Raw genomic sequence first — 115343 nt, 5'->3', positions numbered from 1 at the left:
AAACGTTCCAGCTGCTCGTCGGTGGCGACGGCGGCGATGGCCGCGTTGCCCAGGCCCTGGTAGGGGATCGACAGCATGAGGCCGACGTCGCCCCACGAGGTTTCCAGCGCGTTCAGCAGGGCGGACATGTTGCCGCCGTTGCTGTTGCCGAGCAGTTCGGTCGAGTGCGGGTCCTTGGCGCTGTCGTCGGACCGTCCGCCCGCCGCGCCGCCGATCTTCTGGGTGCCCGAATCCGCGAGACCTTCCACCATGGCGGCCATGGCGTCCAGTTCGACGGGGTAGTCGTGCTCGGCGAGGTCGTACTTGCGCGAGATCGGGCGGAAGATCTCCTGGGCGACCTGGTGGGCCTGGTTGGCGCTTGCCCGCAGTTTCTTGGGGAGTTCGAGGTTGATCATGGGTGAGGTCTCCTGAAATACGCGATCGGGCCGGGTCAGACGAGCACGACACCTTCGGCGATGCCGACGGACCGCAGATCGCGGTACCAGCGCTCGACCGGGTGTTCCTTGGTGAAGCCGTGGCCGCCGAGCAGCTGGACGCCGTCGAGACCGATCTGCATGCCCTTGTCGGTGGCGAGTTTGCGGGCCAGCGCGGCCTCGCGAGCGAAGGAGAGGCCCTGTTCCGCGCGCGAGGCGCCGCGCAGGGTGACCAGCCGCAGTCCGTCGAGTTCGATCGCGATATTGGCGACCATGAACGCGACCGCCTGACGGTTCGAGATGGGTTCGCCGAACGCCTCGCGCTCGTTCACGTACGGAATCACGTAGTCGAGGACGGCCTGGCCGGTGCCCGCGGCGAGCGAGGCCCAGCCGAGGCGGGCCAGGCGGACCGCGTCCGCGTACTCCTCGGCGCGGGTCGCGGCGTCACCGTCGCCGAGGATCGCGTCGGTGCCGACCGCGACATTGTCGAGCAGCAGTCGGCCGAGGCCCGCGGCGCGCAGCCCCATGCTCGGGTCGGCTTCCACGACCAGGCCGGGTGCGTCGGATTCGACGATGAACAGGGCGGGGCGGCCGTCGAGTTCGGCGGCGATGATGAACAGTTCGGCATCGGCGGCGGCCGGGACCAGGCTCTTGACGCCGTTGAGGCGGTAGCCGCTGGGGGAGCGGGTGGCCTTGGTCTGGAGCGCGAACGGGTCGAACAGGGCGCGGGGCTCGGAGATGACGACGGAGGCCTGCGGCACGTTCTCGCCGGTGAAGGCGGGCAGGTAGGTCTGCTGCTGGGCGTCGGTGCCCCACTGCGAGAGGGCAACGGTGACACCGCTGGGAGCCAGGATCGGCAGCGCCAGCCCCATATCGCCGTGCGCGAGCGCTTCGGCGACCATCGAGTTGGTGACCGCGCCGCGCTCGGAGGCCGCGCCTTCGAGTTCCTCGGGCACGTTGATCAGGGTGATGCCGAGTTGGGCCGCGCGCTCGAGCAGGTCGCGCGGGGCCGAGGTCGCGGCGTCGGCGTCGAAAGCGGCGGGTCGCAGGATCTCGGCGGCGAAATCGCGCACCGTCTCCACGATCATCTGCTGCTCGTCGGAGGGGGTGATGTCGAAGAGGTCTTTTCGCGTCGACTCGTTGTTCGCCAGGCGCTTGGGACGCCCCCCGCCCGCGACCTTGCCGAATGCGCGGGTGGCCGCCCCGAGGGTGCGGAACCCGGTCTTGGTGCCTTCGTAGGTGGCCCGTTCGATCGGTTTGCGCAGGTTGTACTTCTCGACGAGTTCGGACCCGGTCAGGGTGGTCATCACCCGCATCGCGGCGCCCATCCAGTCCCGCTTGGGCTGGCTGAGGCCGACGGCGGACGTATCAGGACGTCGCTTCGTCGCGCTGTCTCGAGTGCTCATCATCACCTGTTTCTCCGGTGGGGCGGGGCGAATCTTTCCCAGCAATCTTACTCCTGAGTAAGTCTATCTTACTCCAGAGTAAGAACTGCGTCGAGCCGATGTGTGCGGATTGTTGTCCGGGTACCGCTGTGATGTTCGGTACACAGCTGGACAACCGTCCTATTGTCGGTCGCTCCGCGAGTTTCCCGCATGACGGGGTGGCGAGCAATGGAACGGGCGGAAATCGGAACTAGTGGGAAATTTCCGGTGGCGGCACTGTGCCCGAGCATGGGAGAGTGGCCGAATGTACTGGGTCGCGGGGATTTTCGCCGCGGTCCTCGCGGCGTTCGCGAACCGGTACGGCTACCACCGCGACGAGCTGTACTTCATGGCCGCGGGCCGTCGGCTGGAATGGGGATATACCGATCAGCCACCGCTGACGCTCCTGCTGGCCCGCGCGATGACGGTGATCGACCCGGATTCGCTGGTCCTGTTCCGATTGCCCGCGCTGGTGGCGGCGACGCTGGTTGTGCTGTGCGCCGGATGGATGGCGGGCGCGTTCGGGGGCGGACGCGGTGCGCGCGCTCTCGCGGCGGCCATTGCTGCTGATCTTCCCGGTGGTCGTACTCGTCGTCTCGTTGCTCGCGGTCGGACCTCGCAAGGTATTCGCCACCGGATATCTGTCTGGGCGGTCGTCCTCGCGGTATTGATCCGGCTGCCGTATCTGCTGTGGCAGGCGCGTAACGACTGGCCGCAATGGGAACTGAGCCGAGCCATCGCGGGTGGTTCCTCGGGCACCTCGGATACGCCGATCATGTTCGTCCTCCTGCAATTCGGCCTGATGGGGCCGCTGCTCGCACCGCTGTGGATATTCGGCTGGTGGCGGCTGTGGCGGGACCGTCGCTATCGGGCCTTCGCGGTGAGCTACGCGGTCCTGTTCGCGCTGTTCCTCGTCACAGGCGGAAAGGCGTACCACCTGGGCGGGATGTATCCGATCCTGCTGGCCGCGGCGGCGGTTCCGGTGGCGCGATGGCTGGGCGGACACCGCGTTCGATGGGCGGCGGCGGGCTCGGTCGTCGGGGTCGACGCCTGCGCGGGCGCGATCTTGTTCCTGCCGGTGCTGCCGGTGTCGGCGCTGCCGGATTCGCCTGTCCTGGCAACTACGACGCGGGCGAGACTCTCGGCTGGCCGGAGTTCGTTCGGAACGTCGGCGAGGTGCGCGCCCGACTCGGCCCCGACATCGCGATCCTCACCGACAACTACGGTGAGGCGGGCGCGATCGAGCGTTTCGGCGCGCCCTACGATCTGCCCACACCACATTCGGGCCACAACGCGTACTGGTGGTGGGGACCGCCGGACGATTCGGCCGTCGAGGTGCTCACCGTCGGCATCGACCGCGAACAACTCGATCGATACTGCACCGAGGTCGAATCGGCGGGACGGATCGAGAACGGTCTCGGCATCGATAACGACGAGCAGGGCGCGCCGATGAATATCTGCCGTGGTCCGCGCGTGCCGTTGGCCGAGATATGGCCGAGGATCCGCCACCTCGGGTGAGGATGTGGGCACGTCGGCACGGTGTCGATCGCAGCGGTTTCGAGGCATCGCGCGTTCGGGCCGTACCGCCCGACGATGCTGTTATGTTGTCCCGCATGACGACAGGGTCGGGGAGTCGGCGTCTTCGCACGGCGATACTCGCGTGCGCGGTGACGATCGGCACGTTCGCCGTGATACCGACCGCATCCGCCGAGCCGATCCTCTCCTCGTGCGCGGAGGGCTGGACGGCCGAGACCGTGCTCGACGGTGTCGGCAATCTAGAGAATCTGGACAGCGACGGGCACGGCGGCTTCTACGTCACCGGAATCCTCGACGGCTATCTGGCGCACGTGGACGCCGCGGGCCGGTTCGAGAAGGTCGTGACCGGATTGGATCACCCCGCCGGGGTGCGCGTGGCCGGGGATTCGGCCTACTTCCTGACCGGTGACGGCGCGGGAGAACTCCCCGGCACCCTGGCCCGCTACGACATCCCCACCCGCGCCGTCACCACCCTGCTGAACGGCCTGAACGGTCCGAACGGACTGCTTCTGCTGCCGGACGGGGATCTGCTGTTCAGCAATATCGGGGTCGTCGGCCCGCCGAGCGGCATCTCGCGCTACCGGCCGTCGACCGGCGAATACACCCGCACCTGGTCGTCGCTGCCGTTGACCAACGGTCTCGCTCTCGCCCCGGACGGCGTCTCGATCTTCACCGGCAACCTCTCCATGAACATCTACCGGATACCGCTGGACGCGCCGAACGAGCCGACGGTCGTCACCGGGATCCCACGGCTGCTCTCGGTGCCCGACGATATGGAGGCCACGCGCGGGGGCGCCCTCTTCGTCGCCGACCACGTGCTCGGCGCCGTCTATCAGGTGGACACGGTCACCGGCGCGGCCTGCACGATCATCACGGGATTGATCAAACCCGCACCGTTTCTTCGCAACCCGCCCGACGGCGCGACGTCGGTGCGCATCGTCCGCGACGGTGAGACATGGGCCCTCTACGTCACCAGCATGGACGGCACCCTGCGCCGCCTGCGTCCCCCGCCCGGCCTCGACCTGACCCCGGCCGACCCGCGCCGATAGCGGATCCCGTGTTCGAAGCAGCCCCCATGACCCCCGCTCTCCCCGCCGACGCGGCGGCCATCGCGCGATTGCGGGACCGCCTGGCCCAATGGATGGTCGACCACGGCATCGCCCAATGGCTCCCGGGTGAATATCCCACCGCGATGGTGCGCGCCGAAACCGAGCGCGGGGAGTGGTTCGTGTGGCGCGAATCCGGCACCCTGATCGCGGCGGTCCGCCTGATCTGGCGCGACCCGGAATTCTGGGGCGACGACGATGCGGAGGCGGGCTACATCCACGGCCTCATGGTCGCACCGGAACACCGGGGCGGGGAGTTGGGTGCGCGCATCCTGGCATTCTGCGCCGAACGCACGCTCGCCGAGGGCATCGTCCGGCAGCGCCTCGACACCGCCGCGAACAACGAGATGCTCAGGAAGTACTACACCGCACAGGGTTTCACCGAGGTCAGGGAGGCGACGTTGCCGCCGCAGTTCCACGGCACCGATCGGGTGATGCTGTACGAGAAGTCGCTCGACCCGGCCTGAGCCGACATTCCTCGCCGCCGGACGTGGGAATCGTGCCGCGACAGGCGAGTTGGTCCGCTCAGGCCGTCGCACCCAGCCGGGCCAGCACTTCCTCCTGCAACAGCCCATTGGTGGCGACGGCGTCACCGCCGTGCGGCCCCGGCTCGCCGCTGAGCGCGGTGAACGTGCCGCCTGCCTCGCGGACCAGGATGTCGAGGGCCGCCAGATCCCACAGCGACACCTCCGGTTCGGTGGCGATATCGACCGCGCCCTCCGCGAGCAGGCAGTAGCTGAAGAAATCGCCGTAGCCGCGGATCCGCCACACGTCGTCGGTGAGATCGAGGAAGCGCTCGCGCAGCCTGCGCTCCCGCCAACCGGACAGGCTGGAGAAGGACAGACTGGCAGCGCTCAGATCCGATACCGCCGACACCGAGATCGGCTGCGGCGCACCGGGATGAACCACCGACCAGGCACCCGAACCCGCCGCCGCCCACCACCGCCTGCCAAGGGCGGGCGCGCTCACCACGCCGACCACGGGGACGCCATCCTCGAGCAACGCGATCAGCGACGCCCAGATCGGCACGCCGCGAACGAAATTCTTGGTGCCGTCGATCGGATCGATCACCCACTGCCGTCCGCTGAACTCCGCCTCGCCGCCGAATTCCTCGCCGAGTACCGCGTCGTCGGGGCGGGCGTGGCCGAGCAGCACGCGGATCGACTTCTCCACCGCGAGATCGGCGTCGGAGACCGGTGTGAGATCCGGTTTGGCGTCCACTTTCAGATCGAGCGCGCCGAACCGCGCCTTGGTGATCGAATCGGCCTCGTCGGCCAATCGCAGGGCGAGTTCCAGATCAGAGGAGTGAGCAGCCACGAACCGAACCCTATCGGGCGTCGCCGATTCCGTACCGCGCGGCACGCGACCGGCCGCGATCAGGCCGAGGCGGGCACCGAGCGCGCCGCGGTCAGGGCACGAGTCCACCAGTGCAGCTGGTCGAGCATCGCCTCGGCCGCCGCGGCGGGTTCCTCGGGTTCACGCAGTTCACCCTCGGCGTCGAAGAGCAGGTAGTAGCGCGGGAACGAGACGTAGTTGCGCACGGTGTGGGCATTGAGTTCGTTGAAGATCTGGCGCAGATGTTCGATGGCGAGCAGGCCGCCGCTCGCCCCGCTGTAGCCGACGAATCCGATGGCCTTGGCGTCCCACTGGGTGAAATGCCAGTCGATCGCCGATTTCAGCGCGGCCGGGTAGCTGCGGTTGTAGTCGGGCGTCACGACGACGAATGCGTCGGCCGCCGTCAGCCGCGCCGTCAGATCGAGCATCCCCTCCGGGCGCGGCGGATTCGGTTCGATCATCGGTGAGACCGCGGGCAGTCCGATCGGCAGTTCCGCGTCGGCGAGATCGATGAGATCCACCTCGAATCCACCGTGCCGGTCGGCCTGGTCGACGAACCACCTCGCGACCACCGGCCCGAACCGGCCGTCGCGGACGCTGCCGATGATCACCGCGAGTTTCAAGGGCGTGTTTGCCATCGTTGTCTCCTCGTGCTCTGTCACGACCGGATCGGTCGTCGAGATCAACTGTGCGACCGGCTTCGCGAGCCGGGGAGACCGCCGCGAGGGTGGTAGTGGCGGGGACACCCTCGGCGGCCCGATGCTTGTTACCGTCGAAGGGTGAGCGACAACGAGCTGGGACTGTTCCTGCGGACCCGGCGCGAGGCGGTCTCACCTGCCCGTGTCGGTTTGTCGGCGGGGCCGCGCCGCCGCACACCCGGCTTGCGTCGTGCCGAGCTCGCTACCCTTGCCGGGGTCAGCGTCGAGTACATAATTCGTCTCGAGCAAGGCCGTGACCGTCGCCCGTCGCCGTCGGTGCTCTCGGCCATCGCGAACGCACTGCATCTCGTGCCGAGTGAGCGTATTCACCTGTACCGGTTGACCAAATCAGCTGACCCGGGCTTCAGTTGCATGGGTTCGGTGGGCCCGGCCCGCGCTGTGCGGCCTACGGTGCGCGTCATTCTCGATCGGTTGGAACCGGCCGCGGCGGTGGTGGTGAACCGTCTGAGCGATGTTCTGGCCTACACCGAGGGCTACCGACGGCTGATGGCGCCGACCGGATTGCTCGACGATCCGTCCACGGCCAATCTCGCGTTGTTCCTCTTCGGTGACTCGCGGGCTCGCGACTTCTACCCGGATTGGGAATATCTCGCCGACGAACAGGTCGCCGCCCTCAAACAGGGACCTTTTCGTAATGATCCGGCCACCGCGACCCTCGCCGATGAACTCGAGATCCTCGCCGGTGAGGAGTTCACACGTCGCGTTGCCACGGTGCCCAACCTGCCTGCCGCGACCGGCACGACCCGGGTCGAGCATGCCGAGGCCGGTCGGTTGCATCTGGTGTTCGAAACCCTCGATCTTCCCGCGGATGACGACCAGCAGCTGTTCATCTACCTTCCGGCCGACGAGGCCACCGCTACCGCTCTGGACAAGCTCGCGGGCCGCCACCCCGGTGCTCTGCGTGCGGTCTCGGGCTGAACCATGTCCGGCGTGAACCCGCAAGCCCGCCCACCGCGCTGACCGAACAGGCCAGCGGGACAGCTGAAAGACACACCGTGAACGGGAACGGCATGCGCGTGGCCGCGATCATTTTCGCGAGTTTCGGAATCCTGGTGGGGCCTCGGCGGCATGTCGGGAGGCGTCCCGCCCGGCTTTTTCGGCTTCGGCGCGAGCCTGGCAATCGTCATCCTCTTGTCTCAACGCAGTGCGGGAGCCTGGTTCAAACGGCCTCATTGAATGACGACCGAGTCCGCCGTTCATCGCTCGCGACCGACTCACCCGGCCTGAAGAGCCGCCGGTCAGACGGGGCGACTACGCTTGAACATCGTGCATCCTGACGTTTCCGCCGACCTCGCCGAACTCGACGCGACTCTGAAGACGGTCGAGTCGGTCCTCGATATCGAGGAATTACGCCGCCGCATCGATGAGCTCGAACACCAGGCAGCGGATCCGGACCTGTGGAACGACCAGGACCACGCGCAGCAGGTCACCAGCGAGCTCTCCCACGCCCAGAACGAATTGCGCCGGGTGGAGGAGTTACGGCAGCGACTCGACGACCTACCGGTGCTCTACGAATTGGCCGAGGGCGAAGAGGGCGAGGCCATGGCGGCGGCGCTGGCCGAGGCCGATGCCGAACGTGTCGCGCTGCACGGCGACGTGGAGGCCCTGGAGGTTCGCACGCTGCTGTCGGGTGAGTACGACAAGCGTGAGGCGCTGGTCAACATCCGTTCCGGCGCCGGTGGCGTCGACGCCGCGGACTGGGCCGAGAAGTTGATGCGGATGTACATCCGCTGGGCGGACCGGCACAACTACGCCGTCGAGGTGTACGACACCTCCTACGCGGAAGAGGCGGGTATCAAGAGCGCGACCTTCGCGGTGAAGGCGCCCTACGCCTACGGCACGCTCTCGATCGAGATGGGCACCCACCGTCTGGTGCGGATCAGCCCGTTCGACAACCAGGGCCGCCGCCAGACCTCGTTCGCCGAGGTCGAGGTGCTGCCCGTGGTCGAGACCACCGACCATATCGAGATTCCGGAAGGCGAGATCCGGGTGGACGTGTACCGCTCGTCCGGGCCCGGTGGTCAGAGCGTCAACACCACCGACTCGGCGGTGCGCCTGACCCATATCCCCACCGGCATCGTGGTGACCTGCCAGAACGAGAAGTCGCAGTTGCAGAACAAGATCTCGGCCATGCGCGTGCTCCAGGCCAAACTGCTGGAACGCAAACGGCTCGAGGAGCGCGCCGAGATGGACGCGCTCAAGACCAACGAGGGCGCGTCGTGGGGTAACCAGATGCGCTCGTACGTGCTGCACCCCTACCAGATGGTCAAGGATCTGCGCACCAACTACGAGGTGAACAATCCGACGGCGGTGCTGGACGGCGATATCGACGGTTTCATCGAATCGGGGATTCGCTGGAGAATGCGGGAGCAGGCGAATTAATTTGCGGCGGGCTGTAATTCGGCCTCGCCACGACAGCTCGACGGGGCCGTATCGGCGTGACGCGCCGTGCTCGGCCCCGTGTCGTTGTAGCCTGTCTGGCGTGTGTGTTGCCGAACTCGAGACATTGCCGGAGATGGTCCGGTGATCGCGCTCGGAACCTCTTCGGACACCACGGCCTGGCTGCGATCCAGTGGGCTGGAGATCGTCCTGCTGATGCTGGGCGTGGTGCTCTTCAGCCGCTTCGCGACCTTCGTCCGGGACCGGATCACCACCAGGATCGACTCCGGATTCCACAGCAGCGACGCGCTCGTGCGATCCGAGGCGGCCAAGCATCGGCACGCGCTGGCCCAGGTGCTCACCTGGGTGGTGCTGACCATCGTCTACGTGCTGGTCGGCATGGAAGTGTTGCAGCGTCTGGGCTTTCAGGTCAACGGTCTCGTGGCGCCCGCGGCGGTGCTCGGCGCGGCGCTCGGTTTCGGAGCCCAGCGCATCGTGCAGGACATCCTCGCCGGATTCTTCCTGATCACCGAGCGGCAGTACGGATTCGGTGACGTGGTTCGCATCGCGGTGACCGGTTCGGCCGAGATCGCCGAGGGTACGGTCGAAGATGTCACGTTGCGGATCACCACGCTGCGCAACTCCGACGGCGAAGTGATCATCGTGCCGAATGGACAGATCGTGAAAGTGACCAACCTGTCCAAGGATTGGGCCCGTGCCGCGATCGACGTCCCGGTGGCCGCGACCGTCGACATCACCAGGGTGAACGAGATACTGCACGAGGTCGGTACAAGGGCGTACGAAGACCCGAGACTGAAGCCGTTGCTACTGGACGAACCCACCGTGATGGGTATCGATGACCTGGCAATGGATCAGATCAATATCCGAATGGTTGCCCGCACACTGCCGGGTAAGCAATTCGAAGTCGGCCGAGAGCTGCGGGTGCGAGTCGCCGCGGCACTACGCCGGGAGGGAATCAGTGAGTCCACTTAAAACGACAGTGATCCTGAGAGAAACGGTGAAACCGAGCAAGTCGACCGCGGTCCTGATGGCAACCTGGATCGCGACGTTCGTTCTCTATCTGTTCGTCAAACCCGATCAGCATCCGCCTATCGGCACGGGTGTGTTGATCAACACGTCTCCGGCGGCGACGATTTCCGAGCCCGCCGGACAGTAGTCCGATCGAGTCCGCGGATCGGGGGGCCGGTCTGGTTACACTGGCTCCCCGTGATCACCATGCGGAACGTCACCAAGTCGTACAAGACATCGACGCGACCCGCGCTGGACAATGTCACCGTCGATGTGGGCAAGGGCGAGTTCGTCTTCATCATCGGACCGTCCGGTTCAGGTAAGTCGACTTTCATGCGCCTGCTGCTCAAAGAGGAAGCGCCGACGGCGGGTGAGATACGGGTCGCGGATTTCCGCGTCGACCGGCTACCCGGGCGCAAGGTACCGAAATTGCGGCAGCGGATGGGCGTCGTATTCCAGGATTTCCGGCTGCTCCAGCAGAAAACGGTCCAGGAGAATGTCGCGTTCGCGCTGGAAGTGATCGGCAAACGACGCCAGTTCATCGACCGCACCGTGCCCGAAGTCCTGGATATGGTCGGTCTCGGCGGTAAGGGCGACCGGTTGCCCAGCGAACTCTCCGGCGGCGAGCAGCAGCGCGTCGCGATCGCCCGCGCCTTCGTCAACCGGCCGCTGGTACTGCTGGCCGACGAACCCACCGGCAACCTCGATCCCGATACCAGCGGCGACATCATGATGCTGCTCGAACGCATCAACCGGATCGGCACCACCGTGCTCATGGCGACCCACGACAATCACATCGTCGACGCGATGCGCAGGCGAGTGGTCGAACTCGACCGGGGCCGACTGGTGCGCGACGACGCGAGAGGCGTCTACGGGGTGGGCCGATAATGCGCGCGAATTTCCTGTTCAGCGAGGTTCTCACCGGCCTGCGTCGCAATGTGACGATGACGGTCGCGATGATCCTGACCACCGCGGTATCGCTGGCGATGCTCGGCGGCGGCCTGCTGTCGGTGCGCATGGCCGACAAGACCGAGCAGTACTTCACCAGCAGACTCGAGGTGCGATTCTTCCTCGACGATGTGATCTCCGAGACGGATCCCGACTGCGCGGCCGAGCCGTGCCGGACGCTGCTCGCGGATATGAAGAAGGCCCCCGGCGTCGTCAGCGTCCAATTCGTCAATCGCGCGGCCGCGCTCGATGAGGTGAAGGAACTCTTCGAGGATCAGCCCGAGACGGTGCAGTACCTCTCCGAGACGCGGCTGCCCGCCTCGATGCGGGTCAAGATGACCGACGGCGACCAGTACGAACGCATCTACAACACCTTCCACGACAGTCCGGGCGTGAAACTCGTCGCCAACGATCGTGAGTTCGTCGACCGGCTGCTGCGCCTTTTCGACGGCCTGCGTAACGCGGCGTTCGGGCTGGCCGTGGTGATGGCGGTGGCGGCACTGCTGCTGATTGCGAACATGATGCAGATCGCGGCCTTCACCCGTCGCACCGAGGTGAGCATCATGCGCTTGGTCGGCGCCACCCGCTGGTATACGCAGTTGCCGTTCCTGATGGAGGCGGTGGTCTCGGCGCTGGCCGGATCGCTGCTCGCGATCGTGGGGCTGTTGATCGCCAAACCGCTGGTCATCGACCGGGCGCTGGGACCGCTGTTCGACAGCAATGTCTTCCCCCGGATCACCGGCGACGATATCGCCACCGTCGCGCTGACCATCGCGCCACTCGGGATCGTGGTGGCGGCGATCACCGCCTACGCGACATTGCGCTACTACGTGCGGGAATAGCGTCTGGGCACACCGGTCGCCTGGCGGCGACCGGTGTGCGCTGTTCCACGGAATTCGGTTGTCCACATGTGGAGAACTCGGCGGATCGCCCCGGTCATACTCACGCTGACGGCGCGTGGTCTCGGCGGCGCTCGTAGGATGGGCCGGGTGACTCCCCCCGACACATCCGCGGCTGTGGTGACCGACGAATCCGCGATCGGCGCCGGAATCGGTGCGGCGCAAGAGGTTCTGGGCCGAGTGTTCGGTTACGACGATTTCCGCGGTGATCAGCGCGAGATCGTCGAGCATGTGATCGCGGGTGGGGACGCGCTGGTCCTGATGCCGACCGGCGGCGGAAAATCGCTGTGCTATCAGGTGCCTTCGCTGGTGCGCCCCGGTGTCGGGGTGGTCATCTCGCCGCTGATCGCGCTCATGCAGGATCAGGTCGACGCGCTCAGCGCGCTCGGCGTGCGCGCGGGCTTCCTCAATTCCTCGCAGTTCCCCGACGAGCGCCGGACGGTCGAGGCCCAGTTCGTGGCGGGCGAGCTGGACCTGCTGTATCTGGCGCCGGAACGGCTGCGCTCCGAGGCGACGGTGCGGTTGCTCGAACGCGGCAAGGTCTCGTTGTTCGCCATCGATGAGGCACACTGCGTATCGCAGTGGGGCCATGATTTCCGCCCCGACTACCTGGCGCTTTCGGTGCTGCACGAACGCTGGCCCGATGTGCCGCGCGTCGCGCTCACCGCCACCGCGACGGAGAAGACCCGCGACGAGATCATCCACCGCCTCGATCTCGGCGGCGCGCGTCGCTTCGTCTCCAGTTTCGACCGGCCCAATATCCAGTACCGCATCGAACCCAAGAACCGGGCCGACCGTCAGCTGCTGGAATTCATCCGCGCCGAACACGCGGGTGACGCGGGCATCGTCTACTGCCTGTCCCGCAATTCTGTCGAGAAGACCGCGGCGTTCCTCACCGAGAACGGCGTCACGGCTGTGCCGTATCACGCCGGACTGGACAACAGGACCCGTGCCACCAACCAGTCGCGTTTCCTGCGCGAGGACGGGCTGGTCGTGGTCGCGACGATCGCGTTCGGCATGGGGATCGACAAACCCGACGTCCGTTTCGTCGCCCACCTGGACCTGCCCAAATCGGTCGAGGGCTACTACCAGGAGACCGGTCGCGCCGGTCGCGACGGGCTGCCGTCGACGGCGTGGATGGTCTACGGACTCAACGACGTGGTGCAGCAGCGGAAGATGATCGAGAGTTCCGAAGGTGACGCGGCCCACCGCAGGCAACTCCAGTTGCACCTGGACGCGATGCTCGCGTTGTGCGAGACAGTGTCCTGCCGCCGGGGTCAGCTCCTCGCCTATTTCGGCCAGCCGGACGGCACATCGTGCGGCAATTGCGATACCTGCCTGACGCCTCCGGAATCGTGGGACGGCACCGTCGCCGCGCAGAAGATGCTCTCCGCCGTGCTGCGTCTGGAGCGCGAGCGCGGCCAGCGTTTCGGCGCGGGGCACATCGTCGACATCCTGCTCGGGAAATCGAACCCCAAGGTGTTGCAGCACGCCCATCACGAACTCAAGGTCTTCGGGGTCGGCACCGATCTGCGCGATGTCGAATGGCGCGGGGTGACGCGGCAGTTGCTCGCGCAGGGCCTGCTCGCTGTGCACGGCGACTACGGGGTGCTCACCCTCACCGAGGCCAGCGACGAAGTGCTGTTCCAGGGCCGTCAGGTGTGGTTGCGCCGCGAACCCGAGCGCGTGCCGGCCAAATCCGCGCGCGCGGCCAAACAGGCCAAGACGGTCGTCGACATGGCGCCGGGGGACGTGCCGCTGTTCGAGAAGTTGCGCGAATGGCGCTCGGCCACCGCCAAGGAACAGGCGATGCCCGCCTACATCGTCTTCAACGACGCGACGCTGCGTGAAATCGCCGCCCGCAAACCGGCCAGCCTCGAAGAACTCGGCACCGTCAACGGGGTCGGTGAGAACAAACTCGCCAAGTACGGCGAAGGCGTGCTCGAGATTCTGGCGCAGGCGTGACGGCCCGGCCGGTTCCGCACTCGACAGATCCCGGATACGGTGTGTGCCGGTCGACGGACCGGTGAGTTCGCGCGGCCCTCGGACGAGTCGACTGGAGGAGACGGGTATGGGTGAGGCACACGGGATCGGGCGGCGGGATCTGCTCGCCGGGGCGGCCGCCGCGGCAGCGGGCGTCACGGTTGTCGGTCTGTCGCCCGCCCAGGCCGTCCCGGTGGCGGAGGGGGTGCGGAAATTCGCCTTCCCGACCACGGACAGCGTGCGCGTCCTCGTCACCGGAGACGCGGGCACCGGAACTCGCACCCAGTGGGCGGTCGCCAACGCGGCACGCGAATATCACGGGCGCGCACCGTTTTCGCTGGCGCTCGGCCTCGGCGACAATATCTACGAGACCGGACCGAACAGCGCGACCGATCCGCAGTTCGCGAGCAAATTCGAAGATCCCAACGCCGGACTGGATTTCCCCTGGGCGATGGTGCTCGGCAACCACGACACGAGTTCGGTGCTGCCCGGTGACGGCGGCTGGCTGCTGCGCGGCAACCACGAGGTGGAATACCACGCGAATTCGGCCAGGTGGTGGATGCCGAGCCGCTATTACTCGGTGCGACTGCCGGAACAGAATCCGGTGGTCGAATTCTTCGTCCTCGACGTCAATCCGCTGGCCGCCTATGTGCCGCCGCTGCTTTCGCCGTACTGGGCCGTCGATGGTGAATACATGAACGCCCAGCGCGCATGGCTCGATGACGCGATCACGAATTCGCCCGCCACCTGGAAGATCGCCTGCACCCACCAGCCGTATCTGAACAACGGCCCGCACGGTGACGCGGGTCGCTACGAGGGGTTCACCTTCGAACCGCTCAACGGTGTCCACGCGAAACGGTTCTTCGAGGAATACGTCACCGGCCGATGCCATTTCATCCTGTCCGGCCACGATCATTCGCTCCAGGTGCTCGAACCGACACCGGAATCGAAGGGCACCCGCCAGATCGTCAGCGGTGCGGCGGCCAAAACCGTTGGCAACGAACCGGGAACCGCGTCCGGCGCACATCCGGCGCTGTTCGAGAGTTACCACCAATTGGGCTTCACGGTGCTCGACGTGAGCGCGAGCGCGGTCGAATTACGTGTCGTCACCGTCGATCTCGCGTCCGGCGCGCACAGCGAGGCCTTCCACCGTCGTTTCGGCTGATCCGTCCCGCGCGTTCGGCTACATCACCGAATCGCAACAGCATCGGAATACGGGCTGCCAAACCGGGCGGGCCGACGCCGACTGAGGCTACGGTGCATCCATGGGATCCGGTGATGACTCCTCCGACGACTCCGGGGTATCGGGCGGCTCCCCGCCCGCCGACACCCCCGGCGGACCGCCGGGCAGGCACGCCTTCGATCCCTCGGTCGAGTCCGTCTGGCTCGGCCGTACCCGTCCGCAACGGCTCGGTAGGCCGCGCCTGTCGACGCTGCTGCTGATCGTCGCTTTCGTGGCACTGTTCGCGATGTATCTGACCCTGCGCTGATCCGGGGACTCGGCCGCGCCACTTCCCCGATCGTCGGGAGGTTCGCCGACGTTATTGATGCCGGTGACGCAGTGTGCAAGAGGCCGCGCCGAAATCCGAACCGTCGGCCCCCGACCCCGAGTCGGGGAAGCTTCTCATCGGGGTGAACCATGCCCGCCGGGTGAGGCGCGTCGCGCGCGGTCGTGCGGAGGTTCTCCCGGCGAGAAAGAGTCGGTCGTTGAGAGCTGGTGGTACCGCAGGCCGACAGCTCATCGTGGTTCGTCCGACCCTGGACCGTCTTCGACGCCAACCATCGTTCCCGGGCTGTATGTCCCGTACGGCCGAAACGCGGCCCGGAGCGTCTACGCAACATACGCAACTTCGCAGATAATCCTCCCCAAAAATCGACAGTTGCGAGGTCTATTTGCCTGGTTGGGGCATGTGTAACGTGCGAATCGGAAACCCGGAAATTGATGTCTGGAGGCTCTCGCCGTGAAGAATCATCTCGTCCGCACGCACCGCTCGGCCGAGCATTTCCCGCGTGAGGAGCATCTCGCGTGGCGGATCGCGGAGGTCGCCGCCGATCCGGTCGCGGTGGCTCCGGAGACCGAGGAGATGATCGTGAACCGGATCATCGACAACGCGGCGGTGGCGGCGGCGTCGATCACCCGGCGCCCGGTGTCCAACGCGCGGGCTCAGGCGCTGGCGCATCTGCATCAGCCGGGGGCGACGGTTTTCGGTGTCGCGGGGAGGTTCTCGCCGGAGTGGGCGGCGTGGGCCAACGGTGTCGCGGTGCGTGAGCTGGACTTCCACGACACGTTCTTGGCCGCGGAGTACTCCCACCCGGGTGACAACATTCCCTCGATCCTGGCGGTGGCCCAGCACGCGGGTCGCAGCGGGCGTGAGCTGATTCGTGGTCTGGCCACCGGGTACGAGATCCAGGTCGATCTGGTGCGCTCGATCTGCCTGCACGAGCACAAGATCGATCATGTCGCACACCTGGGGCCTTCGGCCGCCGCCGGTATCGGCACGTTGCTCGGTCTGGATACCGAGACCATCTACCAGGCCGTCGGTCAGGCGCTGCACACGACCACTGCCACTCGTCAGTCCCGTAAGGGCGAGATCTCGAGTTGGAAGGCCTACGCTCCGGCCTTCGCCGGGAAGATGGCGGTGGAGGCGGTGGATCGCGCGTTGCGCGGTGAGGGTGCGCCCTCGCCGATCTGGGAGGGCGAGGACGGGGTGATCGCGTGGCTGCTCGGCGGCCCGGACAAGGAGTACTCGGTGCCGCTGCCCGGCCCGGGTGAACCCAAGCGGGCGATCCTGGACACCTACACCAAAGAACATTCCGCCGAGTACCAGAGCCAGGCCCCGATCGATCTGGCGCGCAGGCTGCGTGACCGGATCGGTGATCTGGACCAGATCGCCTCGATCGTGCTGCACACCAGCCACCACACCCACGTGGTGATCGGTACCGGGTCGGGTGATCCGCAGAAATTCGATCCGACCGCCTCGCGCGAGACGCTGGATCACTCGGTGATGTACATCTTCGCCGTCGCGTTGCAGGACGGCACCTGGCACCACGAACGCTCCTATGCCCCCGAACGCGCCCAACGCCCCGACACCGTCGAGTTGTGGCGCAAGATCTCCACCGCGCAGGACCCGGAATGGACCCGGCGCTACCACTTGAGCGACCCGGACGAGAAGGCGTTCGGTGCGCGCGCCGAGGTCACTTTGAAGAGCGGGGAGGTGATCGTCGACGAACTCGCGGTCGCCGACGCCCACCCGCTCGGCGCGCGCCCGTTCGCTCGCGAGCAGTACATCGCCAAGTTCCGCGCCCTGGCCGAGGGCGTGATCGAGCCCGCCGAGCAGGACCGCTTCCTGGAAGTGGTCCAGCGCGCGGGTGAGTTGTCCGCGAACGAGCTGTCGGAGCTCACGTTCACCGTCTCGTCGGATGTACTCGCCCGCGCGCCCCGTTCCCCGAAGGGAATCTTCTGATGACAGGGCTACTGGCAGCGTCCACTTCGGCGGCGGACAAGCGCGTCGCCTTCCGGGCCGGACTGGCGTCGGGCTCGATCCAACGCTTGCCCGGTGCGTTCAATCCCCTTGTGGCGAAACTGATCCAGGAGATCGGTTTCGAAGGGGTGTACGTCTCCGGCGCGGTGGTCTCGGCCGATCTGGCACTTCCCGATATCGGGCTCACCACCCTGACCGAAGTGTCGGGGCGTGGGCAGCAGATCGCGCGGGTGACCGACCTGCCGGTACTGATCGATGCGGACACCGGGTTCGGTGAGCCGATGAGCGCGGCCCGCACCGTCACCATCCTCGAGGATGCCGGAATCGCGGGCTTACACCTGGAGGACCAGGTCAACCCGAAGCGCTGCGGACATCTGGACGGCAAGGCCGTGGTGCCGACCGGTGAGATGGTGCGCCGCCTGCGCGCGGCCGTCGCGGCGCGGCGTGACCCGAATTTCGTGATCTGCGCGCGCACCGACGCCGCCGGGATCGAGGGTATCGACGCCGCGATCGACCGGGCGAAAGCCTATGCCGAGGCGGGTGCGGACCTGATCTTCACCGAAGCGCTGTACACGGTCGCCGAGTTCGAAAAATTCCGTGCGGCGGTATCGACTCCGTTGCTGGCCAATATGACCGAGTTCGGCAAATCCGAACTGATCCCCGCCTCCACACTGGAGAACATCGGCTACAACGCGGTCATCTACCCCGTGACCACATTGCGGCTGGCGATGTTCGCCGCCGAGGTCGGTCTGCGCGAAATCTTCGCCGAGGGAACACAATCCGGGCTGCTCGACCGGATGCAGCATCGGTCCCGGCTCTACGAACTGCTGCAATACGAGCGCTACAACGAATTCGACTCCGAGATCTTCAATTTCACTCCGGAAGGGAACCAGTGATGACGGAGACAGCGATCCCCACCATCTACAAGGGGTTGGCGGGCGTCGTCGTCGACACCACCGCGATCTCCAAGGTGGTGTCCGAAACCAACTCGCTGACCTACCGGGGCTATCCGGTGCAGGATCTGGCCGCGCACTGTGGTTTCGAACAGGTCGCCTACCTGCTCTGGCACGGCGAACTGCCCTCGAACGCAGAGCTGGAGCGGTTCCAGCAGCAGGAAAGGGCCTCGCGGCGCGCGGACCGATCACTGCTGTCGCTGGTGGCGAAGATGCCCGAGAACTGCCACCCGATGGATGTGGTGCGCACCGCGATCAGCTACCTCGGTGCCGAGGACCCGGCCGAGGACGACAACTCACCGAACGCCAACCGCGCCAAAGCCCTTCGCATGCTGGCGGTCCTGCCGACGATCGTCGCGGCGGATCATCGTCGCCGTCACGACCTGGATCCGATCGCGCCGCATTCGCATCTTGGTTATGCGCGGAACTTTCTGAATATGTGCTTCGGTTCGGTGCCCGCACCGGAACTGGTGCGGGCGTTCGAGGTCTCGCTGATTCTCTACGCCGAGCACAGTTTCAACGCCTCCACCTTCGCCGCCCGCGTGGTCACCTCGACACAGTCCGATATCTACAGCGCGGTCACCGCCGCCATCGGCGCGTTGAAAGGCCGTCTGCACGGCGGGGCGAACGAAGCGGTCATGCGCGACATGCTCGAGATCGGCGATCCCGCCCTGGCCGAGCGGTGGATGCGCGACAAACTCGCCGCGAAGGACAAGGTGATGGGATTCGGTCACCGCGTCTACAAGCACGGTGACTCCCGCGTTCCCACCATGAAGAAGGCGTTGGTCGACATCGCGGCGGCGGTAGCCGACGGTCGGAAGTGGGTGCGGATCTACGAGATCCTCGAACGCACCATGAACGAGGGCACCGGCATCAAACCGAATCTGGACTTCCCGACCGGCCCCGCCTACTATCTGCTCGGCTTCGACATCGATATCTTCACCCCGATCTTCGTGATGAGCCGCATCACCGGCTGGACCGCCCACATCATCGAACAGGGCGAATCCAACGCGCTCATTCGTCCGCTGAGCGAATACGTCGGGGTGGCGCAGCGATCGGTCGTCGCCTGAGGCCGGTAGGAACACGGGCGCGTCGCGCCGAGGTCAACTCCCGCGCAGACCGAGGGTTCGCAATTCCAACGCCGCCAACTGCCGGACGGTGTCGTTGTCTCCGCGCCGCCAGGCATCGACCACATCGTCGGAGTCGATCCGTTTCAACTTCCGCAGCGGCTGGTTCGTGAGCGCGCGCAGGGCGAGCAGGTCCTGTCCCGCGGAATCGGTGCGCAGGCGCGCCGCCGCCCCGGCCCGTCGCATCCACCGCACGCGCCGCGGCAGCCAGACGAACAGCACCAGCGCGATCGGGACGATCAGCAACCCGATCGCGAGCACGAGGGCGAGATCGTCGACGAGTGCCTGCTGATCGGCGCCCGCGTCGGCCATCGTCCGCGCGGCCGACGCGGCGCGTTCGAAGGGCGAGGTCAGATCGTCGCCGACCACCGGCACCCGGTCCACTTTGTCGCTCACCTTCGCGAGGTTGTCCGCCAGACCGGTCCCGGCGTCCTCCAACTTCTGTCCGGGAACGGCGAGTTCGCGCACCAGATCGTGCACCCACATCGCTGCCCGGACCGAGGCATACACCCACGCCGTCACGAGCAGATCCGTGACGAATTGACGGAGAGCGACGGGGGCACGATCGGCGTAGACCTTCACCTGAACCGGGATTCCCCGGACCTGGATCGAATAACGGGGCGGTCGTGGTCCGTCGACCCGAGGGCAGACCGATCGGTTTTCCTGTCTTCACACTGGTGTTCGCGACGTCGAACGCCACGGTCTGGTGGCTGACGAGTGGAGAACGTCCGATTGATCTCTTCGTCGCGGCGGGTCCGTCGACGCGGTGTCGGTCGGTGGGGTGCCTCGGTTCGAGGTCGGCCGTGGATCCGGGGTGGTCGCCGCACGGACAACGTCATGTGCGGCGCCTTCGATGAGCCTCGTTTGTCAAATGAATTAATTGCAGCCGTATTCGAATCCTTCGCGCTCGACATTTATTCGACTTCCAAGGTCGATGATTATCGGAATCGTCACGAACAAATCGGTGAGCGATTACGGCAGGATTCGTTGCCGCCCATGGAAGGTGGGAATCGCCGGGAAGTGACGAAATACTGCTCTGTATAGTTGTCCGTTATGAAGGAGACGGGGCGCAAGGTCATCGCGACCAACCGCCGGGCGCGGCACAACTACACGATCCTGGATACCTACGAGGCCGGGATCGCGCTGGTCGGCACCGAGGTGAAAAGCCTGCGCGAGGGCAAGGCGTCACTGGTCGACGCCTTCGCCACGGTGGACCACGGCGAGGTGTGGCTGCGAGGGCTGCACATCCCGGAGTTCAGCCACGGCACCTGGACCAACCACTCGCCGCGTCGGGTCCGCAAACTCCTGCTGCACAAGCGTGAGATCGAGCGGCTGGTCGGCAAGTCCCGCGAGGGCAACCAGACCCTGGTGCCGCTGTCGATGTACTTCCTCGACGGCAAGGTGAAGGTCGAACTCGCGCTGGCCAAGGGTAAGCAGGACTACGACAAGCGCCAGGATCTCGCCCGGCGGACCGCCGAGCGCGAGGTCACCCGCGAGGTCGGGCGGCGTATCAAAGGCATGCGGTGAGTGAGCCGGAGCGCACCCGCGAATAATGGGAATGAGCGGGGCGGTCGATGGTGTTAACATGACTAGCCCGCAGGGTGCGGGCACGTACGGGGCTGAACGGTTTCGACTGCGTACGTTGATTCAGGGGAAGCGTGTCGGTGCAGGCAAGAGACCACCGTAAGCGTCGCTGCAACCAATTAAGCGCCGATTCCAATCAGCGCGAGTACGCCCTCGCTGCCTAAGTAGCAGGTCGTCTCTGTCAGTCCGGGCCCGTCCCTCGGTCCGGGTACTGGCATCAGCTAGAGGGAATTACCGTTCGACTCGGTCGCGGGGCCGGACGGGACATCAAACAGTGACTGGGATCGTCATCCGAGCTTGTTCGCGAGACCCGGAGATCCGAGCAGAGACCTAGCGAACTGCACACGGAGAAGCCCTGAAGACGCGGCGGAGGACCCGGGTTCGATTCCCGGCAGCTCCACTTCACGAGAACCCGCAGGTCAACGACCTGCGGGTTTCTTCTTTCTGGTGACTGGATCGAGCCGCAGGGGCGAATTGTGCTTTTACCTGCGGATTTGCAGAGACAGCGGTTCGATTCCCGCCATGTCCCCTGATGCTGCATCGAACCCCGACCGGCATAAAGATTAGTTATAATCGTTCGGTGCGATGGAGCATCCTGCTGCTTGAGCCAGTCAACGACTGGTTCCTCGACCTGGTGAAGAACGAGCCGATGATCGCCGACAAGATTGAGGAAGCGCTGGACGAACTGGCCGAGCGTGGACCAGAGTTGGGAAGACCGTTGGTCGATCGGATCCAGTCCAGCAAGGCGCTGCACAACCTCAAGGAACTTCGCCCTCGAACCCCAGCGGGTTCCGAGATCAGGATGCTGTTCGTCTTCGACCCGAGGCGAGAGGCGATCGTCCTGGTCGCCGGGGACAAATCCGGCCAGTGGAACCGTTGGTATCGAGATGCGGTCCCCCTTGCTGAACAGCGCTATAAAGACTACCGAGCAACGAAGGAGGAGTCATGAAGGGTGTGCCTTGGGAAGAGGCCAAGCGGCGAGCTCGTGAAATTGACCCGACATGGGATTCCCCTGAGCGCGTCACGGCGCGGGACGAGAGCCGCGAGCAGATGCGCGCGGAGCAGCGCGGACATCAGCTCGCCGAACTTCGCAAGCAGTGCGGGGCGACGCAGGCCCAGGTCGCTGAGCTGATGGGAGTTTCACAGGCCAGGGTGTCGCAGATCGAGCACGGCAAGATCACGTCCATGGATTTGGTTCGTGACTACATCGTCGCGCTTGGAGGAACTCTGGATGTTGTTGCTCATGTTGGTGATTGGAGCGTCAAAGTCGCCTAGCCCAGCTTTGGGCTCGGTGTTCGATGCCTTGGTGACTCGTAATTGCATAGGTCTCGGGTGGGTGATGCGTCCCGACTACGGTAGCCGCGATCCTGTTGTGTGCCCTGGCGCTACGATCGCAAGTGGTAGTGCTGGGAGTCTGGAGGATGTGCGTGACGGTGATCAAAGTGCTTGTGTGTCTGGCGAATTCCTACAAACATGGAGGCCGATGTGTGGCGGGAATTGAGATCGAGTCGACTCGTCCGTTCGCTCTCCCCCGGAATCGGGCGACGTGGATTCGTCCTGTCAGCGACCGTCCAGGTCATGCAGTGAATGAGAAAGAGCGGCAATATAGCGGCGGGGTTGAGCCACAGGTGCTCGACGTCGTTTCTGTAGCGCTCGTCAAGCATCAGCCGAACGACTTCCAGCAGGAGAACTGGTTGCTCGATCCCGCCATCCGCTTGCAAAAAGTGGGGCGGATCGGGTGGGACGAGCTGTGTTTGCTGGAGCAGCGCCCGAGTAGTTTGTGGATCAACGGCTACCACTCGTACTCTGGCATAAACGACCGTGTGCCGGTCGAGCAAGAGCATAAAGTGAAAGATTCGCTCAAACTCATACGTGTCGATGAGGTGAAGATAGAGGTGGGGCCCCCTCCTCCATACTCGAAGGACGGAAGGCCGTCTGTGCGTGCCCGGTTTCGTTTTGCAGGCGCGGATTATTCGCTGAAGGTGACTGACCCGGTACACCGAGAGAGATTTCGGGCGAAGGGGCTGGGGAAGTACCGATTAAGTGAGTCCTTCGTGACCGTGAGTATCGCTGAGAAGTTTGATGATGGCTACATCTATAAGGTCGTGGCGGGAATGGTTGACTGCGGTGATAGCAAAGTAAGTGGCGGGTGATGACGATCGGCGCGATGCTCACGATAGGTCACTCCACACACGATCTTCCCGGTCTAGTGAGGTTGCTCCGTCAGCATGACGTCACAGCGGTCGCCGATGTGCGCTCGGTTCCAGCCAGCCGCTTCGCGCCGCAGTTCAATCGGAACGCGGTGGAGCGTGGTCTGCGTGAGGCAGGAATCAAGTATGTCTTTATGGGTAAGGAACTCGGAGCACGCACGGAGGATGCCAGCTGTTACGTCGATGGGCAGGTGCAGTACGCCCGCCTCGCCCGGACATCCGAGTTCACCAGCGGCATCGAACGCTTGGTGAACGGGGCCCAGACCGAGCGGATCGCAGTTATGTGTTCCGAGGGTGAGCCGTTGGACTGCCACCGGACGGTGCTCATCGCACGGGTGCTCACCGAGCGCGGCCTTTCGATCGATCACATTCATGCTGATGGGCAGCTTGAGAGTCACAGCTCGGCAGTGGAGCGCCTCATGGTCAAGTTCGGGCTGGCCGAGCCTGATCTGTTCCGCACGGTAGCCGAGCGTCTGGAAGAGGCGTTGAATCGTCAGGAGCGCCGAATCGCCTACGTCGATGAGGAGATTCGCGCGGAAAGGGCAGCAGAAGTGTGAAAATTCATACCATAGGGTTCACGAAGAAGCCTGCTGAGAGGTTTTTCGGCCTCTTGCGTGCGTCGGGTGCGGTGACACTAATCGATGTCCGGCTGAATAACGTCTCGCAACTGGCTGGTTTTGCCAAGCGCGATGACCTCAGGTACTTCCTCCGTGAGCTCTGCGATATGACCTACACTCACCGGCCCGATCTGGCACCGACCCAGCCGATGCTCGACGATTACAAGAAGCAGAGCACCGGCTGGGCGGAATACGAAGACCGATTTCTGGAACTGATGGAGCAAAGAGGCATCGAAAAGACCATTTCGGGAGAGGAGTTCGACAATGCGGTCTTGCTCTGCAGCGAGGACAAGCCACACTACTGCCACCGCCGATTGGTCGCGGAATACCTCGCGCGACACTGGGACGGTGAGGTGACAATCGAGCACCTATATTGATCGTGCGTCCCTTGTGATCAGCTGGCCTGCTCACATAATTTGTCCATCCCGGTTCATCGCCAGTCGGACATCGAGGGCGCAGGACCTCCGCCCTCCTCTGGGGCGGATCATCACATTGTTTTGTCGGAGGATCTTCGCCACCGACCGTTTGGCCATGTGATGCTCGACCGTCAGCTCTGCCATGGACGCGCCCGCGATGTACTTGCCTATGATCTCGGCGACCTCGTCCGATCCTATTAATAACTGCTTCTTCCTCACACCAGACCTGTTCGGGCGGGGTGGCATCGGTGTATATGGTCCGCTTCTTTCGGTCTGCTTCTGCAGTTCAGCGAAGTCCTGCACAATGTCGGTCCGGTTCGAGTAGGTTCCCGCGAGGTCCACTCACGAAGAGCCCGGCCCAACGGCCGGGCTCTTCGTCTTTCGGTTCACGCAGCGTCGGCGTGGTGGCTGGTGAAGCTGACCCGGGTGTCGTCGGCGTCCAAGGCGATATTGAGGGTGGCGTCGAGGGCGTCGGCCAGTTTGGCGAGCAGGGGAAGGGTCGGCACGGTATCGGAGCCTTCGATACGGGAGATTTTGGCCTGAGTGAGGCCGGCGCGTTCGGCGAGGTCGGATTGGGTGAGTCCGAGTTCGGTTCGGCGGTCGTAGACGGCTTGGGCCAGTGCCATGGAGAGTCGGATTTCTCGGCGTGCCTCGGTGACTTCCTCGGGTTCGGTGTAACCCTCGGCAAGTTTGCGTTCCCGGAGGGTTTTCCAGCGTGCGTGGCTCATCGGTCCAGTTCTCCTCTCTCGACTGTGCGAACGAATTCTTGATGGGCGGGTTGATGTTCGGCTTGGCAGGTCTGTTGGGCTAGTTTCGCGCGTTTGACTTCGGCGTCCTCTCGCATCCGAGTTTTGCGAAAGACGGTCAGCAGGATTACTCTATGTCCGGGTGCGAGCCAGTAGGTGATTCGAATAGCGGCGCCGTCCACTGTCGGGCGGAGTTCGCCGACGCCGTCGCCCAGATATCGGGCATAGGGGCTCGCCGAGCGAATCTGCGCGTTCAGCGAGAAGCCCGACGTATTCATCGATCTTGAGGAAGTGCCTGGCAGGCAGTGCCTCGAGCCAGTCCCGCACTTCGGGCTCGATCTCGATGATGAACATTGCACCCGTGGTGACAACGATATATGTCGTCAGCGACATGTTGCAATCTCTCGGGCGTCCGGGCGCGTTGTCAGGTGGCACGGTGTATCGGCCATCATGCGTCCGACCCGGTACCAGGGAGATTCGACGCGATCATCGCCGACTCGAAAGGCCCGGTCCAGGTGGGCCGGGCCTTCGTATTCTCGGGTTACGTCACATATTCGGGTCGCCGTAGGCGGCGGCGATGTCCTTGGAATCGCTCCAGCGGCTGTAGGTGGGTGATTGGGGCCAGCCTTCGGGGGAGTCCTGCCATTCTTCCTGTCTGCCGTAGGGCAGGACATCGATCAGTGCGAACGAGTGGCTGAGTTGTTCGGTGCCGCGGCCGTTGGTGTGCCAGGTGCGGTAGACGGTGTTGCCGTCGCACAGGAAGACGTTGACCGCGAATCCTTCGCCGGGGGGTGCGCCGACGTCGGCGCCGAAGGAACTGTTGGCGGTGGAGTACCAGTCCATTTTGTTGCCGACCCGCCGTTTGTAGGCGAGGGCCTCGTCGATCGGGCCCTGGGTGACGATGACGAAACGGGCGTCGTAGTTGTCGAGGAATTCCAATCGGGTGAATTGCGAGGTGAAACCGGTGCAGCCCCCGCACTGCCATGTCTCGCCGGGGAACCACATGTGGTTGTAGACGATCAGTTGCGACGTGCCGTCGAAGAGATCCGCCAGCCGGACCGGTCCTTTCTCGCCCTCGAGCGTGTATTCGGGCATTTCGACCATCGGCAGGCGACGTCGCTGGGCGGCGATCGCGTCGAGCTCCCTGGTCGCGGCCTTCTCCCTGATACGCAGCGCTTCGAGTTCACGCTGCCAGGTATCGGCGTCGACGACGGGCGGCAGTGCTTCGGTGCTCATGGGGTCCTCCCTGACCGTATTCGCAGAGTGCGTGCTGTTGGTATAGACGCCGCACACCGGTGGAATTCATCGGTGACCCGCCGCTTCGCTCGTCGGAATCATCGACTGTCGTCGGCTGCCGCCCGCGAACACCTTCACGCGTTCGGGACCCCCCACACGGCACTGACAGGGACAGCAGTCTCGCTCGTTCGGAAGAAGTGACTTTTCAGCGGGGGTGATCCAGGTGAAGTGGGTGTCTCGTGGCAGTTCAGTCGCCGGTCATATGGCGGTTTGGTCGCACGGTGTGTGGCAGTTTGGTCGCTACCCGTATGGCACTTTGGTCGGAACCTGGTGGGAAAGACGGGAGCTGTTCCGCCTGGCGGTTCGCTGCCGAAATCGGGTGACGGAAATGGCGGTCGGTCGGACATCGCACGGCGCGGCCGACGAGCGCGGCGACTCGGCACGCGCGACCTCGCGGTCTGTGTCAGGGCACGCTGGGTGGGTGGTCCGGTACGACCAACTGGCCGATCTTCACCCCGATCGGCACCGCGGTGTCGGTGTTCGCGTCGGAGGTGGGGCCGAGGGTGGCGTAGACGACGATGGTCGTCTCGGTGACGGGGTCGTAGAGGGCGACGCCGTGGTAGCCGCCGAAGGCGAAGTATCGGTCAGTGGTCATGGGGCCGAGGCCGGCCGTGGAGGGGGCCATCATCGCGGTGCGGTCATCGGATGACAACATCGGGTGGATTGTGATCACGAGCGATCGATATTCGGTCGAAGAAATCGCTGCCGAATGTCTGAAATGCCGGGTAGATACCCCTGTCGATTCGTGAACGGAATCGACCTCGGTAATCCCGCGATAGCACCCGTCCGGAAGAATCGCCGCAACCGATTCCGATGCGCGGAGCCGATCTCCTGCTTACGCTCACGGTGCCTGCTGCTCGATCATTGGGAGTTCCCACGGATGACAACCCCTCCGACCGCCGCGCGCGGCCGCTCGGCCCAGAGTTCGCCCGTCGATCACGACGGTCCCCGCGTGCCGGTGTACACGGCGGAGTTCGCGGCCGATCCGTATCGGGCCTATCGTGAGATGCGTTCGCGCTATGGATCTTTGGTGCCGGTGGAGTTGTCTCCGGGAATTCCGGCGACGCTGGTCGTCGGGTACTACACGGCGCTGCGGATCTTCAACGATCCGAGTCATTTCCCGGCCGATCCGCGCGCGTGGGAGAAGGATGTTCCCGCCGATTGCCCGGTGCTGCCGATGATGAAATGGCGCCCGAACGCGCTGCGCAGCGCGGGAGAGGAACATGCCAGATTCCGGCAGATCAATTTCGCGGGCCTGGAGATGGTCGATCAGTACGGGCTTCAGGGAATCGTCGCGAAAATCGCGGTACCGCTGATCAATTCGTTCTGCGCCGAAGGGTCGGCGGATCTGGTGCGCCAGTACGCTTTTCCGCTCGCGTTCGCGGTGCTGAACACGCTGCTCGGTTCGCCGACCGCCATCGCGGAGCGGGCGGCCAACGGGATGGCCGCGATTTTCGAGGGCATCGACGCGGGGCGGGGTAACGAGGAACTCATCGCGGCACTGCTGGAATTGGCGCAGCTCAAAAGGGCCGAACCGGGTTCGGATATCACCTCCCGCATGATCGCGCATCCGGCCGGGCTCGGCGATATGGATATCGTGAACCAGCTCAGTACCCTGTACGGGGCGGGGATCGAACCGCAGCAGAACCTGATCGTGAACGCGCTGCTGTTCATCCTGACCGACGAGCGGTTCGGCGGGAATGTGCTCGGCGGCAGTCTGTCCACCCGCGAAGCCATCGACGAGGTGTTGTTCAACGATCCGCCGATGGCGAATTTCTGCCTCAGCTACCCCCGTCAGCCCATCCTGATCGACGACGTCTGGCTACCCGCGCACCAACCCGTCGTGATCAGCATCGCCGCGTGCAACGACGATCCGGCGATCGCGGCGGATCGCTACGGGGGCAACCGATCCCACCTCGCGTGGGGCGCGGGTCCGCACGCCTGCCCGGCCAGTTCGATCGCGTATCTGATCGCGCAGGAGGCCGTCGACCAACTACTCGACGCGCTGCCGGAGATGCGCCTGGCGGTGTCGCCGGACGAATTGAGTTGGCGGCCGGGGCCGTTCCATCGCGCGTTGACGTCGCTGCCCGTCGTCTTCCCCGAATCGGCGTCGCTGCCGCCGCTGTAGGACGCCGGGTCAGGCCGCGGCCCGCGGGGATTCGGGGTGCAGGATCAGCACGGTGATCTCGCTCGGCGCGAAGACGCGCAGTTGCGGTCCCCAGAATCCGGTGCCGCGGCTGGTGTAGAGCTGGGTGCGGTCGGAGTGACGGCTCAGGCCCGCGACCACCGGCTGCTCGAGCCGGACCAGGTAGTGGAAAGGCCAGATCTGGCCGCCGTGGGTGTGGCCGGAGATCTGGAGCGCGATTCCGGCGGCGACGGTGTCGGCGATCTGCCTGGGCTGGTGGGCGAGGAGTACCACGGGCAGCGACGGGTCCGCGTTCGCCAGCGCGGCGTCCAGATCGGGGCCGTGGCCGGGGACGGCCTTGCCGGTCGGGTCATCGATACCCGCGATGACGAGGCTGTCGCCGCCGCGGGTAACGATCTCGTGCTGGTTGTGCAGCGGTTGCCAGCCGATCGAGGTCATGTGGTCGATCCAGCCGGGGCCGTCGCCGAAGTATTCGTGATTGCCGGTGATGTAGAAACGGCCGAACGGTGCCTCGACCTTGCCGAGCGTGTCGACCTGCGGGTGGCGTTTCGCCACCGAGCCGTCCGCGAGATCGCCCGCGTGACAGGCGATATCCGGCTGTTGCGCGTTGACGAGTTCGACGACCCGCTCCGACCAGCGCAGCCGGTCGAGCGCGGCGTAGTGGGTGTCGGTGACGACGACCAGACGGAGACCGTCCAGACTCGGGCCGAGGCCGGGGATGTCGACGTGCACCGTGCGGACCCGGGGCACCCGCCTGGCTTCGACGATGCCGTAGACGACCAGCACCGTCGAGACCGCGAACACCCCGGTCGCGACGATCCGGGCGCGATCGTCGACTCCGGCGAGCGCGAGTGCCCATCCGGCGACGGTGCCGATCACCGACCAGCTGAAGAACACCCACATGATGCCGAGCAGGGTGTCGCCGACGATCGACGCGAGATCGGATTGGCGCGCGCCGTGCCCGGCCGTCATCGCCGGCGGCAGCGTCAGGTAGCCGAGCAGGAAGACGGCGGTGCCGAGCGAGAACAGGGTGCTCGCACCGCTGGTCGGGGCGGCGACCAGCGTCCACCACGGCAGGGCGAACAGCAGGGCGGGAATCGCCAGGAACATGATCAGGCGGGGCACATACTTCAAGAGGGTTCCTCGGTGAGCGCGGGTGCGCACGGTCCCTCCACCCGGCGCGCTGGCGCTACCGACGATACCGGTGCCTGCGACGGCCTTCCTCGGCCCGTCGTCGGAATCCGGCTCGGCCGACGCGGCTCCGCCGGGCGCCGACCGGCGGCACACCGACCGGGCTGAGCAGGCGTTACCGGTCGGATCGACCGTCGGTCACCGGAACGTGTTGGACCACATCCGATTCCGTCCGAGCGGTATTCAGCCGTCAGCGAAACGAGCCGGGATACCTGAACGTAACACCGTGTCGGAAATCCGCGTGCTTTCGCCTCGACGGTGTTCTAGCGTGCCGGGAATGGTGCGAGCTGCGCGGTCGAACGATCGACGTGCCCTGGCCGCCGCCGGTGTCACGGTGGTGCTGTGGGCGTCGGCGTTCGTCTTCATCCGATCCGCGGGCGCGGATTTCTCGCCGGGGGCGCTCGCCCTCGGCAGGTTGGCCACGGCCTCCGTCGCGTTGGTGGTCATCCTGGCCGTGACCGGGGAAGGGCTGCCCGCGCGCGGTGCCTGGCGGGGCATCCTGATCTCCGGTGTGCTGTGGTTCGGGGTGTACATGGTCGCCCTGAATTGGGGAGAACGCCACGTCGACGCGGGAACCGCCGCGATGGTCGTCAATATCGGGCCGGTGCTGATCGCGTTGCTCGGCGGCCTCGTCCTCGGGGAAGGGTTTCCCCGGCGCTTGCTGGCCGGGGTCGCGGTGTCGTTCACCGGCGCCGTGATCGTCGGTTTGTCGAATTCCGGCGGTGGCGGCGGCGCGGTACTCGGTGTCGCGCTGTGCGCGACCGCCGCGGCCACCTGGGCGATCTCGGTCGTCGTCCAGAAACCCGCGCTGACGCACGCCTCGGCGCTCCAGGTGACGACCGGTGGTTGTGTCGTCGGCACCGTCGCGTGTCTGCCGTTCGCTGGACAACTCGTGCGCGAGGTCGCCTCGGCACCGCCGACCTCGACGCTCGGCATGGTGTACCTGGGCGTCTTCCCGACCGCCGTGGCCTTCACCACGTGGGCGTACGCGCTGGCGCGCACCACCGCGGGGAATATGGGCGTGACGACCTACGTGGTGCCCGCCCTCGTCGTCCTGATGGCGTGGATCGCGCTCGGTGAGGTGCCCGCGCCCCTCGCCGTCGTCGGCGGACTGCTGTGCCTGGCCGGGGTCGCGATCACGAGATCGGGTCGTGTCGAGGAGGCGGACACGGGTGCCACGGATATACCCGTCCCGGATGTCGGGTCCACCGGTCCCGATTCTCGCGGGGATGACGACGAGTACCGGAAGCCTCTGCGATGAGCTGGAACTAGGACGGCCGATAGGGTCCCGGGCGTGGGATCGGCTCGTAGCCACGATCCGGAGGGGGAGGCCGTCGCACCGTGTTCGGCCCCGGCGCGGGCGGCACTCCGGGAATCGGTGCGCTGTCGTTCCGCTGTTCCGGTCGCCGCCACGGAGGATTGGGCTGGCGGGGCATCGGCGCCCGCCCGGGGGGAGCGGACGGCGGCTGGTTCGGTATCGGTTCGCTGTCGACTCGCTCCATGGGCCGCCGCACCGGCGTCGCCCGGACCGGGACGGGTTTCACGGCGGAGCCGAAATCGTAAGCGGTCTCGGCGTGTTCGGATTCGTCGATGCCCTCGAATTCCTCGTGCTCGTTGATCCGGAACCCGACGATCTTGTCGATGATCCAGGCGATGACCAGCGCGCCGACGAAGGAATAGGTCAGCACCGCGCCCGCCGCGATGGCCTGGCGGGACAGCTGGGTCAGGCCGCCGCCGTGCAGAAGTCCGTTGTTACCCGCGGGATTGACCGCCTCGTCGGCGAACAGGCCGACGAGCAGCGTGCCGACCAGGCCGCCGAACAGGTGCACACCCACCACGTCGAGCGAATCGTCGTATCGGAACGTGAATTTCAGCGCGACGGCCAGCGCGCAGATGATCCCCGCCGCCACACCGATGGCCAGCGCGGCGAGCGAGTCGACGTATCCGCAGGCGGGGGTGATCGCGACCAGGCCCGCGATGGCCCCGGAGGCCGCGCCGAGCGTCGTGGGTTTCCCGTCACGCAATTGTTCGACGACGATCCAGGCGAGCGATCCCGCGCCGGTCGCGACGGTGGTGTTGGTGAACGCGAGCGCGGCGAGTTCGTTGGCGCCCAAGGCGGATCCGGCGTTGAAGCCGTACCAGCCGAACCACAGTAGGGAGGCCCCGAGCAGGGTGAACGGCACATTGTGCGGTCGCGGTGTGCTCTCGGGCCAGCCGCGTCGCCTGCCGATCACCACGGCGATCGCGAGTCCGGCCGCGCCCGCGTTGATATGCACCGCGGTACCGCCTGCGAAATCCAAGGCGCCCAGATCGTTGGCGATCCACCCGCCGATATTGCTCGATATCCCCGCGGCGTCGGTTTCGGTGAAACCGCTGAAACTGAAAACCCAGTGGGCGACCGGGAAATACACCACGGTGCACCAGCCGACGACGAAGAGTATCCAGGCCCAGAATTTCGCGCGTTCGGCGATGGAGCCGCAGATCAGCGCGGTGGTGATGACCGCGAACATGAGCTGGAACATCACGAACGCCATGGTCGGGATCTGGTGGCCCGCTGGTCCGGACAGCGTCGTCTGGGTATCGCGGAGGAAGACGTGCGAGACGTCGCCGATCAATCCTCCGTAGGCGTCGTCACCGAAGGCCTCGCTGTAGCCGTACAGCAGCCACAGCGTGCTGACCACACCGATGGTGCAGAAATTCATCATCAGCATGTTCAGCACGCTCTTGGCGCCGACCATGCCGCCGTAGAAGAACGCCAGACCCGGCGTCATCAGCATGACCAACGCCGTACTGGCGAGCACCCACGCGGTGTCTCCCGAATTCACACTCGTACCCCTTGTCGAACGGGTTCGCGTGAAGCATCGGGACACCCTGTTTCTGCACTACAGCTCACGTGTTTCGGCTCGATGAAGTTTCACCGTGCGGTGCGAGCCATTTCGACTCCGGGCGTGTCGCTTCCACGCCCGGCACCCGATGCACCGGGGCGTCCAGGTGGGTTCCGGTGTGTTCCCACATCGCGAGCGCGTGTTGAGCGAATCCGCCCGCCTCGTACCGGGCGACGGGGACCATGGTCGGCGCCGGATTACCCGGCCAGACCGGAAGCCTCGGCGTCAACGTGTGGGTGAGGTGGACGACCCGGCTCGGGCGCACCGCGCGGGCGAGCGGCGCCGACACCGTGGCCGCCGCGGCCAGACCGATGGCGCCGAGCAGCGCGCGGCGACCGGTTCGCGCGGCGTTGTCGTGGGCGGATCGAACGATTCCCGGTGCGCACATCGGACGAAAGGTACCGGTCGCGGGATGGATTCTCGGGACCCGGTGCCGCGCACCGATGTGTCGTGCACCGCGCTGCGGGCCGGTCAGCGGCGGGTTCGCACGTCACGGCGGTCCGTTCGTCACCGCCCGCACCCGTCGGGGCGAATACGGAGCAATCGGGCGTGGCGGGCGTGGCGATCGACACCCGTCGATCGCGGACAGGTCCACCGGTATAGTCGCCGCGGATGAGTAGTTCCGCCGCCGTCGACATGTCGAAGTCATCGAACCGCCGTTTCGGGCGTGTGATGTGGCTTCTCCCGGTGCTACTCGTAATCTTCGCCTACCTGTGTCTGACCATGCCGATCTGGCCGTGCAAGGAGATCACCGGCGGGTTCATCGACCTGCAGGTCTATCGCCTCGGGGTGGAAACCCTGCGCGACGGCGGCGATATGTACGGTCAGTTGCCGCAGACCACCATCGGGATCGGGCTTCCTTTCATCTACCCGCCGTTCGCGGCGCTGGTTCTCGGCCCCTTCGCGCTGCTGCCCTGGGATTCCGCCGCGTTCGCCTTCTTCGTGACCTCCACCGCCGCGCTCGCGTCGACGCTGTACGTGGTCGCTCGGCGGATCTGGCCGGGGGACGAGGCCAGGCGGCTCGCGCTGTTCGCCACGGCGTGCGCCGCGCCGCTGGCCATGCTGCTCGAGCCGACCCGGGCCACGCTGGATTTCGGCCAGGTCAATCTGCTGCTGATGGCCATGGTCGCCGCCGATTGTCTCACCGAGAAGCCCAAGTGGCGGCGCGGGATGCTGGTCGGGATCGCGGCCGCGGTGAAACTGACGCCCGCCGCGTTCGTCCTCTATTTCCTGGTTCGCAAGGACTACAAATCGGCGATCACCGCCGCGATCACCGGAGCCGTGGCGACCGCGATCAGTTTCGCGGTGCTGCCCGACGCGTCGGTGAAGTACTGGTTCGGCGGACTCGGCAATGTCGACGGGTTGAGTGGTTCGGCCTTCCACACCAACCAGTCCATCCAAGCGGTGCTGGCCCGGTTGCGTGTCCCCGAACCCGCGTTCACGGTGGTGTGGCTGGTGCTGGGCGCCGCGCTGCTGGTCCTCGTGGTCGCCGCCATGCGCCGCGCCGCCGACCTGCCCGCGCTCGCGCTCGCGATCAACGCGGTGTTCACGCTGCTCGTCTCGCCGATCTCGTGGTCGCATCACTGGGTCTGGATCGCGCCCGCGCTGTTCGCCATGTTCGGTTACGCCACCAGGCAGCCGCTGCGCCGGGCACTCGGCTGGTATCTGGTCACGGCGGCCACGGCGGCGGTCTTCGTCTACGGGCCGCAGAACTGGCTACCCAACGGCGAACAGCGCGAATCGCTGTGGACGCCGTGGCAGCATGTCATCGGTAACACCTACGTGTGGTTGAGCGTGCTGCTCGTGGTGCTGTTCCTGCTCGGTACGCGCCGAACGTCGGCCGTGCCCGTCGCGGCGACCGAACCCGTCGCGACGTCGGCGCCGCCGGAGGAGCCGAGCGCCGCACCGGCGGAGAGCCCGAGTCCCGTCCGCGGGTAGGTACTGCCAGAGGATTGGCGCTGCCCGACGTCCGGGAGAGGTGTTCCCGAACGGGGCAGCTGGGGACATTCAACGGGGTGAATCTGAGAGCTGGCCCCGGCATCGTGTGAGAGTTCGCTGAGAACCGGGTCGGTGCCGGGCCGCGAATCCCTCGTGTACGAACCGCTCTGGGGCGCGGCGGTAAACGCGGACAACGGCTACGGCGATATCCCCCGTGGGGGTTCATGCGTTCACAGCCAGGAGATGCCGATGCGGCAGTACTTAGTCCGGGCGATGGTGGTACTGGCGGCGGCTTCGTCGGCTTCCGCCGCGCCACACGCCGTTGCCGTGCCCCTCGATCAGTCCTCGCTGTGGCAGGCCGAACTGGACGAGCTCGTCGCGGCGGCGGGTGTCCCCGGCGCGCAGCTGATCCACACGGGACCCGGTGGCGTCGATCAGTACGACAGCGGGATGGGGGATCTGACCAGCGGTGCGCCGTTCCCCGACGACGCCGCGTTGCGCGTCGCGAGTATCACCAAGACCTTCGTGGCCACGGTGATGTTGCAACTGGTCGACGAAGGTCAGGTGGAACTCGACGGGCCGTTGGAGTGGTATCTGCCCGGAGTGGTCAACGGGCCGGGTGGCGACGGCGCGCACATCACGGTGCGAGATCTGTTGCGGCACACCAGCGGTATCCCGAACTATCTGCCGCTGCTCGAACAGGGGTCGGTCGAGGATCTGACGACCCCGCGCACCACGGCGGAATTGATTCGGCTCGGTCTCGACAATCCGTCGGAATCCGTGCCGGGGACGTCCTTCGGCTATTCCAATACCAATTACCTGCTCGCGGGTGAACTCATCGAACAGGTGACGGGTCTGCCCGTCGGAGAAGCCGTCACGCGGCGAATCCTGCTGCCGCTCGGACTCTCGGACACCTACTGGCCGCAGTTCCCGTTCGACGACGTGCTGCACGGTCCGCATCCGCGCGCCTACCACCGCTTCGGCGAGGTCCGCCTCGACATCACCGATATCGATCCGTCCTGGGGCCTGCCCGACGGCGCGATGGTCTCGACCGGCCGCGATCTCAATCGCTTCTACCTGGCGCTGCTCTCGGGACAGCTGCTCGCGCCCGCGTTGCTCGAGGAGATGCAGCGCACGGTGCCGACCGGACTGATCGGCTTCTCCGAGGCCTCGGGGCTCGGGCTGTTCCGGTTCTCCGCCCCGTGCGGGCGAACGGCCTGGGGCCATACCGGATCCATCCACGGGTTCAGCACGGTCACCGTCGCGGCCGAGGATCGCGCGGTCACCGTCGCGCTGAACGAATTACCCGATGTCGCGGGCAATATCGCGCTCGTCATCGGCACCCACGCGCTGGTGGAGACGATGCTGTGCCGACAGTGACCGCTGACGGTCCCCCGACCGGATCACCGAGTCGGGATGGGTGATACTTGGCCGCGTGGACACCATCAAGGATCTGCTGCGGGGCCTGGTCGCGGTAGCCGCGCTGGTCGGCGCGGTCGCCGTGCCGATGACGCGTGAGGCGCCCGCGCGGGCGGAACCGGCGTTCGACTGCGGGTGGAGCAGGCGGATCGGCGCCGACACCGTCAATGTCGCGTTGCCGGACACCTTCGCGAACTACTGGATGACGGCGGTGCCGAACCTGCCCGCCGAGGGCGTCACCCTGCGCGGCACGTTCCCGCACGGTCGCTACATCTCGTTCACCAGCTACCGCGGTTCGCAGACCCTCGACGGGCTCAACGATCTGAACATCGCGCCGGATCCGGGCAGCGTCGACCCGTTCCTGCCCGGTGCGGACCGCACGGCCACGCAGCGGTCCTACACCGTGCGCGTCATGCCCGGCCCGCGCCCGGAGCGGCCCGAGCCCAACACGCTCTACGCCGACGCCGGTCTCGCCGTGGTGCTCTACCGGGTGTACCGGCCCGACGCCGGTCTCGACCCGCTCGGCGGCGCCGGTCTGCCCGAGTTCACTCTCAACGGCGCCGACGGTCCGCGCACCATGCCGGAATGCGCGACTTCGCCGCAGGTGAGCGACCCGACGGCGGTCCAGTTGTCGGGCGGGATCGACCTGCCGCGGGCGCTGCCCGGCCCGGATTACCGGGTGTGGTCGAAAACCAGCGGCAACGGTGTCTTCGCCAATCCGGACAACACCTACCTGACCTCCCGTGTCGCGCCGCACGCAGGACAGGTCGCGGTGATCAGGGCGAAACTGCCGAGAACTCCGGCGACCTATCAGGGGCAGCCGGTCATGACGTCCGCCGCGTTGCGCTACTGGTCGTTGTGCACCAACGAAGTGTTGAGTACGCGGGTGTCGGCGTGTGTCGCCGACGACGGGATCACCACCGACGCGGCGGGCGAGTTCACGGTGGTCGTCTCCGACCCCGCCGACCGGCCCGCCAACGCCACCGCGGACTGCGGTGTGGCGTGGTTGCCTACCACCAACGGCGCGACGTTGTTGCTGATGCGCAATATGCTGCCCGCCCCGGATTTCGCCGGTGCTATCCAGCACGCTCCGCAGGATGATCCGGCCGCGACGATGGGGCCGTACTACCCGAGGACCGAACTGACTTCGGTCGGTGAATTCGCCGCCATCGGGTGCGCGCGGTCGCGGTGAGTCGCTAGGCTGCCCGCATCGGCGGCGGCGTGGCTCGGGGTGAGAGCCCGCGTCGAGCCGACGAGTCGTTGCCGGAGAGGGGGTACGCGATGGTCTCGGATTCCGCGCGGGAATCGCTCGGCACGTCACCGAGTTCGGGTCGCGGCGTGTTGGATGCGGGATTTCAAGTACTACAGGCCATTTCGGAATGTCCGGACGGGTGCGGGCTGTCGGTGCTCTCCCGCTCGACCGGGATCCCCAAGGCGACCGCGTACCGGCTCGCCGAGCAGTTGGTCGGCCTCGGCGCGGTCCAACGGGTCGAGCAACGGTATTTCGTCGGGTCGCGTCTGGCCGAGCTCGGACGGCAATGGCAGGTCGCGCCGATGCTGCGCCGAGCCGCTCAGCGACCGGGCCGGGTGCTCGCCGCGCTGACCGAATCGATGGTCGCGGTCTGCGTGCTGGATCAGGGCGCGGTCCACATGGTGACCGGATTCAATGGCGCCGATGTGTTCCTGAGCGCGGGCCCCGGCAGTGATCTCGCGTTCCGCACCGCGTTGGCGCAGGTACTGATGGCGGCCAGGGCGGATCCGGCGCCACCGCCGCCGGGATACACGGGGGCCGAATGGCACCGGGTCCGTACCGCCATCGAGGACAACGGGTCGGTAGCCGTCGACCATTTCGATGTCGCGAACGGGCTCTGCTGCGCGGCCGCGACCATCCGCTGGAATGGTGGCGTCGATGTGGCCGCCATCGGCTGTATGTCGCTGACGAACCGCTTTCCGCCCGGTTTGCCCCGACTCGTCGCGCATGCCGCGCGGGAGATCGAGAAGAATTTGCGATGAACGGTTCGATGAGCGGACCGGCAGGTTTCGGTGGCGAATCGACCACCCGAAGATGGTTGAACATTCGACCACCGTCAGTGAGGAACTGTTCCCGCCGATGAATCGACCGACCCTGTGGGGCCAGCGGTACGCTTCGGTGTCCGTGACCGACGACGGCACACCCCGCGTACTCGTTCGAAATACCCGGATCACGCTCTGGTTCGTCGCGGAGACCCGCAGGCTTTCCGCGCACGCGGGCTGCAACACGACGATGTTCGACGCCGACATCGTGGGCGACATCCTCGACGCGCGAGCTCCCAGTTCCACCCTGATGGCCTGCTCGCCGGAATCGGAGGGCCAGGATCTCTGGCTCATCGACTTCCTGACCCGCGGTCCCACCTTCGCCGTGTCCGAGGACGGTCTGGTGCTGACGAACAGCCGGACCTGGATCGCGTTCGAGCGGGTGCGAGATCCCGAGCCGGAATCCGTCGGCTCGCGGTGGTTCGCTCCCGAGCCGGTCGGCGCCCGCGGTTCGTTCTGGTAGACGCGGCTACCCGGGCGGTCGCAGCATCTGATCGAGAACGCGCCGCACCTTGCTGACAACCGCCGAATCATCCAGGCGCAGGGCGGTATTCGCCGCGAGCAGCACCGCGTCGAGTTGGAACGCGGCCAGTTGCGGGTCCGTCTCCGCGATCTCGCCCGCGGTGGCGGCGTGGCGAAACTGATTCGCGAGCAGGGCGCGCCAGTCTCGCTGGTCACGCAACAGCGCGTCGCGGACCGATCCCGGCTTGCTGTCGAATTCGGTCATGTTCGCCGCTCGGAAACAGCCGCCGAGGAAAAGCGGGGTCTCGGCGTACACGATCCAGTTCTCGACGAGTGCCCGCAACCGTTCGCCGCCGCGGGCTTCGGCGCGGGCTGGGTCGACGACGGCCGCGATGAACAGATCCCGCGCGTGGTCGACGGCGGCCAGTTGCAGTATTTCCTTGGTGCGGAACAGGGTCTGCACGCCCGCCTTGCTCAGGCCGGTGTCGGTGGCGATCCGGCCGAAGCTCAAACCCTCCAGACCGTCGAGCGAGGCCAGGTCGACCGCGCGACGCAGGACCGTCGATCGGGTGCGCGCACCACGCAGCAGTCGTTTGTCGGTGGGCGGCCGCGGTGTCGGCGCGCTCATGCGCGACGCCCGCGTTCGAGGTGGTGGGCCAGCTGTTTCACCACCTCGGCGGCCAACGCGGCCTGACCCGACGCGGCGAAGTGGATGCGATCGGCGCTGAGCAGGTCGGCCCGATCGTTGATCGGGTGGTCCCACATCTCGACCAGCACGGCCCGGTATTCGGTCGCGAGCCCGCGCGTGATGCCGTTGAGGGTCCGCACGCGCTGTGGCCAATCCGGGAAAACCGGTATGTCGTAGGCCTTTCCGAGGGTGAAGGTGATCAGCTGGGCTCCGGTCGACGCGGCGCGTTCGTAGAGTCCGCGCAGCGTCTGCTCGATCCGGTCGTAGTCGGGGGAGCGGCGCACGATGTCGTTGGCGCCGCTGGGCAGGTGCAGCAGATCCGGTTCGAAGGCGAGCATGCGATCGAGTTGGGTCCCGATCGCCTCGTCGGTGGTCGCGCCGTTCACCGCGGTATTGAGATATGCCAGGTCGGGGTGTACGCGGCGGAGCACATCCGCGACCCGGTCGGGCCAGCCGATCGACGCGTAGCCGGGAGTCGGATCGCCGGTGCCTGCCGACAGGCTGTCACCGATGACGCCGAAACGCCGCCAGGGTGCGTCGAACAGGAGCGCGGCGGCCTCCAGCGTGGGCAGGCAGTACGGATCGGTCTCTTCGGTGAAATGTTCCCTGGTGACTGTCATGAGATAAGAATACGGTCGATCGTATGTATTTGTCGAGGGTCCATCCGACCGGTCGGCATCTTTCTCGAAATGTCCTGCCCCGCAATGTTTCCGAGGGGAAACGAGTACTCTCGTCGATGGCGTTCTCGAATCGTTCGTCGACATTCGAAGAGGGGTACGACTGTGAGCATCATTCTCGCTACCGCGCACGACACATACGGCGCGGTACTTGCGCAGATCGGCAACCCCTCACCCGAGGCGCCGCCGCTGGCGGACAAGATCATGCAACTGGTCCGCTACCTCACCTGGTTCGTCCTGCTCTCCGGCATCCTCGCGATCGTCTACGCCGGTGGACGCTTCGCCTGGGAGAAATGGTCCGGTGGCGGACTGCAATCGCCGAAGATGGTGGCGGGAGCCATGATCGGCGGTGTCGTCGCGACCAGTGCGGGCACCATCATGAACGCCGTCGTCGGCTAGCGTCCGGGGCCGCGCGGATCGCACACCTCGTGAGCGGTTCGCCCCGTGTGACCGAGCCGCTCATCGGGAGACCTACTGGACGCCCTGATGCTCGGTGTGCGCGTCGGCGGGCCGCGTGCGGTATCCCTCGAAGAGTCTGCCGCCGAAAAGGCTCAGGATCTCGTCGGTGGCCGCCACCATCGGTCCGATATCGTCGGCCGCGACGGCGCGTACCGCGGCGGGCAGTCGGACCGCCCAGTCCGAGCCGAATCGATCGTCGAGGGAACGGATTTCGCGGCGCAGCCATTTCCCGCGCCCGATCCAGCGGCCGTAGCCGGTCAACAGCAGTTCGCCCGCTCGGGTCGAGAGCGCGGTGGCGATCATCAACCGTTCGTCCTCGCAGTCCGAGGCGATGAGATCGTCCAGAAGATCGGTGATTCCGTAACGGGCGGAACGGATTTCGTCACCGGTGGGCGGAACCGGACCGGCGTCGAGCAGGCGCAGGAACAGCGCGCGCAGTCGGTGGCCGCTGCCGTCGACGTCGACGAGCACCTCGGATTGCCCGACCAGGCGCACCGTGGTGGGATTGCGGGCCGCGATCTCGTCGGTGCAGAATCGCGTCAGCGACGATTCGGTCTGGACGAACATCTCCACCGGCCAGCGGCCGCGATGCAGCGATTCGCGATAGGGCGCGGGCTCGCCCTCGAGTAGGACCGTGATATCGAGATCCGAGGCGCTGGTGACGCCGCCGGTGACCAAGCTGCCGCCGAGCCAGGCCGCGCGTGCCCGCGGGAACTTCTCCAGTACCAATCGGTGTGCGACCGTAACCGCGTCCCTCGTCATGCCAACAGTCTTGCCGATGAACACCCGGTTGCCCGGTAGCGAACCGATTCCGTTGCCGGGTAGTGACTTCCACGGGTCATCCGGCCAGGTCCGACGGGTCGGTATTGGCGCCGCACAGCACGACGCAGACCCGCTCACCGGTATCCGGGCGGTAGCCGTGCCCGGACTCGCCGCCGATGACCCCCGCGAGGGCCGTGGCGGCGCCGTGTTCGACGGCGAGCCGTCGCTCGGCCCACAGCATCCGGCGGGCGGCGACGATCTCGTCGTCGGAGACCAGGACGGAACGCGCGCCGGTCCGCAGAGCGGCGGCCACCGCGAGACCGCTGGCTCGGCGCGCGCCGAGGGAGTCGGCGGCGACCGAATCGACGGTGACGTCGACCGGACGGCCCGCCGCCAACGCGGCATCGAGCGCGCGGCAGTGTAGCGGTTCCACCGCCACCGTGCGCACGCCGTACCGATGCGCGGCGGTGGCGATTCCGGCGAAGAGTCCGCCGCCGCCTACCGCGACCACGACGGTGTCGAGATCGGGCAGCCGCTGGTGAATCTCGGTCATGAGGGTGCCCGCGCCCGCCGCGATGAGCGGATTGTCGTAGGCGTGCGACATGAGCGCTCCGCTCTCCGCGGCGAATTCGTGACAGGCGGCGAGCGCGTCGGCGTACTGGTCGCCGACCAATCGCACGCGCGCGCCGTAGTCACGCAACCGCGCCACCTTCACCGCGGGCGCGTTCGCGGGCAGGAAAACCGTCGCCGTGACCCCCTGTGCCCGTGCCGCCCACGCGCAGGCCAGCCCGGCGTTGCCGCCGGAGGCGATGGTCACCCCGGCCTCGGGCAAGGTCGCCAGGTCCCGGTGCGCACGCAGGAAATTGAGTGCGCCCCGGGCCTTGAACGTTCCGGTGTGCTGCATGAATTCCAGGGCGAGCCACGATTCGCCCGCGCCGGGCAGATCGGCGGGTGCGAGCACCACCGGGCGCACCCCGCCCGCGATCCTCACGGCGGCGGCGTCGATGTCGTCACGGGTCAGTGCCGCGTGCGAGGTGAGTTCCACGGTTCTCCCGGTCGTCGGTCTCTCGTGCTGTACGCGCGACCGGTGTCAGGCGGCTTCGGCGGGCAGATTCCTGCCGAGCAGGCCCAACAGGTCACTCAGATGCCGCTCGTAGGCGCCGTCGTCGTAGGAGGGCAGGTCGCGCATGGTGTAGCCGTGCGCGGCGCCGGGATAGACCACCGAGGTATAGCGCACGCCCGCCGCGTCCAATACCTTGTCCAGCACCTCGATCTGCTCGGCGGGCATCGAATGGTCGGCGTCGGCGTGCGCGATGAGCAGTTCGGCCTCGATGCTGCCCGCGGCGTGATGCGGGCTGTCGGGAGCCTCGTCCACCGCGAGCCCGCCGCCGTGGAAACTGGCCGCCGCCGCGACCCTCGGGCCGTATTCGCCCGCGGCGCGCAGGGCCAGCCTGCCGCCCATGCAGTAGCCGACGACGCCGAGTCCGCCGGGGACGACGTGTTCGAGATCGGCGAGCCGGTTGAGGTACACGCCCAGATCGCGCAGTGCGAGTTCGGGGGTCAACTGCTGTCGCAGCGGCTCGAGCGCGGTGAAGAAATTCGCGCGGGCATCGGGTTCGGAGAAGTCGGGGACCGGTAGCACCGGAGCCCTTCCGGCGCGGTAGAAGATATTGGGCGCGAGCACGATATAGCCCTGCGCGGCAATGGTTTCGACCATTTCCCGGATCCACGGTCGAAGTCCGAAGGCGTCCGGCAGCAAGAGCACGCCCGGATACGCGCGGCCGTCGTCGGGTTGGGCCAGATAGGCGTCCGCTGCGCCGTCGAGAGTCGTGATGTCGAGCGTGTGGAATGCGACGGATAACGTCATCGGGATTCTCCAAGACGAATGGTTGCCGGAATACGAGGCGATCACGACCACGCTGTCGTGATCACCAGCGCGATCCTAGCCGCCGGGTCGTATGGGCGGCCGACCGGCAATTCGGGAGGGACGTCGGTGGCGTGCGCTCGAATTGTCGGATTCCTCGAATTTTGCCACGTCATCGACCATTTGCCGATAAATTGCGAATTCTCCGGCCCTGTAGTGTGATTTCCCGCGAGACGTTTTTCGCTGTGTTCGATCGCTGATCCGGCCCACCGCGCGAGCGGGGGCGCGAAGAGAGGTTGACCTGTGAGACTGATCTGGATGGCGGTGCCCGTCGCGTTGGCCGCCGCGGTGGCCGGATGTTCCGGCGACGATACTTCGACAACGGCCGCTACCTCGACGGTTGTCTCCACATCCGGTGCGCCGCAGCGCACGACGGAGCAGGCCGCCGAGGAGCGGGGCCCCGGGGTACGTATCGCGATCGGGGCCGCGCGGCCGGTGGTCGTGCCCGCCGAAGCGATCATGGATATCAAGGCGCCCGCCGAATGGGGAGACGCCGCAGCCGGATTGCGCTGCACGGTAACCGACAGCACCGGACGCAACGAAGATCTGCGTTCCTCGGACGTCAAGAAACGCGAAATAATCGCAGGTGGTGAGTGGATCACGCTCTGGACCTTTTCCTCGCAGCCCGCCACCGAGGTGACCGTCGGATGCCGGGATACCGGCAACAGGATCCCGGCCGACGAGGCGCACTACATTCGCGTGACACCGCGCGGGGCCAATCCGAACTGAGGCGCGGTCGGCGCCCGGCGTCCGACCGGCCGCCGATCGCTATCTGCCGTGGGCCCGTAGCTGGTACAGGCCTTTGGTCACCGCCACCTTCTTGCCGTCGGCATCGGTGACCACGGCCTCCAGCGTGAAGTCCGATTTCCCGCGCTCGGCCGCCTCGGCCTCGATACGGGCGATCTCCTCCTCGGCGAGGGTGGCCTCGGCGCGCAGGTCCGATTTCGCCATGCCGACGAACGCGATCTCGAAACCCTTGACCAGCGGGTAGTACGCCGAATTGTCGAAGGTCGCGATGGCGATCATCCCGCCGAGTACCTCCGCGACGGTGAACTGCACTCCGGCGTAGATGACCCCGAAGTGATTGCCGTTCCCTTCGATGGGAACACTGGCCGAGGCGTATCCCCGGCGCGCCTCGATCGCCCGCACTCCCATCTTCCCGGCCGGGGGAATGGTGAATTCCAGTGCGCCGTTGATGATGTCGGCGAGGGGAGGAGCGTCCCCGGTGTTGCTCTCGGTCATGCCGGCAGTGGTCCCTTCCGATATGTCACCGGACGGCCGGGCCCACGGGGATGCCGCGGACCGCGTCGTCCGATGTCTGAATACGCCCTCGAACCGAGGGCGGGTGTCTTCAGATTAGTCGGGGATCTGTCGGTGGTGGTGCGTAGCCTCGGTGGGGTGGATCGGACGACCCGTCACCCGGACCGAGCCCCCGCCTACCGTGAGCGTCCGTCGCGGCTGGCGGGCGCGGTGCTGTGGACGCGCACCGTGACCGGGCACGATCGGGTCGCGCCCGTGCTGCCCGACGGCTGTATCGACCTGATTTGGCGTGCGGGGGTCCTCGTCGTCGCCGGTCCCGACACCACCGCGTTCCGCCCGAATGTGCCGATCGGTACCACCTACGCGGGGATCAGGTTCTTTCCCGGTGCCGGTCCCGCGCTGCTGGGCGTGCCCGCCGACGAACTGCGGGACCGCAGGGTCGACCTCGACGAACTGTGGCCGTCGCGCACGGTGCGCGCGCTCACCGGCCGGGTCGACGACGCCGCCGACCGGACGGGAGCGCTCGAGTCGGTCGCGCTGGACCGGGCGGCCGAGGCGGGTCCGCCCGATCCGCTGCTGGCGAGGATCGTGGCCGCCATGGATTCCGGGATCTCGGTGGCGGCGACCGCCGAGCGGACCGGGGTGAATACCCGGCTGCTGTACCGCCGTTCGCTGACGGCCTTCGGATACGGGCCGAAGACGCTGGCCCGCATCCTGCGGTTGCAGCGCGCGGTCGCGATGGCGCGGACCGGGGTGTCACCTGCCGACACCGCGGCCGACGCCGGTTTCGCCGATCAGGCCCACCTGTCCCGCGAGGTGCGGGAGCTGGCGGGAATGTCGTTGGGGCAGTTGCTGGCGAGCAGTTCCGGCGACACCCCGCCCAGCGGTTCCGCCGGTACTCAGCCCAGCCGGGCGCAAAACACTCAGCCCAGCCGGGCGCAAAACACTCAGCCCAGCGGGGCCTAGGACACTCGGCCCAGCCGGGGGCGTACGACACTGGGCCCGGAGGGTCCTGAAACCCTCAGCCCAGCGGAGCGTAGAGGTCGACGCCGTTGCCGTCCGGGTCGGCGACGGTGGCGTAACGCTGTCCCCACGGCGCGTCCCACGGCTTCAGTTCGCCGTGGTATCCGGCGTCGACGATCGCCGCGTAGACGGTGTCGACCTCGGCCGGGTCGGCGCAGCGGAACGCGAGTCCGACGCGGCCGCCGCTCGTCGGGCGTCGCCAGTCGGGGTGGAAGGAGCGAACGGTGTCCTCGGTGTCGAGCGCCAGGCGCAGGCCGCCGATGATCGTCGCCTCGGTGTGCGGCGCGTTCTCGGCGTCCGGCGGGAATTCCAGCCCGAGCCTGCGGTAGAAGGCGAGGGAGGCGGCCATATCCGAGACCACGATGCCGATGAAGTCGAGTTGTGGTGTCATACCGGCAGCGTAAGCGGCCGTTCGGGCCGCGGTCTTGAACGAATCGGACGCGCTCGGATCAATGCTTGGGCGCGGGAACCAATTCGGCGATGAGGTTCTCCACCAGGATGCGGATGCGGTCGCGGACGGTGCGCACCACTTCGATCCCCTCGCCGGACGGATCGGGCAGCACCCAGTCGCGGTAGCTGATGCCGGGGAAATACGAGCAGGCGTCGCCGCAGCCCATGGTGATCACCACGTCGGAGACGCCGACGGCCTCGTCGGTCAGCAATTTCGGTGTCCCACCGGCGATGTCGATGCCGACTTCGGCCATGGCCGTGACGGCGACCGGGTTCACGGTGGCGGCGGGCTCGCTGCCCGCGGAACGAACCTCGATGCGATCACCGGCGAGCGCGGCGAGGAATCCGGCGGCCATTTGGGAGCGTCCGGCGTTGTGCACGCAGACGAACAGCACACTGGGTGTGTGGGCCATCGAGCGCCTTTCGGTGAAGAGCGAAACCAAGGGTGTGCCGTGAGGCCGGGTCAGCCGTCCGGTACGCGTCGTCCGAATGGCTGCTCGGGCCGAAACGCTGTCGTAGCGTAAGGGATACGGCCATGGTGTCGATCACCTCGGGCACCCCTGGCGTTACCTCCGGGCACCGAATGGAAATTGCCGTGGGATTGCCGTGCTGGTGGGGGCGGTTCGGGAGGTCGAACGCGGTTCTCGCACCGTCGGAGAAGGTGCGGTGCGGTCGTCGGCGCGTTCGCGCGTGTCCTGTTTGCGTAGAACGGCGTCGCCACGTCCGCGCGATCGTACGGACGTGGTGACGGGAGTCGGCGCGGACGCGCTCAGAGAGGACGTCGCGCGATGATCCGGCGCAGGCGGGCGCGGTCGCGTTCCAACCTGCGCGCCTCGTAGGCGATCGGGAAGTAGCGCAGCCGTTCGGGCAGCAGCGGCAGCAGGTAGGCGATCAGGCGACCGAGGACACGCAGTGTGCGTTCGTCGGCGGCACTCCACTCCAGTCCGAGTGTGCGGCGGGCCGATTCCGGGGTGGTGCCGACGGTGACGAAGTACTGCATCCTGCCGATCGGCGCGACAGCGATCTTCCAGACCGGGGTGAGTACGCGCGGCAATCGCTTGGGCGGCGCGACCGAGCGGATCACTCGTAGGTAGTCGTGGGCGGTGCCGGTCGCGACCAGATGATTGTCGACCATCTCGGTGAAGTACTTCTGGAACGCGGCGTAGTTCTCCGGAATCTCCCTGGGCGGCACCGAGAAATTGCGGAGCAACTGCACCGCTTCGCGGTAGTAGGTCTCCTTCTCCGCGTCGGTCAGGGGGCGGCGGGCGAAGTATTTCGCGTTTTCGGTGAAGGCGAAGGTTCCGGTGTGCAGCACCCAGGCCCAGGGGCCGCTGCTCAGCGCCGTATGGCGGACGCCGTCGGGGGTGGTGGTGTTGAGGGTGGCGTGCATGCCGCGCAGCCGTTCGGCCTCGGCCAGCCCCTCCTCGCCGCCGTACACCCACATCATGACCGAGGCGAGGCTGCGCAGGGCGCGACCCATCGGGTCGGTGCGGAAGGTCGAATGCTTGTCGACCACCGCGGAGATGGTCGGTTCCATGGTCTGGAGCAGGAACGCGGAACCCGCGGTGAGTGAGAAGGTGACCAGGCCGGTCTCGTCCCACATGCGCGTGCCCGGCTCGAACGGGTGGCGCTGCGGCAGATCACGCGCGTCGGCGGATTCGAGGGTGGTGGACGCGGTCATTGTGATCTCCTTCGATCGACCAGGTGCACGACGATGAGAGATTTAGTATAGCAACGTCTCATCGTCTCTGTGAGGCTCCTCGTCTCCATGAGATGGCGGGAAGGCCGGTGGTCGGTCATCCGGTGTCCACCTAGGCTTTCGATATGACGAGTGAGTGGCGTGAGCGGCCGGGCCGGGTCGGGGTGCTGACCGGTGCGGGTATCTCCACCGATTCCGGCATTCCGGACTTTCGCGGTCCGCGTGGGGTGTGGACGAAAGATCCGATCGCCGAACTGTTGTCGACCTACGACAACTACCTTGCCGATCACGACCTGCGCAAGCGATCCTGGCTGGCCCGCCGCGACAATCCGGCCTGGCAGGCCGTGCCCAATGCCGCGCATATCGCGCTGGCCGAGCTGGCGCGCGTTCGGCCGGTGTCCATCATCACCCAGAACATCGACCAACTGCACCAGCGCGCGGGTTCGTCACCGCAATACGTCATCGAGATCCACGGCAATATGTTCGACGTCGTCTGTGTCGAATGCGCCTTCGAGACGAGTATGGCCGCGACCCTGGAGCGGGTGGCGGCGGGCGAGGCCGATCCGCCGTGTCCGGACTGCGGCGGAGTGCTGAAGGCCGGGGTCGTCATGTTCGGCCAGCAGATGGACCGGCGCAGTATGGCCAAGGCCGCGGTGACGGCGGAGACCAGCGATATCTTCCTCGCGGTCGGCAGCTCGCTCCAGGTGGAACCGGCCGCGTCGATGTGCGCGATCGCCGTCGACGCGGGCGCGGATCTGGTGATCGTCAACGCCGAGCCGACACCCTACGACGCGATCGCGACCGAGGTCGTGCGTGAACCGATCGGCACGGCGGTGCCCCGACTGGTCCGGGAACTGCTCGCGGCGAAACAGTGACCCGACGGGCCGTCAGATCGGTCCGAGGACGCGGTCGAGGTACGGGTTGACGAACAGGCCCTTCGGATCGAGGCGACGGCGCACGGCGGCGAAGCGATCCCAGTCCGGGTAGCGCTCGCGCAGGGTTCGCGCCGTCTGGAAGTGGCGTTTACCCCAGTGCGGACGGCCCTCGTATTTCTCGAAAACCGCCTCGCAGGCACGGAAATACGGCTCCCACTCCATCCCCCGGTACTGGTGCACCGCGATGTAGCAGGTGTCGCGGCCGCTCGCGGGGGAAAGGAACGCGTCGTCGGGCGCGACCCAGCGCACCTCGATGGGCATGGCGGTGTTGAATCTCTTCGCCAGTTCCTTGATCTCGCGGATCGCCTCGGCCGAATGCGCGCGCGGGACGGCGTATTCCAACTCGGTGAAGCGAATCAGCCTGGGGGAGGCGAAAACCCGGTAGGAGCGATCGACCTGGCGACGGTAGCTGCCCGCGTAGGCGGCGCCGCGATGGATCAGCGGGATCAGACCCGGCTGCCATTTGCCGAGACGGCAGAGTCCGTCGAAAGCGTAGTTGGACATCAGGATATCGGCGAACCAGTCGACGGCCCTGGCCCTCGGCCGCTCGGGCAGTTCGACCGTGTTGTTGCGTTTGGTCATCGCGAGCGGGCTGTGCGCGAACATGTAGAACTCGAAATGCTCGTTGCCGTCGACGTGGGAGTCGAGGTCGTCGAGGATCTCCTCGACCGGGATCGGTCGTTCGATTCCCTCCAACACGAACGACGGCACCAACCGCAGGGTGAGCGCGGTGACGACGCCGAGCGCCCCGATGCCGACCCGGGCCGCGCGCCAACCGTCGGGATCGGATTCGGCGTTCAGTTCCACCCGGCTGCCGTCGGGCAGCACCAGTTCCGCCGAATGGATGGCGGCCGAGATGTTCTCGAGTGCGGCTCCGGTGCCGTGGGTTCCGGTGGCGGTCGCGCCCGCGATGGTCTGCACGTCGATATCGCCGAGATTGGGGAAGGCGAGGCCCGCGGCGTGCAGCGCGGCACTGGCGGCGTTCAGGGTGATGCCGCCCTCGACGCGCACCAGAGCGTTCGCGCTGTCGATATCGATGATCCGATTCATCGCGGACAGGTTCATCAGCACGCCGTCGGTGAGGACGGTGTCGGTGAAGGAATGTCCCGCGCCCGCGACCCGCACGTTCCTGCCGTCGGCGACCGCCCGGACCAGGATTTCGGCCACCTCGTCGGCATTGCGCGGCGTGGCGAGAACCGACGGTGCGCACCGTTGATCGCCTGCCCAGTTCACCCACGAGTTGGTCATATGTCCAACTGTAGGTGATGGTCTGTGACCTGCGCTACCCGTGGTGAAACGGGAAGGTTACTTGCGGCGACCGGTGCAGACGAAGGTTTTCGCCCGTTCGACCTCGTCGTCGGTGAGCGGTGGCACGTCGAGGGTCTGCCGCGGGACGTCGTCGGATCGGACGCCGTTGAGGGCGATCGCCATGTAGCGCTTCCAGGTGGACGGGTTCACCGGCTTGGAGAAGGCGGCGACGGCGTCGACCATATTGATCAGCGCGAAGAAATCGGAGGGTTCGACGCCCGGCGCGAGCGCGCCCGACGCGGCGGCGCGATCGATGACGTCCGCGATGGTCGGCTTGATGCGGTCGCGGACCGAGGTGAAGCGTTCGAGATCCTCTTCCAGTTCCAGCATGACCTCGCTGAAGCCGCGATTGGTCGCCAGGTGGGTGCAGGCGTACTCGAAGAACTGGACCAGGCCGAGCCAGGGGTCCGGATGCGCGGCCGCCGCTTCCGCGGCCACCGCGAATTCCGTGACGTTCTGTTCGAAGACCTCGGCGATCAGTTCCTTCTTGTTGGAGAAGCGGCGATAGACAGTGCCGACGCCGACGCCGGCGCGCTCGGCGACGTCGTCGAGGGTGATCTCCAGTCCGTGATCGGCGAAGAGTGCGCGTGCGGCAGCGACGATGCGTTGCTGATTGCGCGCGGCGTCGGCACGCAGGCGCCTGGTCGGGGCTGGGGCCGTGGCGGGATTCACACCGACATGTTACCAACGACCGGGATTAAGCGGAGGCGATGTCTCCGTTCTTCTGTTATCGTTGTGACGATAACCGGAGGAACTTTCTCCGTTTCGGCGATTCCGACTTAGGGGACATATGACTACCACGTTCGACCGTGGGGCCACGGCCCCTACGGCCCCCACGGATCACACGGCACCGGATACCGGAAAGCGGGGCTCACACGCCCTGCGTTGGTGGGTGCTCGCCGTACTCGGCGTCGCACAGTTGATGGTCGTGCTCGACGCGACCGTGGTGAATATCGCGCTGCCCGCCGCGCAGATGGACCTCGGCTTCAGCGACGGCGACCGGCAGTGGGTCGTCACCGGCTACGCGCTCGCCTTCGGCAGCCTGCTGCTGCTCGGCGGACGTCTCAGCGACCTGTTCGGCAGGCGCAACACCTTCATCATCGGCCTGATCGGCTTCGCGGTCGCCTCCGCGATCGGCGGCGCGGCCACCAGCTTCGAGATGCTGGTCGCGGCCCGCGTCGGCCAGGGCGTCTTCGGCGCGCTGCTCGCTCCCGCCGCGCTCTCGCTGCTGACGGTGACCTTCACCGAACCCGCCGAACGCGCCAAGGCCTTCGGCATCTTCGGCGCGGTCGCCGGTACCGGCGGCGCGCTCGGCCTGCTGCTCGGCGGCATGCTCACCGAATGGGCCTCGTGGCGCTGGGTGATGTTCGTCAACCTGGCCTTCGCCGCCGTCGCGCTGGTCGGCGCGGTCATGCTGCTCGCCAAGCACGTCGCCACCGAGCGGCCCAAACTGGATATTCCGGGCACGGTCGCGGTGACCGCCGCGCTGTTCGGCATCGTGTACGGCTTCTCGCACGCCGAATCCACCAGCTGGACCAACCCGATCACCCTGTTCTTCCTGATCGGCGGCGCGGCGTTGCTCGCGGTCTTCGTGTGGATCGAGACCAGGGTCGCGCATCCGCTGCTCCCGCTGCGCATCGTGCTGGACCGCACCCGCGGCGGCTCCTACATGACCGTGTTCGTCATGGGCATCGGAATGTTCGCCATCTTCCTGTTCCTCACCTACTACATGCAGCTGAGCCTGGGCTACTCGCCGATCACCACCGGCCTGGCGTTCCTGCCGATGGTCGCCGCGATCGTGCTGTCATCGACCACGGTGCCGCCGCTGCTGCTGCAACGGGTCGGTCCCAAGGTCATCGTGACCGCCGGATTCGTGATCGCCGCGGTCGGCATGGGCTGGCTGACCCAGATCGGGCTGAATACCAGCTACGCCACCCACGTGCTGCCCGCGTTGATCCTGATGGGTCTCGGACTCGGTGGCGCGATGTCCACCGCGTTCCAGGGCGCGACCGCCGGTGTGCAGCACGAGGACGCCGGTGTGGCCTCGGCGATGATCAACACCAGCCAGCAGGTCGGCGGATCGATCGGCACGGCACTGCTGAGCACGATCGCCGCCTCGGCCGCCACCGATTACCTTGCGGGCAAACAGCCCGGCGCGTTGGCCGTCGCCCAGGCGCAGGTCGAGAGCTACACCACCAGCTTCTGGTGGGCGACAGCGATCTTCGCGATCGGCGCGGTGCTGGCCGCGGTGCTGATCCCGAACACCGTGCCCGCACCCGCGGAGGGTGAACCGGTACTGGCCCACTGATACCGGATCGCCCGACCGTGGTGCCCGCGTCGACATCGACGCGGGCACCGCTGTTCTCGGCAGGGGATCGAACCTCGGGCCCCGCCGTCTCAGCAGTTGGTCGGCGCGGGAATGCCCGCGAACCGATCGGCCAGATAGTCGAAGGCCCGAGGAATGCCCTGCGCCATCGCCGAGGCGTGATCGGCCCCGGGGATCACGTCGAGCAGCATCGGGGTGCCCGCCGCGCAATACCGTGCGGAAACCTCGCGTACCAGAGCGGGATCCACCTGGTCGGCCCCACCGTGCCACTGGTACACCGGAACCGACGGCGCACCGGCGTAGGACTCGAGGCTGTTCTCGTGCAGCACGCGGATGGTGATCGGATCGGCGTCCATCGCGACGGTGAACACGTCACCGAAACTGCGATCCGCTCCCGCCCGGATGATCTCGTCGGTGCAGGCGTTGGCGATCTCGCTTCGCAGCGCGGCACCGGCCGGATTGAGCACCCGTTCCATCGACAGCTCACCGGGATACTCGCGTTCCAGCCCCATCGCGGCGGCGAAGCCGAGACCGAACAGGGGACTCGGCTCGTTGCCGACGTCCTGGGCCAATTTGCCGATATTCATCGGGACTCCACCTTGGGCCACGCCGACGATGGGCAGTTCCGGCGCGTAGTCGGGAGCCAGCGCGGCGGCGAATCCGGTCGCCATACCGCCGCCGGAGTATCCGGCCATGCCGACCGGACTGTCCGCGAGGCCCGCGGGCCCGAATCGTTTCGCCGCCCGGATCCCGTCGAGGGTGATCCGCCCGCCGAGTTTCGCCGCTCCGTACGCGCTGGTCGGACCGAGATGGTCGGGAACAGCCAGGGCCCAGCCCTTGGCCAGCAGCAGATTCAGCGCGGGCGCTTCCCGCATGCTGCCGTCGAAGAGGCTGTGCGAGGGCGCGCATCGCGTGCCGAGCGCGTTCACGAACGGCTGATAGGAGAGCAGCGGCCTGGCGTTCCCGCCGCCGGCCGGAACGAGCACCGTGGTGACAGCGGCGATCGGGGCATCCCCGGAATCGGTGCTGCGGAACAGCAATTGCCACGCCGCGGCCCCGGGATAGGCGGCGTCGGGCATCTGCCTGCTGCGCACGATGTCACCGGGGCGATATCCCGCGAGATCGGCGGGCGCGGAATAGAAGGCGTCGGCGTCGGGGGTCGGGTAGAGCGGTGACGCCGCCACCGGCGAGGTGGATCCGAGACTCACCGCGGCCACCGACGCGAGGGTGACCGCGTAGCCGCGCAGCACGGACCCGCGTGCCCGATGTCTGCCACGAATTCGCTGTGACCCGGATCGGCGCCGGGGCACCGTGTCCCGGTCCGTGGTCGAACCTGATCGTCGTACCGCCATATCGCTCCAGACCTGAGTATGTGAGGGTGTGGGGAAGATCGGGTGGAACGTGCTGTGACTTCGCTTGTGCGCGCGGGAGTCCCCGGATCGGGAACATCGCCGCTCATAGTTCGTGCCGCGTCCCGGGGCGGACTGGCCAGGCGGCGGACCGATAGAGTTGCGACGGCGATATCCGGGGCGGCAGGAGGTCAGCATATGGGCGGGCAGTCCCGAACCGTGGCCGTCGAGCCCGTGGTGCTGCTGGTGATCTCGCTCGGCGGCGGGATCGGGGCGTTGCTGCGCTACACCGTCGGGCGCCACTGGCCGGTGCGGCCGGGACAGGTGCCGTGGTCGACCTTCGTCATCAATGTCACCGGATGTCTCGCGATGGGAATCCTGATGGTTCTGATCACCGAGGTATGGGTAGCCAACAAACTGCTACGTCCGTTCCTCGGCGTCGGTATCCTCGGTGGGTTCACCACATTTTCGACCTACTGCCTCGAGATTCGTAGACTGCTCGAATCGGGTGCGACGGCCGAGGCGCTCGGCTACCTCGGGGGAACGGTGGTAGCGGCGCTCGCCGCGGTGGCACTCGGGATGGGCGCTACGCGGTTGGTGTTCGGAACGGCGCGGCGGGGACGGCGCGGTGAACAACGGTGAACGCCCACGGAAGGGGTCTGGCATGCGGGTCACGGGCACACACGGTGCACTCGACGGTGCGGATCCGGCGGTGGCACAAGGCAAAGCGGAACGACCGGACGAACGCGCGCCACGGCCGGGTCCGCACCGCCGGGTGCGTCGGTGGTGGGATCGATGACCGCCGTTCTCGTGGTACTCGGCGGAATGCTCGGCGCCCCCGCCCGATACCTGATCGATCGCGCGGTTTCCGCTCGTTTGCGATCCCCGATGCCGTGGGGGACATTGACCGTTAACATTGTCGGTTCGGCGATGCTCGGCGCTCTCATCGGCGCAGGCGCGGCGGGTCACGTACCCGCCTTCGCCGAAATCGGCTTCTGCGGTGCGCTGACGACGTTCAGCACATTCGGTTACGAGACGATCCGGTTGGTCACCGGCGGTGCCTACCACCTGGCGGTGGGCAACGTCGTGATCAGCGTGGCGGCCAGCCTGGCCGCGGTGTATGCCGCCGTGTCCGCGACCCAGTGGTTGTGGACATGATTCTGATGACGAGCCGGGCGCAGCCGACACGGAAGGGAGACCCGAGCATGGCCCACGATCGAGCCGGGCGTCCCGCGCGGCCCACCGACCTGGAAGACATCGCGCATTTGGTGACGGCGTACTACTGCCGTCTCCCGGATCCTTCGGATCCCGCGCAACTGGTGTCCTTCGGGACGTCGGGGCATCGCGGATCGAGCCTGGACACCGCCTTCAACGAGTCCCACATACTCGCCATCACCCAGGCGATCGTCGAATACCGTGCCAGCCGCGACATCACCGGCCCGGTGTACCTGGCCCGCGACACCCACGCGCTGTCCGAACCGGCGTGGACGACCGCGCTGGAAGTGCTCGCGGCCAACGAGATCACCGCCATCATCGACGCCAGGGGCCGCTACACCCCGACCCCGGCCCTGAGTCACGCTGTGCTGCGGCACAATCGCGGCGGCACGAAGCATCAGGCCGACGGCATCGTCGTCACCCCGTCGCACAATCCGCCGCGCGACGGCGGGTTCAAATACAACCCGCCCCACGGCGGCCCGGCCGACGCCAAGGCCACCGACGCGATCGCGGCGCGGGCCAACGAGCTGCTGCGCAACGGGTTGTCCGAGGTGAAACGCACCACCGTGAGCAACGCCTTGCAGACCAGCGTCGAGCGCTACGACTATCTCGACCACTACATCGGCGATCTGCCCAATGTGCTGAATCTGGATGCGATCCGGGGTGCGGGCATCCGTCTCGGCGCCGATCCGATGGGCGGCGCCAGCGTCGACTACTGGGAGGAGATCGGCCAGCGCTACGACCTCGAACTCGAGGTGGTCAACCCGTTCGTCGATCCGACGTGGCGTTTCATGACGCTCGACAGCGACGGCAAGATCCGGATGGATCCGTCCTCGCGTTACGCGATGGCCGCGCTGGTCGCGATCAAGGACGACTACGACATCTCCACCGGTAACGACGCCGACGCCGACCGGCACGGCATCGTCACCCCCGACGGTGGGTTGATGAATCCGAACCATTTCCTCGCGGTCGCGATCGAGTACCTGGTCGCGAACCGGATGGGCTGGGACGCGCTGACCAAGATCGGCAAGACGGTCGTCACCTCCTCGATGATCGACCGGGTGGTGAGCGTGCTCGGCCGTGACGTGCACGAGGTGCCGGTCGGCTTCAAGTACTTCGTGCCCGGCCTGTTCAGCGGCAGTCTCGCCTTCGGCGGCGAGGAGAGCGCGGGCGCCTCGTTCCTGCGGCACGACGGCACCGTGTGGACCACCGACAAGGACGGCATCCTGCTGGCCCTGCTGGCCGCCGAGGTCGCCGCCGTCACCGGGCAGAGCCCGTCGGCCCGCTACGTCGAACTGGAACGCCGCTACGGCGCGCCCGCCTACGCGCGCATCGACGCCACCGCGACCGTGGAACAGAAAGAGCTGCTCGCGAAGTTGACTCCTGACATGATCACGTCGAAGGAGATCGCGGGTGAACCCATCACCGAGGTCCTCACCAGGGCCAGGGGTAACGGCGCACCGCTCGGAGGTGTGAAGGTCACCACCGAGAACGCCTGGTTCGCGGCCCGCCCCTCCGGCACCGAGGACAAGTACAAGATCTACGCCGAATCGTTCCACGGTCCCGAGCACCTGCTCCAGGTGCAGGCGGCCGCGGAGGAAGTGGTCGGGCGGGCGCTGGCGGGTGAGTAGACGCTCGGCCTCGGCGAGCGGCGCACGCGCGCTGCCCGCCGAGATCTGGGTGCTGGTCGGCGCCGCGTTCGTCATCGCGATCGGATTCGGTCTCGTCGCACCCGTGTTGCCGCAGTTCGCCAGGAGTTTCGGGGTCGGCGTCGCGGCGGCGTCGGGAATCGTCAGCGCGTTCGCGGCGATGCGGCTGCTGTTCGCCCCGGTCAGCGGCAGGCTGGTGCAGCGGCTGGGGGAGCGCCGGGTCTATATCGGCGGACTGCTCATCGTCGCCCTGTCCACCGGAGCCAGCGCGCTCGCCCAGAGCTATTGGCAACTTCTGGTGCTGCGTTCGATCGGCGGCATCGGCTCGACGATGTTCACCGTGTCCTCGCTGGCCCTGGTGATCCGTATCTCACCGCCGGAGGCGCGCGGGCGGGTGTCGGGGCTGTGGTCGACGAGTTTCCTCGTCGGCTCGATCAGCGGGCCGCTGGTCGGCACCGCGATGGCCGGGCTCGGCCTGCGCGCGCCCCTCGTGATCTACGCGGTCGCGCTGCTCGTCGCGTGCGCCGTCGTGCACCTGAGTCTGCGGAATTCGAGTCTCGCGGTGCCGGAGGCGGCCGGTGAGATGACGCTGATGAGTTTCCGCGCGGCCTTGGCGCTGCCGCAATACCGCGCGGTGCTCTGGTCCAATTTCGCCATCGGCGCGGCGGTGTTCGGCGTCAGGATGGCGCTGGTGCCGCTGCTCGTGGTCGAGGTGCTCGATCAGTCGATCGGCATGGCGGGTATCGCGTTGACGGCGTTCGCGGCGGGCAATGTGGCGGTGCTGTTCTGGTCGGGCGGACTCTCGGATCGCTGGGGCCGCAAACCCTTCCTCGTCACCGGCGCGTTGATCTGCGCCGTCGGCACCGCGGGGCTCGGCTACTCGCCGAATCTCGCGTGGCTGCTCGGGACTTCCGTGGTGGCCGGGGTGGGGTCGGGCATGCTGACCCCGACCCAGCAGGCCGCCCTCGCCGACATCATCGGTCCGAAGACCAGGGGCGGGCCGGTCCTCGCGGCCTTCCAGATGTCGGCGGATCTGGGCACCGTCGTCGGTCCGGTCGCGATCGGCGCGCTGGCGCAGCAGACCTCCTACGGTCTCGCGCTCGTCGTCACCGGCGGACTCCTGCTGGTCGCCGGGGTGTGGTGGTTGCTGGTGCCGGAGACGCTGCAACGGAACGCGACGGTGTTCGAGGTCGTCCGCGAGCCGGAGGCGGACGCGAGCCCGGACGAGGTTCCCTCGACGTATCGGTCGATCGCCGACGAGTCCGACGCCGAGGTCCCGATGACCTACCGGTCCGCGGCGGTCGAATTCGGCGAGGACGACGTCCGGGATCATGAGATCCAGGATCACGAAACCCGGGATCACGACCTCCGGAAGGCGCACCACGGCAACGGGTCCGGCGACCCGTCGAGTGTCGACGCGGGTGGCGTCGTTCCGCGACGTTGCGGGTGAGCGTCTCGATCGTGTGCGTTTCGTTACCATCCGAGTAGCGGACCGTTCGGCATCTTCCTGTTTTCGTAGCGATCTCGCGGCAAACCGACCTAGGATTGGTGCCGTTCGGAATCTGCTGTCCCCTAGGTCAATTCGTTTTGTGTGATCAGCATCCCCCCGGTACTGCCCGTAACTCGCGCGGTACCGAGCAGTAGTCGTTCATCGAGATCCGCACCACCGCGTTCGTCCGTGCCGCGGTGTCAACCTCGAGGTGAGGACCACGCATGACCCCACGCATCACCACCGACCATCCGGTGCAGACGGAAACGGCTGCGCGGCAGTCGTTGTCGACCGTTGTCCGCGCAGCCGTCCGAAACCTCCGCGCGGCGGCCTGAGCGAGCGTTCCGATACCGCGTCATCCGGCAGCCGCTCCCCTCCGGTCCGATCATCGGCCCGGTGCGACGGACCCGGCTGCCCCGCAATCGAACTCCCCCCGCCGACGGACCGGGGTTCGGCTGCGTCCCGACAGGAAGGTGTAGGCCGATGATCGAGACGACTCCGGCGGCCGGCCGCCGCGCCGACGAGATACTGACCGATGCGCGGAATCTCTGCGAACCCGTCCTACGGGAGGCGATCGCCTGGCTACCCGATCCCTTGCGGCTGATGGGCGGCTACCACTTCGGGTGGTCCGACGTGGACGGCTCGCCGCAGTCGGCCCGGTCGGGGAAGGCCTTGCGTCCGGCGTTGACCCTCGGCACCGCCGTGGCGTGCGGCGGGACGACCTCCGCCGCCGTGCACGCCGCGGCCGCCGTGGAACTCGTCCACAATTTCACGCTGCTGCACGACGACGTCATGGACGGCGATCAGAGCCGTCGCGGCAGGCCCGCGGTCTGGAAGGTCTGGGGTATCGCCGACGCGATCCTGCTCGGTGACGCCATGCACGCGCTCGCGGTGCGACTGCTGGTGGCCGCGCTACCGGCAGTGATGGCGTCGGCGGCGGTAGCCGAACTGGAGATGACGGTGATCGAGATGTGCCGCGGCCAACACGAGGACTGCGGACTCGGCGCCGCCCGACTAGCCGATGTGGGCGAATACGCGCGGATGGCGATGGGGAAGACCGGTTCGCTGATGGGGTGCGCGTGCTCGCTCGGCGCGATCTGCGCGGGCGCCGACGCCGCGACGGTATCGCGGATGAACACCTTCGGCCGCGAACTCGGCATGGCCTTCCAGTTCGTCGACGACCTGATGGGCATCTGGGGAGATCCGGCCGTCACCGGCAAACCGGCCGACGACCTGGCCAGGCGCAGTATGTCGCTCCCGGTCGTCGCGGCACTGGGCTCGGGAACGATCGCGGCCTCCGAACTGGCCGCCATGTACTACGGTCCGCCCCCGGACATCTCGATGGACACCGAACGCGCCGCCGAGCTGGTCGAGTCGGCGGGCGGTCGTCACCGGGCCCTGCGCGACGCTCAGCAGCGGGTCGACGCGGCCATCGCCGCCCTGATCGATCCGTCGACCGCCGAGGACTTGGTGGCGCTGGCCCACCTCGTCTCGCACCGGGACCGGTGAGCCGAATGCCGAGGACAGGAGATACCGTGCAGCCCTTCGCCCTTCCCGAGTTCTACATGCCGTATCCGGCCCGCCTCAATCCGCACGTGGATCGGGCACGCGCGCACACCAGGGGGTGGGCGACCGCGATGGGCTTCTTCGAAGACCAGGCCGGAACCCATATCTGGGACGAATCGGATCTGGAACGGCACGACTACGGATTGCTCTGCGCCTACACCCATCCCGACTGCGACGGCCGCGAACTCGACCTGATCACCGACTGGTACGTCTGGGTGTTCTACTTCGACGACCATTTCCTCGAACTGTTCAAACGCAGCAGGGACGGCGCGGGTGCCAAGCGATACCTGGACCGGCTCCGCGATTTCATGCCGCTGTCCGGCGGTCCGATGCCCGAGCCGACCAATCCGGTGGAACGCGGCCTGGCCGATCTGTGGGCGCGCACCGTGCCGTCGATGTCGACGGATTGGCGCGCCAGATTCGCCGAGACCACCGCCGCGCTGCTGGAGGAATCACGCTGGGAGTTGGCCAATATCGCCGAGGGCCGGATCGCCGATCCGATCGAGTACATCGAGATGCGCCGCAAGGTCGGTGGCGCGCCGTGGTCGGCCAACCTGGTGGAACACGCGGTGGCCGCCGAGGTGCCCGCCGAACTCGCCGGGACCCGGCCGCTGGAAGTGTTGCGCGACACCTTCTCCGACGCCGTCCACCTGCGCAACGACCTGTTCTCCTACGAGCGCGAGGTGCGCTCGGAAGGGGAGAACGCCAACGCGGTCCTCGTGGTCGAGCGCTTCTTCGGCTGTGACACCCAGCGTGCCGCCGATCTGGTCAACGACCTGCTGACCTCACGGCTGCAACAGTTCGAACACACCGCGCTCACCGAGGTGCCCGCGTTGTTCGCGCAGCGCGCGGTCGGCCTGACCGACCAACTCGCCGTCCTCGCCTACGCGAAGGGTTTGCAGGACTGGCAATCCGGCGGCCACGAATGGCATCTGCGATCGAGCCGGTACATGAACGACGGTGCGGCGACCGTCGATCCGACCAGCGGCCCGACCGGCTTCGGCCTCGCCGCGGCGAGGCCGCCGAGTACCTCGCGCGCCGAGCGAGTGCGCGCGCGCAGTCTGGTGCACGCCCGCGTCGAGCCGGTGGGTCCGACACCGATCCCGGAGATCTCCATGCCGTACCAGGTCCGGTTGAGCCCGCTCCTGGATTCGGCGAGATCAACCCTGCTGGCCTGGGGACAGCGGGTCGGCTTCCACGATCCGGTCCCCGAACTGGGCGGTGTGGCGCTGTGGACACCGAACGATCTGCGCCAGTTCGATTTCGCGCTGTGCTCGGCGGGGATGGATCCCGACGCCACCACCGAGGAACTCGACATCTCGGCCGCCTGGCTGGCGTGGGGCACCTACCTGGACGACTACTACCCGCAGGTCTTCGGCAGGCGCAGGGATCCGGCGGGCGCGGCGGCCCAGGCCGCCCGATTCCCGCGATTCATGCCGCTGGACGATTCGGCCTGCCCGCCGCCGGTCAACGCGATGGAACGCGGCCTCGCCGATCTCTGGCGACGGACCACGAACGAACTCGACGCGGCCCAGCGTCTCGAATTGCACACCTCGGTCATGAGTCTGGTGGAGGGCTGCGAATGGGAGGTCGCCAACGACGCGGCCGACCGCATCCCCGATCCGGTCGACTACATCGAGATGCGCCGACGCACCTTCGGATCGGATCTGACCAAGACGATGTCGCGGCTCTCGCACGGCGACCTGGTGCCGCCCGAGGTCTACCGGGTGCAGACGCTGCGCGATCTGGAGAACACCGCCAGCGATTACGCCGCGCTGCTCAACGATCTGTTCTCGTATCGGAAGGAGACCGAATACGAGGGCGACCTCCACAACGGCGTCCGGGTGCTGCGCAGCTTCTTCGAATGCGGACGGGACGAGGCGCTCGGCATGGTCAACGATCTGATGACGGCAAGGATCAGGCTGTTCGATCGCATCGCCACCACCGAATTGCCCCTGCTCTACGCGGAATCCGATCTCGACGCGGCGGCGCGTGCCTTGCTCGACCGGCGTGTCGTGGAACTCAAGGACTGGATGGCCGGGATCGCCTACTGGCACGAGAAGACCGGACGCTACGTGGACGCCGAGCTCGACGCCCGCTACCGCCCGGTGATCACACCCGCCCGGGTCTCCGATTCCATCCTGCTCGCCCTGCTGCGCCCGTCGGGACTCGGGACCAGCGCCGCCCGTATCGAGGGGATCCTCACCTCGTCCGAACGCGGCGAAAGTGTGGTGCCCCGATGACGGCTCCCGGCACGGCCTCGGTTTCGACGACCCCCGATCCGGTGGCGATCCGCGCGCGCGTCGACGAGGCGCTCGCGTCGTTCGTCCGGGAGAAAGCGGGCGGCGGCGCGGCGCGGCGACTTCCGGCGGAGGTGGTCGACACCCTGGAGGGATTCCTCTTCGCGGGCGGAAAACGGATCAGGCCGGTGTTGTGCGTGCTCGGCTGGCTCGCGGCGGGCGGCAGCCCCGAGATTCCGCAGCCGGTGGTGCGCGCCGCCGCCTCGCTCGAACTCTTCCACGCCTCGGTGCTGATCCACGACGACGTCATCGACGACAGCGACACCCGCCGTGACCACCCCACGGTGCATCGCAGTCTGGCCGATCGGCATCGCGACCGGCGCGATCCGGACCGTTTCGGCGTCAACGCCGCCATCGTGCTCGGCGATCTGACCATGGTCTGGGCCGCCGAACTGCTGCACACCGCGCAGCTGAGCGCCTCCCGGCTCGGCGGCGCGCTCGCGGTCCTGGACTCGATGCGCGCGGACGTGATGTACGGCCAGTACCTGGACCTGCTCGCCACCGGGTGCCCGACCGAGAACCTCGAGCGGGCCATGGAGATCGTGCGCTACAAGACCGTGTCCTACACCTGCGAACATCCGCTGCATCTCGGGGCCGTGCTCGCCGACGCCGATCCGCGCGTTCTCGCCGCACTGACCGCGTACGCGCGCCCGCTCGGCGAGGCGTTCCAGCTCCGCGACGACCAGATCGGCGTCTACGGCGACCCCGCGAGCAGCGGCAAATCCAATCTGGAGGATCTGCGCGAGGGTAAACACACCGCCCTGGTTGCGCTGGCACTCGAGAACGCCCGGCCCGCCGACGCCTCCCGGCTGCGTGTTCTGCTCGGTGATCCCGAACTGGACGAAGATCAGGCCGAGATCTGCCGCGACATCCTCACCGCCACGGCATTGCCGCAGGTGGAGGACATGATCACCGTGCGCTGGGAACAGGCCAAACGCGCACTGCTCGACGCGCCGTTCCCGCCCGAGGTCTGCGCGGCCCTGCGCCGGATCGCCGACGCGGTGGTTCTGCGGGCCGTCTGACGCGGGTCGCCGTCGTGTCCGTTGACACACCGCCGGGACCTCCCGGCGGTGTGTCGCGTACAGGTTTCGGGCAGAGTGGTCGGCGTGAGTGAGCCATCCCCGAAGTACACGCCGCGGCCGATGTCGAACACCACCACCTATGCCCTCGGTGGTGTCGCGGTCGTCGTCATCGCGCTGGTCGTCCTGCTGGTGATGCGCTGGAGCAACGACGAGGCGGATGTCCGCAACGACGGATACGGCATGGTGCGCAACCCCGCCGTCGTCTCGGTGCTGTCCCCGGACGGTTCGGTGCAACTCGGCCGGGTCGACGCCGCGAACACCGTCGACATCTACGAGGACCCGCTGTGCCCGGCCTGCGGCGTGCTCGAGAGCGTCTACGGCCAGGAGATCGCCCAGAAAGTCGACGAGGGCGCACTCGCTGTCCGCTACCGCTTCGTGAACTTCCTCGATTCGCGCTCCAAGAGCAAGAACTATTCGACCCGCGCCGTGGCCGCGACCGAATGCGTGGCCGAATCGGGTTCCGGCCCGGTCTACGCGAAATTCCACGAGATGCTGTTCGTCACCGATCAGCCCGAGGAGAACAAGTCCGACCTGACCAACCAGCAGTTGGCCGATCTCGCCCGCGAGGCGGGTGCCGGCGAGGACGTCGTGCAATGCGTCGCCTCCGGCGCGAAGGTCGACGCCGCGACCGCCAACGCCAAAGCCGCCCTCGACCAGCTCAACGGATTGCTCGACGGCAAGGCCGCGACCCCGTCGGTGTACGACGGCGCCACCAGGATCGATGTGAACAACGAGAACTGGGTCGTCGACGTGACCCGTTGAGCGGGAGTCGTCCGAGTTCGCTCCGGGTCCGTCTCGAGCCGGAATCAGTACACGTCGGCGGATGGTTCGGTGACGGGTATCTCGTCCTCGGGCGCGATTCTGGTGAGTTGGAGATGGACCGGAAGGTGACCCGCGACCGGAAACACGAGATCAACGGCGGTCGGACGGTCCGGGGGGAGCGGCCGTGCGTCCGGTTCGGAGTGCTCCGCACCGGTTCGAACGCCGACCGGACGGTCGATATCGGTATGCGGGAACAGGTACCTCGCGCCCTCGCGCACGGTGATGTGCACACCGCCGGTCGGTGCGGTCCACCGCAGGCGATCGTGATCGGCCGGCGCGACGCACCACCCCGTTTTTCCCTTGTCCGCCAACACTTTCAGACGGTGGTGCCTGGCGCACAGGACGTAGGAGCCCGCCCCGGCCGTTCGGCTCCCTTCCTCGGCGGGGCCGTCGACCGGTTCGGATTCGGCGGCGGGCACGACACAGCCGGGAAACCGGCACATCCCGTCGACGGCCCGAACCCACCGTGCCGTCCCCTCTCCTCCCACATCCTCGGATTCCTCCCGCTCCGAAATCACTTCGAACCGAGCGTGTTCGGCGACCGTTCGCGCCAGCGCCGCGTCGATCGGCCCGTACCCCGCGAGGAACGCCGGAGCCTCGCTCGTCCCCAGCAGCGATTCGGCCGGAATCCCGATCTGGACGAGCGGCCGTCGCGGAGCCTGCTGCGGCACACCCGAATTCGCGCAACGCCGCCCCCGCCCGCACGTGCACCGCAACCGCCCCGACCCGTCCGCCAATGCCACCAGCGCGTCGGCGCGTCGCTGCGGCATGGTCCGCGGATCCTGCCCGCACACCTGCAAACTCATCTCGCGCAGCCGCATGGCCACCGTCTGTGCTCCCGGTGCGGGCAGCAATCCGTCGAATACCGCCATGCTGTCCTGCACCGCCCGAATCCGCACATCACGCTGATCCTGCCGAAGTTCCCGGCGACGTCGCGCCCCACGGGGATCCAACCGCGCCGCCCACCGCCGCGCCGCCTGCCGTAGCCGCGCGGGTTCGGTCCGCTCGGCGACCTCGATCAACCGCGTCTCCACCACCCCCGCGACCTCCCGCGACAGCCCGCGCGTGCTGTCCACGATCACCCGCACCTTCGCCAGGTCGATCCGCCCCGCCTCGAAGGCCAGCCGCGTCCGCGGCAACGACTCCTCCAACGCCAGTCCGATATCGATCAGCGCCCCCGCCGTCGCCTCGTCGGCGTGCACCGCCACGGCCACCTCACTCGCCGCGAACTCCCCGGCCCGCACCCCACCCGGCCCCGGCTCCACATTCTGGGCCCGATGCCGCCGATACAACTCGCGCACGGCGAAAACCTCCGCCGCCTGCGCCCGTGCCGCCGCCCCGTGCGCGGCCCGAAGGGCACCGATCAACCCTTCATCGCTCATGGCCCCGAAGTCCATGGAAAAGCTCCGATTAGACTCGAACATACGTTCGATAGTAACGCGTGCGCCTCACTCCCACCACCGCTATGCCCAGGCGATTTGGAAGCCGACACGGCAGTGGTGTAACTTTCTTCAAGCGCGAGGGAAACCGAGCGCGATAATCAGGGGCTATGGCGCAGCTGGTAGCGCACCACACTGGCAGTGTGGGGGTCAGGGGTTCGAGTCCCCTTAGCTCCACTTTTTCATGTGCAGGTCAGGGGCTACTTCGGTAGCCTGGATCTCGATCGCGGTCATCACCGCCGTCACCACCGCCTCTCAGGCAGCTCGTGTCGCCATCTTCGACACGACAGGAGTGGCGTATGCCCACACCTCGCCCACGGCCCCGCAAGGACGGCACCGTCAGCTGGCAGGTCCCGTTCCACTACTACGACCTCGACGGCAAACGGCGGCAGTCGGCCGAGAGCTTCGACGAGTACGACCAGGCCCAGTGGTGGGCCGATCTGATCGAGCGCATCGGCCTCGACGCCGCTCGTGATGTCCTGGCGGGCAAACGCGACGCCGGTACCGGCGCGGTCCTGCTGGTCGAGTGGCTGACTCGATACACCGACCGTCTCACCGGCGTGCAGGAGGACGGGCGCGCCAAATATCATCGCTACATCGTCAACGACATCGTCCCGTTCTTCGGCGAGCGCGCGACCCTCGAGGCCGTCACCCAGGACACCGACGCTGCCTGGATCGTCTATCTCGAACAGGACAAGGGCAACGCACCCAAGACGATCAAGAACAAACACGGGTTCCTGTCCGCGGCGATGCGCGCGGCCGTGGAACAACGCCCGGCACCGCTACTGGCGTTCAACCCGTGCGCCGGTATCCGGCTGCCGCGCCACGACGACATCGAGATCGAGATCTTCGACAACGACGAATGGGAGCTGTTCGAACAACTCCTGTCCCAACGCTGGCGCACCCAAGCCGAATTTGGTCTCGTCTCCATGGCACGCCCAGGCGAGATCGGCGCCCTCCAGGTCCGCGACGTCAACCCGGTCACCGGCGCGGTGCGCATCAACAAAGCGTGGAAGGACGGCGGGAGCCGACTCAAACTCGGCAAACCCAAATCCAGCAGAGGAATCCGCACCATCAACATCCCGCTACAGACGGTGCAACGCCTCGATCTGTCCCGCCCCGGTGACGAGCTGCTGTTCCACAAATACACCGGCACGCCCATCACCGCCGGCTACTTCCACCGCAAAGCCTGGCAGCCTGCCCTGCGCCGACTCGAAGCCCTCGCCCGTCGCGACTTCACCCCGTTCGGCACCAGAGCCATGTGGCACGGCGCCGACCCCGAAGAACTCCTCGAACGCTATCCCGTTGCGGTCGCGTCGCTGCGCACCAAACACCTGACCCCGTACATGCTGCGTCACACGGGAATCTCCTGGAAGTTGCAGGACGGCGTCCCATTGTTCGTCGTCTCCCGCGACGCCGGCCACGAATCGGTCACCACCACCGACCGCCGGTACGGCCACAACGACCGCACGGCCAGCCAGTCCGCGGCCGAGGTCATCGCGAGCCGCCTGCCGCGTGTCCGGGCCGAGATGCTCGAGCTCGCCGCCTGACCCGATGCCCGACCGAACCGAATCCGTTCCATCTCATTCCTCGTTCGATGGAATGAGATGGAACGGATCGGAGAGGAATCCCGATGTCGAACGCCATGACGCCGGCCTGCGTCACGCCCACGCAAGTACGCTGCCAGTTCCCCGGCTGCACGACCCCGGTACCCGCCCGAGTCCCCGGACGGCCCGGCGCACCGCGGCGCTACTGCGACAACCCCGAGCACACCGCGCAGAAGGCCATGCGCCGACTGCGTAGTCTCACCACCACCGAAGTCGCTGTCGTGCAACCGTCCCCGCGTCCGATCACCGACGGAACCCACACACTGGTCGGGCTGCTGGACCACTATGGGCACCTCTGCGGCGATCTCGCCACCGTCGTCGGTGACGTCGCCGACCTGTTCGCCCGACTCACAGACCCCGCGGCTGTCGACCGCGAAATCGAGGAAATACAGCGACAAGCCGACCACCGGATCACTCTCGCCGACCAGGCCCTCGCCGAGGCCGAACGGGCACGAGCCGCGATGGCACAACGACTCACCCGCGCCATCGCCGCGGAAGAACTCGCCTCGGCCGCCGCCCGCGAAGCCCGCTCCGCAGCCAAGGAAGCCGACCAGCGCGTCACCGCCGTCGAGAAGGTCGCCGCTGCCCAGATCACCGCCGCGGAGTCCGATCGCGACCGAGTCCGCGGAGACGCCGAGGCCGAAATCACCGCGACGCGCGCGATGCTCGAGACGGCTCGCCTGGCACAGGCTCACGCCGAAGGTGAGCGCAATGCAATCAGCACCGAACGCCGAGCCCTCCTCGCCGAGGTGGCACAACTCAGGCACACGCTCGACACCGAATGCGCCGAGCACCGCCGCACACTCGAAGCCTGCGACATTGAATACGCGCGCGCGATCACCGCAGCCCTCGTCCTTGCCAGCCGGACCGCCCGCGAGCACCGCCGGCAACTCATCGAATTGATTCGCGAGCGAGAGAAGGAGACTTCGTAGTTGGGCTGTGCCGGGCGAGGCAAACCGATCAGGTGCCACACGCTGTCGCTGAGATGCCCTCCGCCAGAACACGGAACGACCTTCGGCTGGACCCAACATGATTCTACCCGCGAGCCCACTTCTGCGCCGTGCTGGGTGGAGTGCATCGAACCGACGAGCCTGATGGGGGGCCCCAGGCTTGCCAGAAAAGGTACCTAATGGTGTCTGCGGTTAGCCGCCGAGATCAGCGAAGAGTCGACTGGTGGTGGCCTCGATTCGTTATCTTTAGAGGATTGGTTCGTTTTCGGTTCTGCGAGCCGATTGCTGATGGGCTGCTTGGAAGCGGAGCCTCTGGTTCGTTGCGAGATTGTCTGAGCCCAAACGGCAGCGTAGGCGTCGGACTCAGCCAGGCGCGCTCGGTGACACGTGCGGAGGGTACGCCGCTATCTCGATGACGCGCACCATCGGATCCGGTAGGAACTGAGGGATATCGCGGTCGAAACCGTTGTCGGCGAAGCAATTTTCGCGGCGTTGGCACAGTCACGGCTACGGATTCGGAGTGGACGGGCAACGTGGCCCTGGTTGTCCACCGCGAACGCTCTGTGCATCGCGATGATCGTTGGCGAGCTTGGCACGAAGGTCGCCAAGATCGTCACCGATGTGGTCGGACCACTCGTTGAGCAGCTGGAATCGCTCTTCACCAAAGTGCGGGCATGTGTTTGTTCCGCCGTGCCAAGTTCCTCAGCCTCAGGGGCCGACTCGCTCGCTGTTGCCCGGTGGCGGGGCGGCATTGATCAATCGCGAGGTCCTGGTCGATTCCCACCACCACCACCACCGCCGAATCCGCCGGGCCAACGCGTACTGGCGAGAACCAACTTCCCGGATGATCGACTACGCCCACATGTTCGATCTGGCCGGGCAATAGATGCAGCTTTCTGCGGGGACTGCGGCGCCGCTGAACTGTCGGAGCCGATAGAAACTGCACGATTCCGATCAACATGCCCCTGTAGTTGTCCCAATCATGCTGTCCTCGTGCGGGAGTGGCGCGACTGGCCCCTTCGATCCTCGCTGAGCCTCGTCATCGGGGAGCGCTCAGTGTGTCTGGCAGCAGGTTGGCATCGTCGATAATTATGCAGGTCAGAGGTGCCACTCGGGTGGTGGGTGGACTGGGCCTCTGTGTTCGGCGCTTGCTGTAAATGCCATCGTTGTAGTTTGCTGGTTGCGACGTCTGTGAAACTGGAGATAGTTGGGTTGAATGATCGATGCAGTTTGACTACAACTGCTGTTGGTGTGGTGACGGGTGCAATCCTCGGAGGAGATGATGAACGTGGTCCAGAAGGCTGTGGTGCTGCTGAGCGGAGGGCTCGATTCCTCGACGGTCTTGGCTATCGCCAGGCACGAGGGGTACGAGACCTACGCTTTGAGCTTCCGTTACGGTCAGCGGCACAGTGTTGAACTGGAGGCTGCCGACCGTGTAGCGAAGGCGCTCGGCGCATCGGGGCATGTGGTGGCTGACATAGACTTGCGCGTCTTCGGCGGCTCGGCGTTGACGGCGGACATCGACGTTCCTCATCACGATCGAGCCGAGGATCTCGACGTCGGCGAGATCCCGATCACATATGTTCCCGCGCGGAACACGATCTTCTTGTCATTTGCCCTAGCGTGGGCTGAGACTCTCGGTGCCAGTGACGTCTTTATCGGTGTCAACGCTTTGGACTACAGTGGCTACCCGGATTGCAGACCGGAGTACATCGAAGCATACGAACGGATGGCGAACCTCGCGACCAAGGCCGGTGTTGAGGGGCGCCAGCAATTGAAGATCCACACGCCGCTGATCGAGTTGACCAAGGCGCAAACCATCTCGCGCGGCCTGGAGTTGGGTGTGGACTACGGCCTGACTCACAGTTGCTATGACCCCCGCCCGGATGGTGCCGGTTGCAGAACCTGTGACTCGTGTTTGCTGCGTATTCGTGGCTTTGCAGAGATAGGCATGGCGGACCCAGCGCCATATGCCGCCGGGGTCGCGTGATGGCGTATCAGGTCAAGGAGATCTTCTACACGCTCCAAGGAGAAGGTGGCAACGCAGGTCGCCCAGCTGTGTTCTGCAGGTTCGCTGCTTGCAACCTATGGAATGGCCGGGAGTCCGGGCGTAGTCGCGCGATCTGCAAGTTCTGCGACACCGACTTCGTGGGTACAGACGGGCCAGGGGGTGGCAGTTTCACGACAACAGCGGCATTAGCTGAGGCTGTCTCAGGCACATGGGAAGGGAATGCTCACCCACGAGCCCGCAGGCTTGTCGTGTGCACTGGCGGAGAGCCGTTGCTCCAACTCGACCAGCCACTGGTCGGGGCACTCCACGAAGCGGGATTCGAGATCGCGGTCGAAACCAACGGCACCCAGTCCGCGCCCCAAGGCTTGGACTGGATCTGTGTCAGCCCCAAGGCTGGCACAGATCTCGTCTTGACCGCGGGAGACGAACTGAAACTGGTATTCCCCCAAGACCAAGCGCCTCCGGAACTATATGAGTCGCTCGACTTTTCGTCGTTGCTTCTGCAACCGATGGATGGACCCATGCTTCAGGAGAACACGAAAGCTGCGATCGAGTACTGCCTACAGCATCCACAATGGAGGTTGAGCGTGCAAACCCACAAGTACATCGGGATCAGGTGATGGAGATCTTCCGTGAATTCACCTTTGAAGCCGCTCACCGCCTACCGAACGTCCCCGACGGCCACAAATGCGCTCGGCTGCATGGGCATTCGTACAAGGTCGCTATTCATGTCAGAGGCGAGGTGGAGGCCGAGTCGGGGTGGGTGATGGACTTCGGCGAGGTCAAGAAGGCTTTTGCACCGCTGGCCGACCAACTCGATCATCACTACCTCAACGAAGTGCCAGGACTGGAAAACCCCACCAGTGAGGTGCTCGCACGTTGGATATGGCAGCAGTTAGCCGACGTGCTGCCCTTGTCTCAGGTTGTGGTTAGAGAAACGTGCACCTCCGGTTGCATCTACAGGGGAGAAGATGAACCACGTGCTGAGTGATGTTCAAGCGCAACCTGATACGCGCGGCATTGCCCTGGGCGAGGTCGGTATAGACGGACTGCGATATCCGTTGCTGGTCGCAGACGGCCAAGGGGGAAAGCGCGAAGTCGCCGCAACTGTCACGATGTCGGTAAGTCTCGGCGCTGACATCAAGGGGGCTCACCTGAGCAGGTTCATCGAGGTGCTGCAGGAGTGGCGCGATCAGCTTGGACCGGACAGCGCACTCAGCATGGTCGATGACCTCCGAGGCCGGATGGGAAGTACCAACGCGCGAGTGAAGATAGCGTTCCCGTACTTTCTCGAACGGCAGGCACCCGTCACTGGAATCCCGTCATTCATGGATTATGCATGCGAACTGGATATCAGCGCGGATGACGCGAAAGCGGTTCTACTGCAGCAAGTCTGCGTGCCGGTCACAAGTGTGTGCCCGTGTAGCAAGGCCATCAGTGACCGCGGTGCGCACAATCAGCGCGGATGGGTCACCATTGGTGTGCGGGCGCGCGACCCTCGCGGTGATCTCTGGTTCGATGACCTCATCACCGTCGCCGAATTGTCCGGCTCCTCGCCGGTCTACAGCTTGCTCAAACGACCTGACGAGCGGCACGTCACGATGGCTGCCTACGACAACCCGGTCTTCGTGGAAGATATGGCCCGCAATGTTGTCACAGTTCTGCGCCGCGACAACAGGATCGCGGAGTACCGGGTGCGAGTCCTCAACGATGAAAGCATTCACAACCACGCGGCGTACGCCGAGTTCCCTTGGACGACAACAGATGAGATCGGTGGACGACCCGATGCCGGGTAGGCGGTCTGAATCGACGGTCCATATCGTGGTCACCTGTACGAACCGCAAGAGGCAAGTTGTACCCGAGAGCCTGAGACTGGGGAATTTACGCGAGCAACAACAGGGGTTGCGCTTCGCCGAATGGACTCGTCGCCTTACTGCCGAGCCACCAACAGTTCGCGCGCACGATCTCTATGGTGGTCAGCACTGGAACATTGCGCGTGGCCTTCCGACGCTGGTCGGCGCTCCGGCCCGGCTATGGGTCTGCTCGGCTGGCTACGGGCTTGTCGATGTCGACGCTTATCTTCACCCGTACGCAGCGACTTTTTCGATCGGGAACGAGGATTCGGTGGGGCGGGACAAGCTGGAAACCCGGCAATGGTGGCAGCGGTTGACCGATTGGGCTGGCCCGAGCGCCGACAAACCACGGTCTTTCGCGGACCTGGCTCGTCAGGATCCGGATGCGACGATAGTGGCGGTTCTGTCCAATACCTACCTGCCCGCGTGCGCAGATGACCTTCGTACGGCCGCTGGCCTCTTGCGATCCGCGGACAGGTTCACTGTCATCGGGCCGAACTTGCCAGCACGTGGACTGGAAGACGTGGTCATTCCGATTCCCGCACGTTTGCGCTCGGTCGTCGGGGGAAGCCTTCACGTTCTACATGCGCGCGCCGCCGCTCACCTGCTGTCGCAAATTGTGGCAAACGGAGCCGATCTCAGCCATAGGAACCTTCGCGAGGTGGCGCTGCATGCTGTCGACACCGCTCCACCCGACACCAGTCGTCGCGCACCAGGGGTACGCCTGTCCGACGACGCGGTGCGCGAGTACATCCGCTCCCATCGCGGCGTCGAAAAATCAAGTGCCACCAGGCTTCTGCGGCGACTGCGAGACTCGGGCCAGTCGTGTGAGCAAGGGCGGTTTAAGCATCTCTACCATGAGATTGCAAGGGAGGTGGAGAACTAGTGGCGAATAAAGACAACCACTGCTTGCGGCGGCGCGCGCTCTGCCTCGCACAGACAGAGAAGTACCCACTGTATGTGTTCACACTCAAGGCTGAAGAAATCCTAGAGATCGCCGATATCTCCAGAGTCAGTCGCAATGAGGCCGGCAAGCTGATCGGCTACCAGCGACCGGAAGTTCGTCGACACATCCAAGAGATCATCGACTATCTCGACAGTGACCTCGCAATCTTTCCCAACCCGATCATCATGGCCCTGTCTGCACAAGTGCAGTTCCACGCCATTCGGGGCAACCGTATACCCGGTGATGAACTAGGTATCACCGGAACGGTGACTATTCCGCTTCCATCTGCCGGTCGTCCTAAGCCAGCATGGATCGTTGACGGCCAGCAACGCGCCATAGCCTTGTCACACGCTAAGAAGCGGGACTTCCCCGTGGCTGTCACCGCATTCGTGGCCGAATCGGTGCAGGTGCAGCGTGACCAGTTCATTCGTGTGAACAACACGAAGCCGCTTCCGCGTGGGTTGGTCACAGAATTGTTGCCCGAAGTCGACCGGCAACTTCCACCTCGACTGGCATTGCGAAAAGCGCCGTCAGAATTATGTGACGTGCTGAATCTTGATGAGCGATCGCCGATGCATGGCATGATCAAACGTACATCGACAGCGAAAGGATCCAGCGGCAAAGCAGTAATTACTGATACTGCAGTCGTTGACATGATCCAAGAAAGTATCACCTCCTCTTCCGGATGTCTTTATCCATACAGGGACGTGCGCCAGAATGAAACTGACTTCGATGGAATCATTCATGCCTTAATTACATACTGGACTGCGGTACGGGATACGTTTCCCGATGCATGGGGCAAGCCCGCCAGTCGCAGCCGTCTTATGCACGGCGCAGGAATTCGTGCGATGGGGCGATTGATGGACAGAATATTGGGAACAGTGGATGCGCGCCGGCCTGACGCACCTGAGATAATTCGACAGCATCTTGCGCTTGTGGAACCATATTGCCGTTGGACCTCGGGGATCTGGGACGAGAATGGACTGCGATGGAATGAGGTCCAAAACATGCACAAGCATATCCAAGAACTGTCTAACTATCTGATCCGAGTGTATTTGAACGCACGGGCGGGTATGTCGTGAAGTTTTATTTTCCAGACAGTCAAGACCTCGTCAGTCCAACATACGATTTTATCCATGACGAATACTTGCCGACCCGCGTACGTCAGCGAGACGACTTATATGCGCACGAGGTTTTGGTTGCGCCCGCTTACGATGGGATCCTTGTTTCGAAAGCTATCGTCGACGGTTCGCTGCGCGGTGCCGGGAAATACTCAATGCCGCAGCGGCACCGCCTCTACAGGCTGGGAGTGCGGGGATTCTTCCGCTTGCCTGACGACATAGCCACCCTGGGTGACTGTGGTGCGTTCAACTATGTCGACGAGCGTGAACCGCCTTATACGGTCGACGAAGTACTCGACTTCTACGAAGAATGCGGATTCGATGCCGGAGTTAGTATCGATCACATCATACTAGGCTATCACCGCCCCAATAGCGCTAATCCGCCGCCGGACGAATGGACTGAACGACGCCGGATATCTCTGCGCTACGCTGAGAAATTTCTATCGGCAGTCATCGACCGGAGATCGCGACTGGAACCGGTTGGCGCTGCACAGGGGTGGGATCCTGCCAGTTACGCCGATAGTGTGTCCGAGTTACAGAAAATGGGGTACAAGCGCATAGCTCTGGGCGGTATGGTGCCGTTGAAGACCCCGGATATCCTGGATTGTTTGCGTGCGATCGACCCCGTACGGGCGGACGATACCGAATTGCACCTACTTGGGATCACTCGACTGGACACGATCGGAAAATTCGAGGCATTGGGAGTAACTAGTTTCGACAGCACATCTGCGTTCCGCCAAGCGTTCATGGATGATCGGGACAACTTCTACACCGAATCCAGCACCTACACAGCTATCAAGGTTCCGCAGGTTGACGGGAATCTCGCCCTCAAACGCGCAATACTCGCCGGACACGTCTCCCAGCGCGATGCGGTCCAGGCTGAACGCGAGTGCTTGAACGCGTTGCGTGCCTTCGATGCTGGCCGTTGCAGCCTGACCGACGCGCTCGACCGTGTGCTGACCTACGAGGAGATAGTCGGCGTCAAAAGGAGCTACCGTGACGCCTACCGCCGCACACTGGAGGACGCGGCTTGGCAGTCCTGTCTCTGCGGGCTCTGCGCGAAGCACGGCATCGAGATGGTGATCTTCCGAGGTACCGAGCGGAACAAGCGACGCGGTTTTCATAACCTGTCGGTTCTCGCCGAAAAGATGAGAACGTTGCACACCGAACCAATGCCGGAGTCCTAGAAGGAGTTTGCTTATGGCCGACCGATACGAGATCAGGGTGCCGGCACTTGAAGTGCGGCAACGAGAGAGGCGAATTTACTGCTTCGCAATCGATGGCAAACGCCTGCACGACTTCACGACGGTGTCGCGCGTACGACGGACGGATCACGGAGATCTCGACGGTTACCAGCGCCCCGAAGTACTCAGTCATATCCGAGCGATCCAGCGCTACATCGAATCTCCGGAGGCGATGCTGCCCAACGCGGTCGTACTGGCGTTCGACACCCGGGTCCGGTTCGAATCCAGTCAGCGACGCAGTGACGTCGACTACTCGTCCATAGGTGAGTTGATCATCCCAGTTGATGAGACCCTCGATGAAGCCGACAAGCCCGGCCTGCTCGTGGACGGGCAACAACGAATCGCTGCAATACGCGATGCCGATGTCGACGAGTTCCCCGTTGCCGTAGTCGCATTCATTGCCACGGGACAGGACGAGCAGCGCTCACAGTTCATCCTGGTCAACAACACAAAACCACTGCCCAAGGGCCTGATCCACGAGTTGCTGCCGGACTCGGCAGGCTACCTGCCACCGAAGTACGCCAGGCGCAAACTGCCCGCGGAGTTGATGACCCGGTTGAACATCGACACCGACAGCCCGTTCCGGGGCGCGATCGCGACCCCGACCTCGCCCGATGGTTACATCAAGGACAACAGTGTTCTCAAGATGATCGAGAACAGTCTCTACGACGGCGCGCTCTACCAATACCGCAACCCCGAGGACGGTTCAGGTGACGTGGAGCAGATGGTGCTACACCTCAAGATCTTCTGGAAATTGGTCGAGAGCACCTGGCCGATCGAGTGGAAGTTGCCGCCACGCAAGTCGCGACTTACGCACGGCGTCGGGATTCAGGCTCTGGGTTACGTGATGGATACGGTGACCGACCGGTACACCGCCGACCAGTTGCCCGAAGCCGGGGTCGAACACCACCTAGCAAAACTGCACGATATCGCAGCCTGGACCTCGGGCACATGGGACCTTGGCCCCGACGATCAGCGGCGTTGGAATTCGTTGCAGAACACCCCAACCGATATCAAGTTGCTCACAAAGGCGCTCGCGGGGGCTTTGCGCGCTCGACGCTAGGACATCGCTCGTCGTTTGCCCGTCACTGCCCACTTGTGTCAGTGACGGGTGTAAATGATGCAGCGAGACGTTCAGGGTGTGCACCTTGTATGGGCCGCTGCCGTCGTGCCCGAACCGACGGGGTCAGGTCACTCCCGTTAGCCGTAGCGTCTTTTAATTTCTGCCAACGTTGTGCGGAGCAAAGATGCGGACCCACTTCCGTCCACGTACGCAATCTTCTCGCTACTGGTGTGGCACGAGATGAATCCGGTTGCGGCGTGCTTCGCGCATCGAGTGATCAACACAACCAGGTCTGCGCTTTGCACCCACAGGCGCAGGCGGGGGCTGCCGACGTGGTCAGAAGAGCAGGTGACTCGGGCATTCGGTGCGAGGGCGCGAAGTTGCTCGGTCACCCGACCCAGTACCTTCTCGTCAAGTGAGTAGAGAAGGATGCTCACATTGGCGGCGCGCCACACCTCCGGCTCCAACTGTTCGTCGTCTTGCTCAATTTGCCACGGCAATCCGAGCTCGAGTTCTCCGTCGAGCACCCGAGCAAATGCAATATCGGTGGGGTCCAGTCGTTCCGAATGTCTGGAGAGCGGAGTCAGCAAGCGGTAGCTAAGCTGTTGCCGCGCAGCTTCATCGGGACATGCCGACAACACCAGTGTGTCGACGATGTCCAGGACGACCGACGCCCGCTCCGGAGCAACCCAGCGGTCGGACTCCGAGCCGATCTCCCAGAGCATGCGCTGGTAATGGTCGGCGTTCGGGGCACCGCGCAGTGCGACACCGAGCAGCGCTTGAATCGCCAACAGGTCGCCGGGGTTGAATCGGCTGTGTGTGAGTGCGTTAAGGATGAAGGCCTCCGCACTGAAAGCTGCCGGATCGTCGTAGCCTGCGGCCTCGAGGAAAGCGCCTACTGCACTCCATGCCTGTTCAGCGGCTTCATCCCTCAAACCGTCCAGCAGGCCAGCGATCTCTTCATCGTCCTGGGCGGGCGGTGGCCAGTCTTGCCAACTGGACTCCCTGAGCACGTTGAGCACGGCTGGAGAGTTGTCGGAGATTGCCGCCAGCAGTTCGCTCCAAGAGCGAATAGCGGATTGCGTTGCAGGAGCGGTCTCCAGTTCAGGAGAGTCGTCCTCGACCCTGCTCAGCAGTTGTTCGCGTACCGCCTCCGGAAGCTCCTCGAATCGGTCCATTCTATGTAACTCGTCCTTCGCGTGCTTCAGCAGGCTGTGATCGTCTCCGATGATTCCCGCGAGCACCGCGATCGTCCACGCGCTGATTGAACGCATCCTGAGCGGGCCGTTCAACAACTCCTGGAGGTAGGTTCCGGTGTCCATGAGCACCTGGAACGCCGCGTCGAGGTCACCAGTTGCGAGGTAGTCCTCGATCGCGCTGAAGTACAGGGATTCGAGAAGAGCTTCGCGCACAGGTGTAGGAGGCTCCTGCCTGATGATGTCGACTAGGCGAGGCAGTGCCTGGATTTCGGCGTCCTTACCGAGCCGGTTGAGCCGTTTGATTGTCAAGTACGCCAGATTGCTGGCGTCTAGTCCGCCGACCTCACGCAGTTGGTCGAGGATTGCCGCCGAACTCGCCTCGCCACCGGCGGCCAGTGCGGCGTCGAACTCGGCCAAGAGCCTGCCGGCAGACTTTACGACGCGCCAGGACCGAGTCGGCCGGTTCGCGAGCGCCTCTTGCATCAGACGCATCGCGTCAGTCAATCTTCCCCGCTGTTTTGGCATCGGCCCCGCACCGAGGCGAAATACAGCTGCAGGATCCACGTACTCAAGGAGGATCCTCTCGATCTCAACCCCCGCATCAAGCTGAGCGGGGCGTTCCATAGAGGAGTCAGCGAGGTAGCTAGGTCCCGCAAATGCCTTAATGAGTTCCGCTGTGGGGACAACGTCTTCCCGCTTGTCTACCACCACGTAGATGGCGAAGCGATCCACCGACTTCTTCAACCAGGGCAATACCAGTGCTATCTCAGGCCGATTCAGGGCGTTGTCGACGAACGGCCTGGTACGGTCCGCCCATTCGTAGTCCTCGGCCATATCCGGCCACGCATCGTTGACGGGTGCCGCGAAGTAGGCTTCGAGCAACCATCGGATCTGTTCCGGCGTCCGGGTCGAAAGAACCTCGGTCTCGGTCACGTCGCACCTTCCCAACGCCGTTCCAGGTCGATTCGTGCCTGGCCGGGCTCACGCCCGCCCTGGATATAGGTGACCGCCTCGTCGTTCACTGTCATTCCGCGGATGGTGAAGTTCATGGATCCGGTAAGCAGCCACTCCTGCCCGCAGAGAGTCTTCTCGTGAATTTCAGGTGCCTGAATCACCTTGAGGCGTCCCTGAGGTGCCATGGCCTTCAACCGGTGCAGGAATGGAGCATTGTGGTTGTCGGGGCGGGTGACGATGCGTATATGGGCTCCTGCCGTGTTGATCCTGGCCAGTGCGTCGGACAACCGGCATACGGTAATCGACTCGTCTCCGAACACTGCATCGAATTCACCTGCGGAGTTGTCGATCACGTCGATATCGGTGATCCATGGCGATACCAGCCAAATCAGCGGACTGGGAGCGAGCATCTCGGACAACAACACGGCCCGCAGGACCGGTGCAACTCTGATACGCGTCTGCTCGCTGATGCGAATGGTGCGCGCCGATCTGGTCATTGCACCGCCTCCCTGATCTCCACACGCAAGGTGGTGCGATCGGAGTGCCTGACGATGTTCCGAACCTGCCCGTAGACGCGAAGGGCATCGCGGTCGACAGGCAGAACTGGAAGCAGCACCAAAGCGTCAGCTATAGCCTGGTTTCCGCGGCTGCGACCTACCAGGTCGAGGCGACCGTGCTCGGCGAGTGCCGTTTGGTACCGCTCGATCCAGTCCGGGTCCTCAAGCTCGATCTCGAGCAACTGCTCCGTGTGTAGAGCGGCGGCCAACGCTCGCTCAACGGTGGCTTCCTGGCCGTATCCTTGGTAGTACTGCAGGTGCTGGTTCCGTGCCTGGTGGCCGCGGGGCCACAGCACACTGAACGCCTGATCAGCAGTCAGTTCGCGCTCGTTGTCGGCAAAGGAACCGCGACTGGCAGCGTAGGCCACCACACGCGCATCGACTTCCACCCCAAGTCTCTGCTCCAACATGATCCAGTCCTCTACCAGACGCAACGCTGTGCGGTCCGAGGCAGGGTCCGAGCCTGGGCGCAGCAGGCGGGTCGACAAGGCGGCAACTGCGGCGTGCCGAGGCGGCCCACTAAGAGCCGTCCACGCCTCACGCAGGTCTTTGAGCCCAGCTCCCGCAGCGTAGGTGGATCGGGCATGCCGCAACTTGGCTATGGCGCTCGCCGCTGCACCGGAAGGATTTGCCGTCAACTCTTTCAGGAGTTCCAGCATCGCCGCGTCCACGTGCTCATGCTCTCCCGGGGCCAGCATCGAGTCGACGAGCGTCCAGAATGCTCGCGGGTCCTGCGAATAGTTCTGGACCAGGTACTCGACCACGCCGACACCTCCGATCGACGTCTCGGTCAGCCATACCACGTCGTGGTCTCCCTGCGTCCCCTCGAAGACGTCGACGGTGAGATCCTTGTCCTGGGCATGTGGGCTGGCACGAATTGATGCGGCGAGGATCGCGGCGGCAACCGTGTGCGTGTATACCTGCCTGGCCAACGACGCCGTCTGGTTCACGATGTCCGGATCCGCCAGGAGTCGGCCTGCACGATTGACGGTGTCGATGACGTCCTGCTGCGCGGCCAGCGCCGAGAGATCCTGGACGAGTCGTTCTGTCGCCGACACGGTCGAACCGGGCGCCTCGGTGCTCCGATACATGACGGTGAGAATCTCTTGGAGTTGATCACGCCATGCCCCACCAGCTAGCTTCGCGTGCACCTCCGAGCCTGGGGCCCCGTCCGCCCCGGTGAGGGTGTAAGCGGTGAGGTAGATCTGGGCTAGCCACTCCCGCTGGAACCTGTTCGCTACGTCGTCGAGAGCGGGATCTGTTCGCACCGCATCGAAGAAAGCGACCGACCGCCATTGAGGTGACGCAAGGTAGGCGCGAAATCCGGGGCTGTCGAGATCAGGACGCCTGAGGACGAACTTGATCCCATCAACATCCAGGTGGAAGCCCAGGGCTGCCGGTCGACCGTCGAGCAGGTATGCGATCTTCCGCCGCTCATCAACCCGCTGGTTGGTACGCGCGACGACACTGTCCGCCCCGATCGTCATCCGCCGAACCTCGACCGGGTTCCCGCTCCGGTGGGAGCAGAACCCAACCTCGACCAGTCGGCTGCTCCATAGCGACGGATTCGGGATATCAGCCGCGTTAGGCGGTGCGCTGTCGTTGACCACGATCTCGCTGACCCATAAGGGAACGCCCTGGGACCTTGTGTTGATATCGGGGTCCGGCTCCGTCATGCGGATGCAGGTCGGACGGACTACCTGGAAACTTCTGTCGTCAGGGCCCTTCCACACACCTTCCACGGTCGCGCCCGGACCGACCACTGTCCGCAGGTCGAGTTCGTCGGAACCGGCCTGAGGTGCGATCCAAGTTCGATCGTCGTCGCGTCGGTATGCATATCGTTTGCTGACTCTCCCAGGTACGGCCTCACGTAGTGCCTGCGCGATACCCAGCGCCTCCGGCTCGTCTTGATCATTGAAAGGCAATATTAACTCGACCTCGGGGAGGTTCAGAGGTGCGAACAGCGAGGTTGTCAGAAATTCCGGAAGCAGCTTTCCTCGACCAGCGCCGGGATCTTCACGGGCTGGCTTCCACCGTGTATTCAGCCTCCTCAACGCTGTCGGAACTGCGGACAGCAGTAACGATCTGGGTGGATCCCACAAGATCGCTCGGACGTCGTCGGGGCCGATCTGCAACGCACTTTGGATATGCTTCGCAAGGTGGTCCTGGGTCACTTGATCTTCCAGTGCGTCGCGAAGGATCTGGGCCACAGTCTCATACACGGAATCGTCAAACTGGTGTTCACTCCACGGGCTTGTCAGCATAGTGCGAGGGTCGACATAGCACTTTCGTGCGCGCATTCGAACACCCAACCAGTCGAACATGGCCTGCGTGGCTTGGATCTTCTGAATGAACCTGTTGCCAACAGGCAAGGTCGGGGCGGTCAAGACCGGAGTGAACAACGATTCGTAGGCCTGGTAGGCCAGGCGATCACGCCCATACTCCGACAGCGTCACTACAGTGATTGGCCGGGTGTCCCGGAGACGACCGGCCCGTCCTCGCCGCTGGATGAACGCTGCCGGATTACGCGGCGCCTTGTGTTGTAGTACCAACCCGACCCGGGCGTCATTGACGCCTACTTCCAGTGACGGTGAGGCGACAGTGAAGTCGGCGTCTCGGTCCATCCCCGCGTCCTGTGACGAAGTCCGGCCGATCCGCAGGTATTGCTGTCTGAGGTCCGGAGACAGCAGGTGCCCGATCTTCTCCACCACACGCCACACCTGGCCGTCACGCTCGCGATCTGCCTCAAAGCTTCCCGCTGAAGATCGCAGCGCAGCCAGGATCGGCTGCTGACCATTGCGCATCGACCGGTTCTGCCCGCCTTCGGCGTCGCGGAAGTCGTCATAGAAGCGGTTGGTCACGTCCAAATCGTCAGTAAAGGCGAACCCGGTCGTGCCGAATACATGTTGCTTCTTGTCGAGGATCCTGCCGAACAACATTGCGGTCTGAATCGAGGTCGACAGGAGACTGGCCCGGGACACGGGATCGCCGCGTAACGCGATGCAATATTCGCGTCCCTCGTCCATCATGTCGTCCTCCGCGGGTTCGACTCGGTCGACAGCACTCGATGGGAGGCCGGTCAGCGCGGCGAAAAACCGCTCGCTGTCACGCAGCGTCGCAGACAGGCCGACGAAGGTGATCGGTTTCTTCGTTGCGTTTCGCCAACGCCGCAGCAGAAGCGCGACTTGAGCACCGTGCATCCCGACGTAGGTATGCACCTCGTCCAACAGAACAACAGAAGGCGGCGCTCCGCCCTGCCAGCCCAGCACACCCGACAGGTTGTTCGTTGCGCCCCTGTTCAACATCTCTGTGGTGCTGAAAAGAATTTCCGGAGCATTAGCTCGGATGCTCTCCCTGGTCAATGCCAGGCTTGGCGACTCGATCACGTAATGACAGTTTCCGCATTGCAACCGCTCTACACCGGCAAGCCGACCGGCCTCCGGCCAGATCAATTCGCCGCGTTCGCACTCCGGACAACTGAAGTAGGGGCACACGAACCCGCTCTTGCTCCGCTTCCAGCCGGATCGTTGGTTCCCGAAATACCGAGAGTCCTTGTTGTGCTTCGGCGTACCCCCGTACAAAACACCGATCCGGATCCGCTGTGGGGTAGTCGCCGCTTCCTGAAGCCGTTGGGCGATGCGGACCGTCTCAACAAGTTGGTCTCGCAGCAACTCCACACGAGGGTAGATCGCCAAAGTGTGGACACCTCGCCGGGCGGACCCCGCCATCGAAGCGAAAGCTGGAAGGTAGAAAGCCATGGTCTTCCCACTGCCGGTGCCTGCTCCGACGATGATCCCTTGGCTACGTTGCGCATGAATGGCCGAGAAGATGCGTTGCGTCGCAGCGAGCTGGAAGGCGGCCAAATTGTTTTCGCCTACAAGAACTTTCATGACACGCTCTTGGGCAGGACCCCAGCCCGCTTGCGTCGCCAACTCGGCGCATGCCCGGTCCAGCGTGATGTCTCGCTTCGGATAACGGCGCGGTTGAACGTGCAGCCTGTAGTCGGCCACGAGTCGCGGCCCCCGCAGCCACCAACCCGGCTGCGGGGCAGCCCCCCAACGTGGCGGGAAGAGTTGCCTGAGGTTCACGGTAAGCCGCAGCGCCTCAGCCATCCGCGTTCGGTACACAGGCGTTTCTGCGGTGTCGTAGGCTGGCGCGGTGCTCGACGCTGGCACCAGTAACGCCTTACTTACCAGGTAGTCGACAAGGTCGTCGATGGTGACGCCGCGAGGTGCATCCGCATGTTCGCAGAGGACACGCTCGATCGTCGCGGTGACCTCGTCCAAGGAAAGCACCCCGGTGGTTACTCCCCAAGACAGTAGAGGGAGCTCCTGGTCTTCCAATGCTGAGAGGAGGTCGTTGACGAATCTTAGACTTATTTCACTCACGTACCGGTCCTCTTTACCGTGATCTGCGCATCGAGGTGCAGCGACCGCAGTAGGGAGATCTCGTCGTCCGTGATCTCCGCCAGCGTGGGCGGCCGTTCACCAGATAGCCTCACCATCAGGTTTGCGACTGCGGGTGGCGCGTCAGGGACATCGGCAAGCATGTCTGCCAACCCACCGATTGAGGTTGTGAAGAGACTGACGGTAGATTTGGACAAGTCCTTTGCGCGAGACCACCGTTCCAACTCGTCCAGTTTCCGACGAGCCTCATGCTGGTCTCCCGGCGGAAGCATCGGCATGCGTGTCAGATGCAACTCAGAGATCCGGGCCAACGCCCAGGTGGACCATGCTGAGCTGATCTCACCCTCCAGTCGCTTGCACACCGCAGTGATACGCCGGTTGGCCCGTTCGAAGACCGCATCACCAGGGTTGGTCACACTTCGCACTTTGGCTTCGAACTCTTCATATCCATCGTCCACAGTGGAGAGATCGACTCTCGTGGACCCGATGGTCTCGTTGACCTTGCGAGCAAGCTCGACCTGGGTGCTCAACTCGCCGAGCGAGGCTCGCAGTTTCGTCGTCCGACTGCCAATCCGCCGGGCCTCGTTGGCGCCCTTCTCCGCGGTCGCCAAGCGGCGCGCCTCACTCCGCAGTTGCTCGACTTTCTCGAAGACGGTCACCTCACTCATCGGTCGGTTCCTCGTTGTGCACTATCTCGGCCCACTGGCGGACTGCAGAACTGAGATTGTCGGAGATTTCCGAATCATGCCCTCCACTCCGAGCGTTGGCTGATTCCAACGCCTCGTCCAACCAGGCGTTGCTGGCTTCCAGAAAAGCTTGAATAGCGGGCAGCGCCGGACCGCGTCCGCGGACCGCGACGAGCATCTTCACCCTGTCCAGGTCGTTGCTCTCAGCCGCCATATCCGCGAGGTGCGTGAGGTCGTCCTCGAGATCAGTGATGACACTCCAGTCCACATCTTTGACGTCGGTGGCGAGTTCCTTCAGGTTCTCTCTCTGAGTAGAGGTCATCCGCAAACCGTGCTGATTGGCTTCAGCGATGGCGTCCAGAACGGCTGGCACGACCTTGGCCAGCGTTCCTCGAGCAACCCTGCGGCGCAGCGAGGCCAGCAAGTCCCGCAGCACATCCAACTGCTCGTCCATGACGCGGGGAATCAACATGAAACCTTTGGCTGCCAACGAGACCCAGGCCGGCGTCGGGCGGTCACCGACCTGCCACGTCCATTCTTGAGCCGCTTGGTTGAGCAGCGGAAGCAGGTGTGCGGCATCAATGAGGCGGACCTTGCCGCCCACCCCTTGCGAGATACCGACCGCATTCCTGATTTGCGCCACAAGCGCTTCGCGCTTGCTCAGGTGCTCTGCCAGTGTCGAGGTCCACTGGGGTACACGAGTATCGGAATCCTCACGGACCCAACCTTTGCCGTCATGCATGACCACGTCGACCAACTTCGCCTCCGGCATGCCAGGCCACGCCTGGCCAGCCATTGCGGCGCCGATCAACGACACCCGCAGACCTAGCACGAGGTCCGAGTCGGTGATCTCCTGCTTCGCTAGAACGGCCGCGGTGAGATCTGGGGCCTTCGACTCGGCCAACTGCGCCAACTGGTACACGCTGTCCATCGAGTTAGGTCGGTGCCCTTCTCTCAACAGCAGTACCGACTTGAAGAACTGGGCATTGTGTCCAGTCTTCGCGAACTGAATCGGGGCTGACTCGGGGTCGATCTTCAGCCCACCCCTGGCCCCGCGGATGTGCACCGCCCCCGAGGTGCTACTCCATACCGACTTGAGGGCATCCTTTTTCATGCTGTTCATCAACGGGTCTGCCCAGTCGTACCGCTGGAGGACCGCATCGGCGATGATTGCCCTCAGATCGCGGGCGACGTTGGGCATAGCATTCTCGTCCTTCGTCGCCCAGTCCTCGATCTCCTGAAGCGACCGCCGAAGAGATAGCGGCAGCGCAGGACTGCCTGACTCGGAAGCCTTATTCCGTTCCGTCGAGGATTCCCGCCTCTCCGAAGTCTGAGGGCGCGGAGCACTCGAGGACTTCAGCGCTGCTAGCCCGAACGCGAGCCGGATCCCCGGTTCACCTTCAAAAGGTGACTCGGCGTTGCCCCAAAATTCTAGGAAAGCGCGGTATCGGTCGACTTCGGTCGGGTAGGTGGATTCCACCATGTCGAGCATGGCGCTGCCGAGCGGATCGTCGATCTTCGCCCGGCGAAACCTGTCGCGGAAGCCTTGGTGCGGGAAGGCTCCGTCCCTGATGGGTTTAGCATCTTCTACAAGGACTTTGTGAACCACGGAGCCCAGCACTGCACGTGGCACGAACTGGTATGGCGCCTCCGGGGGAGCAGTGGAGTGCACCGCTCTGGTCAGTGCGGAACGATTGAAGGGGTAGAGGCCATAGCCTTTGTCGGACACGCCGAAAGCGGCATGGCACTCAGTCTTAAATAGGCAGGATTTGCAGTGGTTGGGAGGCTTGGATGGGTCTGCCAGCGCGTCGAGCACTTCAGCCCCGAGTCTTGCGGCGTTGAGATATTTTGCCACAAAGGAGGCCATATAGTCCTCCTCCCGATGTGTGGCGTTGAGAGGCGCGTCGAGGTCATAGACATATCCGACTGTGGCGTGAAGACGGGTCAGCACCGTCTCTGGCAACGATTGGAAATAGCCGGTCGTCACCGCGAGTAGAGTTCGGATACGGGCAAGTACCTCGACGCCCTCCCGCCGCGCAGGTTCGATCATGGCGTCCAATAGTTCCCGCTGCATGCCTTGGATGAGCGCGAAGTCTTCTACGAGGAGAACGATTTCGCGGCCTTGGCGAACATATTCCCTGCGAACCTCCTCCATCGCCGACACCAGGCTGCCTGAACCCATATTGAAGGCCCTCTTGACTGACGCCTCCAGACACTGGTTCAACAGGTCGACAGAGGCATCCCGCATCGCTGGGTTGGTGCTGAGCATCTTTAGAACGCCAGCCGTCATGTCCGCGACCTTTTTGATGTCACCAAATTCCAGAGGTAGATCTTTAGCGGTGAACCGTTCGGGGCGCTGCTGCTCGCCATCCCGGCGGTCATGAAGGAGTTGGTGTGCCAACTGGGGGATGAATCGCGTTGGCTCCAGCATGTGGTTGCGGACGTGGGGGTCCTGCAGCAGGACAGCCACTCCGCGCGGGCCACGCAGTAGTCGTGTCGGCCCGGAGACGCCGTCCTGTGTGGTGGCTGACAGTTCTTCCTCGATGCTGTTGATCAGGCGTCTTGCCAGAGCTTCGGGCTCCACGCTCGACGAGAGTTGATCAATCGTGCGGCGAAGTTCGGCTGCATTTTGTGACTCAAGGTCGGCGAGGAGTTCTGCGATGACGGCCTTGAGGCTGGTCTTTCCTTTCTCCAGGTAGATGACTTTGCGGTCGGGTGTGTCCTCGATCTGCTCGCGAACCCATCTGATGAGGTGGGATTTACCGGTGCCTGATCCGCCTACGACGGGCATCAGCAGAGCGCCGGTGTCAGACCTTCGTGTCAAGAAGTCTGACAGGACTTCCTCTTCGCCAACTAGTTCCTCTGCGCGCTCCAGGTTCTTTGCGTCTTCGCGCGTTCCCCCCGTCAACCGACTTCGTCGGAGTCTGAGTGGAGCGTGTGTAGCCAGGAAAATGGCGCGGGAGGGGCTGACCGCCTCGGTGTTGATTGTCTGACCTGCTTCTTCAGCGCTCCAGCAGGTGTGCAGGGTAAATTGCTCAGTCATTGATTCCCTCCCGGACCAGGATGTCGGACACCCGGCGGTTTGGTTCATCCCGGTCTGCGACGGTCACCGTACTTGCGCTGTCCGCAAATCGTTCGAACTGCAACCAGCCTTCGTAGCAGCCGCGGAGAAGCGCGAAGGACAGAGCTGGGTCAACAACCTGATCACCGGGATCCTGAATCCCCAGTCGAGTCGAGTAGGCGCCTCCAGGTAACACAGGAATGGCCTCCCTGAGTGTCCGCACCAGGTCCACGGCAGAGACTGTTCTCCCTGCTAACTGGGAAGTGGTCAGCACTTGACGGACCGCCTTCGTACAGTCGGGGGTGAGCGCGCCTGAATCAGATGTGGAAATCAGTGGTGCCGCGCCCAGGCCCAGCATTGGCACCCAGTGCCCGAATCGTGGCCAACGCACGTTGCTCGGTGTCGGGTTCTTACCTTCGACCGAGAAGCGTCCCGCGCTCCTTTCGTCCACCTGTTCCCGGGGGACCGGCGAGTCCAAGGGGTCGAACGAAAGGAAGTAAGAGAGGACAACGGTCATGTCCCTATTGCCGGTGATGGGGTCGGACTCCAGATCGGTGTTACGTGCCGGAGCGAATAGGGCCTCGCGCAGACGGTGTTGAAAGCTCCCCAGGGTCGGCATCGAGTGTCGCAGTGAAAGCTTGCCGCTCTCGTCCTGGGCCACCAACCCCAAGTCCCGCAACGTACTAACCGTCGACTGGAACGGAGAGTCGGTCTTCATCTCCACGTTCAGCGAATCGGGGCTCAGAAGTGCTCTGGCCTGACTATCGGTCAAGGGTTGTCGCGCGCTCAATAGTCGTACCAGCGCCCAAAGTTGCGTGGGCAGAGCCTTGTCGACGTTCAGATAGGCCATCAGAGGGACTCCAACGCTGTGCGCACGGAAAGGGTCGGTCGGTGGATTGTGGCAAACGCTTCTGACACCTTCTCGGGGTGCGCGGTATCAGCTGGATGGAGTACATAGACCACGTCCTCGGACCGAATCCGCTCCACTACATCTGTTGGCAGGCAACGGGTGTCGGAGGCACCGGCCCACAACATCGGGCCCGCATACGACCTCAGCAGGTCGCCGTCTAGGTCGTGGATCAAAGAGACCTGGCCGACGTCCCGTTGGAGGGTTGCCATCAACTCAGGAGTCGCACCGGGCCCACCCACAACAGTCAACCCTCTCAGCACCAGCGCATGGAGGAGCCTGGGCACAGCTCGCTGAAGGTCCGCATCACCGTCCCAGGTGATACTGAGACAATTCGCCCGGCCTCGAAAGCGGTGGAGTGGGTCGTTGTCGACTGGGCCGGTCGGTGCCGGGAGGAACGGGGTCGGCTCGGCTGCCAGTCGGTAAAAGGCTGCTTCCGCGGGCTTTTCCGTCTGACGGCATCGAGGGCATCCTCGGCAGGTCACGCCGATCGTGATGTCATCGGTGCTGTAGTAGGCCGCCAATACCTCGCCCATGCACTGCCGCCCACTGAGCATGTCGCGCAGGTTGTCGACCGCCCGGCGCCTGCTGCGCTTGATTTCGCCGCGAACGCGCGTGATCCGCTCCGAGAACTCAGCCTCTCGGTTCGCGGCACCGTCCAGCAGAGTGATTTGTACAAACTGATCGGTGGACTGACCAGGTGTGTTAGGTGTTGTGCCGAGTTCGTCGTCCCATACGTCGGATCCAGCCTCGGCGGGCACCGACAAAGCCAGGTCGATCAGTCGAGCACGGTGCATCAGACCCAGGATGTGCAAGTTCCAACCCCGGTTCGATTTCGAGGTTCTGGACAAATCTGCTCGGTAGCAGTCAAGGTCGACGCGGTACACTTCCCTCGCCAGCCGCTCTGCCTTAACGAACATCGCGCGCCATCGCTCGAACGCCAAGGTTGCGCTGATCAGCCGCTCGTCTGCGAGGCTCGCGGCAACGTCGAAGTCTTCGTTGATGCTCAACAAGACCGACAGTGACGGGAATCCGTCGCGTCCGCCGCGCCCCACCTCCTGGTAGAAGCGGTCGAGGGATTCCGGCACACAGGCGTGCACGATTGTCCGGACGTCGCCGAGGTCTACTCCGAGCCCGAATGCTGACGTCCCGACGACGACGTCGTAAGCGGTCGAGACCTCTCCAGTCGAGTCTCGACCGCTCCACCCGGCCATTGCCTGCTGCCGCTCGATGTCGGTGGACTCGCCGGTAACCGCAGTGACTCGGTGCAAACCTGACTCGTACAGTCGTTCCCGCCACAGCCGAGCATCGCGGCGAGTGGTCACGTAGAGCACCATCGGCTTGGGCAGGAGGTGCACCGCGCGCAGAACCGCGGAAACGCGGCTCGCCTCTTCCGTATGGTGTGCAATGTAGAAACTCGGTTCGTGTCGTAACTGTGCTGCAGAGATGACCCGGGTGCGTTCAGGGTCGCCGAACATGAACTTCAGACTGAAGATCTGGTCACGTGTAAGAGTTGCGCTCATCGCGATCGTCACCGGAGCCCTGCCCTCCGGGGCTGAGGCAATCCAGTGTTTACGATGTCTGGCCATCGTCTGGAAGGACTGCCTGAACCGGATACCCCACTGCTCCACTAGGTGGGCCTCGTCGATCACGAAGTAGCGCAAGTGCCCGGAGGTGGCGGCATCCTCCAAAGCCTTTGCGAGACCGGTGACCAGGGCTTCCGGTGAGGTGAACAGCAGACGCTGCCGGCCGGACTTGATTGCTTCCCGGATTCGTCGCTTATCGTCTTCATCAAGCCCACCTATGTAAGCGAAACGGTCGTGCGGGGCGCCGATGTCATGGTGCCGCATCAACTCTTTGGTTCGCCGCTCCATGTCCAGTGCCAATACCACCGTTGGTACGACAATCACGGTCAACCCCGAATGCTCGGGGGCCACCATCCCTGCGGCCAACGCGACGGCCGTCTTGCCCTGACCGGTAGGCAGACTGAGGATCAGTGTGTTGCCCGGCGCGGCGAGCGCTACCGCGCGAGCCAGTTGCCGCTGTCCGGTTGACTTGTAGCTTCGATGACCGAAGGCACTGGTCATGAACGGATCGGCTGGCACAGTTGCCGGAATGAAGCGTTGGTTGGCCTCGCTGCCGAGGTGTACATTGCGCAGGTCTTCCTCGGCAGCGGCCGACGCCACTGACGCTCCTGTCGTCTCCGGAGTCCACGGGTTCGCCCAGACGCGGAATCCGCCGGGCGTTTCGAATGCGGTGCACTTGGCGTTCGACCACTCGGAAATACCTGGAAGAGCCGGATCGCGCGGTGTGATCAATCCTGCGCTGTTTCCCCGCACTGCAGCGTCCAAAAGCACCTGCCGGGTAAGCACAGCCACATCGACCTTGGAGGCGCGTTGCGTACCTAACTCACGTACAGCGTCCGTCAGCCTGCGCAGAAGCCCGGTCGCGTCATCGAAGGACGGGATAGTAGGCCACTGGTTGAACAACTGCTGTGCGCCCCTCCACGAATCAGAACTCACGACCCTGCCTTGGGATCCCCGTCCGGGCTACGCATATGGCCGCGACCACGCGTGCGCTTGGGTTGCGAATCCCGTCCGCGAGAGCGGACGTCAGGGCGCTGTCCAAAACCATCGTCTCCTCGTCGTTCACGAGTCGTCCCGCCAAGGCCCGTGCCTTGGCTTGCGCCTGCATCACCCGCATGCTGGCCGTAGCTCGGCCCAGTGCCGCCGAGGATCGGTCGGTGAGCTTCGTCGTCTCGGCCAGGTGAACACGTACCAACTGCTCTGCCTCAACGCCGGCCTTTCGGAAGCCCGCCCATCCGCCGAACTGACCGACCAAGTCATCGAGCTTCGATCCGGTGACGTTGTGGTCATACCGAGAGTTCAGCGGTCGCTCCAGCCACCTCGTGATCTCCGGGCCTGTCACTGTGCAATCCTCGCCGACCTCGACCCACGCACGCATTGTGAAAGGGGCGAAAAGCCGGTCAGCGCGGCGCCGCAGGGCGAGGATCGCACTGGGCACATCGGGCACATGGGCGGTCGCGGCCTGCAGATCCGCTTCGAAAAGGAGGTCGAACCCGAAGTAGATCCCAGGTTCCTCGTCTTGATAACGGGGGTCGATGCGGGTCACACAGGTTGCTTGCCCCCGGTCGTCGTTGTCGATGATGTGTGCCAGGAGATCGACGACCGGGTTGCCGATGCGGAAGATCCGCCTACCAGGAGGCTGAACGGCGACAGACCTATTGAATACACCCTTACCCGAGTCTTCCCCGAAGCGAGATCCGGCGAAGCGCAAAATACTCGGGTCGACTCTCGGCTTCGACCCCGCGACGTCGAACACCTCCACACGCCGGCCGTCGATGGATTGCTCCAGCCGTCGGATGTCGATACCGCCGTTCTTCCCGGACGTATAGCCGAGAACCGCCTCTCGAATCTTGGTCCAATGAGTCTCCAACGCGCTCATAGCGTCTGCCACGTCGTCGGAGTACGTCACGCTGTGATGGATCGACTCGAGCATGTCCATCTTGTCGATTTCGATCGACGCTTCCTTCAACGCCCGCTCCACTTCTTCGGAGCAATCCACTAGTGCGTCGGTCCCGACATCGAGCGCTCGACGCCATACGGAGCCCAGCCCTTGGGAGATCGCGTCCTGAAGTGTCGACACCGAGGCATCGAAGATCCGGTAGCCACTGCACAGCAGTTCCAGCCACGCGGTCGTCGCTGCCAACTCGCCCCCCGACGGCAGGACAACATAGTTCGCGGCAGGGCCACGCGGGGTACCCTTGCCGCTCTCCACGAACCTATCCACCCGGCCGAGTCGTTGTTCGAGCCGATTGGGCGACCACGGCAGCCTCAGGTGAATCGCCGCGTCCGCCACCTGAAGGTTCAGGCCGTCCTCGCCAGAGTCGTCGCATACCAGTAAGCCGGTAGGCGCATCCCGCCAACCCGCAACAGACTTCTCCGCGTCCTCCGCAGGCATGGATCTCGTGTGCCGGAATAATGGGGCTTTCGGGAACCGCGTCCGCAGGTGAGCAGCCAGGTCTTCCGCCAGGGCGCCACCACCGCAGAATGCGATCGTTTTCCGGTGCCGTGAGAGCACAGGTAGCAGAGCCTTGGTCATCTGCTCGAAAACAGTCACGTCGCTCTCGGCCACCACCTCCTCGACTGCTCGCAGAGTACGGGGTTCGTGAGCCAGGACTGAGGGGAAGGTCACGAGCCCCCGGTCGACCGGGTCCATGGCGACCGAAGGGTCGATGCGCTCGACCCGCAACCGCAAGATTTCGAGGAGGTCACGCCCGCTGACGCCCAGACGCGACACGAGGACGCCGTAAACCTGAGCGTAGGCGGCATCCTCGTCCGCGGCACCCCGGTCCAACAGAGCGTCGCGTGTACCAATCCGCCATTCTTCAAGAATCTCCTGGATTCGCTCATCGGCAGAGGACTGGATCGTCAAATGTTTCGGTAGCTCGCGGCCTCGCACCTCGTAGGGCACGAAGTCGGAGTCGGCCCGGTCCGCCAAGACTCGAGATCGCCGGTGACGAATCGTACGCCGATGCAACCGGTAGGTCTCGCTGATGTGCCCTCGCAGTTCGTCGACACGCAACCGGAGTTCGTCCTCATCGGCCACATCGGCGAGGTCGCCGTCGGGAGTGAGTAGTGCGAGCACCGCAGAGCCCAACTCTTCCACTCGCTGGTCCTCGGGGAGGATGGCACGTATCCGATCAATATTCATCGGGAGCAGCGGTGGCCAGTCGGCATCGATCGCGTAGGCGACGTCTGCCAGTTCGGCGCGCAAGGCGTAACGAGTCTCGAACGCCGCTTGGTCCTCCCAGCGGTAAACGTCTGGGTCCAACAGGTGTAGCAGACCGAGGTGGGTGAGCGGGTTGGACGTGATGGGAGTGGCTGAAAGGAGCAGAAGCCGCTCCGAGGTGTGGGCCAATAGTGCCAACTCGCGGTACGGCGAGGAGATTGGGTCGCCTCCTTGGACCAGCACGTGTGCCTCGTCCACAACAAGCAGATCGCTATTCTTATGGTTGGCCCAACCGCTCGGGTTCTCGTGCGCGAGGACCTTGATTTCAGCTCGCGGAAAATCGTCGGTGAAGAACTTGCCCGTCAACTCGCGAATCCACTGCCTGCGCAGCACGTCCGGTGCCACGATTGTGACCTTGGCTAACGGGTTGTCGATCAGGATCTGCCGGATAACGAACCCCGCCTCGACCGTCTTTCCCAATCCCACTTCATCGGCCAAGAGGTACCGCTGAACCGGGTCTGACAGGACCGCAAGACTGGCTTCGACCTGGTGAGGGAACAGTTCGACCGCAGAAGAAAAAAACGCTGGGACGTTCGCGCAGGCCGCGCGCTGCCAGACTAGCGCATTCAACATTGGCATACGAGCCTGTCGAAAGAACCAGGGCTCGCTTCCGCCAGCGGTCAGCACATGCAGCGGATCGCGGACGGGGCGGTTCCAACGCACCCGTAGATCCGACCCTCTCACTCGCTGGTCTGCGCTGCTGTTGGGGAATCGGACGAAATACGATTCGCCCTGCCTTGCGGTAACCCTCCCGGCGGTCCAATCGTGAGTGTCGGGGTCGCGCCAAAATACTCGAGCACCCACGGAAAGCGTGATGAGTTGACAGTCGTGCACGAGAGCATCGACACTTTCGGCGATCGGCTCGGCGATCGACTCGAAGTACTCGATGCGAACTTGGCTCCCCTGGACTGCGGCCACGTGACCGATATCCCACCTGCCTCGTTGGATGATAAAGCTGCCAAGCTGCAACCCCGATACCCCTCCCGAACTCCGGCAAGATGGAGGCCACACCGGTAAGGGTGACAGACATCTCCCACTGGCCCTGTCCTGCAATAGGGTACGGCTAGGTTCAAGAGGGCGCGCCCCTGGGTCCGTCACCAGGCGCGGTAGCAGAGGATCGAGGTAGTGGCCTTGGCCGAGTTGGGGTTTCGTAGCCCGATGCGGCGCTCGCTAATCGGCATGCCAGGGGTGGGGAAGACGCATCTGGCCATAGGGTCGGCGTGGGCGACCCGCGCATGCGATCTGCGGCAACGGCACCAAATTTTCACCACTACTACCACCGACATGGCCGCCAGCTGTCATCGCGCAGCGAACGAAGGCCGATGAGCCACGACCGCCCCGCTTACCCGAAGATCCTGTTCGAGGACCTACTCGCTCGTGCGGGGCAGATCGGCGGCCTGCTCATCGACCTTGCCTGCGGCACAGGCGAGATCGCGATTCCACTGCACGACCGGGTCGCCTGCGCGTCCAGGCCGTCGACCTCGAACCCGACATGGTCGAGGTCGGCCGCCGCAAAGTCGCGCCGCCGGCGCGAACAATATCGACTGGAGCGTCGGCAGAGCCGAGGAATTGGTGGTCACCGCCCCCGGCACGGTTGGTCACGATCGGCAACGCCTTCCATCGGCTCAATCGCGCGATGATCGCCGAATGTGCCGGTCAGTGGCTGGATCCAGGCTGTTGTCTAGCGATTTTGGGCAGCAGTACGCCGTGGAGTGGGACCGAGTCGTGGCGGGGGGTGCCGTCGATGTCGTGGCCCGATGGTCCGGCGAACCGGGACGCCCTGCGAGTGTGTCGCCAGCGACGGCCGACAGCGGCGCCCCTTCGCGACGCACCCATGAAGAGATCCTGCGGGAGGCGGGGTTCCTCGATGTCACCGAATGCCGGTTCCCGACATCACACGCTTGGGCGGTGGACGAGTTCATAGGATTCTTGTGGTCGACCTCCTACACTGCCCCGATTCGCCAGAACCCCGCTCTCGCTATCGAATTCGAGAACGACCTTCGAGCGCAGTTGGTCGAGTGCGAGCCATCCGGACAGCTGCGGGAGTCGATCGCGCACTACTACATCCTCGGCCCCAAACCTTCGGCCCCAAACCTAACGCAAGGTGAGTGCTCTGCCGTGGGATCGGGACGCGCCTTCGACCCAGCAGCGGGAACGGCCTGTATCGGTCGACGGGTGTTCCGGCGTGGCGAGGCTGTCGATCATCGGGTAGACCCACCTTTTAGGCCGGTACTGTCCTCCTCAAGGAACGGGGATGCTGCACGGTGAGATGAGGTGGGCGGCGTCAGTAGCGCATCGTCATGTGACGAAATGATGGGGTGTGGTTTGCCGGTGAGTGCGGAGAGAGCAAAGGCGACTTCTTCGTCGGTTGCGGTGACGTAGGTGAGTGTGGTGCCGTCTTGTCCGGTGGGTTCGGCGTGGGCGGCGAAGGCGCGGGCGGTGGCGTAGCCGAAGTTGCGTTCGATCCAGGTGATGGTGGTGTGGCGTAGCCAGTGGGTGGTGATCTGTCGGGTGGTGACCCAGGGGAGTTCGCGGCCGATGCGGTTCCAGAGGTGGTCGTAGCGGCGGCGGGTGATCGGGTGCCCGTTGCGGTATCGCAGTAGTTGTCCGTTCGGTTCGGGGCTGCGGTCGCGGTGTTGGGTCAGTCTGGTCATGAGGGTGGGGGAGACAGGTTGCCAGTGTAGGGTGCCGCCTTTTCCGCTGAGTCGGATCTGGCAGTGTGAATCTCCCCGGGTTTTGTGCTCATCGGGGTCGAGGTCGTCGTGTCGTAGTGCGAGGGCACTGGAGGTGCGGCACACGGTTTCCAGGTGTAGCCGCAGGATGAGGGTGTCGAGATCGGGGTCGTTGCCTGTCGTCGCTGCGGCGTGGTTGATCTCGGTGAGCTGGCGGTGCGACAGGGCTCGGCGGCTACTGGGGAGTCGACGTGGTTTGTCGAGGTCGTTGGATGGGTTTTGTGCCCTGGAGATGAGGTGGTCCTTTTCGGCGAATTTGTAGAGGCAGCGGATCGCGGCGACCATGTGCTCGGCGGCTGAGCGTCCGCTGCGGCTGTTGCGGCGGACGAGGGCGTTGGTTTGGGTCTTCTGGACCAGCGCTTGTAGTTCGAGTGCGGTGGGTTCATCGATTCTTCGGTCGGGCCAGTGTGTAGTGAGCTGGCTCCAGTAGGGGCGGTAGGTTCGTCGAGTTCCAGCCGATACGACAGCCGAGACTTGGGGAACGTATCCAGCGAAGGTGGGCATGGGCCCGTGGGTTGCTGATGGTTCGAGCAGGGCGCCGGGGTCGATGCCGAGTCGGTCCAGGAATACACGTGCGACCTCAAGATCGTCGGTGCTCACGCCGGTGCCTCGTGTAGGTCCAGGATGGTGGCCAGGGCGGACCGGACGTATGGCCAGGGCTCCGCGGTCGGGCAGTGCGATCAGTACGAGGTAGTCACCCGTTGAGATGCCTGAAATTCGCCTCACGTGGCTCGGTAGGTGGGCCCTCGTACCACGTGATCGATCCACCGCGCCGGGTGATCATCGATCTCGGTCGGCTCATCATGGCTCCGAAAGACTTCGGAGGAAATGTATCGCTACGGGTGCGCAGTGGAGGTTTGTCCCTGACCGGGACGACGCCGGGCTTGTTGCATGCGTGGGCGCGGACATCGACCGGAGGATGGCTCGCGTTGGTGTCGTGCGCAGTGACGACCGGGAATCGGCAGGGACGGGTACAGGTGCAGCAGTGGTGCTCGGAACAGGCCGTATCGCTACCGGAGGGTGATTCAGAGAGTGGCTGAGGAATGTGGAGTGATCGGGTCGTTCGCGAGGAGGGACATGGGCCTTATATCCGGATGGCCATCAACGGCATCGAACCGTTGCGTGCTGTGCTTATGGCGTGTCCTGGATGTTCAGGTCGGAGCGGGTCTGTCGCAATACAGTTGAGGAGACCACCCGGATGTCTCAGTCGGCTAGTCAGGTCCCGCGTTCGAACGTTAGAGTTGAGTCTGTCAGGCGCGGGACGGGTGTCGGCTATGAGTGTGGGGAGTAGTTGTGGCCGTGAATCTTTCGTGCCCGCCTTGGTGTGAGTCGCACTTGGCATGGGATTTGAGCAATCCCAGCGCTGGCTTTGTCCATTATGGACCGGAATTGGTGCTCGAAATCGCCGAAGTGGTGGTTATTGGCGTTGTCCGTCGTATTTCTATGCGAGTCAGTGCTCGTGATCATGGAGAATCCCGCAGGTGTGTGATCGAGATGATGGATCCGCACGGAGTCGGCTTGGAATTGACCGCCGATGAGGCGCGGCAGGTAGTGGAGATGTTCATCGAGGCTGCGGACGTGCGACTGACCTCACCCGACGGGGAGTGCCCCTCGTGGTGTCTTGAGGACGCTGATCCCGATCTGGACGATCCAGACGACGAGCGCGAGCATCGAGGCCCATTTCGCGAGATGGTTGTTGCGGGCACCCACGAGCCCAGTGTCCCGATTGGTGTGAGGGTGCGGGCCTTCGACGAGGAAGACGAACGCCGGGTCTCGCTGGAGATGTTGGTGAAATCCATCTCCACCGAGCTCTTGGCGGCGGAAGCGTGCAAGATATCGGCGCACCTGCTCGACTGTGCGGATCTGGCCGAACTAGTGAATGTTCCTTAGACAGTCCAACTAAGTGGATTCGTCAAACTTAAGCTTGTTGCGATGGTACTCGTTCGCGGGTGACATCCAGAGTCACGTTCACGGCGTTGGCTGGCCGTAAACCGGTCACCCGGGAACAGCGATTAACGCGCCGACGATCAGCCTCCTGCGGTGTCGGGCCGGTCCCGTACCCGCTGACCCCTTCGTGCTATCGCATGGGCCCCGCTGTACTCCCACGAGCGTCGACTGTGCCGGGCACCTCATGTGGCACTGTGCCGTCAATCCATCGCGGTCCACGGCGGGTGCGAGGATGGCCGCGTGAATACCCAGATGATCGGCCCACTTTCAGCTTGGATCGCGGCAGGTATCTCATGTCTTGCCACCTTGTGGACTTTCTATCTTCGTCGTCGCGACCGTCCGGAACCCGCATGGCTGCTCCAGCGCATCGAGGTGCAAGTTGGTCCCCAACTATGGGCGACCATCGCGCACGAGGGTGCTGGAAAGCCGGTGCTGGCGTGGGCATCTCTGACCAACATCGGTGACGGTGCCGCTCACGGAATCCTGATTCAGGGCCGCGGTGTGCGGTGTAGGGCGTTTGCTCCGGATCCCGCCGACAGTCGAGGGTATGTGTTGCACCGAAAGGTGCCGCGCCTGGTTCCCGGCGAGGAGGTTGGTCTGATGATCTGGGCCGACGGGATCACGACGTGGCCCGGTGGCTCATTGGAGGTCCAGTGCACACCGTCCCCTACCCGACACCGTCGGCGGATGCGTGAGGTTCTGGACTTGGCCGATGAGAGGACCTGGATGGAAGCGCTGGATCGACGGCCTGTGGACCGGCAGGCATTGGGTGTGGATTCCGAACTCTCGCAATGAAGCCCGGATGTCTGCCTGATCGTCGGGCTAGGGAGCGTCGTTTCTTCCGGTGACTGCTATCGGAAAGCCAGATCTGTCTGACCGGCAGGACATTATCATCGCTCGACCAACCGCGGCCGTTGGTCGTGCGATCTTGTCCATCTGTTTCCGGAGGTGTCGGTGAACGTGAGGTTCGCGCGGACCGTCGCGGCGTTGGGCGCGTAGTAGACGACCGTCTCTTCCGCCCCGGCAGGGAACGGGTCCGGGTAGCAGTCCGCCGGCCGTGCTATTTGCTGGCTTGTGATCGGACTGACGATATTCATGATGAAGTCTTCCATCGTGGCGGCGGTGATTTCGGCGAACGGAGTGCCGCTGTGTGGGTTGGATGAATTGACCTTGCCCCGAACCTCGGCGCGGTTGCGGTCGCTCAGGGTCTTCCACAGCATTCGATGACCTTTGGCTGTCACGCACTCGTCCTCGATGCGACTGCCTGTGGCGTCAACGGGATAGACATCTGCTTCGAGCTGAGCGATCGGTGTGGCGCTGCCGTTGCGGACTGTGACGTCCCAGAAGCCGGGTAACCCCGAAGTCGGGTTCACCCTAGGCGCGACTCTTCTGGCTTCATCGAACTCATAGGTGCGCTCGAACCGCTCCACCTCGATGCCAGCAGCCGAGCGGCTCTGGTGAGGATGCCCGAAGATCACCAAGTCCCCGGCCTCATCGACACTTCGCCGGCGAGGCGCGGGGCGGCCGAGGGCCGACAAGTGGCCTTGCACTGCGCCATACAGCTCATCGAGGGTCAGCCCCGGTGTCTGTCGGGCGAGGGACAGGAGGGCCCCGGTGAACGCCGTGTGTATCTCTCCTAGCGGCGCGAAGGAAGGCTCGTTCGCTGCGGAGGAGGTGAGCGTGAATGTCCCATTAATCCGGAACTGGTTGGCCTGCAACGTATCGGCGTCGCTCATGGACTCGAACGCGCGACCGGAGAAGCAGCAGTCCAAGATCAGAACCCGTATCTTGGCCGGACTGTCCAGGAGATCCTCACGCAACGTTTCGAAGGGTAGAGCCTTCCAGGCTGCTCGCGTCTGGCTGCTGCCCGGAAGACCGAGATACAGGCGTCCTCGACTATCGACGAGGCCATGACCGCTGTAGTACACCAACAGAACATCCTCGGCCTCGCGGGCAGCCCGTACGAGAACGTCGCCGATCTCGGCGAGCTGCGGATTCTCCACGAGTGTGCAGTGCTGGGGAGCGAAAGTTCCCAGGTCGGGTTCAGTGAGCAACTGCCCTAGGTCGGAGAGGTTGGCGGAGACCGATTCGAGCGATGGGAGGGCCTCGGAGAGGTCGGCCGTGCTCTGTTCATCGGTTTCGTACCGGCTGACACCGATCAGAACCGCGCGCGACCTGTCGATATCGGGCCGTCGTCGAGTCATGGGGCGGTGTTCAGGGAGTCGATCATCTTCTGGAGGGCAGCGAAGGTCTGATCCTGCTTTACGCGTTTGCCGTCGAGCAGGACTTCGGCGCCGTTGGGAAGCGTGATGGTCAGAGTGAGGTCAGAGTGTCGCGTGGTGAACCAGGTCTTGAGCGAACTGACGAGGACGGTGCCGATTCCTCCTGCGCCGAAGGCCACCATCAGTACGTCGGCGAGCCCACCCATCTGGCCATCTTGTGGCGGAGGGGTTTGCAGGTGTACCTGCCCGCGGAGGGCCTCGTCACGACCGAACCAGTCCCGTAGTTGGATCAAGTCGGAAGAGTTGCCACTGACTTGGATCGGCGTCTGCCCGTTCTGATTCGACATGCGGTTATCTTCCCGCATCGTCCTGACTCACTGCACACCCGACCTACCTCCTGGCTCATGATTCTCGAACCTTGTGATGTCGGTCTGTCGGGCCACACTGGCGGCCTTATCTGCTCTGCCGCAGGGGACAAGGGACATCGCCGCCACCGAGTTGGTCGGCGGGCCTAAGCGTTGCACCAACTATGGCACACGCCTCGGTGCCGTCGCTGGCGAAATACGCCCGGCCTTGGACAAAGCGTGGCTGATGTGGCAAGTCAGTACCGATCCGGCCGCACGGATACGTCACCGAGGACATCGCTTGTCGAGCGCTGCTCAAGGCCAGCGATGGCTCCGAATCACCGGCTGCTGCGCGGCTAGTCGGTTGACGAGGAAGAATTGGGGTTCCGGTAGTTGTCATCGACTTGCTTGAGGACCCCCTGTGCAAGGTAGTGGAGCCAGGTTTGGGCTTCACCGTGCTCTCCCCGTCTTTCCAGCACGACCTGGAGGTTGAACATCGAGAAGGTATGGCCACACTCGGCGGCTCGGCGGTACCAGACCTCCGCTTCACCCGGCTCTCCCCGCCCTTCCAGCACGACCCCTAGGTTGAACATCGAGAAGATGTGGCCACACTCGGCGGCTCGGCGGTACCAGACCTCCGCTTCACCCGACTCCTTTCGGCCTTCCAGCAAGCTACCGAGATTGAACATCGAATCGGGGTCACCATTTTCGGCCGCTCGGCGGTACCAGATCTCCGCTTCGCCGAACTTCTTCTGCCCTTCCAGCAGAACCCCGAGGTTGAACATCGAGAAGGTGTCAGCTTTTTCGGCGGCTCGGCGGTACCAAATTTCGGCGTCACCTGGCTCATCTCGCTCCATCAGCAGATTCCCGAGGATCGCCATCGCGTAGATATCGCTGTTGTCGGCAGCTCGGCGGAACCAGGTCTCCGCTTCACGGTGCTCGCCCTGCTTCTCCAGCAGGAACCCGAGGAAGGTCATCGCGTCGGTATCGCCGTTGTCGGCGGCTCGGCGCCACCAGGTTTCGGCTTCGCCCGGTTCGCCTCGCGTGTGCAGCAGCCAGCCGAGGACGGTCATCACATCGGTAGCACCATCGTGGGCGGCCTGGCGGTACCGAATTTCGGCTTCGCCTGGCTCATCCCGCTCCATCAGCAGATTCCCGAGAACGGTCATCGCATAGATGTGACCTTCGTCGGCGGCCCGGCGGAACCAAATTTCGGCCTCATCGGATTTGCCCTGCTCCATCAGCAAGGCCCCGAGAACGGTCATTGCGTCGTCATCGCCGTTGTCGGCGGCTCGGCGGTACCGCGACTCGTCGTCGGTGCGGCCGAACAACCGCAGTTCCCCGGCGAGATCGATACTCCGACGTTGTGGGTTGGGATAGCCGCTGGCCCTGAGCAGTTGATCGGTTCGATAGTAGAGTTCATCCAGGGTGAGCCCGGGTGTCTCGTCAGCCACAGTCAACAGCGATGCGGTGAAGGCAGTGTTGCGGTGTCCCACAGGTGCGTAAGACGTTTCATTCGCCGTGGTTGACGTGACCGTGTACGTTCCGCGGATCTGGACCTGCCCGGCCACGAGACCAGGCCCGTTACTCATCGCCTCGAACGCGCGGCCAGAAAAGCAACAGTCCAAGATCAAGATCCGAGCGCGAGCGGAAGTTTCGAGAATCTCTTCGCGCAGCATCGCGAACGGCACTGAAGTCCACCTGAGGTTACGGGGGTCGCTGCTGGTCAAGGCCAGATGCAACCTGCCGTATTGATCGACCATCCCGTGCCCGGCGTAGTACACCAACAAGACATCGGTGGCTTCACGCGCCGCGCGGCCGATCACCTCGCCAACTCGAGCGCTGTCGTTTGGGTTGGCGATGGAAATACAGTCGTCAGGACCGAACGCACCGCCTTCGGGTGCTGTCAGGGCCTGGGCGAGATCTTCGATATTGGTCGTTGCCGCGGGTATTTCCGGGACCTCCGGATGGGTATATTCGGCGACCCCGATCAGTACTGCTCGCGAACGGGTCGGGGCGAGATGTCTGCCCATTCAGAGTCGGTCCGGTGAATCGAGCAACTTCTGGATATCGACCACACCATCCTCGGATTCGACGCACTTGGCACCAGGTTCGTATGAGGCCCCATCGGCGCGGGTCGCCGTGATCGTGACGTCGGAGCGAAGGTGAGTCAGCCAGGTCGCCCACGACCGCGCAAGCGCGGCGGCGATCCCACCGGAGCCAACCGCTACCCTCGACACCTCGTAGAGATCGCCCATCCGACCATCGCGGATCTGCGGCCGCGGGCTGGTCACCACGCCGCACACGTTGTCATCGCGACGGATCCACTCCGCCAGTTCCGCCAACTCTTCCGGACGTTGATCTAGGCGAATAGAACACTGCCCCCGTGCCTTCGACATCCGCTCATCCTTGCTCACCGACAAAGAGAATCGGAACAGGACCCCTCGCGCCACGTCAGCAGCAGCTGAAACCCAGCGCTGCTCTGCTGCTGTTGTTGTTGTTGATCCTGCTCGGCCTGCCACTGCTGGCCACGGCCGCCGCCTACACCACGGTACGGATCAGCGACTGGTGGACTATCACTCGGTGCCCTTGACGTCGTACAGCCATTCGACCGCCCCAGGACGCCGGATCGGATACAGCGGCACCTGACCGAAGCCGGGGACGAACCCCGCACCTCGGTGAGGTGTCGCACCGGTACCCACCGAGTGAGCGCCGCCTCGCACGCAAGCATGAGCCGACCGGCCTCGCCTCGCGCGGCTCGCGGTGACCAGGATCGACAACGGGGGACGACACACCATGGATACCGACACCCCGCCAAGGCGGGTGCGGATCGAGGCAGGCAGCGCATGGCTGTCCGGACTGATCGTGAGCACCCTCTCCGGTGGGGTCGCGATCCTGTCCGCTTCCCTGTGGTCGGCGGCCTTGGTCGCTGTCGGGCCGTCAGTAAATTTGCGGGGTTCCCGGCAATCTCCACCTCCGACGGGGCACTGCGAGCTCAATCATCTAGTCGACGGCCGTGCACCTACCGTCACGGCAGAATTTGCCGTCGAGGACGCCGGATCACCCCACTGGTGCTCCGGTTCCGTCGGGGTGCGCACTGCGGTAAACGGTGGTGTCTGGAAGAATCCGTACGCATGGTTGCGGCATACAAGGGACTCGTTATTTGGGATGTTGATGGCACTTTGATTCCTGCGGACTTGCGTTGGCTGCGCAGGGCCGTCGCACGGACATACGGTCTCGAGGAGTCTGAAGTGGTTTTCCCTCCTGCACGCGTCCACGGCTATACCGACGAGTCCATAGTTATTGATACTGCAATCGCGTCTGGAATTTCCGCTGCATTGGCAGAAAGCGGACTAGAAAGATTCAGTGTCGAGTTGGCAGATGTCATGTCCCGCGGAGAGGACGAACTTGCACGGGACCAGCCTGCATATCCTGGCGCGGCCGACACTATCGCCGCCCTGGCAGAAAGTGGGTTCGTACAGACCGCGCTGACTGGAAATTTGCGTGTCGCTGCGGAATTCAAACTCAGGGTAGCAGGACTGGATTCGCACCTCGATCTGAATATCGGCGGCTTTGGCTCAGATGCTCGAGACAGATTTGAACTGCCTGCCGTCGTGTCCGGTCGATTCTCCGAAAAATATGGAGAAGCAGTTGACCCCACGCGAACGATCATCATCGGTGATGCACCCAACGATATCGCAACCGCACGACACGCTGGATTTAGAGTCATTGCTGTCACTCACAGAGTAACGCGCGCCGAATTGTCGCAACACTCGCCTGATTCGATCATTGATTGGTTAGACCCCGATACGACGGTACAGGCCATCGAGTCGATAATCGGCACCATCAGCAGGGATTGAGACTACCGATCTTTTCCCTCATCGCCAGTACCGGCCGTTCATTCTGCCAGGGCGACATCCTCTCGATGGCTCGGTGCGCGCGCTCGATTCCGCGATGATTCCCCATCGCCGCCAGGGCGCTGTATGCGTCTTCAAGAATCCTGCAACCCTCTTCTAGCTCACCGGATAGCGTGTATGCGCTGGCGAGGTCAACGCGCGCAGCAAGTTCGACATTGGGGCTGTCGCCCATTTTGGTGTTCAAAGCTGAGCTGAGAGCAGCGATCGCCCTCTTGGGCTCGTTGAGCAGGAGCTGACTCGTGCCCACATACACCTGAATTCGTGTCGTGTTCCAGTCGCTGAATAATCCTGTGCGGTCACCCTCGGAGATATATTCAGCGGCTCGCTGGGCGCGCATGAGCGCTTCTTCGCATTCCTCCCGCAGCTCAAGTACTGCGTATGCCTGTGCTTGCTCCGCGCCGATCCGGGCTCGTGCGGCGGGTGGTAGACAATCGGCGAACTCAGCGGCTTCCTTGAGAATCCGCAGTCCGATCACCACATCGCCATCCGAGCTGATCAATGTTGCAGCGTCGGACCGTAGATTGCTTTCAAATATTCGCGCAATTCCACTCATTGCCCTGTCTTGCAGCTGGTCTGCAAGCTTGCGGGCGAACGCGCAATGGGTCAGAGCCATCGACCTGTCGCCTACGGCGCTCCAAACGCGGCTTGCGACAACAGAAGTCTCCCCTAGGAGAGCTCCGACCTGCTGTTTGACACGCTCATTTGTGGCAGCACGGAACAGTGTGGCAACAGCGTCCCGATGAGCTTCTATCGGCCCTATCAGTGCGTCGGGCGCAATACTCTGCCGCTGACCGGCGAGAAGATTCGTGACTGCGGTGAAGCTGTCGATTGTCGCCTCCGACACCGAGCGCGACCGGAGAAATGACGTGGCCAACTCAGCATCAAACGCCCGATCGAGATCCAGTTCGGCAGCCACCACAGCCGTCGACTGAACCGCAGCGGCCGGGCCGCGTTCGGACGCCGCCACCAACTCGGTCGATATTCGCCGAGATCGGTGACGTCTGTCGGGCGCTTCGGCGCGCATCGAGACCAGTTCACCGTTCGCGCCGACTGCGGTGTCTATCGCCGCAACCAATTCCGCCGAAGGAAGGCTGGCATCCTCCCATTCACACATGGACACGTACTGGCGTGTGTAACCGATCTGGGCGGCCAACTTGCGCTGGCTGAGGCCCGCCTCGAGGCGCCGCCGCTTGATTTCACGCGCCAAACGGTTCGCGATGGCCGCCGGTTGCCGGTCCGGTTCGGTCAGACCTGTCACCGATGCCCCTCCACGTTTGGATCGATTTGTGTACCCCACGGGTATGGCAAATCCCGTTCCCGCGAGTTGCCACCTTTCTGATCAGTGTAGGCAGCCAGTTTCCTGAGAGCTGAGCAATAGGACGAGCCGACAGGTACCGAGCGGAGATCGAACGATGGCAACCACGGCCCGAGGTGGCAAATCCTCGGCTGACCCGCCACCGACACGTGGAGGTCGGACGAGCCGGGCAACGCCGCGACTCCGTGCAGTACGCCGGGAACCACCGGCCAGCCCAACGCCCAATGCTCCAAGCCTCCCGGCGGCGGGTCGACTTCGATGTCCTCGCCGCCGGGAGAAAACAAATGCCTCACGCCTCGAAATAAGCTCCGCCGGAACAATATACAAGTTTCCGTATATCCGAATCCGGATCATCGATATCCCATCACCGCATACATTCGGCGGCTCCTACCGTCGCTGCAAGCATCCGGTTCGGGATGATGTCGGTCCCATCCCGGCGCACTGATCTGCAAAGAGTGTTGAACAGCCGCGATTTCTCGGTTCCGGTGCTCACCAGACGCATTGCGTTGAGACGCCGACTGGATCGCAAACAGTCGTAGAGAAGGACACGCTCCATGGCCACTACGGTCCCTCCACCGCCCACGCACCGTGTCACCCTGTCGGCCTCGGCGGGAGGCACGGTCAGACAGCAATCCGTGCCGAGCGGCCTGGACGGTCCTGTCTTCGCTCTGCACTCGCCGAAGTTTGGGCGCGATCCGCACCACTTCTACGCCGAAATGCGCCGCTACCATCCGGATTTCGCCCGGGTCGAGTTGGCGCCGGGTGTCATGGCGACGTTGGTGATCGGGTGGGGGCGTGGGGTGCAGATCCTGCACGACTCGGATCGCTTTCGGGCCGATCCGAGTAGGTGGCAGGCCACGATGGATCCGCGGTGCCCGGTCCTGCCGATGATGGGAGACAGGGACAACGCGTTGCGTAGCGACGGGTACGACCATCTCAGATACCGCAAGGCCACCAACGCCGCGCTGAAAGCGGTGAACCTGCACGAATTGCACAAAACCGTCGCCGAACACGGCAGCACGCTCATCGATGCGGTCGCAGCCAACGGCGAGATGGACCTGGTCGCGGACTACGCGGGCCCGCTGGCGTTCCGAACGATCAACGAGATCATGGGCTGCCCACCGGATATCGGTGCCGAGCTTGCCGCGGGCTTCGCGATGATGTTCGAGGCCGTGCCCGACCCTCAGCGGGTCGACGCGATCCTCGATGCCGCGCTGGGGGCGCTGATCGACCTCAAACGTGCCAAGCCGGGTAGTGACGTCACGACCAGGCTGATTCAGCACGCGGGCGATATGAGCGAGCAGGAAATACGTGAGCAGGTCTTGACCATGTATGCGGCGGGTATCGAGCCCTTCCAACACTTGGTGGTCAATACCGCTTGGTTGGTCGTGACCGATCCGCGTTTCGGCGGAGAGGTCGTGAGTGGGACGTGCACGATAAAAAATGCCTTGGACGAGGTCTTGTTCCGTGATTCGCCGCTGGCCAACCTGTGTGTCCGCTATCCCCGTCATCCGGTCCACTTCGATGGTGTCATCTTGCCCGCGGACCAGCCGGTACTCATCGGCATGGCGGCCTGCAACACCGACCCCCGCGTCACCCGTCCCCCCGATGCCACCGGCTACATCGACTACTCCCGCAACGTCTCGCATCTGAGTTTTTCGGCGGGTGCGCATGACTGCCCGGCCCGCGACATCGCCTATCAATGCGCCGCCGACGCTATCGACGAGTTGTTCGATTACCTGCCCGATCTCCGACTCGCCTGCCGCCCCGAGCAATTGGTGTGGCGGCCGGGGCCTTTTCATCGCGCGCTCAAGGCCCTTCCGGTCGTCTTCGATCCGCTGACCGCGCGGCGCGCCCGCCGCTGACCGTTCAACCGAACTGTTCTACCGCGCATTTTCTGATCGTCTTCTCGCCTTTGGAGTTCTGGTATGACCGATTTGCAATCCGTCCTCGACCCGTACGTGCTCGATGCCACCGGTACCGATATTCGTGGTGAAGCCGCTCTGTTGCGTGAGCGTGGGCCGCTGGTCCCGGTCGTGTTGCCCGGCGGGATACGTGCCTGGGCGATCACCACTTCCGAATTGCTCAAGTCCTTGTTCGCCGACGAGCGGGTGTCCAAGGACAGCTACCGGCACTGGCCCGCTTTCCTCGCGGGCGAGGTCCCACTGGACTGGGCGCTGATCACGTGGGTTTCGGTGCGCAACATGTTCACCGCTCACGGCGAGGACCACACGCGGCTACGCAAACTCGTCGGGCCCGCGTTCGCCGCCCGACGGGTCATCGCGCTGCAACCTCAGATCGACCGCATCGTCGGCGACCTGCTCGACGAGCTCGCCGAACACCCGTCGGGATCGGTGGTCGATCTGCGAGAGGAATTCGCCGCTCAGGTGCCGTTGCGGGTGATCACCGAACTGATGGGAGTACCCGACCGTCTCCAACCACGCCTGCGGGTCTGTGTGGGGGAGATCTTCTCCACACTCCCGCAACGTGATCCGGCCCTCACCCTCGCCGAGATGCTGGAGTTGCTGACCACCCTCGTGGCGCTGCGCCGCGCCCAGCCCGGTGATGACATGACCAGCCTGCTCATCAACCACCGCGACGAGGGGGACCGGCTCAGCGAGGAAGAACTGGTCCACACGTTGCTGTTGGTCATCACCGCCGGATTCGAGACCACTGTCAACCTGCTCGATCAAGCCATCTGCGAGGTCGTTACCCGCCCTGCGCTCGGGGCCAAGCTCCGGGCGGGCACCGTCGACTGGCCGCGTCTGGTCGAGGAGACCCTGCGATTCGCGCCGCCGGTGGCGAATCTGCCGCTGCGCTACGCGATCACCGATATCGATGTCGACGTCGCGGGCCAGCAGATCAAAGCGGGCGATCCGATCATCGCCGCGATCGCCGCCGCCAACCGTCGTCGGCCCGGCACCGACGCCGACGAATTCGACCCCAGCAGTCCGAAGACCGAGCACCTGAGTTTCGGTTACGGCCCGCACTACTGCCTCGGCGCGGGCCTGGCCCGGCTCGAAGCCGCGGTCGCGCTCCCCGCCCTGTTCGCCAGATTCCCTCACCTCGCACTCGCTACCGAACCCGAGGCGCTGGAGACGCTGGACAGCTTCATCAGTGTCGGTCACCAACAGCTACCGGTCCACCTGACCCGCATCTCCACACCTGTGGAGGCGGGATAGTGCCGCCGCGGTCGGAGGCCGCTGCTCGGGCTGCCGACCGGGGTGCTTCGTACTGTGAGTCCGCACCCGTGGGGCTGGTGGTGCTCGATACCGACCTCGGCGGTGACCCCGACGACTTCGTTGCCCTGGTGATCGCCGCACGGCTGGTGCCGGAGCTGCTGGTGGTCACCGCTGACGAGGTCGGCGGTCTGCGCGCTCAGCTGGCGCGGCGGGTACTGGGTCTGGTGGGCCGCAGCGATGTCGAGGTCATCGAAGGGATCGACCTGGGCGAGCGGCGTCTGTTCCTGCCCGATCCCGGCCAGAGCGTGCCCGCCTATGTGTTGCCGAGCGTGCAGGAACGCGAGGACCGCCGCCACGAGCTGGCCGACGCCCTGAATCAGCGGATCGTGAATGCCGAGGGTCCGGTCCAGTGGGTGGGCTGTGGGCCGATGACCAACCTCGCCACCCTGCTGCGCGCGGCACCCGAGATCGCCGAGCAGATCACCGTCACCCAGATGGGCGGATGGCTCGATCACTACCGCGATCCCGAACGCGGGGAACACAACCTGCGGACAGACACCCTCGCCACGGGGTGGGCACTGCGGATACTGCCCGCGCCGAGGCTGGTGTTGGCCGACCACACCAACCACGCCGAGATCCGCGTCACCACCGACTGGACGCTGATCCACGCGCTGGACTCCGACAGCGCACCGGAGTGGGCGCGGCTGCTGTCGGCGCATTTCCACCGGTGGATCGCGCGCGGGTATGACGGGTTCTGGCTCCACGACCCCCTGACCCTCTCGGCCGCCCTGGGCTATGAGTTCGTCACATTCGCCGAGACTCGGGTCCACATCGGTGACGACGCACGCCTGTGCCGCGATCCCTACGGCCGTCTCATACGGGCTTCGGCCGATGCCGACTACGCCGGTTTCGTGGCCTGGCTGCTCGAGCAGGTGCGGTGGTGAGCTGGTGAACCAATGCCCGACGTGCGGATGTATCGAATATCGCAGCGCGACACGCGACGATCCCCGTGAACGCGAGGCGACAACCGGGGACGAGTTGCTGAGACCGGCACATGCTCGCGTCCTCGACGCTCTGCTTCCGCTGGACCTCGACCGTGAATACGGCCCGGACGACCCGTTCCGGTGGGTAGGCAAGGACAACTACAGCATCGACCAGGAGATGATCGCCCCCATCAATGTTTGTGCGCCGGGATTCGGTGCCAGTGTCCGCGCAGGGCATGTGTTTCAGTTGCGGGCGGTGGCCGCGCTGGCCGACCGTGGGGTCTGCCAGTTCGTGGTCATCGGGTGCGGGTATCCGCGAGAACGCAACGTCGGCAGCGTCGCCCGTTCGATCATCTCGGCCGCGAGTGTCCTCTACCTCGATGACGGGATGATCGTTTCTGCCTACGGTCTCGCGCTACTCGACACCGAAAACCGTTATCTACGAGCTGATCTCGATGACCCGTACTCGATCCTGGCCGCGATCGAGCACACACGCCTCCGGCCCGGCGGTATCGACCCGAGCCGGCCGGTCGCGCTCGTGTTCGGGTCACTGGTTCTCGAGCGGCTGAAGGACCCCACCACGGTGATCGCGGAGTTGGTCGCCGCGTTCCCGAGCGGGTACCTGGCGGCGACTCACGTGTGCACCGACGCCGACACTGAGGCGGACACCGTCGTGAACGTGGCCACTGTCTACACCGAGTACCACCTGACGATGCGGCCCCGCACCACCGCCGAGGTGGCGGCGCTGCTGGCAGGAGTCGAATTACTCGAACCCGGTCTGACGGTGGCCCAGGACTGGAAACCCGCCCCCACCACGAAATCGGGGGAGGCGAGTGAACGATCATCCTTGGCCGCGCTCGGCGCATGGGGAGGTACGCAATGACCCCCGCACCCCCTACCGGGTCATCGCAGCGGCGGCCGGTCCGGATGCGAACCGACGAGTTGGTGACGTCGTGAGCAACCATCGGATGCCTCTGCACGACAACAAATCCGGCCCGCGTTGTACGAAACTGGACACCCCAGGAGGGCACGGAACCGGGATGAGATCGGTGTCATCACCGTCACCGCCACACACCGACGTGGCCCGGGTCGCGGCGCGCTCGCCCCGATACAGATGCGCACTGGTCAACAGCCGCGATCAGAGGCGGGGGTCACCGCGCTTTCGCGGTCCCGGTGTGGAAGGTGAGACCAGATGAGCCGACATGCGATGTCGGCCAGGGCAAGAGCCGAAGCGCTCACCGCGCATGATCCCTTTCGCCCTCACTGCGGGCGGGTGCACGATTACCTGCTCGGCGCCGGTAAGGATTCCTATGAGGTGGATCAGCGTCTCGGCGCACTCCTGGTCGAGAAGGCTCCCGCTTTCCAGCTGGGCGCGCGAGCGGCCCGAATGTTTTTGCTGCGCGCGGTGCACGATCTGGCGGCCGAATTCGGGATCGCCCAGTTCGTCGAGCTCGGTGCCGGATATCCGTGCGCACCGAATCTGCACGAGATCGCGGGCAGGGTGCTTCCGGGCGCACGCACCGTGTACGTGGACAGCGATGCGGTCGTGGCCGCGCACGGGCGCGCCCTACTCGCGGGCTCTTGCACCGAGTTCGTGCACGCGGATCTGACCGATACCGACACGATCGTGCGAGAGATCAGCGCGACGGTGGACCTCACCGAGCCGGTGGCGATTTGCCTCGGGTTCGTCGCCGAGTTCATCGCCGACCCCCGTGCGGTGATCGACGCGGTCACCGCAATCCTTCCGCCCGGGTCGTATGTGGTTATGAGCCACATCACCGACGACGTGGACACCGAGATGGTCCACCTCGCGCGCGATATCTACCACCACGGCGAGATCGAGTTCTGGCCTCGCTCAGCCGAGGAGATCGCCGCGCTCGTGTTCGGCTTCGACCTGATAGGGCCCGGATTGGTCCCCGTGCACCGCTGGCGTCCGAATGTAGAGCGACCCTCAGCGGGCCGGGCGGGCTTCGGCTGGAATTCGGTATCCAGCGAGTTCTGTTTGGCTGCGGTGGGGAGGCGGTGATGCTCGCGCACCCTCGATTCTCTAGGCGCACGCGGAAAAACCACCGCCCGCCACGACGCCGCCACTCATCAGGAACCGCAATCCCGGAGATCGCATGAGCACTCAGCCACCCCCGACAAAGCCGACGTTGCACAGCGCCGAAGGTATCGCTCTGCCTAAGTCGGCGGAGTTCGTCGATACGCTCGACTCTCAGTTCGGCTCCGAGTACACCCTGACCTTCGTTCGCGCGATCGACGCCGATAACCGCGATGACCAGCCACGTCGGGAGACCGAACTCGCGGCGGCGATCGACATCCTGGTCCGGGCTGGATGGACCCACGAGCAGAGCCGGACGATCGTTCGGAGTCACGTGAAGTTCGTGTATGCCGCAGCAGGCCAGGACCTGCAAGCTCACGTCGACAACGGCGGAACACTGTCAACTCCCCGACGCTCCAGCGGGGGCGAGACGGCATGAGCAGCGCGAACCCTACACAAACCATCGCGCCGGTGGTACCGACCAGGGCCCGCACCGGCCACGGCTCAACGGACCACAGTGTGAGATCGAATAGTGCTATGACGTGGTGTGCTTCGGGCAATGTGGTCGAGCGAACATTCGGAGCGACCGGATGACCGCCACAGCCGGTGCCGATGAATTCAGCGGCACTTACACCGATGACTGTCGACTTGCGGCAGACCCCGCCGAACAGGCAATCGTGGTCGCGGATGCCATCCATGCCCACCGCCGGTTCCGTGGGGACCGATACAGCCAATCACAGCTGCGCATGCTGCTGGTGCTGGCCTCCGCCGAAAGCCCGCGCTCTGCGGCGAGTTTGACCGCGAATGGATTGATCGCCACGACAATCCTCACCTTGGGCGGTCTCGAAAGACGAGCCCTCGTCAGCTCCGAAATAGTGCCCAACCCGAGCTCTGGCCGATCGGCGACGGTCTACACCCTGACCGACAAGGGCCTCACCTTGGTCGATTACTGGCTGGCCACGACCCCCGGCACAACCGCGCCGGGAGCGACGGGAGAAACGGAGGGGAGTGCGGCAGTCGGCGGCGCCTCGGAACACCGGCGCGCAGCGCCATCTGGAGAGAACGGTTCGGCGGTGCCTGCCTCGGCCGCGGGTGTTACCGAGGCGGCAGTGTTGCGGCCGGAGTATGCCGTCAGCGAGGTGTTGGACTTTTTCGAGAAGTGCCCGAACTGTGGCTACACGGCGACAGCAACACGCACCGTTCGGCGGCGCGAGGGCGGCATGGAGACCTCGATCTATCCGACTTGCGCCCTGCCGTGCGGTTGGAACGGGCAGGTCCGCACCGTCTTTCGTGCGACGAGAACTCACCCGGGCAGTGCGGACGTCGTCACCAATACCGCCATCGGTCGAGTGCCCGGATACGGCCGATGAACATATCTTTCCTGCCAGCGGACCGAGAACACCGCGCCACTCTCAACAGAACCGCCAGCGAGGGTGGGCGGTGTGGTGGCTGATACCCGTTGCTCGACACAACGAGGGGGGAGGTGCCCAGAGACAGTGTCGATACCGGCGAATGAAATCCGACAGCAGTGACTTGCGGGTTCGAGATGGCCTGCTCGGGATAGGAGCGTTCTCCTGTGATGGTGTGGCTCAATGGACCGTTCGGCGCCGGTAAGACGACCGTCGCCCAGCAGATAGTGGCGGACAACCCGCTGTGGCGGATATTCGACCCGGAGATGGTCGGGTTCCTGGTTCGATCGCAGTTCCAGGACTTCGGATTCGCTGATTTCCAGCAACTGCGGTCATGGCGACGGCTGACTCCGATCGTTGCGGACGAGATCGCCCGCGAGACCGGCCAGCACCTGGTGATCACGCAAACCGTGCTGGACCAGCAGTACTGGCGAGAGCTGGTGACCGGAACCCGTGCACACGGGCACACGCTGCGCCAAGTGCTCTTGGATGTACGGCCCGAGATCCTGCGGCAACGAATCTGCGATGACGAGGTGTTGCATCGTGCTGCCGGGTGGCGTCTGGAGCATCTGTCGATCTTCCTCGAGGCCCGCACCTGGATGGCGCGCGAGGCTGACTTGGTCGTGGATACCTCCGCCGCGAGCCCTCGCCGAACCGCACTTTCGATCGCCGACGCGATCGGCAGTTGGGTCGAGCAGGACAAGGCGGAACAGAGATCGTGCTCTTCGAGAGAGAGGCGGCGGAGCCGAGTCCGATAGCTGACTTCATCGAGCATTCGATAGCGGTGCATTCGCTGTGATGCACCGCCAAAATCGGATGCGTCGTGCACGAAAATAGTTGTGTAGCAACAAATTACACGTTGACATGCTGTATGACGTTGAATAACACTGGATTTGAAAACGATCGTCGGACGATTTGATCGGGGGACGACACGATGACGCAGGTCTCGACCGAGCATGGGAACTTCCGGATATCGAGGTCATTCAACTTCTGCGCCAGCCATCAACTGTCGTCGCTGCCGGTGGAGCACAAATGCTCGCGGCTGCATGGACACAACTACACGGTCACCGTGGCTGTGGGCGGGGCGACGCTCGATGAGCACGGTTTCGTGACCGACTTCGCGAACCTGGCCCCGCTGGATGAGTATTTGCGCACACGGTTCGATCATCGTCATCTCAACGACGTGGTCGACTTCGCGCCGACCAGTGAATTGCTGGCCCATCATCTGGGTTGCTGGTTCATCGCCGAAGTCGAACCGAATTTGGGTGGCGCGCGTTTGGTGTCGATGACTGTGAGCGAGACATCGCATTCGGCGGCGTGCTGGGAGAGGTCGTGACTGATGGCAACAGGATCGGATAGGGACGCGGTGGGGGATCGGCGGCGTGACACCGTCCTGGTCGCGGAGAGGTTCGTGTCGACCCAGGGAGAAGGCCCCTATGCCGGGCAGCGGTGTGCGTTCGTGCGGCTGTCGCGATGCAATCTGCGTTGCGGCTTCTGCGATACCAAGCAGACCTGGGATTGGTCGCGATACCGCCCGGCCGAGGTGTCGCAGCGGATATCGACAGCCCAGATCGCGGAATGGGTGACCGGCGTGGGCGTGGATCTGCTGGTGATCACCGGCGGGGAACCGATGCTGCAACAACCGGCGATGGCCGCGATCACGCAGGGGTTGAACGCGCGGGTGCAGGTGGAGACCAACGGGACGATAGCGCCGATCCCGGAACTCGCTGAGCGCGTACAGATGTGGGTGGTTTCGCCGAAACTCGCCAATTCCGGTATGCCGCACGCGACACGGATCGTGCCGGACGCGCTGGCGGCACTGACCGCGACAGGACGTGCGGTGTTCAAATTTGTCGTCGCCGACGTCGATGCCGATTTCGCCGAGATCACCGAGTTGCAGACCACTCATGGTCTGTCCCCGATCTGGGTGATGCCCGAAGGCGAGACCGTTGAGGCTGTGGTGGCGGGCTTGGCCGCGATCCACGACAAGGCCGTGGCACGCGGCTGGAACGTCTCGGGTCGATTGCATGTGCTGGCGGGAGCCCGATGAGCGTGTCGAACGGCGAGGCTCTGGCTCTGGATCTGACCTGGGCCGGATTCGGTTCGTGTCTGCGCGCGATGGCTGCACGTATCACCGCCGACGGGCGGCCCAGCGTGGTGGTGGGCGTGCTGCGCGGGGGGATGGTGCCCGCGGTGGCGTTGGCGCATCAGCTCGGTGTACGAGACGTGCGCGCGATCGGCATCGAACACACCCGGGACGAGGGCACCGACGCCGAAAAGTACCCGGAGCCGCGGGTGCTCGACCCGGCGTCGCTGGGTGTCTTCACCCCGGGTGCTGATGTGCTGGTCGTCGATGACGTCGCCGGTTCCGGCGCGAGTCTGGCTGTGGCCTGCTCGCTGCTCCCGGACACGGTGGCGCGGGTGCGCCGCGCGGTGGTTGTGGTCAACACTGTCAACTGGGCGAAGGCGAATGCCGGTGAGCCTCAACAGCATTGTCACTACATCGGCGCCACATGCGCTGGATGGGTTCGTTTCCCCTGGGAGGTTCGATGACTGCGGCAGAACGCCACGATGATCCGCGCCGTACGCGGCCGGGCACGCCGATGATCGGCGACTACAGCATCAATCAGATGGATGACTTCTACGCGGCCCTGGGAGTGGGCCAGGTCAAGGCGAGCGGCATCATGAACCTGATGCAGCGGCTGATCATTGCCGGGCATTGCCACCCCGGAGACAAGGTGGTCGACGCCTGCTGCGGTGGTGGCCTGCAACTGCCGGTGCTCTACCGCTACCGCCCGGATCTGGGCAGCTATCTGGGACTGGATATCAGCCCGGCGAACCTGCGCGGCGCGGTCCTGCGCCAACAGCAACTCGATGCCCACTACGGGCCGCAGTTCCCGATCAAGTTCCTGACCACCGACGTCTCCCAGCCTTGGGGCGTGGGCGCCGATATCGACGTCGTGGTCTACACCTCGGCGCTGGAACATCTGCCGTATCCGGCGGGACTGGCGAGCCTGGGCCAGGCGGCCAACGCGCTGAGCCCCGACGGTCGGTTGCTGTTGTCGACGCCGATCACCCCCGAAGGCGCACCACTCCAATACCGCGTCCACGTCCACGAATGGCCCCGCGAACAACT

General features: G+C 64.8%; 107 protein-coding genes, 1 tRNA gene, 1 other RNA gene and 1 pseudogene (2 of these 110 running past the window's edge). 69 read left to right on the top strand and 41 right to left on the bottom strand.

Annotated elements, in window-relative coordinates; genetic code table 11:
• The 3 genes from OG225_RS27145 to OG225_RS27135 form a co-directional block, all read right to left on the bottom strand.
• On the bottom strand, window positions 1-395 hold the beginning of the coding sequence (locus OG225_RS27145; protein ID WP_405177851.1) for an acyl-CoA dehydrogenase family protein. It extends 835 nt beyond the left edge of the window; only the first 395 of its 1230 coding nucleotides appear in the window; the start codon lies at window positions 393-395; its stop codon lies beyond the left edge, outside the window.
• A 35-nt stretch (window positions 396-430) separates the two neighbouring features.
• Window positions 431-1825, bottom strand: coding sequence for an acyl-CoA dehydrogenase family protein (locus OG225_RS27140; protein WP_405183379.1), 1395 nt, complete (start codon window positions 1823-1825; stop codon window positions 431-433).
• A gap of 399 nt (window positions 1826-2224) precedes the next feature.
• Window positions 2225-2398 carry a hypothetical protein gene (locus OG225_RS27135; protein WP_405177850.1) on the bottom strand — a complete coding sequence of 58 codons (174 nt, stop codon included), beginning with the start codon at window positions 2396-2398 and terminating at the stop codon, window positions 2225-2227.
• A gap of 429 nt (window positions 2399-2827) precedes the next feature.
• On the opposite strand from OG225_RS27135, the gene OG225_RS27130 reads away from it, so the two are divergent.
• The 3 genes from OG225_RS27130 to OG225_RS27120 all read left to right on the top strand — a co-directional run bounded on the left by OG225_RS27130 (window position 2828) and on the right by OG225_RS27120 (window position 4946).
• Complete coding sequence (locus OG225_RS27130) at window positions 2828-3355, top strand: hypothetical protein (protein ID WP_405177849.1); 528 nt, start codon at window positions 2828-2830, stop codon at window positions 3353-3355.
• Window positions 3356-3450: 95 nt separating this feature from the next.
• Window positions 3451-4422 carry a hypothetical protein gene (locus tag OG225_RS27125; protein ID WP_405177848.1) on the top strand — a complete coding sequence of 324 codons (972 nt, stop codon included), beginning with the start codon at window positions 3451-3453 and terminating at the stop codon, window positions 4420-4422.
• 26 nt (window positions 4423-4448) lie between these two features.
• Window positions 4449-4946, top strand: coding sequence for a GNAT family N-acetyltransferase (locus OG225_RS27120; protein ID WP_405177847.1), 498 nt, complete (start codon window positions 4449-4451; stop codon window positions 4944-4946).
• A 58-nt stretch (window positions 4947-5004) separates the two neighbouring features.
• On the opposite strand, the gene hisN is transcribed toward OG225_RS27120, so the two are convergent.
• The gene (hisN, locus tag OG225_RS27115; protein WP_405177846.1) at window positions 5005-5796 is read right to left on the bottom strand and encodes a histidinol-phosphatase; all 792 of its coding nucleotides are present in this window, start codon (window positions 5794-5796) and stop codon (window positions 5005-5007) included.
• A gap of 59 nt (window positions 5797-5855) precedes the next feature.
• Window positions 5856-6452 (bottom strand): NADPH-dependent FMN reductase, encoded by a 597-nt coding sequence (locus OG225_RS27110; protein WP_405177845.1) that lies wholly within the window; start codon window positions 6450-6452, stop codon window positions 5856-5858.
• A 141-nt stretch (window positions 6453-6593) separates the two neighbouring features.
• On the opposite strand from OG225_RS27110, the gene OG225_RS27105 reads away from it, so the two are divergent.
• The 12 genes from OG225_RS27105 to OG225_RS27050 all read left to right on the top strand — a co-directional run bounded on the left by OG225_RS27105 (window position 6594) and on the right by OG225_RS27050 (window position 19276).
• Complete coding sequence (locus OG225_RS27105) at window positions 6594-7451, top strand: helix-turn-helix domain-containing protein (protein WP_405177844.1); 858 nt, start codon at window positions 6594-6596, stop codon at window positions 7449-7451.
• 348 nt (window positions 7452-7799) lie between these two features.
• Window positions 7800-8915, top strand: coding sequence for a peptide chain release factor 2 (prfB, locus tag OG225_RS27100; protein ID WP_405177843.1), 1116 nt, complete (start codon window positions 7800-7802; stop codon window positions 8913-8915).
• Window positions 8916-9128: 213 nt separating this feature from the next.
• Entirely contained in the window at window positions 9129-9905 is a 777-nt protein-coding gene (locus tag OG225_RS27095; RefSeq protein ID WP_405183378.1) for a mechanosensitive ion channel family protein, read from the top strand.
• A 55-nt stretch (window positions 9906-9960) separates the two neighbouring features.
• The gene (locus tag OG225_RS27090; RefSeq protein ID WP_405177842.1) at window positions 9961-10089 is read left to right on the top strand and encodes a hypothetical protein; all 129 of its coding nucleotides are present in this window, start codon (window positions 9961-9963) and stop codon (window positions 10087-10089) included.
• A gap of 50 nt (window positions 10090-10139) precedes the next feature.
• Window positions 10140-10829, top strand: a complete 690-nt coding sequence (gene ftsE, locus OG225_RS27085) for a cell division ATP-binding protein FtsE (RefSeq protein ID WP_109528283.1) — start codon at window positions 10140-10142, stop codon at window positions 10827-10829.
• Window positions 10829-11731 (top strand): permease-like cell division protein FtsX, encoded by a 903-nt coding sequence (ftsX, locus tag OG225_RS27080; RefSeq protein WP_405177841.1) that lies wholly within the window; start codon window positions 10829-10831, stop codon window positions 11729-11731. The genes ftsE and ftsX overlap by 1 nt, the downstream gene beginning before the upstream one ends.
• Before the next feature lie 147 nt (window positions 11732-11878).
• Entirely contained in the window at window positions 11879-13753 is a 1875-nt protein-coding gene (gene recQ, locus OG225_RS27075) for a DNA helicase RecQ (RefSeq protein ID WP_405177840.1), read from the top strand.
• 106 nt (window positions 13754-13859) lie between these two features.
• Window positions 13860-14936, top strand: a complete 1077-nt coding sequence (locus OG225_RS27070; protein WP_405177839.1) for a metallophosphoesterase — start codon at window positions 13860-13862, stop codon at window positions 14934-14936.
• Window positions 14937-15036: 100 nt separating this feature from the next.
• Complete coding sequence (locus tag OG225_RS27065) at window positions 15037-15261, top strand: hypothetical protein (RefSeq protein WP_405177838.1); 225 nt, start codon at window positions 15037-15039, stop codon at window positions 15259-15261.
• 471 nt (window positions 15262-15732) lie between these two features.
• Window positions 15733-17235 (top strand): 2-methylcitrate dehydratase PrpD, encoded by a 1503-nt coding sequence (prpD, locus tag OG225_RS27060; RefSeq protein WP_405177837.1) that lies wholly within the window; start codon window positions 15733-15735, stop codon window positions 17233-17235.
• Window positions 17235-18149, top strand: a complete 915-nt coding sequence (gene prpB, locus OG225_RS27055; protein ID WP_405177836.1) for a methylisocitrate lyase — start codon at window positions 17235-17237, stop codon at window positions 18147-18149. The genes prpD and prpB overlap by 1 nt, the downstream gene beginning before the upstream one ends.
• A complete protein-coding gene (locus OG225_RS27050; protein WP_405177835.1) occupies window positions 18149-19276 on the top strand; it encodes a bifunctional 2-methylcitrate synthase/citrate synthase in 1128 nt (375 codons plus the stop codon). Before prpB ends, OG225_RS27050 begins: the two co-directional genes overlap by 1 nt.
• Before the next feature lie 33 nt (window positions 19277-19309).
• Here OG225_RS27050 and OG225_RS27045 read toward each other — a convergent pair whose 3' ends face one another.
• Window positions 19310-19915, bottom strand: coding sequence for a hypothetical protein (locus OG225_RS27045; protein WP_405177834.1), 606 nt, complete (start codon window positions 19913-19915; stop codon window positions 19310-19312).
• A 471-nt stretch (window positions 19916-20386) separates the two neighbouring features.
• Here OG225_RS27045 and smpB point away from each other — a divergent pair, with 471 nt between their 5' ends.
• The 7 genes from smpB to OG225_RS27010 all read left to right on the top strand — a co-directional run bounded on the left by smpB (window position 20387) and on the right by OG225_RS27010 (window position 24121).
• Window positions 20387-20860 (top strand): SsrA-binding protein SmpB, encoded by a 474-nt coding sequence (gene smpB / locus OG225_RS27040; protein ID WP_109528274.1) that lies wholly within the window; start codon window positions 20387-20389, stop codon window positions 20858-20860.
• A gap of 88 nt (window positions 20861-20948) precedes the next feature.
• Window positions 20949-21320: a transfer-messenger RNA gene (gene ssrA, locus OG225_RS27035) on the top strand.
• A 177-nt stretch (window positions 21321-21497) separates the two neighbouring features.
• Window positions 21498-21866: a type II toxin-antitoxin system RelE/ParE family toxin gene (locus OG225_RS27030; RefSeq protein WP_405177833.1), complete on the top strand. Its 369-nt coding sequence runs from the start codon at window positions 21498-21500 to the stop codon at window positions 21864-21866.
• Window positions 21863-22192 carry a helix-turn-helix domain-containing protein gene (locus OG225_RS27025; protein WP_400179523.1) on the top strand — a complete coding sequence of 110 codons (330 nt, stop codon included), beginning with the start codon at window positions 21863-21865 and terminating at the stop codon, window positions 22190-22192. The genes OG225_RS27030 and OG225_RS27025 overlap by 4 nt, the downstream gene beginning before the upstream one ends.
• A 152-nt stretch (window positions 22193-22344) precedes the next feature.
• On the top strand, window positions 22345-23070 hold the full coding sequence (locus tag OG225_RS27020) for a dual OB domain-containing protein (protein ID WP_405177832.1): 726 nt from the start codon (window positions 22345-22347) through the stop codon (window positions 23068-23070).
• Window positions 23070-23684, top strand: coding sequence for a DUF488 family protein (locus tag OG225_RS27015; protein ID WP_405177831.1), 615 nt, complete (start codon window positions 23070-23072; stop codon window positions 23682-23684). The genes OG225_RS27020 and OG225_RS27015 overlap by 1 nt, the downstream gene beginning before the upstream one ends.
• Window positions 23681-24121, top strand: a complete 441-nt coding sequence (locus OG225_RS27010) for a DUF488 family protein (protein WP_405177830.1) — start codon at window positions 23681-23683, stop codon at window positions 24119-24121. The genes OG225_RS27015 and OG225_RS27010 overlap by 4 nt, the downstream gene beginning before the upstream one ends.
• A 30-nt stretch (window positions 24122-24151) precedes the next feature.
• Here OG225_RS27010 and OG225_RS27005 read toward each other — a convergent pair whose 3' ends face one another.
• The 5 genes from OG225_RS27005 to OG225_RS26985 form a co-directional block, all read right to left on the bottom strand.
• Window positions 24152-24379: a hypothetical protein gene (locus OG225_RS27005; RefSeq protein ID WP_405177829.1), complete on the bottom strand. Its 228-nt coding sequence runs from the start codon at window positions 24377-24379 to the stop codon at window positions 24152-24154.
• A 167-nt stretch (window positions 24380-24546) separates the two neighbouring features.
• Window positions 24547-24888, bottom strand: coding sequence for a helix-turn-helix domain-containing protein (locus OG225_RS27000; protein WP_405177828.1), 342 nt, complete (start codon window positions 24886-24888; stop codon window positions 24547-24549).
• Entirely contained in the window at window positions 24885-25184 is a 300-nt protein-coding gene (locus OG225_RS26995; protein ID WP_405177827.1) for a type II toxin-antitoxin system RelE/ParE family toxin, read from the bottom strand. Before OG225_RS26995 ends, OG225_RS27000 begins: the two co-directional genes overlap by 4 nt.
• Window positions 25185-25452: 268 nt before the next feature.
• The gene (locus OG225_RS26990; RefSeq protein ID WP_405177826.1) at window positions 25453-26142 is read right to left on the bottom strand and encodes a DUF899 domain-containing protein; all 690 of its coding nucleotides are present in this window, start codon (window positions 26140-26142) and stop codon (window positions 25453-25455) included.
• 463 nt (window positions 26143-26605) lie between these two features.
• The gene (locus tag OG225_RS26985) at window positions 26606-26857 is read right to left on the bottom strand and encodes a hypothetical protein (protein ID WP_405177825.1); all 252 of its coding nucleotides are present in this window, start codon (window positions 26855-26857) and stop codon (window positions 26606-26608) included.
• A 225-nt stretch (window positions 26858-27082) separates the two neighbouring features.
• On the opposite strand from OG225_RS26985, the gene OG225_RS26980 reads away from it, so the two are divergent.
• Window positions 27083-28330: a cytochrome P450 gene (locus OG225_RS26980; RefSeq protein ID WP_405177824.1), complete on the top strand. Its 1248-nt coding sequence runs from the start codon at window positions 27083-27085 to the stop codon at window positions 28328-28330.
• Between the two features lie 9 nt (window positions 28331-28339).
• Here OG225_RS26980 and OG225_RS26975 read toward each other — a convergent pair whose 3' ends face one another.
• Window positions 28340-29473: a metallophosphoesterase gene (locus OG225_RS26975; protein WP_405183377.1), complete on the bottom strand. Its 1134-nt coding sequence runs from the start codon at window positions 29471-29473 to the stop codon at window positions 28340-28342.
• Window positions 29474-29816: 343 nt separating this feature from the next.
• Between OG225_RS26975 and OG225_RS26970 the strand changes: the two genes are divergently transcribed.
• Window positions 29817-30800, top strand: coding sequence for a DMT family transporter (locus OG225_RS26970; protein ID WP_405177823.1), 984 nt, complete (start codon window positions 29817-29819; stop codon window positions 30798-30800).
• Window positions 30801-31086: 286 nt separating this feature from the next.
• Here OG225_RS26970 and OG225_RS26965 read toward each other — a convergent pair.
• Together OG225_RS26965 and OG225_RS26960 are read right to left on the bottom strand one after the other, a co-directional pair.
• Window positions 31087-32364: pseudogene (locus tag OG225_RS26965) on the bottom strand (ammonium transporter); the annotation flags it as partial.
• A 64-nt stretch (window positions 32365-32428) separates the two neighbouring features.
• Window positions 32429-32812: a cyclase family protein gene (locus tag OG225_RS26960; protein ID WP_405177822.1), complete on the bottom strand. Its 384-nt coding sequence runs from the start codon at window positions 32810-32812 to the stop codon at window positions 32429-32431.
• 224 nt (window positions 32813-33036) lie between these two features.
• On the opposite strand from OG225_RS26960, the gene OG225_RS26955 reads away from it, so the two are divergent.
• From OG225_RS26955 to OG225_RS26935, 5 genes are all read left to right on the top strand, one after another.
• Entirely contained in the window at window positions 33037-34362 is a 1326-nt protein-coding gene (locus tag OG225_RS26955) for a glycosyltransferase 87 family protein (protein WP_405177821.1), read from the top strand.
• Between the two features lie 249 nt (window positions 34363-34611).
• The gene (locus OG225_RS26950) at window positions 34612-35742 is read left to right on the top strand and encodes a serine hydrolase domain-containing protein (protein WP_405177820.1); all 1131 of its coding nucleotides are present in this window, start codon (window positions 34612-34614) and stop codon (window positions 35740-35742) included.
• 55 nt (window positions 35743-35797) lie between these two features.
• A complete protein-coding gene (locus tag OG225_RS26945; RefSeq protein ID WP_405177819.1) occupies window positions 35798-36973 on the top strand; it encodes a hypothetical protein in 1176 nt (391 codons plus the stop codon).
• 89 nt (window positions 36974-37062) lie between these two features.
• Window positions 37063-37794, top strand: coding sequence for a helix-turn-helix domain-containing protein (locus OG225_RS26940; RefSeq protein WP_405177818.1), 732 nt, complete (start codon window positions 37063-37065; stop codon window positions 37792-37794).
• A gap of 52 nt (window positions 37795-37846) precedes the next feature.
• Window positions 37847-38317, top strand: a complete 471-nt coding sequence (locus OG225_RS26935; protein WP_405177817.1) for an META domain-containing protein — start codon at window positions 37847-37849, stop codon at window positions 38315-38317.
• Between the two features lie 6 nt (window positions 38318-38323).
• On the opposite strand, the gene OG225_RS26930 is transcribed toward OG225_RS26935, so the two are convergent.
• Both OG225_RS26930 and OG225_RS26925 read right to left on the bottom strand, forming a co-directional pair.
• Window positions 38324-38944 carry a TetR/AcrR family transcriptional regulator gene (locus tag OG225_RS26930; RefSeq protein WP_405177816.1) on the bottom strand — a complete coding sequence of 207 codons (621 nt, stop codon included), beginning with the start codon at window positions 38942-38944 and terminating at the stop codon, window positions 38324-38326.
• Window positions 38941-39624: an SGNH/GDSL hydrolase family protein gene (locus OG225_RS26925; protein WP_405177815.1), complete on the bottom strand. Its 684-nt coding sequence runs from the start codon at window positions 39622-39624 to the stop codon at window positions 38941-38943. Before OG225_RS26925 ends, OG225_RS26930 begins: the two co-directional genes overlap by 4 nt.
• A gap of 162 nt (window positions 39625-39786) precedes the next feature.
• On the opposite strand from OG225_RS26925, the gene OG225_RS26920 reads away from it, so the two are divergent.
• On the top strand, window positions 39787-40080 hold the full coding sequence (locus OG225_RS26920; RefSeq protein WP_109528261.1) for a hypothetical protein: 294 nt from the start codon (window positions 39787-39789) through the stop codon (window positions 40078-40080).
• Window positions 40081-40152: 72 nt separating this feature from the next.
• On the opposite strand, the gene OG225_RS26915 is transcribed toward OG225_RS26920, so the two are convergent.
• The 3 genes from OG225_RS26915 to OG225_RS26905 form a co-directional block, all read right to left on the bottom strand.
• Window positions 40153-40902, bottom strand: coding sequence for a hypothetical protein (locus OG225_RS26915; protein ID WP_405177814.1), 750 nt, complete (start codon window positions 40900-40902; stop codon window positions 40153-40155).
• 76 nt (window positions 40903-40978) lie between these two features.
• Window positions 40979-41947, bottom strand: coding sequence for a threonine/serine dehydratase (locus tag OG225_RS26910; RefSeq protein ID WP_405177813.1), 969 nt, complete (start codon window positions 41945-41947; stop codon window positions 40979-40981).
• 45 nt (window positions 41948-41992) lie between these two features.
• Window positions 41993-42769: a dienelactone hydrolase family protein gene (locus OG225_RS26905; protein WP_216909771.1), complete on the bottom strand. Its 777-nt coding sequence runs from the start codon at window positions 42767-42769 to the stop codon at window positions 41993-41995.
• Between the two features lie 315 nt (window positions 42770-43084).
• Between OG225_RS26905 and OG225_RS26900 the strand changes: the two genes are divergently transcribed.
• Window positions 43085-43555: a hypothetical protein gene (locus OG225_RS26900; protein WP_405177812.1), complete on the top strand. Its 471-nt coding sequence runs from the start codon at window positions 43085-43087 to the stop codon at window positions 43553-43555.
• 39 nt (window positions 43556-43594) lie between these two features.
• Here the strand turns inward: OG225_RS26900 and OG225_RS26895 are convergent, their stop codons facing one another.
• Window positions 43595-44068, bottom strand: coding sequence for a DUF4442 domain-containing protein (locus OG225_RS26895; RefSeq protein WP_216909775.1), 474 nt, complete (start codon window positions 44066-44068; stop codon window positions 43595-43597).
• A gap of 156 nt (window positions 44069-44224) precedes the next feature.
• Between OG225_RS26895 and OG225_RS26890 the strand changes: the two genes are divergently transcribed.
• Window positions 44225-45052: a helix-turn-helix domain-containing protein gene (locus tag OG225_RS26890; protein ID WP_405177811.1), complete on the top strand. Its 828-nt coding sequence runs from the start codon at window positions 44225-44227 to the stop codon at window positions 45050-45052.
• Window positions 45053-45107: 55 nt separating this feature from the next.
• Here OG225_RS26890 and OG225_RS26885 read toward each other — a convergent pair whose 3' ends face one another.
• From OG225_RS26885 to OG225_RS26875, 3 genes are all read right to left on the bottom strand, one after another.
• Entirely contained in the window at window positions 45108-45500 is a 393-nt protein-coding gene (locus tag OG225_RS26885; protein ID WP_405177810.1) for a VOC family protein, read from the bottom strand.
• A gap of 58 nt (window positions 45501-45558) precedes the next feature.
• Window positions 45559-45972 carry an arsenate reductase ArsC gene (locus OG225_RS26880; protein WP_405177809.1) on the bottom strand — a complete coding sequence of 138 codons (414 nt, stop codon included), beginning with the start codon at window positions 45970-45972 and terminating at the stop codon, window positions 45559-45561.
• Window positions 45973-46328: 356 nt separating this feature from the next.
• The gene (locus tag OG225_RS26875) at window positions 46329-47240 is read right to left on the bottom strand and encodes an oxygenase MpaB family protein (RefSeq protein WP_405177808.1); all 912 of its coding nucleotides are present in this window, start codon (window positions 47238-47240) and stop codon (window positions 46329-46331) included.
• A 143-nt stretch (window positions 47241-47383) separates the two neighbouring features.
• Between OG225_RS26875 and OG225_RS26870 the strand changes: the two genes are divergently transcribed.
• The gene (locus tag OG225_RS26870; RefSeq protein WP_405177807.1) at window positions 47384-48133 is read left to right on the top strand and encodes an SIR2 family NAD-dependent protein deacylase; all 750 of its coding nucleotides are present in this window, start codon (window positions 47384-47386) and stop codon (window positions 48131-48133) included.
• A 12-nt stretch (window positions 48134-48145) separates the two neighbouring features.
• Here OG225_RS26870 and OG225_RS26865 read toward each other — a convergent pair whose 3' ends face one another.
• Window positions 48146-49441, bottom strand: a complete 1296-nt coding sequence (locus tag OG225_RS26865) for a D-arabinono-1,4-lactone oxidase (RefSeq protein ID WP_405177806.1) — start codon at window positions 49439-49441, stop codon at window positions 48146-48148.
• A gap of 57 nt (window positions 49442-49498) precedes the next feature.
• Window positions 49499-50173 carry a TetR/AcrR family transcriptional regulator gene (locus OG225_RS26860; RefSeq protein ID WP_405177805.1) on the bottom strand — a complete coding sequence of 225 codons (675 nt, stop codon included), beginning with the start codon at window positions 50171-50173 and terminating at the stop codon, window positions 49499-49501.
• Window positions 50174-50291: 118 nt separating this feature from the next.
• Here OG225_RS26860 and OG225_RS26855 point away from each other — a divergent pair, with 118 nt between their 5' ends.
• Window positions 50292-51809 (top strand): MFS transporter, encoded by a 1518-nt coding sequence (locus OG225_RS26855; RefSeq protein WP_405177804.1) that lies wholly within the window; start codon window positions 50292-50294, stop codon window positions 51807-51809.
• Window positions 51810-51898: 89 nt separating this feature from the next.
• Here the strand turns inward: OG225_RS26855 and OG225_RS26850 are convergent, their stop codons facing one another.
• Window positions 51899-53077 (bottom strand): lipase family protein, encoded by a 1179-nt coding sequence (locus OG225_RS26850; RefSeq protein ID WP_405177803.1) that lies wholly within the window; start codon window positions 53075-53077, stop codon window positions 51899-51901.
• Between the two features lie 297 nt (window positions 53078-53374).
• On the opposite strand from OG225_RS26850, the gene crcB (OG225_RS26845) reads away from it, so the two are divergent.
• The 8 genes from crcB (OG225_RS26845) to OG225_RS26810 all read left to right on the top strand — a co-directional run bounded on the left by crcB (OG225_RS26845) (window position 53375) and on the right by OG225_RS26810 (window position 63239).
• Window positions 53375-53818: a fluoride efflux transporter CrcB gene (crcB, locus tag OG225_RS26845; protein WP_405177802.1), complete on the top strand. Its 444-nt coding sequence runs from the start codon at window positions 53375-53377 to the stop codon at window positions 53816-53818.
• A 153-nt stretch (window positions 53819-53971) separates the two neighbouring features.
• Window positions 53972-54334 (top strand): fluoride efflux transporter CrcB, encoded by a 363-nt coding sequence (gene crcB, locus OG225_RS26840; protein ID WP_405177801.1) that lies wholly within the window; start codon window positions 53972-53974, stop codon window positions 54332-54334.
• A gap of 47 nt (window positions 54335-54381) precedes the next feature.
• The gene (gene pgm, locus OG225_RS26835) at window positions 54382-56022 is read left to right on the top strand and encodes a phosphoglucomutase (alpha-D-glucose-1,6-bisphosphate-dependent) (protein ID WP_216909794.1); all 1641 of its coding nucleotides are present in this window, start codon (window positions 54382-54384) and stop codon (window positions 56020-56022) included.
• On the top strand, window positions 56015-57490 hold the full coding sequence (locus tag OG225_RS26830) for an MFS transporter (protein WP_405177800.1): 1476 nt from the start codon (window positions 56015-56017) through the stop codon (window positions 57488-57490). The genes pgm and OG225_RS26830 overlap by 8 nt, the downstream gene beginning before the upstream one ends.
• Before the next feature lie 522 nt (window positions 57491-58012).
• Window positions 58013-59038: a polyprenyl synthetase family protein gene (locus tag OG225_RS26825; protein WP_405177799.1), complete on the top strand. Its 1026-nt coding sequence runs from the start codon at window positions 58013-58015 to the stop codon at window positions 59036-59038.
• Window positions 59039-59043: 5 nt separating this feature from the next.
• Complete coding sequence (locus OG225_RS26820; RefSeq protein WP_405177798.1) at window positions 59044-61338, top strand: germacradienol/geosmin synthase; 2295 nt, start codon at window positions 59044-59046, stop codon at window positions 61336-61338.
• The gene (locus OG225_RS26815; protein ID WP_405177797.1) at window positions 61335-62417 is read left to right on the top strand and encodes a polyprenyl synthetase family protein; all 1083 of its coding nucleotides are present in this window, start codon (window positions 61335-61337) and stop codon (window positions 62415-62417) included. The genes OG225_RS26820 and OG225_RS26815 overlap by 4 nt, the downstream gene beginning before the upstream one ends.
• Window positions 62418-62501: 84 nt before the next feature.
• Window positions 62502-63239 carry a DsbA family protein gene (locus tag OG225_RS26810; protein WP_405177796.1) on the top strand — a complete coding sequence of 246 codons (738 nt, stop codon included), beginning with the start codon at window positions 62502-62504 and terminating at the stop codon, window positions 63237-63239.
• Window positions 63240-63283: 44 nt separating this feature from the next.
• On the opposite strand, the gene OG225_RS26805 is transcribed toward OG225_RS26810, so the two are convergent.
• On the bottom strand, window positions 63284-64681 hold the full coding sequence (locus OG225_RS26805; protein WP_405177795.1) for a DUF222 domain-containing protein: 1398 nt from the start codon (window positions 64679-64681) through the stop codon (window positions 63284-63286).
• Window positions 64682-64842: 161 nt separating this feature from the next.
• On the opposite strand from OG225_RS26805, the gene OG225_RS26800 reads away from it, so the two are divergent.
• From OG225_RS26800 to dbpB (OG225_RS26750), 11 genes are all read left to right on the top strand, one after another.
• A tRNA-Ala gene (locus tag OG225_RS26800) sits at window positions 64843-64915 on the top strand.
• Window positions 64916-65037: 122 nt separating this feature from the next.
• Window positions 65038-66288 carry a tyrosine-type recombinase/integrase gene (locus tag OG225_RS26795; RefSeq protein ID WP_405177794.1) on the top strand — a complete coding sequence of 417 codons (1251 nt, stop codon included), beginning with the start codon at window positions 65038-65040 and terminating at the stop codon, window positions 66286-66288.
• An 83-nt stretch (window positions 66289-66371) separates the two neighbouring features.
• Window positions 66372-67277 carry a hypothetical protein gene (locus OG225_RS26790; protein WP_405177793.1) on the top strand — a complete coding sequence of 302 codons (906 nt, stop codon included), beginning with the start codon at window positions 66372-66374 and terminating at the stop codon, window positions 67275-67277.
• 1297 nt (window positions 67278-68574) lie between these two features.
• A complete protein-coding gene (queC, locus tag OG225_RS26785; RefSeq protein ID WP_405177792.1) occupies window positions 68575-69285 on the top strand; it encodes a 7-cyano-7-deazaguanine synthase QueC in 711 nt (236 codons plus the stop codon).
• Window positions 69285-69926: a 7-carboxy-7-deazaguanine synthase gene (gene queE, locus OG225_RS26780; protein WP_109530788.1), complete on the top strand. Its 642-nt coding sequence runs from the start codon at window positions 69285-69287 to the stop codon at window positions 69924-69926. Before queC ends, queE begins: the two co-directional genes overlap by 1 nt.
• Window positions 69926-70297: a 6-carboxytetrahydropterin synthase QueD gene (gene queD / locus OG225_RS26775; protein ID WP_109530789.1), complete on the top strand. Its 372-nt coding sequence runs from the start codon at window positions 69926-69928 to the stop codon at window positions 70295-70297. Before queE ends, queD begins: the two co-directional genes overlap by 1 nt.
• Window positions 70278-71102, top strand: coding sequence for a GTP cyclohydrolase FolE2 (gene folE2, locus OG225_RS26770; RefSeq protein ID WP_198654730.1), 825 nt, complete (start codon window positions 70278-70280; stop codon window positions 71100-71102). Before queD ends, folE2 begins: the two co-directional genes overlap by 20 nt.
• The gene (locus OG225_RS26765) at window positions 71080-72045 is read left to right on the top strand and encodes a hypothetical protein (protein ID WP_157979003.1); all 966 of its coding nucleotides are present in this window, start codon (window positions 71080-71082) and stop codon (window positions 72043-72045) included. Before folE2 ends, OG225_RS26765 begins: the two co-directional genes overlap by 23 nt.
• The gene (gene dbpB, locus OG225_RS26760; RefSeq protein ID WP_198654731.1) at window positions 72045-73187 is read left to right on the top strand and encodes a DGQHR domain-containing protein DpdB; all 1143 of its coding nucleotides are present in this window, start codon (window positions 72045-72047) and stop codon (window positions 73185-73187) included. The genes OG225_RS26765 and dbpB (OG225_RS26760) overlap by 1 nt, the downstream gene beginning before the upstream one ends.
• Entirely contained in the window at window positions 73184-74413 is a 1230-nt protein-coding gene (dpdA, locus tag OG225_RS26755) for a tRNA-guanine transglycosylase DpdA (protein ID WP_109530793.1), read from the top strand. The genes dbpB (OG225_RS26760) and dpdA overlap by 4 nt, the downstream gene beginning before the upstream one ends.
• A gap of 13 nt (window positions 74414-74426) precedes the next feature.
• Entirely contained in the window at window positions 74427-75533 is a 1107-nt protein-coding gene (gene dbpB, locus OG225_RS26750) for a DGQHR domain-containing protein DpdB (protein ID WP_109530794.1), read from the top strand.
• Between the two features lie 137 nt (window positions 75534-75670).
• Here dbpB (OG225_RS26750) and dpdD read toward each other — a convergent pair whose 3' ends face one another.
• The 8 genes from dpdD to dpdE all read right to left on the bottom strand — a co-directional run bounded on the left by dpdD (window position 75671) and on the right by dpdE (window position 93126).
• Window positions 75671-77665 (bottom strand): protein DpdD, encoded by a 1995-nt coding sequence (gene dpdD / locus OG225_RS26745; RefSeq protein ID WP_405177791.1) that lies wholly within the window; start codon window positions 77663-77665, stop codon window positions 75671-75673.
• Window positions 77662-78183 (bottom strand): phospholipase D-like domain-containing protein DpdK, encoded by a 522-nt coding sequence (gene dpdK / locus OG225_RS26740; RefSeq protein WP_198654732.1) that lies wholly within the window; start codon window positions 78181-78183, stop codon window positions 77662-77664. Before dpdK ends, dpdD begins: the two co-directional genes overlap by 4 nt.
• Window positions 78180-82538 (bottom strand): protein DpdJ, encoded by a 4359-nt coding sequence (gene dpdJ / locus OG225_RS26735; RefSeq protein ID WP_405177790.1) that lies wholly within the window; start codon window positions 82536-82538, stop codon window positions 78180-78182. The genes dpdK and dpdJ overlap by 4 nt, the downstream gene beginning before the upstream one ends.
• Before the next feature lie 89 nt (window positions 82539-82627).
• Window positions 82628-83317: a hypothetical protein gene (locus OG225_RS26730; RefSeq protein WP_157979004.1), complete on the bottom strand. Its 690-nt coding sequence runs from the start codon at window positions 83315-83317 to the stop codon at window positions 82628-82630.
• Window positions 83310-86378: a protein DpdH gene (gene dpdH, locus OG225_RS26725; RefSeq protein WP_405177789.1), complete on the bottom strand. Its 3069-nt coding sequence runs from the start codon at window positions 86376-86378 to the stop codon at window positions 83310-83312. The genes OG225_RS26730 and dpdH overlap by 8 nt, the downstream gene beginning before the upstream one ends.
• Window positions 86371-87246 (bottom strand): protein DpdG, encoded by an 876-nt coding sequence (dpdG, locus tag OG225_RS26720; protein WP_405177788.1) that lies wholly within the window; start codon window positions 87244-87246, stop codon window positions 86371-86373. Before dpdG ends, dpdH begins: the two co-directional genes overlap by 8 nt.
• Entirely contained in the window at window positions 87246-89825 is a 2580-nt protein-coding gene (gene dpdF, locus OG225_RS26715; protein ID WP_405177787.1) for a protein DpdF, read from the bottom strand. Before dpdF ends, dpdG begins: the two co-directional genes overlap by 1 nt.
• Window positions 89815-93126 (bottom strand): protein DpdE, encoded by a 3312-nt coding sequence (dpdE, locus tag OG225_RS26710; protein WP_405177786.1) that lies wholly within the window; start codon window positions 93124-93126, stop codon window positions 89815-89817. The genes dpdF and dpdE overlap by 11 nt, the downstream gene beginning before the upstream one ends.
• A gap of 147 nt (window positions 93127-93273) precedes the next feature.
• On the opposite strand from dpdE, the gene OG225_RS26705 reads away from it, so the two are divergent.
• Entirely contained in the window at window positions 93274-93441 is a 168-nt protein-coding gene (locus tag OG225_RS26705) for an ATP-binding protein (RefSeq protein ID WP_405183376.1), read from the top strand.
• 875 nt (window positions 93442-94316) lie between these two features.
• On the opposite strand, the gene OG225_RS26700 is transcribed toward OG225_RS26705, so the two are convergent.
• Complete coding sequence (locus OG225_RS26700) at window positions 94317-95447, bottom strand: tyrosine-type recombinase/integrase (RefSeq protein ID WP_405177785.1); 1131 nt, start codon at window positions 95445-95447, stop codon at window positions 94317-94319.
• A gap of 678 nt (window positions 95448-96125) precedes the next feature.
• On the opposite strand from OG225_RS26700, the gene OG225_RS26695 reads away from it, so the two are divergent.
• Window positions 96126-96737 carry a DUF6907 domain-containing protein gene (locus OG225_RS26695; protein WP_405177784.1) on the top strand — a complete coding sequence of 204 codons (612 nt, stop codon included), beginning with the start codon at window positions 96126-96128 and terminating at the stop codon, window positions 96735-96737.
• A gap of 297 nt (window positions 96738-97034) precedes the next feature.
• On the top strand, window positions 97035-97589 hold the full coding sequence (locus OG225_RS26690; RefSeq protein WP_405177783.1) for a hypothetical protein: 555 nt from the start codon (window positions 97035-97037) through the stop codon (window positions 97587-97589).
• Between the two features lie 95 nt (window positions 97590-97684).
• Here OG225_RS26690 and OG225_RS26685 read toward each other — a convergent pair whose 3' ends face one another.
• The 4 genes from OG225_RS26685 to OG225_RS26670 form a co-directional block, all read right to left on the bottom strand.
• A complete protein-coding gene (locus tag OG225_RS26685) occupies window positions 97685-98998 on the bottom strand; it encodes a caspase domain-containing protein (protein ID WP_405177782.1) in 1314 nt (437 codons plus the stop codon).
• A complete protein-coding gene (locus OG225_RS26680) occupies window positions 98995-99363 on the bottom strand; it encodes a hypothetical protein (protein ID WP_405177781.1) in 369 nt (122 codons plus the stop codon). The genes OG225_RS26685 and OG225_RS26680 overlap by 4 nt, the downstream gene beginning before the upstream one ends.
• A 353-nt stretch (window positions 99364-99716) precedes the next feature.
• Window positions 99717-101393, bottom strand: coding sequence for a tetratricopeptide repeat protein (locus OG225_RS26675; protein ID WP_405177780.1), 1677 nt, complete (start codon window positions 101391-101393; stop codon window positions 99717-99719).
• Entirely contained in the window at window positions 101394-101882 is a 489-nt protein-coding gene (locus OG225_RS26670; protein WP_405177779.1) for a hypothetical protein, read from the bottom strand.
• A gap of 612 nt (window positions 101883-102494) precedes the next feature.
• On the opposite strand from OG225_RS26670, the gene OG225_RS26665 reads away from it, so the two are divergent.
• Window positions 102495-103220 (top strand): HAD family hydrolase, encoded by a 726-nt coding sequence (locus tag OG225_RS26665; RefSeq protein ID WP_405177778.1) that lies wholly within the window; start codon window positions 102495-102497, stop codon window positions 103218-103220.
• Here OG225_RS26665 and OG225_RS26660 read toward each other — a convergent pair.
• A complete protein-coding gene (locus OG225_RS26660; protein ID WP_405177777.1) occupies window positions 103207-104535 on the bottom strand; it encodes a helix-turn-helix transcriptional regulator in 1329 nt (442 codons plus the stop codon). The genes OG225_RS26665 and OG225_RS26660 overlap by 14 nt on opposite strands.
• A gap of 611 nt (window positions 104536-105146) precedes the next feature.
• Here OG225_RS26660 and OG225_RS26655 point away from each other — a divergent pair.
• The 12 genes from OG225_RS26655 to OG225_RS26600 all read left to right on the top strand — a co-directional run.
• On the top strand, window positions 105147-106457 hold the full coding sequence (locus OG225_RS26655; protein ID WP_405177776.1) for a cytochrome P450: 1311 nt from the start codon (window positions 105147-105149) through the stop codon (window positions 106455-106457).
• A 63-nt stretch (window positions 106458-106520) separates the two neighbouring features.
• Complete coding sequence (locus tag OG225_RS26650) at window positions 106521-107774, top strand: cytochrome P450 (RefSeq protein WP_405177775.1); 1254 nt, start codon at window positions 106521-106523, stop codon at window positions 107772-107774.
• A gap of 80 nt (window positions 107775-107854) precedes the next feature.
• Window positions 107855-108718: a nucleoside hydrolase gene (locus tag OG225_RS26645; RefSeq protein ID WP_405177774.1), complete on the top strand. Its 864-nt coding sequence runs from the start codon at window positions 107855-107857 to the stop codon at window positions 108716-108718.
• A 94-nt stretch (window positions 108719-108812) separates the two neighbouring features.
• Window positions 108813-109640 carry an SAM-dependent methyltransferase gene (locus tag OG225_RS26640; protein WP_405177773.1) on the top strand — a complete coding sequence of 276 codons (828 nt, stop codon included), beginning with the start codon at window positions 108813-108815 and terminating at the stop codon, window positions 109638-109640.
• A 309-nt stretch (window positions 109641-109949) separates the two neighbouring features.
• Complete coding sequence (locus OG225_RS26635) at window positions 109950-110783, top strand: SAM-dependent methyltransferase (RefSeq protein WP_405177772.1); 834 nt, start codon at window positions 109950-109952, stop codon at window positions 110781-110783.
• A 94-nt stretch (window positions 110784-110877) separates the two neighbouring features.
• Window positions 110878-111237: a hypothetical protein gene (locus OG225_RS26630; RefSeq protein WP_405177771.1), complete on the top strand. Its 360-nt coding sequence runs from the start codon at window positions 110878-110880 to the stop codon at window positions 111235-111237.
• A 151-nt stretch (window positions 111238-111388) separates the two neighbouring features.
• Window positions 111389-112168: a hypothetical protein gene (locus OG225_RS26625; RefSeq protein WP_405177770.1), complete on the top strand. Its 780-nt coding sequence runs from the start codon at window positions 111389-111391 to the stop codon at window positions 112166-112168.
• Between the two features lie 209 nt (window positions 112169-112377).
• Window positions 112378-112965 carry an AAA family ATPase gene (locus tag OG225_RS26620; RefSeq protein WP_405177769.1) on the top strand — a complete coding sequence of 196 codons (588 nt, stop codon included), beginning with the start codon at window positions 112378-112380 and terminating at the stop codon, window positions 112963-112965.
• A 176-nt stretch (window positions 112966-113141) separates the two neighbouring features.
• Window positions 113142-113543, top strand: coding sequence for a 6-pyruvoyl trahydropterin synthase family protein (locus OG225_RS26615; protein WP_405177768.1), 402 nt, complete (start codon window positions 113142-113144; stop codon window positions 113541-113543).
• A 75-nt stretch (window positions 113544-113618) separates the two neighbouring features.
• Window positions 113619-114257, top strand: coding sequence for a 7-carboxy-7-deazaguanine synthase QueE (locus OG225_RS26610; RefSeq protein WP_405177767.1), 639 nt, complete (start codon window positions 113619-113621; stop codon window positions 114255-114257).
• Window positions 114254-114760 carry a phosphoribosyltransferase gene (locus OG225_RS26605; RefSeq protein WP_405177766.1) on the top strand — a complete coding sequence of 169 codons (507 nt, stop codon included), beginning with the start codon at window positions 114254-114256 and terminating at the stop codon, window positions 114758-114760. Before OG225_RS26610 ends, OG225_RS26605 begins: the two co-directional genes overlap by 4 nt.
• Window positions 114757-115343, top strand: partial view of a bifunctional 2-polyprenyl-6-hydroxyphenol methylase/3-demethylubiquinol 3-O-methyltransferase UbiG gene (locus OG225_RS26600; RefSeq protein WP_288048028.1) — the 5' portion only. Its footprint extends 238 nt past the window's final position; the window shows 587 of its 825 coding nt (coding positions 1-587); it begins with the start codon at window positions 114757-114759; its stop codon lies off the right edge, out of view. The genes OG225_RS26605 and OG225_RS26600 overlap by 4 nt, the downstream gene beginning before the upstream one ends.

This window comes from Nocardia sp. NBC_01377, assembly GCF_045040005.1.
In the GTDB taxonomy this organism is placed as follows: domain Bacteria; phylum Actinomycetota; class Actinomycetes; order Mycobacteriales; family Mycobacteriaceae; genus Nocardia; species Nocardia noduli.
The sequence above is the reverse complement of the archived record's forward strand: the minus strand, read 5'-3'. Positions and strand labels throughout refer to the sequence as shown.

What these genes read in the sequence shown, in the direction of transcription:
- OG225_RS26795 (WP_405177794.1), top strand. Translation starts at nt 65,038, where the DNA reads ATGCCCACACCTCGCCCACGGCCCCGCAAGGACGGCACCGTCAGCTGG.
- OG225_RS26625 (WP_405177770.1), top strand. Translation starts at nt 111,389, where the DNA reads ATGACCGCCACAGCCGGTGCCGATGAATTCAGCGGCACTTACACCGAT.
- OG225_RS27050 (WP_405177835.1), top strand. Translation starts at nt 18,149, where the DNA reads ATGACGGAGACAGCGATCCCCACCATCTACAAGGGGTTGGCGGGCGTC.
- folE2 (WP_198654730.1), top strand. Translation starts at nt 70,278, where the DNA reads ATGAACCACGTGCTGAGTGATGTTCAAGCGCAACCTGATACGCGCGGC.
- smpB (WP_109528274.1), top strand. Translation starts at nt 20,387, where the DNA reads ATGAAGGAGACGGGGCGCAAGGTCATCGCGACCAACCGCCGGGCGCGG.
- pgm (WP_216909794.1), top strand. Translation starts at nt 54,382, where the DNA reads ATGGCCCACGATCGAGCCGGGCGTCCCGCGCGGCCCACCGACCTGGAA.
- OG225_RS26615 (WP_405177768.1), top strand. Translation starts at nt 113,142, where the DNA reads ATGACGCAGGTCTCGACCGAGCATGGGAACTTCCGGATATCGAGGTCA.
- prpB (WP_405177836.1), top strand. Translation starts at nt 17,235, where the DNA reads ATGACAGGGCTACTGGCAGCGTCCACTTCGGCGGCGGACAAGCGCGTC.
- OG225_RS26855 (WP_405177804.1), top strand. Translation starts at nt 50,292, where the DNA reads ATGACTACCACGTTCGACCGTGGGGCCACGGCCCCTACGGCCCCCACG.
- OG225_RS26950 (WP_405177820.1), top strand. Translation starts at nt 34,612, where the DNA reads ATGCGGCAGTACTTAGTCCGGGCGATGGTGGTACTGGCGGCGGCTTCG.
- OG225_RS27065 (WP_405177838.1), top strand. Translation starts at nt 15,037, where the DNA reads ATGGGATCCGGTGATGACTCCTCCGACGACTCCGGGGTATCGGGCGGC.
- dpdK (WP_198654732.1), bottom strand. Translation starts at nt 78,183, where the DNA reads ATGACCAGATCGGCGCGCACCATTCGCATCAGCGAGCAGACGCGTATC.
- OG225_RS26650 (WP_405177775.1), top strand. Translation starts at nt 106,521, where the DNA reads ATGACCGATTTGCAATCCGTCCTCGACCCGTACGTGCTCGATGCCACC.
- OG225_RS26815 (WP_405177797.1), top strand. Translation starts at nt 61,335, where the DNA reads ATGACGGCTCCCGGCACGGCCTCGGTTTCGACGACCCCCGATCCGGTG.
- OG225_RS26880 (WP_405177809.1), bottom strand. Translation starts at nt 45,972, where the DNA reads ATGGCCCACACACCCAGTGTGCTGTTCGTCTGCGTGCACAACGCCGGA.
- OG225_RS26665 (WP_405177778.1), top strand. Translation starts at nt 102,495, where the DNA reads ATGGTTGCGGCATACAAGGGACTCGTTATTTGGGATGTTGATGGCACT.
- OG225_RS26960 (WP_405177822.1), bottom strand. Translation starts at nt 32,812, where the DNA reads ATGTGCGCACCGGGAATCGTTCGATCCGCCCACGACAACGCCGCGCGA.
- crcB (WP_405177802.1), top strand. Translation starts at nt 53,375, where the DNA reads ATGGGCGGGCAGTCCCGAACCGTGGCCGTCGAGCCCGTGGTGCTGCTG.
- OG225_RS27135 (WP_405177850.1), bottom strand. Translation starts at nt 2,398, where the DNA reads ATGGCCGCCGCGAGAGCGCGCGCACCGCGTCCGCCCCCGAACGCGCCC.
- OG225_RS26870 (WP_405177807.1), top strand. Translation starts at nt 47,384, where the DNA reads ATGACGAGTGAGTGGCGTGAGCGGCCGGGCCGGGTCGGGGTGCTGACC.
- OG225_RS26905 (WP_216909771.1), bottom strand. Translation starts at nt 42,769, where the DNA reads ATGACGTTATCCGTCGCATTCCACACGCTCGACATCACGACTCTCGAC.
- OG225_RS26995 (WP_405177827.1), bottom strand. Translation starts at nt 25,184, where the DNA reads ATGAATACGTCGGGCTTCTCGCTGAACGCGCAGATTCGCTCGGCGAGC.
- queC (WP_405177792.1), top strand. Translation starts at nt 68,575, where the DNA reads ATGATGAACGTGGTCCAGAAGGCTGTGGTGCTGCTGAGCGGAGGGCTC.
- ftsX (WP_405177841.1), top strand. Translation starts at nt 10,829, where the DNA reads ATGCGCGCGAATTTCCTGTTCAGCGAGGTTCTCACCGGCCTGCGTCGC.
- OG225_RS26675 (WP_405177780.1), bottom strand. Translation starts at nt 101,393, where the DNA reads ATGGGCAGACATCTCGCCCCGACCCGTTCGCGAGCAGTACTGATCGGG.
- OG225_RS26865 (WP_405177806.1), bottom strand. Translation starts at nt 49,441, where the DNA reads ATGACCAACTCGTGGGTGAACTGGGCAGGCGATCAACGGTGCGCACCG.
- OG225_RS26900 (WP_405177812.1), top strand. Translation starts at nt 43,085, where the DNA reads ATGGCGGTGCCCGTCGCGTTGGCCGCCGCGGTGGCCGGATGTTCCGGC.
- OG225_RS26730 (WP_157979004.1), bottom strand. Translation starts at nt 83,317, where the DNA reads ATGAGTGAGGTGACCGTCTTCGAGAAAGTCGAGCAACTGCGGAGTGAG.
- OG225_RS26985 (WP_405177825.1), bottom strand. Translation starts at nt 26,857, where the DNA reads ATGTTGTCATCCGATGACCGCACCGCGATGATGGCCCCCTCCACGGCC.
- OG225_RS26990 (WP_405177826.1), bottom strand. Translation starts at nt 26,142, where the DNA reads ATGAGCACCGAAGCACTGCCGCCCGTCGTCGACGCCGATACCTGGCAG.
- OG225_RS27130 (WP_405177849.1), top strand. Translation starts at nt 2,828, where the DNA reads ATGGCTGGGCGGACACCGCGTTCGATGGGCGGCGGCGGGCTCGGTCGT.
- OG225_RS27125 (WP_405177848.1), top strand. Translation starts at nt 3,451, where the DNA reads ATGACGACAGGGTCGGGGAGTCGGCGTCTTCGCACGGCGATACTCGCG.
- OG225_RS26955 (WP_405177821.1), top strand. Translation starts at nt 33,037, where the DNA reads ATGAGTAGTTCCGCCGCCGTCGACATGTCGAAGTCATCGAACCGCCGT.
- OG225_RS26820 (WP_405177798.1), top strand. Translation starts at nt 59,044, where the DNA reads ATGCCGAGGACAGGAGATACCGTGCAGCCCTTCGCCCTTCCCGAGTTC.
- OG225_RS26885 (WP_405177810.1), bottom strand. Translation starts at nt 45,500, where the DNA reads ATGACACCACAACTCGACTTCATCGGCATCGTGGTCTCGGATATGGCC.
- queD (WP_109530789.1), top strand. Translation starts at nt 69,926, where the DNA reads ATGGAGATCTTCCGTGAATTCACCTTTGAAGCCGCTCACCGCCTACCG.
- OG225_RS27025 (WP_400179523.1), top strand. Translation starts at nt 21,863, where the DNA reads ATGAAGGGTGTGCCTTGGGAAGAGGCCAAGCGGCGAGCTCGTGAAATT.
- OG225_RS26970 (WP_405177823.1), top strand. Translation starts at nt 29,817, where the DNA reads ATGGTGCGAGCTGCGCGGTCGAACGATCGACGTGCCCTGGCCGCCGCC.
- OG225_RS27000 (WP_405177828.1), bottom strand. Translation starts at nt 24,888, where the DNA reads ATGAGCCACGCACGCTGGAAAACCCTCCGGGAACGCAAACTTGCCGAG.
- OG225_RS26680 (WP_405177781.1), bottom strand. Translation starts at nt 99,363, where the DNA reads ATGTCGAATCAGAACGGGCAGACGCCGATCCAAGTCAGTGGCAACTCT.
- OG225_RS27070 (WP_405177839.1), top strand. Translation starts at nt 13,860, where the DNA reads ATGGGTGAGGCACACGGGATCGGGCGGCGGGATCTGCTCGCCGGGGCG.
- OG225_RS26875 (WP_405177808.1), bottom strand. Translation starts at nt 47,240, where the DNA reads ATGACCGCGTCCACCACCCTCGAATCCGCCGACGCGCGTGATCTGCCG.
- OG225_RS27090 (WP_405177842.1), top strand. Translation starts at nt 9,961, where the DNA reads ATGGCAACCTGGATCGCGACGTTCGTTCTCTATCTGTTCGTCAAACCC.
- OG225_RS26790 (WP_405177793.1), top strand. Translation starts at nt 66,372, where the DNA reads ATGTCGAACGCCATGACGCCGGCCTGCGTCACGCCCACGCAAGTACGC.
- dbpB (WP_109530794.1), top strand. Translation starts at nt 74,427, where the DNA reads ATGGCCGACCGATACGAGATCAGGGTGCCGGCACTTGAAGTGCGGCAA.
- OG225_RS26825 (WP_405177799.1), top strand. Translation starts at nt 58,013, where the DNA reads ATGATCGAGACGACTCCGGCGGCCGGCCGCCGCGCCGACGAGATACTG.
- OG225_RS26705 (WP_405183376.1), top strand. Translation starts at nt 93,274, where the DNA reads ATGCGGCGCTCGCTAATCGGCATGCCAGGGGTGGGGAAGACGCATCTG.
- OG225_RS26940 (WP_405177818.1), top strand. Translation starts at nt 37,063, where the DNA reads ATGGTCTCGGATTCCGCGCGGGAATCGCTCGGCACGTCACCGAGTTCG.
- OG225_RS26925 (WP_405177815.1), bottom strand. Translation starts at nt 39,624, where the DNA reads ATGACAGTCACCAGGGAACATTTCACCGAAGAGACCGATCCGTACTGC.
- OG225_RS26630 (WP_405177771.1), top strand. Translation starts at nt 110,878, where the DNA reads ATGAGCACTCAGCCACCCCCGACAAAGCCGACGTTGCACAGCGCCGAA.
- OG225_RS27110 (WP_405177845.1), bottom strand. Translation starts at nt 6,452, where the DNA reads ATGGCAAACACGCCCTTGAAACTCGCGGTGATCATCGGCAGCGTCCGC.
- OG225_RS27015 (WP_405177831.1), top strand. Translation starts at nt 23,070, where the DNA reads ATGACGATCGGCGCGATGCTCACGATAGGTCACTCCACACACGATCTT.
- OG225_RS26605 (WP_405177766.1), top strand. Translation starts at nt 114,254, where the DNA reads ATGAGCGTGTCGAACGGCGAGGCTCTGGCTCTGGATCTGACCTGGGCC.
- OG225_RS26635 (WP_405177772.1), top strand. Translation starts at nt 109,950, where the DNA reads ATGAGCCGACATGCGATGTCGGCCAGGGCAAGAGCCGAAGCGCTCACC.
- dpdG (WP_405177788.1), bottom strand. Translation starts at nt 87,246, where the DNA reads ATGGCCTATCTGAACGTCGACAAGGCTCTGCCCACGCAACTTTGGGCG.
- dpdH (WP_405177789.1), bottom strand. Translation starts at nt 86,378, where the DNA reads ATGACTGAGCAATTTACCCTGCACACCTGCTGGAGCGCTGAAGAAGCA.
- OG225_RS26930 (WP_405177816.1), bottom strand. Translation starts at nt 38,944, where the DNA reads ATGAGCGCGCCGACACCGCGGCCGCCCACCGACAAACGACTGCTGCGT.
- OG225_RS26915 (WP_405177814.1), bottom strand. Translation starts at nt 40,902, where the DNA reads ATGACGAGGGACGCGGTTACGGTCGCACACCGATTGGTACTGGAGAAG.
- OG225_RS26620 (WP_405177769.1), top strand. Translation starts at nt 112,378, where the DNA reads ATGGTGTGGCTCAATGGACCGTTCGGCGCCGGTAAGACGACCGTCGCC.
- OG225_RS26935 (WP_405177817.1), top strand. Translation starts at nt 37,847, where the DNA reads ATGGTTGAACATTCGACCACCGTCAGTGAGGAACTGTTCCCGCCGATG.
- queE (WP_109530788.1), top strand. Translation starts at nt 69,285, where the DNA reads ATGGCGTATCAGGTCAAGGAGATCTTCTACACGCTCCAAGGAGAAGGT.
- OG225_RS27120 (WP_405177847.1), top strand. Translation starts at nt 4,449, where the DNA reads ATGACCCCCGCTCTCCCCGCCGACGCGGCGGCCATCGCGCGATTGCGG.
- crcB (WP_405177801.1), top strand. Translation starts at nt 53,972, where the DNA reads ATGACCGCCGTTCTCGTGGTACTCGGCGGAATGCTCGGCGCCCCCGCC.
- OG225_RS26805 (WP_405177795.1), bottom strand. Translation starts at nt 64,681, where the DNA reads ATGAGCGATGAAGGGTTGATCGGTGCCCTTCGGGCCGCGCACGGGGCG.
- OG225_RS26685 (WP_405177782.1), bottom strand. Translation starts at nt 98,998, where the DNA reads ATGACTCGACGACGGCCCGATATCGACAGGTCGCGCGCGGTTCTGATC.
- OG225_RS26895 (WP_216909775.1), bottom strand. Translation starts at nt 44,068, where the DNA reads ATGACCGAGAGCAACACCGGGGACGCTCCTCCCCTCGCCGACATCATC.
- OG225_RS27095 (WP_405183378.1), top strand. Translation starts at nt 9,129, where the DNA reads ATGCTGGGCGTGGTGCTCTTCAGCCGCTTCGCGACCTTCGTCCGGGAC.
- OG225_RS26980 (WP_405177824.1), top strand. Translation starts at nt 27,083, where the DNA reads ATGACAACCCCTCCGACCGCCGCGCGCGGCCGCTCGGCCCAGAGTTCG.
- OG225_RS26655 (WP_405177776.1), top strand. Translation starts at nt 105,147, where the DNA reads ATGGCCACTACGGTCCCTCCACCGCCCACGCACCGTGTCACCCTGTCG.